The 112,693-nt window shown below is 65.1% G+C and carries 104 protein-coding genes (2 of these 104 running past the window's edge); 57 read left to right on the top strand and 47 right to left on the bottom strand.

Annotated features, from left to right (window positions below):
• Positions 1-162, bottom strand: the 5' end (the start) of a protein-coding gene (locus AC1RR3_RS14635; RefSeq protein ID WP_492824223.1) for a glycosyltransferase family 2 protein. It extends 585 nt beyond the left edge of the window; 162 of the gene's 747 nt are visible here — the first part of the coding sequence; it begins with the start codon at positions 160-162; its stop codon lies beyond the left edge, outside the window.
• Between the two features lie 115 nt (positions 163-277).
• On the opposite strand from AC1RR3_RS14635, the gene AC1RR3_RS14630 reads away from it, so the two are divergent.
• From AC1RR3_RS14630 to AC1RR3_RS14605, 6 genes are all read left to right on the top strand, one after another.
• Positions 278-1,471, top strand: a complete 1,194-nt coding sequence (locus AC1RR3_RS14630; protein WP_492823690.1) for a hypothetical protein — start codon at positions 278-280, stop codon at positions 1,469-1,471.
• A gap of 29 nt (positions 1,472-1,500) precedes the next feature.
• Positions 1,501-2,016 carry a GNAT family N-acetyltransferase gene (locus AC1RR3_RS14625; protein ID WP_492823688.1) on the top strand — a complete coding sequence of 172 codons (516 nt, stop codon included), beginning with the start codon at positions 1,501-1,503 and terminating at the stop codon, positions 2,014-2,016.
• 33 nt (positions 2,017-2,049) lie between these two features.
• Entirely contained in the window at positions 2,050-2,532 is a 483-nt protein-coding gene (locus AC1RR3_RS14620) for a GNAT family N-acetyltransferase (RefSeq protein WP_492823686.1), read from the top strand.
• A gap of 306 nt (positions 2,533-2,838) precedes the next feature.
• Positions 2,839-3,057: a hypothetical protein gene (locus AC1RR3_RS14615; protein WP_492823684.1), complete on the top strand. Its 219-nt coding sequence runs from the start codon at positions 2,839-2,841 to the stop codon at positions 3,055-3,057.
• A 109-nt stretch (positions 3,058-3,166) separates the two neighbouring features.
• Complete coding sequence (locus AC1RR3_RS14610) at positions 3,167-3,571, top strand: hypothetical protein (RefSeq protein ID WP_492823682.1); 405 nt, start codon at positions 3,167-3,169, stop codon at positions 3,569-3,571.
• 9 nt (positions 3,572-3,580) lie between these two features.
• Positions 3,581-3,985 carry a hypothetical protein gene (locus AC1RR3_RS14605; protein ID WP_492823680.1) on the top strand — a complete coding sequence of 135 codons (405 nt, stop codon included), beginning with the start codon at positions 3,581-3,583 and terminating at the stop codon, positions 3,983-3,985.
• Between the two features lie 60 nt (positions 3,986-4,045).
• Here AC1RR3_RS14605 and AC1RR3_RS14600 read toward each other — a convergent pair whose 3' ends face one another.
• The 6 genes from AC1RR3_RS14600 to AC1RR3_RS14575 all read right to left on the bottom strand — a co-directional run bounded on the left by AC1RR3_RS14600 (position 4,046) and on the right by AC1RR3_RS14575 (position 14,048).
• Entirely contained in the window at positions 4,046-6,439 is a 2,394-nt protein-coding gene (locus AC1RR3_RS14600; RefSeq protein WP_492823678.1) for a TonB-dependent receptor, read from the bottom strand.
• Positions 6,440-6,571: 132 nt separating this feature from the next.
• Entirely contained in the window at positions 6,572-6,976 is a 405-nt protein-coding gene (locus AC1RR3_RS14595) for a DUF2946 domain-containing protein (RefSeq protein ID WP_492823676.1), read from the bottom strand.
• Positions 6,977-7,224: 248 nt separating this feature from the next.
• Positions 7,225-9,288, bottom strand: coding sequence for a hypothetical protein (locus AC1RR3_RS14590; protein WP_492823674.1), 2,064 nt, complete (start codon positions 9,286-9,288; stop codon positions 7,225-7,227).
• Positions 9,289-9,295: 7 nt separating this feature from the next.
• Complete coding sequence (locus AC1RR3_RS14585) at positions 9,296-12,109, bottom strand: DUF4159 domain-containing protein (protein ID WP_492823672.1); 2,814 nt, start codon at positions 12,107-12,109, stop codon at positions 9,296-9,298.
• On the bottom strand, positions 12,106-13,050 hold the full coding sequence (locus AC1RR3_RS14580) for a DUF58 domain-containing protein (protein ID WP_492823670.1): 945 nt from the start codon (positions 13,048-13,050) through the stop codon (positions 12,106-12,108). The genes AC1RR3_RS14585 and AC1RR3_RS14580 overlap by 4 nt, the downstream gene beginning before the upstream one ends.
• Positions 13,050-14,048, bottom strand: a complete 999-nt coding sequence (locus tag AC1RR3_RS14575) for an AAA family ATPase (RefSeq protein ID WP_492823668.1) — start codon at positions 14,046-14,048, stop codon at positions 13,050-13,052. Before AC1RR3_RS14575 ends, AC1RR3_RS14580 begins: the two co-directional genes overlap by 1 nt.
• Positions 14,049-14,321: 273 nt before the next feature.
• On the opposite strand from AC1RR3_RS14575, the gene AC1RR3_RS14570 reads away from it, so the two are divergent.
• From AC1RR3_RS14570 to AC1RR3_RS14555, 4 genes are read left to right on the top strand one after another with little or no spacing between them, the layout of a single operon-like run.
• Positions 14,322-14,933, top strand: coding sequence for a DUF1285 domain-containing protein (locus tag AC1RR3_RS14570; RefSeq protein ID WP_492823666.1), 612 nt, complete (start codon positions 14,322-14,324; stop codon positions 14,931-14,933).
• Positions 14,930-15,601 (top strand): CoA pyrophosphatase, encoded by a 672-nt coding sequence (locus AC1RR3_RS14565; RefSeq protein ID WP_492823664.1) that lies wholly within the window; start codon positions 14,930-14,932, stop codon positions 15,599-15,601. The genes AC1RR3_RS14570 and AC1RR3_RS14565 overlap by 4 nt, the downstream gene beginning before the upstream one ends.
• Entirely contained in the window at positions 15,598-15,861 is a 264-nt protein-coding gene (locus AC1RR3_RS14560) for a DUF6111 family protein (RefSeq protein WP_492823662.1), read from the top strand. Before AC1RR3_RS14565 ends, AC1RR3_RS14560 begins: the two co-directional genes overlap by 4 nt.
• Before the next feature lie 10 nt (positions 15,862-15,871).
• The gene (locus AC1RR3_RS14555) at positions 15,872-17,128 is read left to right on the top strand and encodes a CCA tRNA nucleotidyltransferase (protein WP_492823660.1); all 1,257 of its coding nucleotides are present in this window, start codon (positions 15,872-15,874) and stop codon (positions 17,126-17,128) included.
• A 105-nt stretch (positions 17,129-17,233) separates the two neighbouring features.
• Here the strand turns inward: AC1RR3_RS14555 and AC1RR3_RS14550 are convergent, their stop codons facing one another.
• Positions 17,234-18,457 carry an AraC family transcriptional regulator gene (locus AC1RR3_RS14550; protein ID WP_492823658.1) on the bottom strand — a complete coding sequence of 408 codons (1,224 nt, stop codon included), beginning with the start codon at positions 18,455-18,457 and terminating at the stop codon, positions 17,234-17,236.
• Positions 18,458-18,507: 50 nt separating this feature from the next.
• Between AC1RR3_RS14550 and AC1RR3_RS14545 the strand changes: the two genes are divergently transcribed.
• Positions 18,508-19,356, top strand: a complete 849-nt coding sequence (locus AC1RR3_RS14545) for an outer membrane protein (protein ID WP_492823656.1) — start codon at positions 18,508-18,510, stop codon at positions 19,354-19,356.
• Between the two features lie 283 nt (positions 19,357-19,639).
• On the top strand, positions 19,640-20,410 hold the full coding sequence (locus AC1RR3_RS14540) for a sulfite exporter TauE/SafE family protein (RefSeq protein WP_492823654.1): 771 nt from the start codon (positions 19,640-19,642) through the stop codon (positions 20,408-20,410).
• Between the two features lie 7 nt (positions 20,411-20,417).
• On the opposite strand, the gene AC1RR3_RS14535 is transcribed toward AC1RR3_RS14540, so the two are convergent.
• Both AC1RR3_RS14535 and AC1RR3_RS14530 read right to left on the bottom strand, forming a co-directional pair.
• Complete coding sequence (locus AC1RR3_RS14535; RefSeq protein ID WP_492823652.1) at positions 20,418-20,768, bottom strand: hypothetical protein; 351 nt, start codon at positions 20,766-20,768, stop codon at positions 20,418-20,420.
• 372 nt (positions 20,769-21,140) lie between these two features.
• A complete protein-coding gene (locus AC1RR3_RS14530) occupies positions 21,141-22,055 on the bottom strand; it encodes a LysR family transcriptional regulator (RefSeq protein ID WP_492823650.1) in 915 nt (304 codons plus the stop codon).
• Positions 22,056-22,157: 102 nt separating this feature from the next.
• On the opposite strand from AC1RR3_RS14530, the gene AC1RR3_RS14525 reads away from it, so the two are divergent.
• From AC1RR3_RS14525 to AC1RR3_RS14510, 4 genes are read left to right on the top strand one after another with little or no spacing between them, the layout of a single operon-like run.
• Complete coding sequence (locus AC1RR3_RS14525) at positions 22,158-23,396, top strand: NAD(P)/FAD-dependent oxidoreductase (protein ID WP_492823648.1); 1,239 nt, start codon at positions 22,158-22,160, stop codon at positions 23,394-23,396.
• Positions 23,393-25,015, top strand: a complete 1,623-nt coding sequence (locus AC1RR3_RS14520) for a hydantoinase/oxoprolinase family protein (protein ID WP_492823646.1) — start codon at positions 23,393-23,395, stop codon at positions 25,013-25,015. Before AC1RR3_RS14525 ends, AC1RR3_RS14520 begins: the two co-directional genes overlap by 4 nt.
• 47 nt (positions 25,016-25,062) lie before the next feature.
• A complete protein-coding gene (locus AC1RR3_RS14515) occupies positions 25,063-26,649 on the top strand; it encodes a hydantoinase B/oxoprolinase family protein (protein ID WP_492823644.1) in 1,587 nt (528 codons plus the stop codon).
• Entirely contained in the window at positions 26,646-27,632 is a 987-nt protein-coding gene (locus tag AC1RR3_RS14510) for a Bug family tripartite tricarboxylate transporter substrate binding protein (RefSeq protein ID WP_492823642.1), read from the top strand. The genes AC1RR3_RS14515 and AC1RR3_RS14510 overlap by 4 nt, the downstream gene beginning before the upstream one ends.
• Before the next feature lie 302 nt (positions 27,633-27,934).
• Here AC1RR3_RS14510 and AC1RR3_RS14505 read toward each other — a convergent pair whose 3' ends face one another.
• Positions 27,935-28,969, bottom strand: coding sequence for an alpha/beta hydrolase family protein (locus tag AC1RR3_RS14505; RefSeq protein ID WP_492823640.1), 1,035 nt, complete (start codon positions 28,967-28,969; stop codon positions 27,935-27,937).
• A 485-nt stretch (positions 28,970-29,454) separates the two neighbouring features.
• Here AC1RR3_RS14505 and AC1RR3_RS14500 point away from each other — a divergent pair, with 485 nt between their 5' ends.
• Entirely contained in the window at positions 29,455-30,381 is a 927-nt protein-coding gene (locus AC1RR3_RS14500; RefSeq protein WP_492823638.1) for a hypothetical protein, read from the top strand.
• Positions 30,382-30,599: 218 nt separating this feature from the next.
• Here the strand turns inward: AC1RR3_RS14500 and AC1RR3_RS14495 are convergent, their stop codons facing one another.
• Together AC1RR3_RS14495 and AC1RR3_RS14490 are read right to left on the bottom strand one after the other, a co-directional pair.
• Positions 30,600-30,806: a DUF2158 domain-containing protein gene (locus tag AC1RR3_RS14495; protein ID WP_492823636.1), complete on the bottom strand. Its 207-nt coding sequence runs from the start codon at positions 30,804-30,806 to the stop codon at positions 30,600-30,602.
• 90 nt (positions 30,807-30,896) lie between these two features.
• On the bottom strand, positions 30,897-31,949 hold the full coding sequence (locus AC1RR3_RS14490; RefSeq protein ID WP_492823634.1) for a hypothetical protein: 1,053 nt from the start codon (positions 31,947-31,949) through the stop codon (positions 30,897-30,899).
• A 334-nt stretch (positions 31,950-32,283) separates the two neighbouring features.
• Here AC1RR3_RS14490 and AC1RR3_RS14485 point away from each other — a divergent pair, with 334 nt between their 5' ends.
• Complete coding sequence (locus AC1RR3_RS14485; RefSeq protein WP_492823632.1) at positions 32,284-33,219, top strand: ABC transporter substrate-binding protein; 936 nt, start codon at positions 32,284-32,286, stop codon at positions 33,217-33,219.
• 145 nt (positions 33,220-33,364) lie between these two features.
• On the opposite strand, the gene AC1RR3_RS14480 is transcribed toward AC1RR3_RS14485, so the two are convergent.
• From AC1RR3_RS14480 to AC1RR3_RS14455, 6 genes are all read right to left on the bottom strand, one after another.
• Positions 33,365-33,571, bottom strand: coding sequence for a YodC family protein (locus AC1RR3_RS14480; protein ID WP_492823630.1), 207 nt, complete (start codon positions 33,569-33,571; stop codon positions 33,365-33,367).
• A gap of 355 nt (positions 33,572-33,926) precedes the next feature.
• Positions 33,927-34,679, bottom strand: coding sequence for an HAD family hydrolase (locus tag AC1RR3_RS14475; protein ID WP_492823628.1), 753 nt, complete (start codon positions 34,677-34,679; stop codon positions 33,927-33,929).
• On the bottom strand, positions 34,670-35,569 hold the full coding sequence (hemF, locus tag AC1RR3_RS14470; RefSeq protein ID WP_492823626.1) for an oxygen-dependent coproporphyrinogen oxidase: 900 nt from the start codon (positions 35,567-35,569) through the stop codon (positions 34,670-34,672). The genes AC1RR3_RS14475 and hemF overlap by 10 nt, the downstream gene beginning before the upstream one ends.
• Positions 35,570-35,573: 4 nt before the next feature.
• Complete coding sequence (locus AC1RR3_RS14465) at positions 35,574-35,939, bottom strand: 6-pyruvoyl trahydropterin synthase family protein (protein ID WP_492823624.1); 366 nt, start codon at positions 35,937-35,939, stop codon at positions 35,574-35,576.
• Between the two features lie 17 nt (positions 35,940-35,956).
• Positions 35,957-36,589 (bottom strand): 7-carboxy-7-deazaguanine synthase, encoded by a 633-nt coding sequence (queE, locus tag AC1RR3_RS14460; protein WP_492823622.1) that lies wholly within the window; start codon positions 36,587-36,589, stop codon positions 35,957-35,959.
• Positions 36,590-36,607: 18 nt separating this feature from the next.
• A complete protein-coding gene (locus AC1RR3_RS14455) occupies positions 36,608-37,066 on the bottom strand; it encodes a tRNA (cytidine(34)-2'-O)-methyltransferase (RefSeq protein ID WP_492823620.1) in 459 nt (152 codons plus the stop codon).
• 279 nt (positions 37,067-37,345) lie between these two features.
• On the opposite strand from AC1RR3_RS14455, the gene petA reads away from it, so the two are divergent.
• The 8 genes from petA to AC1RR3_RS14415 all read left to right on the top strand — a co-directional run bounded on the left by petA (position 37,346) and on the right by AC1RR3_RS14415 (position 46,425).
• Positions 37,346-37,876: a ubiquinol-cytochrome c reductase iron-sulfur subunit gene (petA, locus tag AC1RR3_RS14450; RefSeq protein WP_492823618.1), complete on the top strand. Its 531-nt coding sequence runs from the start codon at positions 37,346-37,348 to the stop codon at positions 37,874-37,876.
• 62 nt (positions 37,877-37,938) lie between these two features.
• Positions 37,939-40,002: a cytochrome b/c1 gene (gene fbcH, locus AC1RR3_RS14445; RefSeq protein WP_492823616.1), complete on the top strand. Its 2,064-nt coding sequence runs from the start codon at positions 37,939-37,941 to the stop codon at positions 40,000-40,002.
• A 146-nt stretch (positions 40,003-40,148) separates the two neighbouring features.
• A complete protein-coding gene (locus tag AC1RR3_RS14440; protein WP_492823614.1) occupies positions 40,149-40,823 on the top strand; it encodes a dienelactone hydrolase family protein in 675 nt (224 codons plus the stop codon).
• Between the two features lie 121 nt (positions 40,824-40,944).
• Complete coding sequence (locus AC1RR3_RS14435; RefSeq protein ID WP_492823612.1) at positions 40,945-42,144, top strand: DMP19 family protein; 1,200 nt, start codon at positions 40,945-40,947, stop codon at positions 42,142-42,144.
• A gap of 237 nt (positions 42,145-42,381) precedes the next feature.
• Positions 42,382-44,547: an anthranilate synthase component I gene (locus AC1RR3_RS14430; RefSeq protein ID WP_492823610.1), complete on the top strand. Its 2,166-nt coding sequence runs from the start codon at positions 42,382-42,384 to the stop codon at positions 44,545-44,547.
• 10 nt (positions 44,548-44,557) lie between these two features.
• A complete protein-coding gene (locus AC1RR3_RS14425) occupies positions 44,558-45,091 on the top strand; it encodes an adenine phosphoribosyltransferase (RefSeq protein WP_492823608.1) in 534 nt (177 codons plus the stop codon).
• Between the two features lie 137 nt (positions 45,092-45,228).
• Complete coding sequence (locus tag AC1RR3_RS14420) at positions 45,229-45,879, top strand: glutathione S-transferase family protein (protein ID WP_492823606.1); 651 nt, start codon at positions 45,229-45,231, stop codon at positions 45,877-45,879.
• Between the two features lie 39 nt (positions 45,880-45,918).
• Positions 45,919-46,425 carry a GNAT family N-acetyltransferase gene (locus tag AC1RR3_RS14415; RefSeq protein ID WP_492823604.1) on the top strand — a complete coding sequence of 169 codons (507 nt, stop codon included), beginning with the start codon at positions 45,919-45,921 and terminating at the stop codon, positions 46,423-46,425.
• A gap of 88 nt (positions 46,426-46,513) precedes the next feature.
• On the opposite strand, the gene AC1RR3_RS14410 is transcribed toward AC1RR3_RS14415, so the two are convergent.
• The 9 genes from AC1RR3_RS14410 to AC1RR3_RS14370 all read right to left on the bottom strand — a co-directional run bounded on the left by AC1RR3_RS14410 (position 46,514) and on the right by AC1RR3_RS14370 (position 57,040).
• A complete protein-coding gene (locus AC1RR3_RS14410) occupies positions 46,514-46,777 on the bottom strand; it encodes a GIY-YIG nuclease family protein (protein WP_492824222.1) in 264 nt (87 codons plus the stop codon).
• Positions 46,778-46,867: 90 nt separating this feature from the next.
• Complete coding sequence (locus AC1RR3_RS14405) at positions 46,868-47,536, bottom strand: hypothetical protein (protein ID WP_492823602.1); 669 nt, start codon at positions 47,534-47,536, stop codon at positions 46,868-46,870.
• A 63-nt stretch (positions 47,537-47,599) separates the two neighbouring features.
• Complete coding sequence (locus tag AC1RR3_RS14400) at positions 47,600-48,352, bottom strand: P-loop NTPase family protein (protein WP_492823600.1); 753 nt, start codon at positions 48,350-48,352, stop codon at positions 47,600-47,602.
• A gap of 182 nt (positions 48,353-48,534) precedes the next feature.
• Positions 48,535-49,749 carry a M48 family metallopeptidase gene (locus AC1RR3_RS14395; RefSeq protein WP_492823598.1) on the bottom strand — a complete coding sequence of 405 codons (1,215 nt, stop codon included), beginning with the start codon at positions 49,747-49,749 and terminating at the stop codon, positions 48,535-48,537.
• 32 nt (positions 49,750-49,781) lie between these two features.
• Positions 49,782-50,342, bottom strand: coding sequence for a LemA family protein (locus AC1RR3_RS14390; RefSeq protein WP_492823596.1), 561 nt, complete (start codon positions 50,340-50,342; stop codon positions 49,782-49,784).
• A gap of 607 nt (positions 50,343-50,949) precedes the next feature.
• Positions 50,950-51,921 (bottom strand): small ribosomal subunit Rsm22 family protein, encoded by a 972-nt coding sequence (locus tag AC1RR3_RS14385; protein ID WP_492823594.1) that lies wholly within the window; start codon positions 51,919-51,921, stop codon positions 50,950-50,952.
• A 131-nt stretch (positions 51,922-52,052) separates the two neighbouring features.
• Complete coding sequence (gene smc, locus AC1RR3_RS14380; RefSeq protein WP_492823592.1) at positions 52,053-55,520, bottom strand: chromosome segregation protein SMC; 3,468 nt, start codon at positions 55,518-55,520, stop codon at positions 52,053-52,055.
• 217 nt (positions 55,521-55,737) lie between these two features.
• Positions 55,738-56,409 (bottom strand): DsbA family protein, encoded by a 672-nt coding sequence (locus AC1RR3_RS14375; RefSeq protein ID WP_492823590.1) that lies wholly within the window; start codon positions 56,407-56,409, stop codon positions 55,738-55,740.
• 139 nt (positions 56,410-56,548) lie between these two features.
• Positions 56,549-57,040 (bottom strand): DUF721 domain-containing protein, encoded by a 492-nt coding sequence (locus AC1RR3_RS14370; RefSeq protein WP_492823588.1) that lies wholly within the window; start codon positions 57,038-57,040, stop codon positions 56,549-56,551.
• A 122-nt stretch (positions 57,041-57,162) separates the two neighbouring features.
• On the opposite strand from AC1RR3_RS14370, the gene mutY reads away from it, so the two are divergent.
• Complete coding sequence (mutY, locus tag AC1RR3_RS14365) at positions 57,163-58,281, top strand: A/G-specific adenine glycosylase (protein WP_492824221.1); 1,119 nt, start codon at positions 57,163-57,165, stop codon at positions 58,279-58,281.
• Positions 58,282-58,333: 52 nt separating this feature from the next.
• Complete coding sequence (locus tag AC1RR3_RS14360) at positions 58,334-58,756, top strand: PaaI family thioesterase (RefSeq protein WP_492823586.1); 423 nt, start codon at positions 58,334-58,336, stop codon at positions 58,754-58,756.
• 201 nt (positions 58,757-58,957) lie between these two features.
• On the opposite strand, the gene AC1RR3_RS14355 is transcribed toward AC1RR3_RS14360, so the two are convergent.
• Positions 58,958-60,235, bottom strand: a complete 1,278-nt coding sequence (locus tag AC1RR3_RS14355) for a flavin-dependent oxidoreductase (protein ID WP_492823584.1) — start codon at positions 60,233-60,235, stop codon at positions 58,958-58,960.
• 139 nt (positions 60,236-60,374) lie between these two features.
• On the opposite strand from AC1RR3_RS14355, the gene AC1RR3_RS14350 reads away from it, so the two are divergent.
• Together AC1RR3_RS14350 and AC1RR3_RS14345 are read left to right on the top strand one after the other, a co-directional pair.
• Positions 60,375-60,995: a glutathione S-transferase family protein gene (locus AC1RR3_RS14350; protein ID WP_492823582.1), complete on the top strand. Its 621-nt coding sequence runs from the start codon at positions 60,375-60,377 to the stop codon at positions 60,993-60,995.
• Between the two features lie 113 nt (positions 60,996-61,108).
• Positions 61,109-62,392 (top strand): IS701 family transposase, encoded by a 1,284-nt coding sequence (locus AC1RR3_RS14345; protein ID WP_492823580.1) that lies wholly within the window; start codon positions 61,109-61,111, stop codon positions 62,390-62,392.
• A gap of 202 nt (positions 62,393-62,594) precedes the next feature.
• Here AC1RR3_RS14345 and AC1RR3_RS14340 read toward each other — a convergent pair whose 3' ends face one another.
• Positions 62,595-63,509 carry a LysR family transcriptional regulator gene (locus AC1RR3_RS14340; RefSeq protein WP_492823578.1) on the bottom strand — a complete coding sequence of 305 codons (915 nt, stop codon included), beginning with the start codon at positions 63,507-63,509 and terminating at the stop codon, positions 62,595-62,597.
• 91 nt (positions 63,510-63,600) lie between these two features.
• Here AC1RR3_RS14340 and AC1RR3_RS14335 point away from each other — a divergent pair, with 91 nt between their 5' ends.
• The 6 genes from AC1RR3_RS14335 (at position 63,601) to AC1RR3_RS14310 (ending at position 72,223) form a co-directional block, all read left to right on the top strand.
• Positions 63,601-64,044, top strand: coding sequence for a nuclear transport factor 2 family protein (locus tag AC1RR3_RS14335; protein WP_492823576.1), 444 nt, complete (start codon positions 63,601-63,603; stop codon positions 64,042-64,044).
• Between the two features lie 77 nt (positions 64,045-64,121).
• Positions 64,122-64,262, top strand: coding sequence for a YjiS-like domain-containing protein (locus tag AC1RR3_RS14330; protein WP_492823574.1), 141 nt, complete (start codon positions 64,122-64,124; stop codon positions 64,260-64,262).
• 127 nt (positions 64,263-64,389) lie between these two features.
• Entirely contained in the window at positions 64,390-64,974 is a 585-nt protein-coding gene (locus AC1RR3_RS14325; RefSeq protein ID WP_492823572.1) for a biliverdin-producing heme oxygenase, read from the top strand.
• Positions 64,971-67,514 carry an HWE histidine kinase domain-containing protein gene (locus AC1RR3_RS14320; protein WP_492823570.1) on the top strand — a complete coding sequence of 848 codons (2,544 nt, stop codon included), beginning with the start codon at positions 64,971-64,973 and terminating at the stop codon, positions 67,512-67,514. The genes AC1RR3_RS14325 and AC1RR3_RS14320 overlap by 4 nt, the downstream gene beginning before the upstream one ends.
• Before the next feature lie 272 nt (positions 67,515-67,786).
• A complete protein-coding gene (locus tag AC1RR3_RS14315) occupies positions 67,787-69,796 on the top strand; it encodes a methyl-accepting chemotaxis protein (RefSeq protein ID WP_492823568.1) in 2,010 nt (669 codons plus the stop codon).
• A 417-nt stretch (positions 69,797-70,213) separates the two neighbouring features.
• Positions 70,214-72,223 carry a HAMP domain-containing methyl-accepting chemotaxis protein gene (locus AC1RR3_RS14310; protein WP_492823566.1) on the top strand — a complete coding sequence of 670 codons (2,010 nt, stop codon included), beginning with the start codon at positions 70,214-70,216 and terminating at the stop codon, positions 72,221-72,223.
• Between the two features lie 57 nt (positions 72,224-72,280).
• Here the strand turns inward: AC1RR3_RS14310 and AC1RR3_RS14305 are convergent, their stop codons facing one another.
• Positions 72,281-72,967, bottom strand: coding sequence for a glutathione S-transferase family protein (locus AC1RR3_RS14305; RefSeq protein ID WP_492823564.1), 687 nt, complete (start codon positions 72,965-72,967; stop codon positions 72,281-72,283).
• Positions 72,968-73,327: 360 nt separating this feature from the next.
• On the opposite strand from AC1RR3_RS14305, the gene AC1RR3_RS14300 reads away from it, so the two are divergent.
• A complete protein-coding gene (locus tag AC1RR3_RS14300; protein WP_492823562.1) occupies positions 73,328-74,116 on the top strand; it encodes a carboxymuconolactone decarboxylase family protein in 789 nt (262 codons plus the stop codon).
• 34 nt (positions 74,117-74,150) lie between these two features.
• On the top strand, positions 74,151-74,543 hold the full coding sequence (locus AC1RR3_RS14295; protein ID WP_492823560.1) for a putative quinol monooxygenase: 393 nt from the start codon (positions 74,151-74,153) through the stop codon (positions 74,541-74,543).
• 4 nt (positions 74,544-74,547) lie between these two features.
• On the opposite strand, the gene AC1RR3_RS14290 is transcribed toward AC1RR3_RS14295, so the two are convergent.
• Positions 74,548-75,441 (bottom strand): LysR family transcriptional regulator, encoded by an 894-nt coding sequence (locus tag AC1RR3_RS14290; RefSeq protein WP_492823558.1) that lies wholly within the window; start codon positions 75,439-75,441, stop codon positions 74,548-74,550.
• A gap of 283 nt (positions 75,442-75,724) precedes the next feature.
• Between AC1RR3_RS14290 and AC1RR3_RS14285 the strand changes: the two genes are divergently transcribed.
• From AC1RR3_RS14285 to AC1RR3_RS14275, 3 genes are read left to right on the top strand one after another with little or no spacing between them, the layout of a single operon-like run.
• Positions 75,725-76,120: a (R)-mandelonitrile lyase gene (locus tag AC1RR3_RS14285; protein ID WP_492823556.1), complete on the top strand. Its 396-nt coding sequence runs from the start codon at positions 75,725-75,727 to the stop codon at positions 76,118-76,120.
• Between the two features lie 40 nt (positions 76,121-76,160).
• Positions 76,161-77,156, top strand: a complete 996-nt coding sequence (locus AC1RR3_RS14280; RefSeq protein WP_492823554.1) for an aldo/keto reductase — start codon at positions 76,161-76,163, stop codon at positions 77,154-77,156.
• A gap of 42 nt (positions 77,157-77,198) precedes the next feature.
• Positions 77,199-77,963: an SDR family NAD(P)-dependent oxidoreductase gene (locus tag AC1RR3_RS14275; RefSeq protein ID WP_492823552.1), complete on the top strand. Its 765-nt coding sequence runs from the start codon at positions 77,199-77,201 to the stop codon at positions 77,961-77,963.
• Positions 77,964-77,975: 12 nt separating this feature from the next.
• Here AC1RR3_RS14275 and AC1RR3_RS14270 read toward each other — a convergent pair whose 3' ends face one another.
• Positions 77,976-78,302, bottom strand: a complete 327-nt coding sequence (locus tag AC1RR3_RS14270) for a hypothetical protein (RefSeq protein WP_492823550.1) — start codon at positions 78,300-78,302, stop codon at positions 77,976-77,978.
• A gap of 168 nt (positions 78,303-78,470) precedes the next feature.
• Entirely contained in the window at positions 78,471-79,601 is a 1,131-nt protein-coding gene (locus AC1RR3_RS14265; RefSeq protein WP_492823548.1) for a site-specific DNA-methyltransferase, read from the bottom strand.
• Between the two features lie 415 nt (positions 79,602-80,016).
• Here AC1RR3_RS14265 and ypfJ point away from each other — a divergent pair, with 415 nt between their 5' ends.
• Positions 80,017-80,955, top strand: a complete 939-nt coding sequence (gene ypfJ / locus AC1RR3_RS14260) for a KPN_02809 family neutral zinc metallopeptidase (RefSeq protein ID WP_492823546.1) — start codon at positions 80,017-80,019, stop codon at positions 80,953-80,955.
• A gap of 143 nt (positions 80,956-81,098) precedes the next feature.
• Positions 81,099-81,662 (top strand): molybdenum cofactor biosynthesis protein B, encoded by a 564-nt coding sequence (moaB, locus tag AC1RR3_RS14255; RefSeq protein ID WP_492823544.1) that lies wholly within the window; start codon positions 81,099-81,101, stop codon positions 81,660-81,662.
• Positions 81,663-81,861: 199 nt separating this feature from the next.
• Here moaB and AC1RR3_RS14250 read toward each other — a convergent pair whose 3' ends face one another.
• The 3 genes from AC1RR3_RS14250 to AC1RR3_RS14240 all read right to left on the bottom strand — a co-directional run bounded on the left by AC1RR3_RS14250 (position 81,862) and on the right by AC1RR3_RS14240 (position 83,617).
• Positions 81,862-82,002: a hypothetical protein gene (locus AC1RR3_RS14250; RefSeq protein WP_492823542.1), complete on the bottom strand. Its 141-nt coding sequence runs from the start codon at positions 82,000-82,002 to the stop codon at positions 81,862-81,864.
• Complete coding sequence (locus tag AC1RR3_RS14245) at positions 82,002-82,979, bottom strand: bifunctional helix-turn-helix transcriptional regulator/GNAT family N-acetyltransferase (RefSeq protein ID WP_492823540.1); 978 nt, start codon at positions 82,977-82,979, stop codon at positions 82,002-82,004. Before AC1RR3_RS14245 ends, AC1RR3_RS14250 begins: the two co-directional genes overlap by 1 nt.
• 62 nt (positions 82,980-83,041) lie before the next feature.
• The gene (locus AC1RR3_RS14240) at positions 83,042-83,617 is read right to left on the bottom strand and encodes a glycosyltransferase family protein (RefSeq protein WP_492823538.1); all 576 of its coding nucleotides are present in this window, start codon (positions 83,615-83,617) and stop codon (positions 83,042-83,044) included.
• Positions 83,618-83,947: 330 nt separating this feature from the next.
• Here AC1RR3_RS14240 and AC1RR3_RS14235 point away from each other — a divergent pair, with 330 nt between their 5' ends.
• Positions 83,948-84,799: an RMD1 family protein gene (locus AC1RR3_RS14235; RefSeq protein WP_492823536.1), complete on the top strand. Its 852-nt coding sequence runs from the start codon at positions 83,948-83,950 to the stop codon at positions 84,797-84,799.
• Here the strand turns inward: AC1RR3_RS14235 and AC1RR3_RS14230 are convergent.
• The 4 genes from AC1RR3_RS14230 to AC1RR3_RS14215 form a co-directional block, all read right to left on the bottom strand.
• Positions 84,793-86,409, bottom strand: a complete 1,617-nt coding sequence (locus AC1RR3_RS14230; RefSeq protein ID WP_492823534.1) for a PEP/pyruvate-binding domain-containing protein — start codon at positions 86,407-86,409, stop codon at positions 84,793-84,795. The two genes, AC1RR3_RS14235 and AC1RR3_RS14230, sit on opposite strands and share 7 nt — an antisense overlap.
• A gap of 111 nt (positions 86,410-86,520) precedes the next feature.
• A complete protein-coding gene (locus tag AC1RR3_RS14225; protein ID WP_492823532.1) occupies positions 86,521-88,449 on the bottom strand; it encodes a hypothetical protein in 1,929 nt (642 codons plus the stop codon).
• An 82-nt stretch (positions 88,450-88,531) separates the two neighbouring features.
• Positions 88,532-89,728, bottom strand: coding sequence for an acetate/propionate family kinase (locus tag AC1RR3_RS14220; protein ID WP_492823530.1), 1,197 nt, complete (start codon positions 89,726-89,728; stop codon positions 88,532-88,534).
• A 4-nt stretch (positions 89,729-89,732) separates the two neighbouring features.
• Positions 89,733-92,120, bottom strand: coding sequence for a phosphoketolase family protein (locus tag AC1RR3_RS14215; protein WP_492823528.1), 2,388 nt, complete (start codon positions 92,118-92,120; stop codon positions 89,733-89,735).
• A 210-nt stretch (positions 92,121-92,330) separates the two neighbouring features.
• Here AC1RR3_RS14215 and AC1RR3_RS14210 point away from each other — a divergent pair, with 210 nt between their 5' ends.
• The 4 genes from AC1RR3_RS14210 to AC1RR3_RS14195 all read left to right on the top strand — a co-directional run bounded on the left by AC1RR3_RS14210 (position 92,331) and on the right by AC1RR3_RS14195 (position 96,447).
• A complete protein-coding gene (locus tag AC1RR3_RS14210; protein WP_492823526.1) occupies positions 92,331-93,494 on the top strand; it encodes a PA0069 family radical SAM protein in 1,164 nt (387 codons plus the stop codon).
• Positions 93,495-93,519: 25 nt separating this feature from the next.
• Positions 93,520-93,975 carry a VOC family protein gene (locus AC1RR3_RS14205; protein ID WP_492823524.1) on the top strand — a complete coding sequence of 152 codons (456 nt, stop codon included), beginning with the start codon at positions 93,520-93,522 and terminating at the stop codon, positions 93,973-93,975.
• Positions 93,976-94,053: 78 nt separating this feature from the next.
• Complete coding sequence (rnhB, locus tag AC1RR3_RS14200) at positions 94,054-94,839, top strand: ribonuclease HII (RefSeq protein ID WP_492823522.1); 786 nt, start codon at positions 94,054-94,056, stop codon at positions 94,837-94,839.
• A gap of 99 nt (positions 94,840-94,938) precedes the next feature.
• Positions 94,939-96,447 carry a glycosyltransferase family 39 protein gene (locus tag AC1RR3_RS14195; protein WP_492823520.1) on the top strand — a complete coding sequence of 503 codons (1,509 nt, stop codon included), beginning with the start codon at positions 94,939-94,941 and terminating at the stop codon, positions 96,445-96,447.
• Positions 96,448-96,575: 128 nt separating this feature from the next.
• On the opposite strand, the gene AC1RR3_RS14190 is transcribed toward AC1RR3_RS14195, so the two are convergent.
• Positions 96,576-97,385, bottom strand: a complete 810-nt coding sequence (locus AC1RR3_RS14190) for a uracil-DNA glycosylase (RefSeq protein WP_492823518.1) — start codon at positions 97,383-97,385, stop codon at positions 96,576-96,578.
• 135 nt (positions 97,386-97,520) lie between these two features.
• Between AC1RR3_RS14190 and AC1RR3_RS14185 the strand changes: the two genes are divergently transcribed.
• The 3 genes from AC1RR3_RS14185 to AC1RR3_RS14175 all read left to right on the top strand — a co-directional run bounded on the left by AC1RR3_RS14185 (position 97,521) and on the right by AC1RR3_RS14175 (position 102,181).
• The gene (locus tag AC1RR3_RS14185) at positions 97,521-99,182 is read left to right on the top strand and encodes an electron transfer flavoprotein-ubiquinone oxidoreductase (RefSeq protein ID WP_492823516.1); all 1,662 of its coding nucleotides are present in this window, start codon (positions 97,521-97,523) and stop codon (positions 99,180-99,182) included.
• A 295-nt stretch (positions 99,183-99,477) separates the two neighbouring features.
• Entirely contained in the window at positions 99,478-101,271 is a 1,794-nt protein-coding gene (locus tag AC1RR3_RS14180) for a tetratricopeptide repeat protein (RefSeq protein ID WP_492823514.1), read from the top strand.
• A gap of 25 nt (positions 101,272-101,296) precedes the next feature.
• Positions 101,297-102,181: a 4-(cytidine 5'-diphospho)-2-C-methyl-D-erythritol kinase gene (locus tag AC1RR3_RS14175; protein ID WP_492823512.1), complete on the top strand. Its 885-nt coding sequence runs from the start codon at positions 101,297-101,299 to the stop codon at positions 102,179-102,181.
• 116 nt (positions 102,182-102,297) lie between these two features.
• Here the strand turns inward: AC1RR3_RS14175 and AC1RR3_RS14170 are convergent, their stop codons facing one another.
• From AC1RR3_RS14170 to AC1RR3_RS14150, 5 genes are all read right to left on the bottom strand, one after another.
• The gene (locus tag AC1RR3_RS14170; RefSeq protein WP_492823510.1) at positions 102,298-103,176 is read right to left on the bottom strand and encodes an alpha/beta fold hydrolase; all 879 of its coding nucleotides are present in this window, start codon (positions 103,174-103,176) and stop codon (positions 102,298-102,300) included.
• On the bottom strand, positions 103,169-103,801 hold the full coding sequence (locus AC1RR3_RS14165; protein WP_492823508.1) for a LysE family translocator: 633 nt from the start codon (positions 103,799-103,801) through the stop codon (positions 103,169-103,171). The genes AC1RR3_RS14170 and AC1RR3_RS14165 overlap by 8 nt, the downstream gene beginning before the upstream one ends.
• Before the next feature lie 44 nt (positions 103,802-103,845).
• Positions 103,846-105,108 (bottom strand): beta-ketoacyl-ACP synthase II, encoded by a 1,263-nt coding sequence (gene fabF / locus AC1RR3_RS14160; RefSeq protein WP_492823507.1) that lies wholly within the window; start codon positions 105,106-105,108, stop codon positions 103,846-103,848.
• Position 105,109: 1 nt separating this feature from the next.
• The gene (locus tag AC1RR3_RS14155; RefSeq protein ID WP_492823505.1) at positions 105,110-105,625 is read right to left on the bottom strand and encodes a winged helix-turn-helix transcriptional regulator; all 516 of its coding nucleotides are present in this window, start codon (positions 105,623-105,625) and stop codon (positions 105,110-105,112) included.
• Positions 105,626-106,023: 398 nt separating this feature from the next.
• Entirely contained in the window at positions 106,024-107,031 is a 1,008-nt protein-coding gene (locus tag AC1RR3_RS14150; RefSeq protein WP_492823503.1) for a polyprenyl synthetase family protein, read from the bottom strand.
• Between the two features lie 132 nt (positions 107,032-107,163).
• Between AC1RR3_RS14150 and AC1RR3_RS14145 the strand changes: the two genes are divergently transcribed.
• From AC1RR3_RS14145 to glyS, 6 genes are all read left to right on the top strand, one after another.
• On the top strand, positions 107,164-107,391 hold the full coding sequence (locus AC1RR3_RS14145) for a putative signal transducing protein (RefSeq protein ID WP_080135683.1): 228 nt from the start codon (positions 107,164-107,166) through the stop codon (positions 107,389-107,391).
• A complete protein-coding gene (locus AC1RR3_RS14140) occupies positions 107,384-108,145 on the top strand; it encodes a tRNA1(Val) (adenine(37)-N6)-methyltransferase (RefSeq protein ID WP_492823500.1) in 762 nt (253 codons plus the stop codon). The genes AC1RR3_RS14145 and AC1RR3_RS14140 overlap by 8 nt, the downstream gene beginning before the upstream one ends.
• Positions 108,146-108,361: 216 nt before the next feature.
• A complete protein-coding gene (locus AC1RR3_RS14135; RefSeq protein ID WP_492823498.1) occupies positions 108,362-109,270 on the top strand; it encodes a S49 family peptidase in 909 nt (302 codons plus the stop codon).
• Positions 109,271-109,374: 104 nt separating this feature from the next.
• Positions 109,375-109,566 (top strand): hypothetical protein, encoded by a 192-nt coding sequence (locus AC1RR3_RS14130; RefSeq protein ID WP_027558178.1) that lies wholly within the window; start codon positions 109,375-109,377, stop codon positions 109,564-109,566.
• 137 nt (positions 109,567-109,703) lie between these two features.
• Positions 109,704-110,639 (top strand): glycine--tRNA ligase subunit alpha, encoded by a 936-nt coding sequence (locus AC1RR3_RS14125; protein ID WP_008131461.1) that lies wholly within the window; start codon positions 109,704-109,706, stop codon positions 110,637-110,639.
• Positions 110,639-112,693: the 5' portion of a glycine--tRNA ligase subunit beta gene (gene glyS / locus AC1RR3_RS14120; protein WP_492823495.1), read on the top strand. The gene runs 135 nt beyond the window's last position; the window shows 2,055 of its 2,190 coding nt (coding positions 1-2,055); its start codon is at positions 110,639-110,641; its stop codon lies beyond the right edge, outside the window. The genes AC1RR3_RS14125 and glyS overlap by 1 nt, the downstream gene beginning before the upstream one ends.

The following is a 112,693-nucleotide window of genomic DNA, read 5'->3' as shown; positions in this document are numbered from 1 at the left end:
GTCGTCGACGACCAGGGTGTGGTAGTGACAGCCCGTCGCCGCGATCTCGCCGAGCAGGCCGCCGATCGAAGCCTCCTCGTTGAAGCAGGGAATGACGAGCAGAATCCGCGGCGCGCCTGCGTGCGGTGCGGCACTGCAAATGCCGGTCGAACCCAATTCCATATTGGTCACGGCCGCCTCGCCCCCGAGATCCCAGCCTTGCTATACTTGCCGCAGCTTTTCCTGTACAGGCGACAGAGCCCATTTCAAGCTGTGGCGGCTCGCCCGGCAGGCACCCATGAGAGCTATTAAGGTATTTTTTTCGCTTTTGTTTCTGGCAGTTCTGGCCAGCAATATTCGCCTGATCTCGCACTGGAGCGAGAGCCGCGGCGTCTATGACGACATCTGCTATCTCAGGCAGGCACACCTGTTCCAGCGCTTCGGCTGGCAGGGGCTCGACACCAGCCTGGCCCGTGAAACCGACGGCTATCTTGCGGGCAAGTTGCGCAGCATCGATTTTCCGAACTGGAACGACCCGACCCGCGCGCCCTGCCACACCCAGACCTCCGACGCCGGCAAATGGGTGATGACGCCGCCGCCGGGCACCGGCTTCGTGCTGGCGCTGTTTCCGGAGGGCTTCCAGGTCATTCCGCTCTACGTGCTGGCCAATGTGATCATCGCCGGCTTTGCGTTCTACGGGCTGTGGCGGTCGCGGGAGTCCGGGTCGGTGACGGTTGCCGCCGTGTTCGGCGCGCTCGCGATCTACTTCATGATCAATCCGGCCAAGGCGAGCTATTCGATGGCGCCGACCATGGTCGTCTGCGCGCTAACGGGCCTGTTCACCGCAAGGCTGTTCGTCGGCGATAACAGGCGCCTGCTGATGATCGCGGCGGTCGGCATTCTGCTCGGCCTGTCCGCGAGCTTTCGGATCGCGAACGTGGTTCTGTCGGCCGGCTATTTCCTGTTCTTCGGATTGTCGTTCCTGGTCTGGCGCAGCCGCGAGACCTTCGCCTCAAGCCTCGCGCTCGGCCTTGGTTTCCTCGTCGGAATGTTACCCGTGTTCGCGGCGAATCTGGTCAATTCGGGCAATCCGCTGGTCTCGGCCTATGGCGGCCAGGACACGGCGGCGCCGAGTCTCGACCCGGCGGTGCTGCTCGCCTATCTCCGCGACACCCAGTTCCCGTTGATGCTGATCGCCTGCGTCTGGACCGCGCTGCTGTGGCGTTTCGCGAACCATTCCGGGGTCAGGCAGCTGACGCTGCTGGTCGCCGCCAATCTTGCGCTGAATCTGGCGTTCTTCGCCACGCATCCGGTCTTCACACAGTATTACATCATCCCCATCCTGATGCTGTCGCTCTGGACCCTGCTGTTCGCGGCCGTTTTCACCCGCGGCCCGGCACGGGGTCTTGACGCCCACGAGGCCGATGGACCGCGGCCCCCCGAGGTGTTATCCCGCATCTCGCATTGGCGCGTTTTCTCGACGCGAACCTGAAACCACTTCGCTCGAAGACGCATGCTGACATGACCGATCTCTCGCTCAACATCCTGCCCGAAGCCGCCGGCGATGCCCAGGCGATCGAACGGCTGCACGAACGCACCTTCGGCCCCGGCCGCTTCGTGCTCAGCGCCTACCGGATCCGCGAACACGTCGACCATCTGCTCGACGTTTCCTTCACCGCGCGCATCGGCACGCTGCTGGTCGGCTCGGTCAGGCAATTGCCTGTTATGATCGGCGACACCAAGGCGCTGATGCTCGGGCCGCTCACCGTCGAGCCGCCGTTCCGCAGTCGCGGCATTGGCCGTCTCCTGATGGAGCGTGCGCTGAAGGGCGCCAAGGAGGAAGGTCACCGCCTGGTGCTGCTGGTCGGCGACGAGCCTTATTATAGCCGCGTCGGCTTCAAGCAGGTCGCCAAGGGCCGCGTCACGATGCCGGGCCCGGTCGATGCCGCCCGCATCCTGGTGTTCGAGCTCGTCGACGGCGCCTTCGAGGGCGTGTCGGGGCCGGTTGGCCCGGACTGGAGCAAGGCGCGCGGGTAGAGGCAAGCCCGTAGCCTGGACGGAGTATCGAGCATGCAAGTTCGTCCCGCCGACCCCGCTGAGATCGATCATCTCGCGCAGCTGTGGCACGATGCCTGGCATGGATCGCACGCGCATCTTGCGCCGCCCGAACTTGTCCGGCTCCGCACCCTCGCAAACTTTCGCGATCGGCTGGCAGTCATGCTTGTCGATGTCTGCGTCGTCGGCCCGGCCGGCGCACCGCTCGGCCTGTGCGTCCTCAAGGGCGACGAACTGTACCAGCTGTTCGTGTCGCCAAAGGCGCATGGGACGGGGGTGGCTGCGGCGCTGATCGCTGATGCCGAGGCCCGTCTCGCCGCGCGCGGCGTGGAGCTGGCGTGGCTAGCCTGCGCGGTCGGCAACATGCGCGCTGCGCGGTTCTACGAGAAGAGCGGCTGGCGCAACGCCGGCACCTTCGTGATGTTGTCGGAGACCTCGAACGGGCCCTTCCCCGTAGATCAGTGGCGCTTCGAGAAGCAGCTTACGACTGCGGCGTGAGCATGCCCGCGCTCCATCCTTCGTCATTGCGAGCGTAGCGAAGCAATCCAGAATCTTTCCACGGAGGCGGCCTGGATTGCTTCGCTGCGCTCGCAATGACGGTGCAGAGGTCGCCATCCGGGCCACAACGCCTTGCGTATCCCTGGACGCCGCGCCTGTTCTTTTCCAATTCTTTTGTCTCTTCGCACGAAAAGTTTTGCGGTTTGCTTGCATCGGCTCGCCAGCGCAGCTCCAGACGATATTGTCTCACAGGCAACACATGTTGCTTCACTGACGGGGATGACGGCCGCGCAATAAAACCTGACGATGTGCACGGCCGTGTGGCTCTGCGAAGGCTATGTGGCCCTGACGCAGCAAGGCGTGCGCAAGCATTTCGTCCAGGATATTCCGACCGATGTCGAGCGGGACTCAGCCAGTCGAATGAGCGCCGAGACGCTGGTGCTCCAGAGCTCGCACGTGCCGATGCTCTCGCAGCCCGAGGCCGTCGCGGAGTTCATCGCAACGGCCGCTGCGTCGGCTGGATAGTCAGGGGTTCTGTCGGGCTGGCCGCAAATAATGTTTGCGACCAGCTATTCCTGCGACAAAATCTGTGTCAGCGTGTGGTTCATATTTTTACAATCTGGGATTATGGCCCATGCTCCGTCGTGCATTTCTTGCAGCGGCAGCGCTGCTTTTGACCGGACGCTTCTCGCTCGCGCAAACGCGCCCCTCCGGAGAACGAACGGTTCCTCAGGTTCTCGATGTCCAGGGGTTGATCACCCGGACACTGCGCGTCGCGACGAGCGTCGAGGCGGAGGCCGAGCAATTGCTCAGGCGAGCGGCCGCAGATGCGTTCCAGAAGATCGAAGTGCCGAACGTGCCGCTGAAGAATCTCGCCCCGGAGCGTTTCCCCGATCTGTTTACCGGGCAGGGGAATCTATCGGTCCTTCTGTTGACGGTTCTGCAGACCGCGAAGACGGCAGGTGGCCAGATCGTCGTCACGCGCCAGGCGGTCGAGCAGTCCCTGAAGGAGTATTGCCCCCTCTATCCATTCTGCTGAGACACGTTCATGGACCAGGCGACGATTACCCTGGAAGCAACCAAGCTGGCGGTCGGCCTCGCCAAGGACCTCAGCGTACAGTTGCTGACGCTCTCGTCCGCGTTGATCGGCCTCACCGTCGTCCTCGTCAAGGATGTGAAGAAGTCACACAACGGATTTGAGCTGCTTCTCGTCATATTGGTGTTGGTCACATACATCGCGTCGATCATCTGCGGAATTTACGCGATCATGAAGCTGATCGGTGCGCTGGCGCCCATCGGTGGGACCGCGGTGCTTGGCGTTGACGCGGCACGGCCTGCGGCCGGTTGGCAGGTCATCACGTTTGTTCTGGCGACTGTCCTGCTCTCAGCCTATGGCGTCGTTGCCTTCGTGACCTTCTGGTGGAGAGGCGAGCCGACCAAGCCCGGCTCTTAGCCTTGGCGATCGCGGCGCTAGGCGCCGTGCCGGGGCCCTCAGGCCCCGACACGCGCAATGCTAGAACTTGAAGTTCGCGAACGCGCGCACGCCGATGCCGGGCATCAGCACCTCGTCCTTGGTGTAGGACACCGAGTTGCGGATGTTCTCGTTGAGGAGGTTGTTGCCGACGATGCCGGTCGTCACCTCGCGCGCACCGAACCAGTTGCGGTCGAGCTTGGTCTTGTAGCTGACCTCGGCCTTCAGCAGATTGTAGCCTGATGTTGCCGTCTCCGCGATCACGGCGACGTTGTTCTGTGCGAAGGCGTGCAACAGATTGACGCGCATCAGCCAGTTGTCGTCGCGCCAGAACACGCCGCCGCCCAGCCGCACCGGCGGAATCCGCGGCACGTTGGTGCCGTCGGTGAAGGTCGCGCGGACCACGTCGAGCTGGTTCTCGATGCCCCAGATGCCGCCCTGGAACGCGCCGACATCGAGCTGCGACTGGAATTCGCCGCCGCGGAAGTTGGCGTCCCGTTGCGAATAGACCGCCTGGTTGACCTCGGCACCGGGCGTGCCGCACGAGGCAAAGTCGTCGTCGCACATCACGCCCGTGAGGCGGCGATAGATGAAGTTGTTGAAGTGCGTGTAGTAGACGGTCGCCTCGAACCGGAACGGCCCGGTCGCCTTGCGCACGCCTGCTTCGACCGACTTCGCGGTCTCGATCGTCAGGTTCGGATTGCCAATGTCGAAGGTCGCGGTCGCATCATGCGCGCCGCGCGAGAACAGCTCGGCCGCCTTCGGCGCGCGCTCGACATATTGCGCGGTGATGCTGCCGACCATGCCGCCCGGCAGGTCCTGCAACAGGCCGATGCTGCCGCTCTTCGGCGTAAAGGACGGATTGCGCGCGATCGCCGCCTGCGGCGTGCCGTCGGGCAGATAGTCTGTCGGGAAGTCCGGCGTCGTGCCGTGCAGCTCGACATGCTCGATGCGGCCGGCGATCTGCGCCCGGGTCTGTTCGGTGAACTTGAACTCGTTGAAGGCATAGCCGGCAACGCGGGTGCTGTTGTTGGGGTCCCACAGGCCGTTGAACAGCGTGCCGGGATTGTCCGGGCTCGGCGCGCTCAGCTCCTGATGGCCGACCTGGAAGCCCAGCGCCGTCGTCACCTCGGCGAAGCGGGCGTTGAACGGCATCAGCTGCACCTCGGTGCGGATCTCCTGCTCCTTGTTGGTGAAGGTCTGCCGCACGCCGTCGCTGGTGGGATCGGCGGGATCGGCAAGCCCGATCTCGTTGTGCCGGTAGTCGGTCGCGCCGGCCCAGAAGCGGACGGTGTCGATCGCGGCCGCATCGGGATGGTACTCGCCCTTGACGTTGATCTTGGTCTGGTGGCCGTCGATCCGCGTCTGGTGGTCGGCGCCGTCGATGCCGGGGATGTGGTAGAGCGCGTCGTTCTGCGTGATCGACGCGCCGATATAGCCGCCCTGGAAGAAGTAGGAGCCGCCGATCGAGGCGCCGTCCGAACGTGTCGCCGAGTTCGGCTGGCGGCCGTTCACGGGGCGCGACTGGTCGTTCAGATAGGGATAGCTCGGGATGCTGTAGTCCGAGGTGGTGCGGCCATAGGCATCGGCATGGAAGGCAAAATTGCCGCCGCCGGTGTCGAGCAGCACGCCGCTCTCGACGCCGCGATCGACCGAGCTGAACGCGGTGCGCGTCTCGGCGGTGACGCAAGGCGAGGTCTCGGCGGTCGCCAACGGGGCCTTGGTCGGCAGGCCGTAGGTCTGGAACGACGGGGCGCAGCTCGGCAGCGCATCCGGAATCCGGTTGTTGGTGGCGCTGACGACGCCGCCGATCGAGGTCGAGCCGTAGCGGAGCGCGGCCGGCCCGCGCACCACCTCGACCTGGTTGGTGGCGAGCGGATCGATCGGGACGAAATGGTCCTCGCCGAGGTCGGACGCACCGCCCGCATTGGTGCCGTTCTCGACGATGCCGACGCGGTTGACGTCGAGACCCCGGATGATCGGCCGGCTGGAGGCGCCCGGCGCGAAGCTCGAGCCGGTGATGCCGGGCTTGGAGAACAGGAGATCGCCGAGCTGGCCGCCGCCCTCGCGGCGGATCTCCTCGTTCGGCACCACCGTGACGGTGGCGAACTGGTTGGTGACGACAGGCAGCACGCCCCGCTGGGGCGCGGCGGCTGGCGCAGGAGATGCCGGCGCGGCGTCGGCCGTGCGTTCGTGGCTGCGCACCCGCGCGGTTCGTGTGCTGCGGCCCGCGTTATGGGACGGCACCACCCTGCGCACGATGGGGCTCGGGGCCGTCACGGTGACGGGAGGCAGCTCGGTCGACGGTTTGTCCTGTGCCGGCGCTTGTGCCGGCGCTTGTGCGGACGTTTGCGCCAGCGCGGATGTGGCGGCGGCGCCGAGCAGGAGCAGGCTCGCTCCGGCGAGACGCTGCACGCGTCGCAATTCAAATGACATGGTCCTGATTCCAGCCAGGCGCCGTCCGAATGATTGTCTGATGATCGGAGGCGGCCTGCCGTCGCAACGCGACGGAATTCGACTTCAACGGGTCCCGGGCATTCGAGCCCAGGTGCGATCAAACGTTGGAGGTCAGGACGCGGGAGGGGCGCGGGGCTGGAACGCCGTGCCGGCCGATTTCAGATGGACGAATTCGGCATCGGTGGTGAGCTGGAGCAGCTCGATCGCCTGCGGCAGCTGCAGGAGAGGCGGCGTCGCTGATACGACGGTGCCTGCCATCGCGACCAATGCGCAGATTGCGCAATTGTCCTCACCCGGCTGCTCCCGATCAGGGCTCGCAGGTGATTGCTTCTGAACCGCTGCACGGTCGGCTGAAGCGATCCCCTTGCTGCTGTCCGTCTGCTGGAGCGAGGATTGGGCGAACGGGGTCGCCTGCGCGAACCAGTGGCTATGGCCGAAGGTCAGCGCGAACTGCACCAGCATCGCGAACATCGCGAGCCGGGCGCCGTGCCTGATATTCGACCGGAACCACTTCATCTGGAAACGCCACCCCACATCGCGAGGCGCCGATCCCCTCGGCTTCCTGCGATGTTATAATGTAACATCGCAGGAACGGTCAGCTGATGTCAACGACGGTCAGGCGATCTCGCGCGGGTGGCCGCGCGATGTGTCGTTCGGGCAACTAGAGTGGGATGAGCTTTGGTTGAATGGTGCGCGACCGGAAGTCGAAACACCTCTCCCCGCTGGGGAGAGGTGACCCCGGACAGCCGATCGAACCTGGCGCTTCACCGCCCCTCCCGCACCCAGGTCGCCGCGAACGCACCCAGCAGCAGCAACAGGCCGATCAGGCCGGCGAAGATCGGCAGCACGCCGACGCCCTTCACCACGCTGGCGTCGCGCATCCGCACGCCCATCCAGCCATCGCCGGCGAAGATGCTCGCCGAGCGCACCGGCACGATGCGCGGCAGCTCGACGCTGGCACCGTCGACCACGCGCACCGCGTTGCCGCCGGTCGCCTGCGTCAGCGGCTTCAGGGTTTCGGTGGTGGAGGTGACCTCCGAAAACTCCTTCGGATTGGTCGGGCCGACATTGATCAGCGCCTTCAGCGTGCCGTCGGTGGCCTGCCACAGGCCGAGTTCGCTCGCCGGCAGGCTGGCGCGCCACTCGCCGGGATCGCCGGCGCTGAGCGTCAGATCACGCGACACGCCCGACGGCGAGGTCACGCTCACCGGCTGGACGCTGTCCGACATGGTCTGGCGCACCACGACCAGATCCTTGCCCTGCACCTGGAGGCGCAGCGCTTCCTCGTCGAGGTCGGGCTGCTTCATCAGCCAGTGCGACATCCGCCTGAGCAAATCGAGATGCGGGCCGCCGCCTTCATAACCGCGCGCCCACAGCCAGATGTGGTCGGAGAGCAAGAGCGCGACGCGTCCCTCGCCAAAGCGCGACAGGAACAGCAGCGGCTTGCCGTCGAGGCCCGTCATGACAGGCGGGTTGACGGCATTGCGGGTGTCGACGGTGCGGAAGAAACGGCTCCAGTGCGGCGGCTCGAAGGCTGAGCCTTCCAGGCCGCGCGTGACCGGATGACGTTTGCCGATGTCGGACAGATGCGCGTAGAACGGTTTTTCGCTCACGCCCACAGGCTCCGCCGGCAGCACCGAATCCAGCGGCGTGCGCCAGATGCTGGTGTTGGAGGCATAGTCCGGACCGGCCGAGACCAGCACCGCGCCGCCCGCGCGCACGTAGCGCGCGATGTTGTCGAAATAGGCGATCGGCAGCACGCCCTGGCGGGCGTAGCGGTCGAAGATGATCAGCTGGAATTCGTTGATCTTCTGCTGGAACAGCTCACGGGTCGGAAACGCGATCAGCGACAATTCGTTGATCGGCGTGCCGTCCTGCTTCTCCGGCGGACGCAGAATGGTGAAGTGCACGAGGTCGACGCTGGCATCGGACTTGAGCAGATTGCGCCAGGTGCGCTCGCCGGAATGCGGCTCGCCCGAGACCAGCAGCACGCGCAGCTTGTCGCGCACGCCGTCGATGGCGACGACGGCGCGGTTGTTGACCGGCGTCAGCTCCTTCTCGAGCGGCGAGGCCTCGATCTCGACGATGTTCGGGCCGGCATGCTTGATCTCGACGTCGACGCTCGCGGTCTGGCCGCTCGAGAGCGTGCGCTCGTTGATGGGCTCGCCGTCGCGGCGAACCGTGACCTTGGCGCGCTCGCCGGTGACGCCCTGGTCGTCGAGACGGTAGGTGATGGTCTGGTTCTGCCCGACGATGCCGAAGCGCGGCGCCGCCGTGATTGCGATGCGGCGGTCGCGCTCGTCCTTCTGACCGGTGATCAGCGCGTGCACCGGCGCCTGGAAGCCGAGCCCGGCGGCGTTGGCCGGAATGTCGTGGACACGGCCGTCGGTGATCAGGAACGCGCCGGCGACGCGGTCGACCGGCACGTCCGCCAACGCCGAGGCGAGCGCGCCGAACAGTTTGGTGCCGTCGGTCTCGCCGTCGGCCTGTCCGGCATCGACGACGCGGACTTCCAGGCCCTTGATCTTCTTCAGGCTGTCGACCAGCGCTTCCTGCGCCTGGGCGGCCTCACGATTGCGGTTGCCGAAATTCTGGCTCGGGCTCTTGTCGACGACGATGGCCGCGACCGAAGTGAGGGGATCGCGGTCCTCGCGGGTAAAGGAGGGATTGGCGAGCGCCAGCAGGAACAGCGCCAGCGCCGCCACGCGCACGGCAGCACCGCGCGCCCGCGCCACCAGCAGCACGATCGCGATGATGACGATCGCGGCCAGCGCCAGCCACAGGACGATCGCGGGAACAAGCGGCGTGAACGCGATGCCGTAATTCATATCGATCCTATTGCCCCAGCCGTTCGATTAGGGCCGGTGCGTGCACCTGGTCGGCCTTGTAGTTGCCGGTCAGCGTGTACATGACGATGTTGGCGCCGGCGCGATAGGCGAATTCGCGCTGGCGGTTGTCGCCGCCGGCCACCGGCAGCATGTACTGTCCGTCGGGTCGCACGGCCCAGGCGCCGGCAAGATCATTCGAGGTGATGATGATCGGCGAGACGCCGTCGCCGCCGCGGGCCGGCCGCTGCGCGCTGTCGTCGTCCTCATCGCGCGGCAGGCTCTCGACCCAGGTCTGGCCGGTGTTGAAGCGGCCGGGGAAGTCGCGCAGCAAGTAGAAGGTCTTGGTCAGCACGTGCTCGCGCGGCACCGGTTCGAGCTCGGGCACGTCGAGCGAGGACAGGATCTCGCGGAGCGTCTGCATGCCCGGCGTCTGCGCTGCGCCGTTCTCGCCGGGCGGCGCCTCGATGGCGTCGCGGGTGTCGAACAGCACGGTGCCGCCCTGCTTCATATAGGCCTCGATCCTGTTGATGGCGTCCTGCGGCGGCTTGGGCGCGCCGGGCACGATCGGCCAATAGATCAGCGGGAAGAAGGCGAGCTCGTCGCGCGCGGGATCGATGCCGACGGGATCGCCGGCCTCGAGCGCGGTGCGCTGCGCCAGGAACAGCGTCAGTCCTGACAGGCCGGCCTTGACGATGGAATCGACGTCGGCATTGCCGGTCACGACATAGGCGAGGCGAGTCTGCGATACCGCTTTCATCGCGAACTCGTCCGCGGCGCTGTCGGCGCGCGCGGGCGTCGGCGACAGCACCGAAAGGCCCGCAAGCGCGAGGCCCAGCACGATCATCGCGGTCGCGGCGCGGCGGCGCAGCAGCGCGGCGATGCCGCCGCCGAGCACCGCGACAATGATGGCGTCGACCAGGAACAGCGCGAGCGCGGTCGAGAGCAGCCAGCCGCGCAGGTCGCGCGGTTCGGCATTGGTGTAGGTGGCGTGCCGGGCGCGCAGGCTCGCGGTGTTCAGGGCTGCGATGCGGTCGGCGCTGGCAAGCGTGTTCACGGCGAGCGGTCCTTCTGCCGGACCATAGAAGCCGGGTGGATGATCTGACGTGGCGCGGTCGCGATAATCGGCCGGCAGCGGCTTTGCGGTCGCCGGCGGCGGACCGAAGGCGCCGAAACCGTCGAGGATGTGCAGCGGCGCCACCGTCTCTGCGGTTGCCTCGGTTGCAACGCCGGCACCGGGCTTGGCGGTGTAGCCGGACATGTCGACGACCCGCCGCAGCATTTCGACGAAGGTGCCCGACATCGGCAGATCCGACCAGCGCATGTCGGCGCTGACGTGGAACAGGCTGACGATGCCCTTGCCGCGATGCTCGCCGGTGACCAGCGGCGTGCCGTCTTCCAGCGAGGCCCAGCTCTTGGTGGCGAGCACGGCGTCGGGCTCGGCGAGAACCTGACGGCTGATGGTGACGTCCTTGGGCACCGCCACGCCGGCAAACGGACCGTCGGCGGTGAAGGAGGCGAGGTGCTGCGGCTTCTCCCAGGTCAGGCTGCCGCCGAGCGTGCGGCCGCCCTTGCGCAGCTTGACCGGCACGAGATCGTCTTCGGCCTGCGCCAGGCGGGGCCCTGCGAACCGCACCAGCACGCCGCCCTGGTCGACCCAGGCATTGAGGCGCTCGCGGATTTCGGGCGCGATGGTGCCGACATCGGCGAGGATGATCATCGGCAGCTTCTGGTCGAGGAATTGCGTGATGCCCTGCTGCGGCGAGCCCTTGTCGGCGAGCCGCACGTCGGCGAACGGCGCCAGCGCGCGGGTGAGATAGAAGGTCGGCGCCAGCAGCGGCTGCGCGGTCTCACTGGTCGTGCCGGTGACGATGCCGATGGCGCGGCGGCGCCAGCGCTTGTCGAGCAGCTGCACCGCGCCGGCGGAGCGCTCGCCCGTGATCTCGAGCCGCGTGATGTCGTTGCGCAGCTCGACCGGCAGGTCGAACGAGGCCTCGGTTTCCTTGTCCTGCGGGCCGAACGAATAGCGCGCTTCGGCGATCGGGGACGTCTTCTGGTCCAGCGCGCGGACGGTGCCGACCGCGATGCCGCTGTCGGTGCGGAGCACCTTCACCGTCATCTTGGCAGCCGCATTCTCGGCCGCGACCAGCGCCAGCGGCGAGGAGGTGCCGCCTTCGAAGATGGTCAGGCTGCGCTCGCCGATGGTCTTGCCGAGGGCCTGCACGAAGTCCTCGCCGCGGCCGGTGTCGACGCCATCGGACAGCCAGGCGATCTCGCAATCGCCGGTGGCTTTCAGGAAGCGATCGACCGCAGCAAGTGTGTCGACGCGGTCGATCGAATAGGGCTTTGGCGTGATCTGGCGCAGCGCAACGCGCGCGGCGCCCGCCGGCATCAGGGTGATGTCGCGGTTCGGCTCGGACAGCGGCACCAGCGCGATCGCGCGGCGGTCGTTGTCGGCGTTGGCGATCAGCTCGTCGGCGGCTCTGATCCTGACATCCCAGTTTGAGGCCGCGCTCCAGCCGTCGTCGAGCATGATCATCAGCGGCGCGTTGCTGCCGGCGAGACCGGTCTGGGGATTCCAGATCGGGCCGGCGGCGGCGAAAATGACGAGGGCCGCGGCCAGAAGGCGAAGCGCCGTCAGCCACCATGGCGTCCGCGAAGGCGTCTCTTCGCGCGGCGCGATGTCGAACAACAGGCGCGTCGGCGGAAACTCGATCCGGCGCGGCCGCGGCGGCGTCACGCGGAGCAGCCACCACAGCACCGGCAAGCTGACAAGGCCGATCAGGAGCAGCGGTTCGGTGAAGGCGAGCGGCAATCCCATCATGCGGCCGGCCCCGCCTTGATCGTGGTGGTGCGTGCGCCTGACTTGCTCACCTGCATGCCGGCATGCAGGAACAGCAGCAATTCGGCGGCGGAGCGATCGGTCGCATGGGTCGTGAACAGCCAGTCGAGCTTGCTTGTCTCCGCACGGATCTGGTCGCGGTGCAGCGCCAGCCGCGCGGTATAGTCCTGCGCCCAGCTTTCGGCGCGGCCGGCGGTGATCACGCCAAAACCCTCGGGCTCGACGAACTCGACGCGGCCGGAATAGGGGAATGATTCTTCGGCGGGATCGACGACCTGCACCATGGTGCCATGCGCGCCGGAGCCGGACAGCCCTGCGAGCGTGGTCCTGATCTCCGCGATCGGCGACCAGAAATCCGACAGCACGATGATCTCGGCGAGCGCGGAAGGCACGAAGGACGGCGGCAGGCTCAGCCGGTCGGCATCGTCATGCAGCATCGCCTGCGCCATCTTGTCGATGACGCTGCGGCTCGCAGTCGGCGCCATCAGCCCGGGAATGCCGACGCGCTCGCCGCCGGAGACCAGCAGCTCGGCCAGTGCGAAGGCGACGATCAGCGTGCGTTCGAGCTTGGACTCGCGCGCGGTCTTCGAGGCGAATGCCATCGAGGGCGAACGGTCGGGCCAGATCCAGACCGTGTGCGAGGCCTCCCATTCGAGTTCGCGGACATAGAGATGGTCGTCGCGCGCCGAGCGCCGCCAGTCGACATTTTGCGCCGGCTCGCCGGAGACGAAGCGGCGGTATTGCCAGAAATTTTCGCCGGAGCCGGCGCGGCGCCTTCCGTGCAGACCGTGGATGACGTTGGCGGCGATGCGGCGGGCCTCGAGCACCAGGCGCGGCAAGGAAGCTGCGAGCGTTCGGCTTTCGCCATCGGCACGTCGGACCGCCAGTGTCTCCTTCGCTGCGTGCCCGGTCTCTGCGGCCATCAACCGATCCGTGTCTTGAGTTGCTTGATCACGTCCGGAATCGTGCGGCCCTCGGCGCGCGCCTGGAACGTCAGCGCCATGCGGTGCTTGAGAACGGGCTCGGCAAGGTCGAGCACGTCGTCGACCGACGGGGCGAGACGTCCGTCGATCAGCGCGCGGGCGCGCACCGCGAGCATCAAGGATTGACTGGCGCGCGGGCCGGGGCCCCAGGCGATGAACTTGCCGGCTTCGCCGCTCTCCTCACCCGGACGGGCCGAGCGGACCAGCGACAGGATCGCCTCCACCACGGAATCACCGACCGGCAGGCGGCGCACCAGCCGCTGCGCGGTGATCAGCGCATCTGCGGTCATCGAGCCCTTCGCCAGCGTTTCGTCGGCGCCGGTGGTTTCGAACAGGATGCGGCGCTCGGCGTCGCGATCGGGATAGTCGACATCGATCTCCATCAGGAAGCGGTCGAGCTGCGCTTCGGGCAGGGGATAGGTGCCTTCCTGCTCCAGCGGGTTTTGCGTCGCGAGCACGTGGAACGGTTTCGGCAGGTCATGACGCGCGCCGGCGACGGTGATGTGCTGCTCCTGCATCGCCTGGAGCAGCGCCGACTGCGTGCGCGGGCTGGCGCGGTTGATCTCGTCGGCCATCAGCAGCTGCGCGAACACGGGACCGGAGATGAAGCGGAAGGCGCGCTTGCCCGCGGTGCTCTCGTCCAGCACTTCGGCGCCGAGAATGTCGGACGGCATCAAATCGGGCGTGAACTGGATGCGCTTGGCGTCGAGACCGAGCGTGACGCCGAGCGTCTCGACCAGCTTGGTCTTGGCGAGGCCCGGCACGCCGATCAAGAGCGCATGGCCGCCGGAGAGGATGGTGACCAGCGTGTTCTCGATCACGCGGTCCTGGCCGAAGATGACGGAGGCGATCGCGTCTTTCGCCGCGCGAACCTGGGCTGACACCTGCTCGGCCGAACGGACGATTCCGTCCTCGAGTTTCTCGACACTCTCCGCCATCCGTTAGCTCCTTCAGCCTGCCACGCGGCTTTCCTGCGTCGTCAAATCATTGCATCACGTCATCACATGGGCCCTATGCTAGACTTGCAGGAAGGCCATGTATTCGTTGAATTAACCTATCCCCACCTTATCGGCTTAGGGTTATGTAGGGCATCACGAAGTGGCGACCTCCACACCGGACTAATCCGGGGTGGAACCGCGCACCGCCTTACAACGTAGACGTACAAAGCAGACTTGCACCAATCGTGCCAAACGACAAAGTCAGGGCAAACCATGGCGAACCAAGGGCAGAGCGCCGAACACGGTCTTGAGGGGCTGACTGCCGCCGCCAAAAGTGCTGCCAGTACCGAAGGCGCCAAAAAGGGTCTGCCTCCGGTGCATCTGTGGAATCCGCCGTTTTGCGGCGATCTCGACATCCGAATCGCTAACGATGGTACTTGGTTCTACATGGGGACGCCAATTGGACGTCACGCCCTGGTCCGCCTGTTTTCGACGATCCTGAAGCGCGAGGGCGACAAGCATTTCCTCGTGACGCCGGTGGAGAAGGTCGGCATCCGCGTCGACGACGCGCCGTTCATGGCGGTCGAAATGCAGAAAGACGGCGAGGACAACCATCGCGTGCTGAGCTTCCGCACCAATGTCGACGACTGGGTGACATGCGATGCCGCGCACCGGCTGCGCTTCGAGCAGGCCGCGGACGGCGGGCTGACGCCTTACCTGCATGTCCGCGCCGATCTCTGGGCCAAGGTCACCCGCGCGCTCTATTACGATCTTGTTGACATGGGCGAGGAGCGGATGGTCGATGGCCAGCCGATGTTCGGCGTCGAGTCGGCCGGTGAATTCTTCGCCATGGCCGACGCGGAGCAGGTGAGGGCCGCGCTTTGAACAAGCCTATCCTGAGGAGCGAACCCGTCGCGGTCGGCGCGTCGGATTTCTTTGCCCGCTCCAGGGCGAAACTCGGCTTCGACGTTCCGCCCGGTCTCTACGATCCCAACATCATTCCCGCCTCGGGCGATCCCGGCACCGACAAGATGCTCGAGATCGTCGCGCGCGAGCAGCCGGTGCGGCCGGCGGCGGTCCTGATCGCGGTGGTCGACCGTCCCGAGCCGACCGTCCTGCTGACGCAGCGCTCGGCGCATCTGAACGACCACGCCGGCCAGATCGCCTTCCCCGGCGGCAAGATCGACGCGATCGATTCGTCCCCGCTCGATGCGGCGCTGCGCGAGGCCGAGGAGGAGGTCGGGCTGTCCAGAGACTTCGTCGAGCCGATCGGCTATCTCGATCTCTACGCGACCGGCTTCGGCTTCCGCATCCTGCCGACGGTCGCCAAGGTGCGGCCCGGCTTTGACCTCACCATCAACCATTCCGAGGTTGATGACGCGTTCGAGGTGCCGCTATCCTTCCTGATGAATCCGGCGAACCACCAGCTGCACAGCAAGGAATTCCGCGGCATGGAGCGGTTCTACTACGCGATGCCGTTCGCGGAGCGCTACATCTGGGGTGCGACGGCCGGCATGCTGCGTGTGCTGTATGAGCGGATCTATTCATCATGATCCGGCCGGTCCTGACCGAGATCGGAATCTTCCTCATCCCCTTTGTCGTCTATGCGCTGTTCCTGGCCGCCACCCGGTCCGGACTGTTTGCGCGATCCTCCTGGCCGGTCGCCATCGTTGCGCGCCTTGTCCTGGCTGCGCTCGTGCTGGTGATCGCAGGCCTGATCGGGCTTGCGCATTACTCCGGCGCCGCGCCGGATTCGACCTACATTCCCGCCCATATCGAGAACGGCAAGCTGGTGCCGGGCGTGGAAAGATAAGGGCGGCACGATGAGCGCGGAGCCGATCCTTGCCGATGCGCCCTGGCTGACCGCAGGCGGGACCGCGCGTGTCCTGGCGCTGCTCAACGCCGACGGCGAGGAGGCGCGGGTGGTCGGCGGCGCCGTCCGCAACGCGCTGCTCGGCTTGACGCCCGGCGACATCGACATCGCGACCACGGCGCGGCCCGAAGAGGTGGTGCGGCGCGCGAAAGCTGCCGGCATCAAGAGCGTGCCGACCGGCATCGATCATGGCACCATCACACTGGTCATCGACGGTCACCCCTACGAAGTCACGACGCTGCGCGAGGACACCGAAACCTTCGGCCGCAAGGCCAAGGTCGCGTTCGGCCGCGACTGGGTGAAGGACGCCGAGCGGCGCGACTTCACCATGAACGGTCTGTCGGTCGATGCGGCGGGTGTCGTCTACGACCATGTCGGCGGGATCGCGGATGCCAAAGCGCGCCGCGTGCGCTTCATCGGCGATCCTGACCAGCGCATCGCCGAGGATTACTTGCGTATCCTGCGCTTCTTCCGCATCCACGCCGCCTTCGGCGCCGGCGAGCCCGACCGCGACGGCTATCTCGCCTGCATCCGCGGACGCGCAGGCTTGGCCCACCTGTCGGCCGAGCGGGTGCGCATGGAGATGCTGAAGCTGCTGCTGGCCGGCGGTGCATCCGCGGCGGTGCTGGCGATGGCCGATGGCGGATTGCTGCAGGCGCTGGTCGGCGGCGTTGCCTATACCGGGCCGCTGACGATGATGATCGCGATCGAGCGCGAGCTTGGCCTGCCCGCGAGCAGCACGCGGCGCCTCGCCGCGCTGACCGTCGCCGTGACGGAAGACGCCAAGCGCCTCGCGACGCGCCTCCGGCTCTCCAATACTGAGGCCAAGGCGCTGGATTCGATGGGACACCGCTGGTGGCGCTTTGCCACCAAGGACGAGGCCAGCGCACGACGGCTGCTCTACCGGCTCGGCGCCGAGCGCTATCACGATCGCGTGTTGCTCGGCTGGGCGCGCGCCGCGAGCGACGTGCATTCATCGCGATGGCGTGCGCTCGCCGAGTTGCCGCAGCGCTGGACTCCGCCGAAATTTCCGCTGCGCGCCGCCGACTTCATCGCGCGCGGAATGGCGGAAGGGCCCGCGCTCGGACATGTGTTGACACTCGCCGAGGACGCCTGGCTTGCGGCGGATTTTCCACTCGGGGACGCCGCGCTCGCGTCCATCGCAGATCAAGCTGCGGCACGCATCAGCCGCGAACGGAAAACTTGACCATCGTCTCGGGCGTCGCCGACATCTCGATCTTTCAGCTCCTGCCGGTCGCGTTGATGGCGTTGTTTGCGAAACCGGCGCGCCGGCGTCCGACTGCAAATCCAGTCATGTATCGCCGTGGTTCGTTCCCATTCGATATTGCGTCGGTGAGCAGCCGAAATGATCGCGGAAGCGGCGATTGAAGTAGGTCACTTCATTGAAGCCGCAGGCAAAGGCGATGTCACTCACCTTGGTGTCGTCGTAGCGAACGTCCGACAGCATGGCCCGCGCCTTCTGCAAGCGCAGTTCAAGGACGCGCTCGGAGAATGTCGCGCCGCTTTCGAGCAGCAAATCGCTCACATAGCGGCGCGACAGCTTGAGACCATCGGCGATGGCCGTGATCGACAGCGACGGCTCGGCGAAGCGCTTCTCGATGATTGCGATCAGCTCGCGCTGCCGCGCGGCGCGCAAGCCGCGTTCCGCCGCGATCTCCGCGACTTCGCCGCGCGCGCCCAGTGCCAGCACGATCAAGTCTCCGAGCATGGCCTTGGCGCGCCGCGTCAACTCCGGGTCTTCGTAGACTTCATCGGCTTCGAGGAGAAAATGGATAGTGCGCTCGAGATGCCGCACCGCCGGATTGGCCGGGTCGAGCAACATCGCCGCACGATGATCGGCATGCGGAACGAGTTTCAGGATTTGCGCACGAGGGATGGAGGCCAAATTCCATGAAGTGAGGCCGTCCGTGAAGCTCGAGACCGGTTGGGCGATGTTGAAGGCGACGACGCTTTCCGGTTTCAGCTCAAACCCCTGGTTTCCGACTGTCCATAGTTGCGGCTGGGGGCTGCGATAAAAGCCGACGAGAATGTCGTCGCGATCATGGGCCACGTGCTTGCGCGTGCGCACATAGTGCCCGGTCGTCGTGGCAAACCGGCCGACGCTCAATTCGCCAAGAAGGACATTCTTCGACGCGGTGTAGAATGGCTTGTCCTCGGCGTGCTTCATCTCCGCCTTGCCCAGTTGCTCCATCCATATGTCGTGCCACAGGCGGAATCGGGCCTTGTCGTTCAGGTGGGATGGAAGCTGGTCCGATGAAAATTCTACCTTCGGCATATCTGTCCATAATCCTCGCGTGCCGGTTCCATTGGTATCATGAGGCCGCGTGAAAGGCATCCGCCCACCTGTCCACCGACGTGATGCAAAAGCGGACCGCCGTGCATTCCAGGTCAAATTCAATGCCGGATAGGTCAAGTTTTCGGCTGCCAACCGTTGCGCGGAAACCACATTCAGCGGCGGTCCTGGCGCCGTGCCGTTTGGATCAAGCCCAGCACCTTCGCGGACAAGACGACCCAAGCGCGGCCCGGTAGTGATTCCGAACGAGGGACTTGCTGGGAATACCGAACATGAGAAAATTGATCGCGGCCGGATTTGCCGTTTCGGCCATGATGCTGTCGCCGGCATCGGCTGCCGACCTGCCGGTGAAGGCAAAGCCCGTCCCGGTCTATGACTGGACCGGATTTTACGCCGGTGTGAACGTTGGCTATGGCTGGGGCGATCGCGACGTGAGTTATGCCCCGAACGATGACGCTACCCGTCTCTGGTCTGTTTCCGACGGCATCCCGCCACCAGCGTCGTTCAAGACGTCGGGCGCGCTCGGCGGATTGCAGTTCGGCTACAACCGGCAGCTCAGCACGGGCTGGCTTGTCGGCCTCGAGGCCGATTTCAACTGGTCCGGCATCAAAGGCTCAGGCATGAGTTCCGGCGTCATGCCCCCAGTGCCCATTCCAGGTCCATACTCGGCACCCTTTGACGAGCGGATCGACTGGTTCGGCACGGTGCGGGCCCGCCTCGGCTACCTGCCGACCAGCACTTTGTTGACCTATGTCACCGGTGGTCTGGCCTATGGTCAGGTCACGCGCAGCGGAAGCTACATCAACAATAGTACCGTTGGTTTCACAGCCAATGGACTGCCCGACAACAGCGGCTTCACATGCGCGAGCGGCGCCACCTGCTTTTCCGGCGTGTCGCGCGACGTAACTGCCGGATGGACGGTGGGCGGTGGATTTGAATACGCGCTCGGAGAGCGCATGACCCTCAAGGCCGAATATCTATATGTAAGCCTTGCCGGGAAGAAAATCACCGAAACGGCTCTGGCGGTCTTCATTCCCGGCGATACGCCGGCCTCGATTAGCGCCAATGTCGGCCGCGCCACCTTCAGCACTGCGCGCGTCGGTCTTAACTATCGCTTCTAGGGCCTATTCGGTTCTGATTGAATCAGAACCCGGCGCCTTGCGGCCTCCTCGTCACAGACGTTGCTGGACGGCCGGTGGCGGCCTCGCATATGCGGTGCTCCCGAACGCCACTGTCGCAAGAGGGGTGATAGCAGGCGCAGACCCGCCTGCGATCATCTGCCGCTCAACATGTGTTGACACGCGCGGAAGACGCTTGGCTTGCGGCGGATTTTCCACTAGAGGAAGCCGCACTCGCTTCCATCGCCAATCAAGCAGCGGCCCACGTCGGCCGCGACGGGAAAACGTGACCATCGTTTCGGGCTTCGCCGACATCTCGATTTTCCAGCTCCTGCTGGTTGCGTTGATGGCGTTGTTTGCTTCGATCATCGGTGGTCTCGCCGGCTACGGCACCGGCGCCCTGATGCCACTCGTCCTCGTGCCGCTGGTCGGCGCCGAGCCCGTGGTGCCGATCATCGCGATCTCCGCGATCTTCACCAATTCCAGCCGTGCACTCGCCTATGTCCGCTATGCCGATCGCCGCCGCGCGCTGATCGTGCTCGCCTGCGCCGCGCTGACGACCGCGCTCGGCGCCTACGGCTATACGCGCCTCACCAATGCCGGTGCCGCGCTCGTGATCGGCTCCATGCTGATCCTGAGCGTGCCGCTGCGCCGCGTGCTTCGCCGTCGCCAGGTCAGGATCGGCGACACCGGCCTTGCCGCTGGCTCCGTCGGCTATGGCGTATTGGTCGGCGGCACCTCCGGCTCCGGCGTGATCCTGCTCTCGTTGCTGATGGCTGCCGGCCTCGAAGGCGCCGCCGTGATCGCGACCGATGCGATGATCTCGCTCGGCACCGGCCTCATCAAGATCTCGGTGTTCGGGCTCGCCGGCGCGGTGACTGCGCAGGTGCTCGCCTTCGCGCTGCTGATCGGCGGCATCGCGATCCCCGGTGCGTTCCTCGCAAAAGCCTTCGTCGAGCGGATGCCGGTGCATATCCACACCGCGATCCTCGACGCCGCGGTCATCACCGGCGGGCTGGTGATGATCTCGGCGGCGGCGAGGCAGCTGATCGCGTAGACCCGGCTCAGCGCACAGTCGTGTCGGGCGTCGCGTTCAACGGCGCTCCCCCGACCGATATCGGACCCGTCGGGGTCGTTACGCGCGGCGGCTTCTTTTGCCTTGGGGGGACGCGCGCTGTCGAAGCTGGCGCGACGGGAGGCACTGAAGCCGCTGGCATCGCGGCCGTGTGCGCAGGCAGCGGAGCCGGTGCGACCGATACCTGCGGGGCCGGGCTCTTCAGTGCGTCAATTTTCGAACTGAGGTCGGCAAGTTGGCTGACGATCGCCTTTAACTGCTCCTGCTGGTCAGCGATGGCCCTGTCGATCGCTGCCAGGTCGTCGGCCGTTTTTTGTTGCGCGGCGAGCAGGTCCGTCATGATCGCCCGGTCATTGGATCCGCCGTCGGCTTCCCCTGCCTCGCGCCCGGCGGACTGACCGAACAATCCCGGGTTCAGCCAGGCATACGACGCCCCTGCGCCTGCGAGTGCCAGGACAACGACCGTGAAGAGCACAAGCGGCCATCGGCGACGAGGCGCGGGGAGGAATGGCGGTGGCTCCATAGCTGGCCAATTCGGAGGCGATTCGGTGCTCATCCGAACTTCCTAGTCAGCCTTTTCGTCCAGTGCAATTGGTGCGCCAGCGATCGGCATCCGTGAGCAACGGATCGAACGCGTCCCTGCGCTCTCCGTCGAAGCGCATCTGGATCAGGGCGACTCGCCCTGTGCGCTCGCAAATTCGTGGGCACGGCTTCATCCCTCGTTGCGTGCCGCGCGCTGGCGGAGCAGCTTGACGAACGCCTCCGCGGGCGGTGAGAGCACGAGTCCCCGCCGTTGATAGATATAGTAGCGGCGGCGGATGTCCGGAGCGCGCAGCTTGATGAAACGCACGTCGAAATTCGGCGCGAACAGCCGTCCATAGTCGGGAACGGCTGCAAGGCCGGTACCGACGCCCACCAGCGCCAGCGCGGTGGTCAGATATTTGACCTCGACGGCGGTCTGCATGGAAAGCGAGCTGTCGTGCGCATGCAGCAGGCTCTCCAGATGCCGGTTGAACTCGCTGGAATAAATCACCCAGCGCTCGTCGCGCAGTTTTTTCCACGAGACGGCGCGTTGCTGCGCCAGCGGGTGCTTGGCCGAGCAGACCACCCGGATCGGGACATCCATCAGGAACGTGCTGGTGACATCCTCGCCGGTGGCGCGCTCGGGGCCGACGCCCAGTTCCGCCTCGCCCCGGCGCACGATGCTCACCACCTCGTCCGCCATCGCGTCGGTCACGCGCAGGCCGACATCCGGATGGGCCCGCTCGAATTCGCCCAGCACCGCCGCCACCCAGGTGCAGGCCAGCATCTGCGGCGCCACCACGCGGAGCAGGCCGGTGCGAAGCGAGCGAAGGTCCGAAGCGCCCTCCGCGATCTGTTGCAAATCGTCCAGGATGCGGCGCGCCAGCGGAAGCAATTGCTCGCCGGCCGCCGTTAGCAACACGACCGCGCCGCGGTCGAACAGTTTCAGCCCGAGGGTCTCCTCCAGCTGCTGGACCAGCATGCTGACGGCCGACTGCGTCAAATTGATCTGCCGCGCCGCCGCCGTGAAGCTGCCCGCGCGCGCCACCGCGGCAAAGGCGCGCATCTGGCGCAGGCTGAGCGTGGAGAGAACGTCGGGCCGCATCACATATCCTCGCGCGAATGGATCGGTTATCAGAAAACCTGATGACAGTATTAAAAGAATTCGCTTGTGTGATGGGTGAAATATTTCTCAGAATTCCTTTCGATGCACATTGTCGTCATAGGGACCGGAATTGTCGGCGCTTGCACCGCGGCCTGGCTGCAGCGCGACGGCCATGCCGTGACGTTCGTCGATCCGCTGGAGGCGGGCGAGGCCTGCTCGTTCGGCAATGCCGGTTCGCTGTCGCCCAGCGCCTGCCTGCCGGTGGGCATGCCCGGCATGTGGAAGAAGGTGCCGCGCTGGCTGCTCGATCCCCTGGGACCGCTGACGGTGCGCTGGGCCTATGCGCCGCTGGTGGCGCCATGGCTGCTGCGCATGCTCAGCCATTCGTCGCGCGAGGAGGTGACACGCATCGCCACCGCGCTGCGTTCGCTGCTGGCGCCGATCTTCGACTGCTACGATCCGCTGCTCGCCCATGCCGATGCGCAGGCGTTGGTGCGGCGGAGCGGCTGCCTGTACGTCTTTTCCTCGCGCGAGACGGCGGCGCAGTGGGCCTGGGGCATGAACCTGCGGCGATCGCTGGGCGTGCGGATGCAGGACGTCGAACAGGACGAGCTGGAAAGCCTCGAGCCGGACCTGAAGGGACGTTTTCGCTTCGGCATTCTGGCGCCCGACAACGGCTCCACGTCCGACCCGTCCGCCCTCGTCAAGGCGATCTACAATCGCTGCATCGGCGACGGCGCGCGCCACGTCCGGGATCGCGTCCGCGGTTTCGAGCGTCAGGGCCGGCGCGTCACGGCTGTGCGATTGGAGCGCGGCGAGCCGATGGCGGCGGATGGCGTGGTGGTGGCGGCCGGGGCCTGGTCGGGCCCGCTGGCGGCAACGCTCGGCAGCCCGGTGATGCTGGAGACCCAGCGCGGCTACCATGTCACCGTGCAGAGCTCGAACCTGGCACTGCGCCACACCGTGATGGCGGTGGAGCACAATCTGATGGTCAACCCGATGGCCATGGGCCTTCGGCTCGCCGGCACGGTGGAGTTCGCCGGCTTGAAAGCGCCGCCCAACATGGCGCGCGCCGACGCGCTGCTGCGCCAGGGACAGCAATTATTCCCGCATCTGGACACATCGTCCGTCACGCGCTGGATGGGCCATCGTCCCTGTCATCCGGACAGCTTGCCTGTGGTTGGCCCGGTGCGCGCGGCCGACAACGCCTGGCTCGCCTTCGGCCACGGCCATATGGGCATGTGCATGGGTGCGGCGACCGGCCGCGAGATCGCACATCTGGTGGCCGGACGGCCGACGCAGGTGGACCTGACGCCGTTTTCGCCGGAGCGATTCCGTTGACCGCGTCCTGGTCGCTCGCCTTGGACATGGGTGGCACCTTCATCGACGCGGTAGCCTTGCGCAGCGACGGGCACATCACGGCGCTCAAATATCCGCGCGCCGGACGAAGGCTGGCGGAGCCGGTCGTCGAGGCACTCGATCAATTGTGCGCGCAGGCGGGCATCGGGTCAGCCGACATCGACCGCGTGGTGCACGGCTCCACGGTCATCACCAATTTGCTGCTGGAGTTGAACGAGCCGCCGGTGGCCCTCGTCCTGACGCGCGGCATGCGCGACGTGCCGGTCCTGGCGCGCCAGGACCGCAAGGAGCTCTATGAGCCGGTGATCGCGCCGGCCTTGCCCGAAGCAAAGCTGTTTCCGGAGCCGCTGCGTTTCGAAATCGGCGGGCGGATCGACGCCGACGGGCGTGAGGTCGAGCCGCTTGACCTGTCGGCCGTGGACGCCATTGCGGATGCGGTGAGCGCGGCCGGCGTGCGCGCGCTGGCGGTCGGTCTGTTGTTCTCGCACCGCAATCCGGCGCATGAGCGCGCGCTGCGGGCTGCGCTGCATGCGCGCCTTCCACGCCTGTATGTGTCCCTGTCCAGCGACGTCGATCCGCAACCGCGGGAGTTCGAGCGCTGGCTGACCACGGCGCTGGACGCCTATGCCAAACCGCTGGCGGCAGATTATCTGCACGCATTGGCCGAGGCACTGACGGTGCGCGGTCTGCCGGCGCTGCGCCTGATGCGATCGGCCGGCGGCACTGTCCCTTGGCGCGACCTCGCCGAACAGCCGATTGGCCTTGCCATGTCCGGTCCCTGCGCGGCGCTGCAGGGCGTGGCCGCCTGCCTCGGAACTTCCGGTCCCGCGATCATTCTGGATGTCGGCGGCACCAGCGCCGACATCAGCATTCTCCGCGACGGCAGGCCGACCTTTACCGAGGCGCTGGACTGCGGCGGCTTGCCGATCCGCCAGCGCTGCGCGGACATCACGTCGATCGGCATCGGCGGCGGCAGCGTGGTGTCGGTGCTGCCGGGCGGCGCGCTGCGCCTCGGTCCGCGCTCGCAAGGAGCCTGGCCCGGGCCGGCCGCCTTTGGTCTGGGCGGTGACTTGCCGACGCTGAGCGATGCGCTGTGCGTCCTCGACCGCTTGCCGCCCCGATTGGCTGGCGGGATCGTGCTCGACCGCGCCGCCGCCGGGCGCGCGCTCGGCGATGTCGCCGGTGCGCTCGGTCTATCGGTGCCGCGAACAGCCGAGGCCGTGGTGAGCGCGGCCGCCGCCGGGATGGCGGAGGCGCTCAAGACTCACGCCTTCCAGCGCAACCTCGATCCGGCAGACGCGGTGCTCGTCGCCATCGGCGGCGGCGGCGCACAGCATGCGGCCGAGATCGCCGAGCTGGCCGGCATGCGCCGCGTGCTGGTGATGCCGCACGCCGGCGTGATGGCAGCGCTCGGCATGCTCTGCAGTCCTGATGAGGGCGACGTCCGCCTGGCGGCGAGCGAAAGCCTGTCGGATTCGCTATCCCCGCAAGGCGAGGGGCCGCATGCGTTGTTCACGCCGATGACCACCGCCTTTGTGCCGGCGGGCTGGTCCTGGCGGCTCACGCCGGATCAGACACTGACGCTGGAGGCAAAGGCTTGATATCGCGCGCGTCCGACGTCGCACCCGATCAAGCCATTGCGCTCCGCATGGAGCCGCTGCGTTTGGCGCTGCAAGGCACGGCCGACCGCATGCAGGATGGCATGATGCGCGCCGCGGTGTCGTCGATCGCGCGCGAGAGCGGCGACTGTGCCGCGGCGCTGTTCCTGCCGGACGGACGGTTGCTGGCCCAGGCGCGTTCGCTGCCGCTGTTGCTGGGATCGCTGATCCCGGCGGTTTCAGGCGTGCTCGCGCGCTTTCCGCTTCACACGATGTCCGAGGGAGACGCCTATCTGCTCAACGACCCCTGGTCTGGTGGCACTCATCTGCCGGACCTCGCTTTGGTCCACCCGGTGTTCCACGACGGCGAAGTGATTGCTTTGGCCGCGGCCAATCTGCACCACCAGGATGTCGGCGGCATGGCGGCCGGCTCGATCCCGCCTGATGCAACCGAAGTGTACCAGGAGGGCCTGCGCCTGCCGCCGGTGCGCTGGCGCAGCGCCGCGGGGGTGCTATCCGACATCGACGCCATCCTGGCCGCCAACTCGCGCACGCCGGACAATTTGCGGGGCGACCTGCAGGCGCAGTGGACGGCGCTGACGCAAGGCGCGCGCGAACTGCGGCAGCTCGCGCGTCACACCGGACCCCATTTCCCCGAGGTCTGCGATGCCTTGATCGCGCAGACCGAACGCATGACCCGCGCGGCCCTTGGCGCCGCGCCCGACGGCGAATGGACCTGGCACGATCAACTCGATGGCGACGGCGTCGACACCGCGCCGGTGGCCATCGTCGTGAGCCTGCGCAAGCAGGGTGACGCGCTGGTGATCGACTTCGAGGGCAGCGCGGCACAGGTGCGGGGACCGCTCAACGCCTCGCCGGCGGCGATGCTGTCGGCCGCCCTGTTCTTCATGCGCACGCTGGCGCCGGAGGCCCCCAACAATGCCGGTTGCCTGGCGCCGCTCACGCTGAAGCTGCCACCTGGCAGCCTTGTCAATCCGACGCTGCCGGCGGCGGTCAATGCGCGCACGGCGACCGTGAAGCTCGCATGTAACGCCATTCTCGGTGCGTGGTCGCAGTCGGCAAGCGGGACAGGCGTGGCGCCGCATGCCGGCGTCGCCACCGTTCTCGCGCTCAGCGGCACGCGGACGGACGGGCAGCGCTGGATGTTCACCGAGATCATCGCCAGCGGCGCCGGCGCCAGCGTTCACGCGCCCGGCCGCGCCGGGGTGTCCACCGACGTCGGCAACGCGCGCAATACCCCGGTCGAGGTGATCGAGGCCGAAGCGCCGCTGCGTGTGGAATGCTACGAGATCCGCCGCAGCAGCGGCGGCGGCGGCCTGCAATGCGGCGGCGACGGCGTGCGGCGCGCCTATCGCTTGCTCGAAGGGCAGGGCTGGATCGCCTATCGCGGCGAGCGCCATGTCGGCCGTGCGCGCGGTGCTCAGGGCGGCGGGGCCGGCGCAAATTCGGTGGCCCGGGTCTTGCGTGCGGACGGAGCGGTCGAGCTCTTGCCTGCGCGCGCCCGCATCGCGTGGTCCGCCGGCGACCTGTTGATCATCGAAACCGCCGGCGGGGGCGGCTGGGGGCGTCTTGCTCCAGCTGACTCCGCCACCCCACTCGCAAGGAGTTGCCCATGATCCGCTTCCCGATTTCGCGCCGCGCGACGCTGGCGTTGGCCAGCCTCGCGACGCTCCTGCCGACGCTGGGTCATTCGCAGGCAATTTATCCGAACAAGGCGATCCACATTGTCGTGCCTTTCGCACCCGGCGGCAGCACCGACGTGCTCGCGCGGCGTCTGGGAGACAAACTCGCCGTGGCCTGGAGCCAGCCGGTCGTGGTCGAAAATCGCCCTGGCGCCGGCGGCGCCCTGGGCGCCGATTTCGTGGCCAAATCCGCACCCGACGGCTACACCCTGCTGGCGGGCGTCACCGGCAGCAACGCCATCGCGCAGGCGCTGTACCCCAAATTGCCCTACGACGTGATCAAGGACTTCGCGCCGCTGACGATGATGGTGAGCGCGCCGCTGGTGCTGGCCGTCAACCCCGACGTGGAGGCGAAGACGGCGGCCGAGTTCCTCGCTTTGGCCAAGTCGAAACCGGGCGCGCTGAGTTTCGGCTCGGCCGGCAACGGCACCTCGATGCATCTCACCGGCGAGATGTACAAGCAGGCGGCCGATGTCGCGATGGTGCACGTTCCCTACCGCGGCAGCGCCGCCATGCTCACCGACCTCATGGGCGGTCAGATCCAGGTCACGTTCGGCGACGTCCTGGTGCTGTTGCCGCAGATCCAGGCCGGAAAGATTCGCGCGCTCGCCGTCACCTCGAAAACCAGGCACCCCCTGCTGCCTGACGTGCCGACGCTGGATGAAGCGGGACTGAAGGGTTTCGAGGCGCTGTCATGGCAAGGCCTGTTTGCGCCGGCCGGCACGCCGCCCGAAGTGGTTGAAAAGCTGAGTGTGGAAGTGAACAAGGCCATGCAGTCTCCCGACATCAAGGACTACTTTGCGGCGCAGGGCTTCATCATCCAGGGCTCGACTCCCGAGGCCTTCAAGGCCTTTGTCGCGAGCGAGGTGGAGAAGTGGACGCCGATCGTGAAGAATTCCGGTGCGCAGGTGAATTGAGCTGGCGCCGCAGGCCGGCGCGGTACCGCCTGACCGTGCGGTTGCCACGGTGCGTTATCTTTCTTTGGAAGAATCCGCCTTCGATCGCGAGAGGCGATTGCTAGCCGAGCGCCGGGTGCAGCTGCTGCTTGTTCCAGGAAAGTCCGTCCCGATGGAATCGGGACGGAGGGCCGCGCGGCGAGACAGCAGCCGAAGAAGCGATCGCTGCAAAAATCTGCCTGACGGTTTACAGGACGGCGCTGGAGGCCTCGACGGCGCCAGCGGATCAAGCCTGTGCTTTGGCGGACAGATCCTGACACACGCTATAAATTCCGGCGCAGGAAGTCTCCAATTTCAGCCTCGATCCGTCGATGGACCGCTGCACGGTCGATCCCGGGAGCATCCTTGCAGGCCGCAGGCGCGTCAGCCTCCACTGCGGGAGGGCACGGATCGACGAATATAAAATGGCCGCCCGGCACCGTCTCCTGCCGCGGCGGATGGGGCAATGCCGCCGCGAGAGCGAGGATGTTACCCTCAGCCTTGAGATCGCTGCCTTCCGCGCGATAGAGCAGCATCGGCATGTTGACCGACATCAACCCGTTCCGATCAAACAGCGCGCCCCACGGCTCCATCAGGACGAGGGCCTTAACGGCGAGCGCATCCGGCGACCTCTTGCCGACGACGTTGGCCAGGGAGCCGTCGGTCGGCACATCGTCGCAGGCCTTCGGATCGTCGCTGCGGTCTCGGCAATAGGCCGCCAGGTGAGCCAGGCTGGGCGCCGCCCCCGCGGCGATCAGCGCGACGGCCCCGCCCCAGGAGAAGCCCATCATGGCAAGGTGGGTAGGATCGGCATGCGTCGCGAAGCGTGGGTCGGCCAACATCGTATCGAGCGCCTTGTGAACATGGCGCGGTCGATCTTCGAGAGGGCGCTGAGCGCCGGGGTGAAACGGCGCGACCACGATAAACCCCTCGCGCGCCAGCGACGTGGCAAGGTCGGCATAGGGGAGCGGGCTGCCCCCCGCTTTGAGCGTCCCTCCTCCACCATGAGAAAAAAGGACGACGGGAAAGCGCGCCCCGGAAGCGATCGGCGCATCGCGGCCGGCGGCAATGATCCAAGGCCCATCCTGAAAGGGAACTTCGGCCGCGTCTGTCGGATAGACGACCACGGCGTCGAACGGGACAACATCCGGCACTGTGATGCGCGCGATGCCAGCATGGAATCGCTGTGGATCTGCCTGTGCGGATGTGCCGGCGACCAGGAGTGCGAGCACCAGAAAGGCGCGTATGTGCACCACGACGCAGCCTGGTATCCGATCGAAGCCCAACGATCGAAATCTTGCGCAGACCCATGTCGTCATATCTTCACCCCACACGCGCCACTGAGAACATTTAGCTTGCGCGCGAGCTCACGTCCACGCTCCCCGCTAAAGGCGTGGCGGCAGCTTCCGTTCTCACCCACCGGCGTCGTGGCGTCATATGTGAATGGCGTGCGAATACGGCAATTACAGTGCATTCGACTCGGCTTAATCCGCGGCTCGCTAACTGCACCGTAATCCCGGCCCAATTGGCATTCGCGCCTCGACCGTGGATCGAACCTCGCCCAGGGCGTGTGCACATGGACGTCGGCTCCCGGGGCCCAACCGGAAGTCTCCGGGCTTAGTCGTCAACGGCGGCTTATGACCCGGAGCGGTCTCCGGCGCCCCGTCACGCGCCGCGAGAAAAAAGCAATCTTCACGGTATAGTCTAACAAGCTGTGTCGATGACATTTTGCAGCCGTTGGGATATCGAGATGATATCCAACAATTGCACCCGTTGAGCGGGGCTGAACAAGCTGGAGGTGGACATGAACGGCCGGCGAGCCATTATTTTGCTAGGCGTCTTTGCGGCCATTACCGTCAGTTCGGTGTCAGCGCAAACAAGTACCGCTCCTTCCCGGACAGCTTCTTCCAAGGCGAAGACGGAAGATGTCATTACAACGAAAGATATTGTTACGACGACCATTAGCTCTTTAGCTCTTCTAATATCGATGGTTGGCGCAGGTTTTAGTTGGTGGTCGTGGCGAAAGAAAAATCTTGAGGACGCAAAGAAAGCGTTCACGGAATCGATTGCGGCGATGATTACGGCGCGACAAAAGCTAGAAGAATTCAAGAATAGCTCAGGAGAGGAATACGGCAGTCTACGGTCGCAGGGATATCGCATTGCCTTGATTGATCAGCGCCAACTATATCTTTCCAAGGCGTTGCAGCTCTTACAAGTGTATGAACAGGGACTTTCTCCTTCCTATTTTGAACACATGATGCTGGCAGCCAACCTTATTGACCTTGGTCGGACCGCCGAGTCAGTGGAATTTTATGAAAAGAGCTTGGCATTAGCAAAAACGAATGGCGACTTAGTAGCGGAAGCAGCTACACGCCGCGTGTACGGGCGTGCTCAGATAGCCGTTGGAGAATATGACCGGGGGCGCAAAGAAATGCTGACCGCGGCGGCCGATTTCGAGATGCTGGCCACTCGACGTGCCTATGATCAAGTGCGGATGTTTGAAGAGGCGGCGGAAACATATCGCCGTCTCTTATGGGTTGCGCTGCAAGCTGACCAACTTGGGGCGTTAGAAAAGGACTTTGCTGCGATGGAGACCCTTGTTGAGAGGGTTAAAGATCCAATCAGACAGCGCGCTCTGACTATTGGTCTAACCGAATTGCGCGCCGCCATCGATGCGAGAATCCCGACAATTCATCGATCGAGGACTCCGCAAGGAATAGATATGGGCTAAAGTCAGGGGTATGTGGATCAACCAGTTCACCTTGATCACTTACGCCTCCCAATTCCTCATATATTGGCGGATATCGGCGCAGGCAGCGAATGTCCGCTTCTGGCCCTTCCGCGACATCCAGCGATGTCCGCTATTGCGCTGCTGTTGGCAGAGAAGCGGACATCAGGAGCGCTGGAGCGAAACGCTCCGATGTAGCCAGGACGCGGCTTTAGGCGTGCCTACTCCTCGTCCTCGTCTTCCTCATCTTCGTCATCATCGTGGTCTTCTTCCACCTGCACGAGGGTGGCCAGCGGCAGCGTCTCGCGGAACAGGTCGCCTTCCGCGCCCATCCAGAGGCAGAGCACCTCGCCCTCTTTCACCTCCGCGACGGTCAGCGGATGGCCGCCGGATTTCAGCATCACGACGTCGCCGGCTTTCAAGTCCATGGATTGTCCTTTCGAGTTGATCGACCCGGAGGACAGGCTAGCAGGCGGTCATGACACGCGAAAAACGCAAAGGCGCCGCGTGGATCGGTCTCAGCTACGCTCGTTCAAGGCCGGCTGTACCGGCAGGCACTGGTTGCTGAAATAGCCGACAGCGCCGCGGACCAATGGAACGTGGCAGACGAAGCCGGTGGGCCGGTACCGCACCCTGATGCGGTCCAGCTGCGCCATGGTCAGCGTCATGAATGCGTCGAGCCGTCGGGCCTGAAGCTGCAGACTGCGCTCGCTGCCGTCCCGCGGCCCCGTCTCCTGCTTGCGGTCATTGGGGACATCGCTGGTCGATGCCGGGACTTGCAGCGCATTCGGCTGGCTGCGGAGTGCCTCGAAGCAATGGTGCATCACCAGAACGTGGTGCTTGGCGCTTCGCCAGTTGACGGCGACGACCTTCTGCAAGGCGTCGATTGTCCCGTCCGACCGCCTGGCACAGAGATTGACGTAGGATTTCAGCCCATCGGCCGTGGGGTCGTTGCAGAGTTCTTCTGTGGGGCGCCCCGGGTCGCCTCCGGTGTAGATCGCCCCCTTGAATTGCGGCAGGTTGGCTTCGTTGTCGCAATCGAAATTGTATTTCGTGAGCAGCGATGCCGTCAGGGGATCCTGGTCGAGGGTGTGCTCCATCGCTGCGTCACGGCCGATATCGCTGGGCCAATCGATGTAGATCTCCGCCTTGCGTGCGAAGATGGCGCCGTTCCGCCGCAGCGACGCCCGTGCGTTCAAATAGTCCGACAGCGGTTCGAGCGTCTTCGCGTCCACCGGTATGAAGGCGGGATGTGCCCGCGCTTTCAGCGGACCGAGCTGTTCGCGCAGCATGTTCTCCTGCTGCGTCTGCACTTCGGCGAAGGCTTCCGAAATGTCGAGGAAGGTTTTCGTCGCCATGTCCATGTCGGCTTTGGCTTGCTCACCGACCTTTTGCTCATAGGAGCTCATGTACTGGAAGTATCCGCCGAGGAGGCCGGTCAGCAAAGTGACCGCCGTCAATCCCTTGGTGACCGACAGGCGGCTGTCCCATGACAAAACTCTCTGCCATACACCGGGCGCCTCGGCCGGGGGGTGCGCGCGTCCTGTGTCCTTCGGAAGATCCTGCTCCATTGTGGCCTCCGCCTGTACTCCACTCCACGCCCCATGGGGCGAGGGTAATGCAATCCCGGATTGCGGATTGTGAAGCAGTTCACGTCAAGTGGGGCAGGGGAGCTGTCAGAAATCGCCCGGCACGAGCTCGGCTTTTGGCCGTAAGCGAAGCGGCCGCACGCCTCATTCAGATCTGTTTACCTGAGTGCTATCGGCTCTTCCCGAGGGGGCGGTTGCCGCTAAAGTGTCGTTCTGATCCTCGGGGGTGGCCATGCGAAGGCGTGAGTTCATCGGACTGATAGGCGCAACTTCGTTGAGCTTACCTCGACCAGGGTATGCTCAGACGAAAACGAACATGCCGCTGGTCGCGATGATGCTGATCTTCAAATCGGATAGCGCAGCTGCCAAGGAGAGAATCAATGCACTCCGCAGGGGACTCCAGGAGGAAGGGTTCGTGGAAGGGACGAACTATTCTCTTGTCCTGCGGTTTGCCGACGGAGATGTCAGTCGTTTGCCTCAGCTCGCGAGGGAATTGGACGCGCTCAATCCACGCGTCTTCGTCACGGCAGGCTTTGGCGTTCATCCGGATCGGCGTTCATCTCCGGAGATACCGCTGGTTTTTTGCAACGTTGCTGTCGACGTAGTCGCCGCAGGTTGGGTCCAAAGCTATACGCATCCGGGCGGGATGATCACCGGAAATGTCATGAACGCGGTCGGCGGCGAGGAGACGGTAACTCAAAAACGTATTGGGCTTTTCAAACAGCTTGTCCCCGGTCTGACACGAATCGGCATGATTGCGCCCGTTCAAGGTGGCCAAACTGGACCCACGTCGTTGGCGGTGAAGGAGAAGGATGCGTTGCAAAGAGTGGCCGCCCAATTGGACTACGAGTTCGTCTTCTACGGTCTTAATTCCATTGACGATCTGGAAAGCGCCTTTGCGGCGGGACTTCGAGATGATGTGAGCGCCTTCTACATCTCGGGCGAGCCCATGATGATTGGTAATCTGCCGCGCGTCATGACCTTCGTCATGGCATCACGTAAGCCATCTGTCGGTCCTTACCCGGACTGGGCGCGGGCGGGTCTGCTGATGTCCTATGCAACTGATACGAATGACGGCGTGCGTCGTGCTGGAATCTATACCGCGAAAATCCTGAAAGGTGCCAAGCCCGGCGACCTCCCGATCGAACAGGCGAGCAAATTCACTTTCGTGATCAATCAGAAAACCGCAACGGCTCTCGGTATCGTTGTCCCACCGACCTTGCTGGCGCTCGCTGACGAGGTGATCGAATGACAGCGATGCTGTCTGCATGAGTCCGGCTTGACCCTTCTGCGCCATCCAGCGATGTCCGCTGCCGCGCCGTGATTGGCGAGGAAGCGGACATCATGTGCGCCGGAGCCGGAACTCCGATCTGACTGGGATTCGGCTTCAGGCGTGCCTATTCCTCGTCTTCGTCATCCTCATCTTCATCATCCTCGTCCACCTCTTCGAGGTGTTCGAGCACGGCGAGCGGCAGGGTCTCGCGAAACAGATCGCCTTCCACGCCCATCCAGAGACAGAGCACGTCGTCGCCCTTCACGTCGGCGACGGTGAGCGGCTGCCCGCCGGATTTCAGCATGACGATATCGCCGGCTTTTAGTTCCATGGATGGTCCTTTCGGGTTGATTGACTTGAGAAGCTAGCAAGCCGGCATGACGCACCGATCACGGGATGCGGGATCAGTGGATGTGCTGCGGCAGCGCGCATCCGCGGCCAGGCTGCTGAAACTTCGATGACGGACTTTCAAGCTGGGGCGGCGCCATCGCGAGAGGCAGGGGTGCCTGTCGGATGGGTTGCGCAAGGGCTGTTCGGTCCCGTGCGCCGCGATGATTGCATTATGCGCCTGTTTTGCCCGACGGGTCAAACGATTTCGTAAAATCCGTAAGCCGTTGATTTTGCAGCAGCCCGCTACTGTGCATGGGGTTGTTTTCGATGTTTTTGTTGTCGCGCCCTGGTGACGCTCAGTCCGGCACCAGCTCGGTCAGCGAACGGATGATGCGATCCGGCTTGATCGTCGATCCCTCGGGCAGGCCCTCGCCATGCACGTCGATCCAGATCGCATAGATGCCGAGGCGCTGCGGCGTCACGACTTCCCATTCCAGATTGTCGCCGATCATCCAGGTATCCTCGGCGGTGACGCCGAGCGCCTCCATCGCGTGCCGGTAGGCGCGCTCCTCGGGCTTGCCAAAACCGTGCTCGCCCTCGATCTGGATGTGGTCGAAGCGATGCGCGAGCTCGAAACGCTCGACCTTGGCGCGCTGCATGTCGGCGGCGCCGTTGGTGACCAGCGCGAGCTTGACGCCGTGGGCCCTGAACGCGTCAATCGCATCATGCGCGCCGGGAAAGACGAAGATCGCTTCTTCGCGGTAGGTGGTGAAGCGGTCGGCGAGGCGATCGGCGAGATCGTCGGGAACGGCACGGTGGCCGGCGGCCGCGAGTGCGGCGAAACCGCCGCGCACCGTGAGCCGCCGTGCCTCGCCAAGCTTCATCCGCCAGATCGGCTCCGCGGTCGACCAGAATTGCCGCGCGCAGGCGAGCACGGCTGCTGCGACCTGCTGCGGCGGCAGCGGCGCGAGCTCGTCGGCGAACTCGTTCGTGATCGTGGTCCAGGCGATCTCGGGCCGGCCATAGGCGGACAGGATGGTGTCGTCCATGTCGATCAGCATGGCGCGGGGCAGAGGTTTCATTGCAGGCTTCAGTGTCGTCATGGCCATTTCACCTCCGGCGGCAGCGACGACAGGATGGAGTCCACATTGCCGCCGGTCTTGAGCCCGAAGATGGTGCCGCGGTCGTAGAGCAGGTTGAACTCGACATAGCGGCCGCGCCGGATCAACTGCTCCTCGCGATCCTCGGCGGTCCAGGCGCTCGCGAAATTGCGCCTGACGATGTCAGGATAGATCTTCAGGAAGGCGCGGCCGACGTCCTGGGTGAAGGCGAGGTCGGCATCCCAGTCGCCGCTGTCGTGCCAGTCATAAAAGATGCCGCCGATGCCGCGCGCCTCTTTCCGGTGCGGCAGGTAGAAATATTCGTCGCACCATGTCTTGTACTTGTCGTAATCGGCGACGCCGTTCGGTCCGGTGCAGGCCTCCTTCATCGCGGCGTGGAAGGCGATGCTGTCGGCATCGTCCTGCGTGCGCCGGCGATCCAGCACCGGCGTCAGGTCAGCACCGCCGCCGAACCAGGCTTTGGTGGTGACGACGAAGCGCGTGTTCATGTGCACGGCGGGCACGTGCGGATTGCGCAAGTGCGCGATCAGGGAGATGCCGGAGGCCCAGAACCGCGGATCGTCGGCGGCGCCCGGGATCTGGGCGCGAAACTCGGGCGCGAATTCGCCATGCACGGTCGAGCAGTGCACGCCGACCTTCTCGAACAGGCGGCCCGACATCATCGACATCACGCCGCCGCCGCCGGCCGCGCCGCTGTGATCGGTGCGCTGCCACGGCGTGCGTCTGAAGCGGCCGGCCTCGCCCGGATAGAGGCTTTGCGGCGCGTCGTCCTCAAGCTGCTCGAAGCTCGCGCAGATGTCGTCGCGCAAGGCCTCGAACCAGGCGCGGGCGCGGGTCTTGCGGTCTTCGATCGTGCTCGGGTCCAATGTGGATGTCATGTGATCAGCCTTGCGGACCGTAATAGGTGCAGCTCTCGTTGCAACTGTCGCGGTGGATGCTGACGCGGGTCAGCTTGCCGAGATGCGCCAGCCGCTCCCAGACGAAGCGCGAGAGGTTTTCCAGCGTCGGCGTGCCCAGCGCTTCGATCTTGTTGAGGAACTTGTGGTCGAGCGTCAACCGCACGTCCTCGATGGCGCGCTGGAGCAGGCCGAGATCGACCACCATCCCGGTCTTGGGATCGGGGGTGCCGCGCACGGTCACCTCGGCGCGGAAGGAGTGGCCGTGGATTTCTTCACTGGCGGCACCAAACGTCGTTCCCGACAGCGAATGCGCCGCCTCGAAGCGGAACGATTTCGTCAATTCCCACATCTGTTCGAAAACCAGTCCTATCTGATGCCGAGCGATTTATGCGTCTGCACGCTGAGCCGCCATTGCGGATGGCGCAGGCAATAGTCGATCGCGCGCGCTGTGTTCTCTGTGACCTCGGGCCCGTCCATCGGCTGGAGCGAGAAGCGCTCGAAGGCGAGGCCCTCGAACGCTTCGGGCGCGGCGAGAGCCTGCGGATAGACCAGCTTCAATTCGTGGCCGCGCTGCTGGACGAGCTCGCTGCCGCCCTTGGGGCTGACGCAGATCCAGTCGAGCCCCGCGGGCGCCTCGATCGTGCCGTTGGTCTCGACCCCGATCTCGAAGCCGCGGGTGTGGAGCGCATCGATCAGGTCGGCATCGACCTGGAGCAACGGCTCGCCGCCCGTCAGCACCGCGTAGCGGTTGCCGTTGGAGGCGGTCCATTGCGCGGCGATGGTATCGGCGAGGTCCGCAGCCGTCGCGTAGCGGCCGCCGAGCGTGCCGTCGGTGCCGACGAAGTCCGTGTCGCAGAATTTGCAGGTCGCATCCTGACGGTCGGCCTCGCGGCCGCTCCACAGATTGCAGCCGGAAAAGCGGCAGAACACGGAGGCGCGCCCCATATGGGCGCCTTCGCCTTGCAGGGTCAGGAAGATTTCCTTGACCGCGTAACTCAATGCTCTCTCCTCAACATCTCAACCTTGCGGGTTCCGGATCTGCCGCAGCGCCTCGCCTGCGGCCATCGCCGCGGTCATGGCGACATTGAGCGACCGCAGTCCCGGCGTGATCGGGATCACCAGCCGCGCATCGGCGGCCTCGACCACCGCGTCGGTGACACCGGCGCTCTCGCGCCCGAATAGCAGGATGTCCGACGTCTGGTAATGAAAATCGCGGTAATCGGTGGCGGCCTTGGTGGTGAACAGGATCAGGCGGGCGCCATGTGCCGCGCGCCACTCCTCGAATTTCGACCAGGAGTCGTGGCGGGTCAGGCTGACATGGTCGAGGTAATCCATTCCCGCCCGGCGGAACAGGCGGTCGGAGACCGGGAAGCCCGCCGGTTCGATGATATGGGCAGCCATGCCCAGACAGGCGCAGAGCCTGAGAATCGTGCCGGTGTTCTGGGCGATGTCGGGTTGGAAAAGAGCGATCTGCATGGGTTGTATCGGGTGGGGTGCGGGCCGGAAATGTCTCAATAAAACATCGCTGGCCGCGGAATTCGTGCATTGCACGCCCCCACGCCGTTAGCGAGCTTGCGCTCGCCCGGCAAGGGTGCCAATAGAATGATTCTGGACTGCTGTTTTCGCCTTGTTTTGGCGGGGACAAGCCAAGTTCTGCCGCCGCGGGGGGCCGCGGGCGCCGGCAGCTCTGTTCCGGGGACCTTGGGGGCTCCTGGAACGGTTCCGCCGGCAGCATAAGAAGAAAGGGTTGGAATCGTGACGACAGCGTCTTCGGCGGACCATCCGACACGCCGTGATTTCTTATTCGTTGCAACGGGGGCAGCTGCTGCAGTAGGGGGCGCGGCTGCGCTCTGGCCCTTCATCTCTCAAATGAATCCTGATGCGTCGACCATCGCGGCCGGTGCGCCGATCGAGGTCGATCTCAGCCCGGTCGCCGAGGGGCAGGACATCAAGGTGTTCTGGCGCGGCAAGCCGATCTACATCAGCCACCGCACCAAGAAGCAGATCGACGAGGCGCGCGCCGTTCCCGTGGCGAGCCTGCCCGATCCGCAGAGCGACGAGGCCCGGGTCAAATCCGGCCACGATCAGTGGCTGGTGGTGATCGGCATCTGCACCCATCTCGGCTGCATCCCGATCGCTCATGAAGGCAATTACGACGGGTTCTTCTGCCCCTGCCATGGTTCGCAGTACGATTCGTCCGGTCGCATCCGCCAGGGGCCCGCGCCCGCGAACCTGCCGGTGCCGCCGTACTCTTTCGTTTCCGACACCAAAATCCAGATCGGCTGAGCTTCGGACCCGCGTCCGAAGCCTCGAACCGTCATGTCGTATTATTTCCTCAGGATCGCATCATGAGCGGACCATCCGACTTCCAGCCGAGCAACCCGGCCCTGCAATGGATCGAGCGACGTCTGCCGATCATGGGTCTCGTGCACTCTTCCTTCGTCGTCTATCCCACCCCGCGCAACCTGAACTACTGGTGGACCTTCGGCGCGATCCTCTCCTTCATGCTGGGGATGCAGATCCTGACCGGCGTGATCCTGGCGATGCACTACACGCCGCATGCCGATCTCGCCTTCAAGTCGGTCGAGCTGCTGGTCCGCGACGTCAATTACGGCTGGCTGCTGCGCAACATGCATGCCTGCGGCGCGTCGATGTTCTTCTTCGCGGTCTACGTCCACATGCTGCGTGGCCTCTATTACGGCTCGTACAAGGAGCCGCGCGAGGTGCTGTGGATCCTCGGCGTCATCATCTACCTCCTGATGATGGCGACGGGCTTCATGGGCTACGTGCTGCCGTGGGGCCAGATGAGCTTCTGGGGCGCCACCGTCATCACCAATCTGTTCTCCGCCATTCCCTATGTCGGCGAGAGCATCGTGACGCTCTTGTGGGGCGGCTATTCGGTCGGCAACCCGACCTTGAACCGCTTCTTCTCGCTGCATTACCTGCTGCCGTTCCTGATCGCGGGCGTCGTCGTGCTCCACGTCTGGGCGCTGCATGTCGCCGGCCAGAACAATCCTGACGGCGTCGAGCCGAAGACGGAAAAGGACACGGTGCCGTTCACGCCGCACGCGACCATCAAGGACGGATTCGGCGTCGCCTGCTTCCTGCTGCTCTACGCCTGGTTCATCTTCTACATGCCGAACTATCTGGGCGATGCCGACAACTACATCCCGGCGAACCCGGGCGTGACCCCGCCGCACATCGTGCCGGAATGGTATTACCTGCCGTTCTACGCGATCCTGCGCTCGATCCCGAACAAGCTCGCGGGCGTGATCGGGATGTTCTCGGCGATCATCATCCTGTGCTTCCTGCCCTGGCTCGATGCCGCCAAGACCAAATCGTCGAAGTACCGGCCGCTGGCCAAGCAGTTCTTCTGGATCTTCGTCGCGGTCTGCATCCTGCTCGGCTATCTCGGCGCGCAGCCGCCGGAAGGCATCTATGTGATCGCCGGCCGGGTCCTGACGGTCTGCTACTTCGCCTACTTCCTGATCGTGCTGCCGCTGCTCTCGCGCATCGAGACGCCGCGGCCGGTCCCGAACTCGATCTCGGAGGCGATCCTCGCCAAGGGCGGCAAGGCGGTGACCTCCGTCGCCATCGCGCTCGTCGCCGCCGGCGCGCTGTTCCTCGGTTCCCTACAGGACGCACGCGCCAACGAAGGCAGCGACAAGCCGCCGGGCAACAAATGGTCGTTTGCGGGCCCTTTCGGACATTATGACCGCGGCGCGTTGCAGCGCGGCCTCAAGGTCTACAAGGAAGTCTGCGCCAACTGCCACGGCCTGTCCTATATCGCCTTCCGCAATCTCGGAGATGCCGGCGGCCCCGGCTATTCGACGGCGCAGGTGGCGGCTTTCGCCTCCGACTACAAGATCAAGGACGGTCCGAACGATGCCGGCGACATGTTCGAGCGCCCGGGCCGTGCGGCGGACTATTTCCCCTCGCCGTTCCCGAACGAGCAGGCCGCGCGCGCGGCGAACGGTGGTGCGGCACCGCCCGACCTCTCGCTGATCACCAAGGCGCGCTCCTATGGCCGCGGTTTCCCGATGTTCATCATCGACTTCTTCAGCCAGTACCAGGAGCAGGGCCCGGATTACGTCTCGGCTGTGCTCCAGGGGTTTGAGGAGAAGGTGCCGGAAGGCGTGACCATTCCGGAGGGCTCGTACTACAACAAGTACTTCCCGGGCCACGCCATCAAGATGCCGAAGCCGCTCAGCGACGGCCAGGTGACCTATGACGACGGCTCGCCGGCCACGGTCGCGCAATATGCCAAGGACGTCACCACGTTCCTGATGTGGACCGCCGAGCCGCACATGGAGGCGCGCAAGCGCCTCGGCTTCCAGGTTTTCATCTTCCTGATCATCTTCGCCGGCCTGATGTACTTCACCAAGAAGAAGGTCTGGGCCGACTCGCACTGAGCCGCGCGAGACGAGACATGAAGAAGCCCCCGCAAGGGGGCTTTTTTGTTGGACACGCGCGTGTGTTGTCTGGCGCGATTGCCTATCGCGCTCCCAGCGGCCAAAATACCGCCAACCGCTCCCCCAGAAACTCGTCGGAGGACACCATGGGAACCGCCATCACCTTCAAGCGCCCGGACGGCAAGGACGCCTCGGGCTATCTCGCCAACGCCGCGCGCGGCAATGCGCCGGGCGTGGTCGTGATCCAGGAATGGTGGGGCCTGTCGGACCAGATCAAGGGCCTGTGCGACCGCTTTGCGCTCGCCGGTTTCGACGCGCTGGCGCCCGATCTCTACAAGGGCAAGGTGGTGCCGTATCACGACACGGACGCCGCCGGCAAAGAGATGAACTCGCTCGATTTCATGGACGCCACCACGCAGACGGTGCGCGGCGCCACGCAATATCTGTCGCGCAACGGCGCCAAGGTCGGGCTGACGGGCTTCTGCCTCGGCGGCGCCGTCACCATCATCGGCGCCGTGCATGTGCCGGAGCTCGCAGCCGGCGTCGTGTTCTACGGCATTCCGCCGGAGCAGGCGGCCAAGCCCGCCGACGTCAAGATCCCGCTCCAGGCCCATTTCGCCAACAAGGACGATTGGTGCACGCCGGAGCTGGTCAACGGCTTCGAGAAGGCCATGAAGGCCGCCGGCAAGTCGCTGGAGCTGTTCCGCTATGACGCCGAGCACGCCTTCGTCAACGAGCAGCGCCAGGCCGTGCACGACCGCGAAGCCGCCGAGCTCGCCTGGGGCCGAGCGACGGAGTTTTTCCGGAAGTATCTGGCTTAGGACGCCGCCTGCCTGCGCGCGGATCGGCCCGACGCCTCCTGCCGCGTTACGTTTATAATTGCCTTCTGCAATCACAAGGCGTAATTGCGTGGCGTTTCGCCATTGCGGACGCGGGGGCACGATGATCGAGGCTGGTCGGTTGGCAACGGTTGTTGTCACTTGCGAAGCGCTGAAGGCTGCACAGGACTCTGAGAATGTCGACAGCCTGATCGAAGCCGTGGGGGAGTACGCCAGGGACATTCGACGTGCCGGATACACCGGGCGTGAACTGCCCGTCGTGGCGATGCAGGCCTGTCACGCCGATTATTATGTCTCGCAGGTCCGCAACGGCGGTCACAGTCAGTTCATCGGTAATACCGGCATCGCGATGCTTCCGGTGATAGCTGAGGATGCGCTCGCTGGGCTGAAAGCCATGGGGGCAAGCGCGCAACGGCAGATGCTGCAGGAGATGATGGCTTGGGTGAAGGAGCACCCCGACGAGGCCGCCTTGCAGAACGGACACACTGCGCGTGCTGCAGCGCTCGAGGCGCTCGACCACCGCTTAAACGAAGCCGAGCGGCAGCAGCCGATGAGGGCGCTCGCGGCCCGATGGATTGCGAACTGGCCAGAATTGCGCGCAGTCGCTCGGGAGCAATACGCCTCCGAAACCGAACGGCTTGCGCAACTTCATCCCCATCTGTCACAGCGCCGGATATGGCGAAGCGTTCAGGAGATCAGCTTCCAGATGACGGACCCACTGCAAATCACGGTTGCCGCCGCATGCGGGGCTGTGGCGCCCGAGCCGGAGTTCAAGCTGCTGGTGTTCCCGGAAAGCAACGGGGACAAGCCGGGGATGCAAAGCAAGGCTTTGACCGTTCAAACCAACAAGGGCCCGCGACTGTGCGTGTATGAGGAGGCCGGGGGGCAGCTCTATGAATTCGGTCCGGGCAATACGAGCCCGAAGTCTGCCGAAACGCCCGAAGCCTTGAAGAGCTTTCCGCCGACACTGATTGGCGCGCGGCTATCTATTGTGCAGGCTGAAAAGACTCGGAATTTCGTGAGAATTGCCGAGCGGAACCTGGCGGCCGAAGCCATCGACCTGCTGTTGCGGAAGTCGGGACTGGACCCGGCCGCGATGATCACAGCTTTGAGTGTGAGCGAGGATCGGGCCACATGGTGTGCGGTCACAGGGAAGACCGGCGTTTTGGTTGAAACCTTGGCCGACCATGCCAGTGTTATCGAAGCCGATGGTGCGCCCGCGCTCAACGTGACCCGAGCCGAAATCGAGCGTCACGCCGCAGCGGCGACCTTGGGGCGTGACAGCCTGCAGATTCGGGCATAAGCCGCGCCATGTTGGCGATCGAGGCGGTCTGCCAACCCTTGACGCCGTCCCCGTGCCATGGTGAGTATCCGCCCATGAGCACCGCCGTCCGCCCAGCCCGTCTTTGGTGGCGCACCTCCTAAGAGGTGGCCGGTGCGATTTCTTTTCCATAAATCGTCGAAGGTCGCCAGCACAGCGCGGCGGCCTGATCGTTTGTCCTGTGTGGCGTTCCCTCGGCAAGTTTCGTAAGAGGACCACATGAACAGGACAGTCTTTGCCCTCCCGGCCAGAAGCGACTATGTGACCCGCGCAGGTCTCGCGATCACTCGCGTGGCCGAGCAGTTTACCGGCGGTGCGAGCCGGCTCGACGATCTCATCAACCTGCTCGACCGCCGCCGCGGCGTGGTGCTGTCCTCGGGCACGACCGTGCCCGGCCGCTACGAGAGCTTTGACCTCGGCTTCTCCGACCCGCCGCTCAAGCTCGAGACCACTGGCGTCAATTTCAAGCTGGAGGCGCTGAACGAACGCGGCCAGGTGCTGATCGCCTTCCTCGGCGACGTGCTGCGCGAGCCCTGCGTCGTGATCTCCGAGAAGACGGCGACGCGCCTTGCCGGCCACATCATCCGCGGCGATGCCCCGATCGAGGAAGACCAGCGCACGCGGCGCGCCAGCGTGATGTCGCTGGTGCGCGACCTCGTCGCTGCCTTCTCTGCCAATGACGACGGGCTGCTCGGCCTGTTCGGCGCCTTCGCCTACGACCTCGTGTTCCAGATCGAGGACCTCGTGCAGAAGCGCCCGCGCGAGGTCGATCAGCGCGACATCGTGCTCTACGTGCCCGACCGCCTGCTGGCCTATGACCGCGCCACCGGCCGCGGCGTGGTGCTCTCCTACGACTTCGCCTGGAAGGGCAAGTCCACCGCGGGCCTGCCGCACGAAACGGCCGAGAGCCCGTACCTGAAGACACCGCGCCAGGGCTTTGCCGATCACGCCCCCGGCGAATATCAGGCCACGGTGGAAACCGCGCGCGCGGCTTTTGCGCGTGGCGATCTGTTCGAAGCGGTGCCGGGGCAGCTGTTCGCCGAGCCCTGCGACCGCTCGCCGGCGGAAGTCTTCCAGCGGCTCTGCGTCATCAATCCCTCGCCCTATGGCGCGCTGATGAATCTCGGCGAGGGCGAGTTTCTCGTCTCGGCCTCGCCGGAAATGTTCGTGCGCTCGGACGGACGCCGCGTCGAGACCTGCCCGATCTCGGGCACCATCGCGCGCGGCAGTGACGCGATCGGCGATGCCGAGCAGATCCGCCAGCTCCTGAACTCGGAGAAGGACGAGTTCGAGCTGAACATGTGCACCGACGTCGACCGCAACGACAAGGCGCGCGTCTGCGTGCCCGGCACGATCAAGGTGCTGGCGCGCCGGCAGATCGAGACCTACTCAAAGCTGTTCCACACCGTCGATCACGTCGAGGGCATGCTGCGCCCCGGCTTCGACGCGCTCGACGCCTTCCTTACCCATGCCTGGGCCGTCACCGTAACAGGCGCGCCAAAGCTCTGGGCGATGCAGTTCGTGGAGGATCACGAGCGTTCGCCGCGGCGCTGGTATGCCGGCGCGATCGGCGCGGTGAATTTCGACGGTAGCATCAACACCGGCCTCACCATCCGCACCATCCGCATGAAGGAGGGCCTCGCCGAAGTACGCGTCGGCGCGACCTGTCTGTTCGACTCCGATCCGGCCGCCGAAGACCGCGAATGCCAGGTCAAGGCTGCAGCGCTGTTCCAGGCGCTGCGCGGCGATCCGCCAAAGCCGCTGTCGACCTTCGCGCCCGATGCCACCGGCTCGGGCAAGCAGGTGCTGCTGATCGACCACGACGACAGCTTTGTGCACATGCTCGCCGATTATTTCCGCCAGGTCGGCGCCGACGTCACCGTGGTCCGCTATGTGCATGCGCTGGACATGCTCAAGCGGAAGAGGTGGGATTTGCTGGTGCTGTCGCCCGGCCCGGGCCGGCCCGAGGATTTCGGGATCAGGAAGACGATCGATGCGGCGCTGGAGAAGAAGCTGCCGGTGTTCGGCGTCTGCCTCGGCGTGCAGGCGATCGGCGAATATTTCGGCGGCGAGCTCGGCCAGCTCACCCATCCCGCCCACGGCCGGCCCTCGCGGGTGCAGGTCCGCGGCGGGCGGCTGATGCGCAATTTGCCGAACGAAATTATCATCGGCCGCTATCATTCACTCTTTGTCGAGCGCGACAGCATGCCGGAGGTGCTTGATGTCACGGCCAGCACCGGGGACGGTGTCGCCATGGCGATGGAGCACAAGACGCTGCCGGTCGCCGGCGTGCAATTCCATCCGGAATCGCTGATGTCGCTCGGCAACGAGGTGGGCTTGAGGATTGTCGAGAACGCATTCCGGCTGGAAGCGTCCGTCAGTTGAGAGGTTGGTTATGACATACGATCTGAAGGCGAGCGTTCGCACCATCCCCGACTATCCCAAGCCGGGGATCATGTTCCGCGACATCACGACCTTGCTCGCGGACGCGCGCGCGTTCCGCCGCGCGGTCGACGAGCTTGTCAATCCCTGGGCCGGCAACAAGATCGACAAGGTCGCCGGCATGGAAGCGCGCGGCTTCATCATCGGCGGCGCGGTGGCGCATCAGCTCTCTGCCGGCTTCGTGCCGATCCGCAAGAAGGGCAAGCTGCCGCACACCACCGTGCGCATCGCCTATTCGCTGGAATACGGCATCGACGAGATGGAGATGCATGTCGACGCCATCGCGCCCGGCGAGCGCGTCATCCTGGTCGACGACCTCATCGCCACCGGCGGCACCGCCGAGGGCGCGGTGAAGCTTCTGCGCCAGATCGGCGCCAATGTGGTCGCCGCCTGTTTCATCATCGACCTGCCCGAACTCGGCGGCGCCGCCAAGCTGCGCGCCATGGACGTGCCGGTGCGCACGCTGATGACGTTCGAGGGGCATTGAGTCGCTTTGGCGCGGGAGATCAGGGATAGCGCCAGCCGGACGGCAGTGAGGAGCCATTGCAGCTTGTGCCGTCACTTCATTTTTGCTTTTCTGCTACTTTAGGTAGAATACAATATCCCAGTTGAGGCCTACGCCAAATGCTCACCGTCTACGGCCGCAAATCGTCGTTCAACTTACAGAAGGTGATGTGGCTGATCGGTGAGCTCGGCATCGCGCACAAGCATGTCGAGCTTGGAGGCTCGTTCGGGGGGCTGGGTACGGCAGAATTCCTGGCCATGAACCCGCATGGCCGTGTTCCATTGATTGATGACGCTGGGATCAGGGTCTGGGAGTCGCACGCCATCTTAAGATATCTTGCGGCCAAATACTCTTCCGAAACTTCGTTCTGGAAGACGAATCCGGCTGAGCGGGCGACGGCAGATCAATGGATGGACTGGTCGCAAACCGCGTTGCAGCCAGCATTCATGATTGGCGTATTTTGGGGCTGGTACAGGACGCCCGAAGCGCAGCGCAATTTGGTTGCGGTCGACAAAGCTCTGGAACAAACCAGCCGTTGTCTGAAACACATCGACCATCAGTTGAACGGCCGGTCTTTCATGCTGGGAGACCGCCTGTCACTTGCCGATATTCCGATAGGGACCCACCTTTATCGCTACCTTAATCTTGACCTTCCGCGCCCGAACTTGCCGAACGTTGAGCGCTGGTATGAGCGGCTGCAATCGAGGTCCGCCTACCGTGAGCATGTGTGCGTACCATTCGACGAACTCTACGGTCGGCTTGATTTTTGATTTGCACGTGAGGGACTATGGTCAAGGGGGGCGATGCCCATGGCGATCCTCACGCGGCTGGAACCCAATTGGACAATTCGGCCATTCCGACTTGGCGACGCGCCGGGGGCTCGGCGGCTCATCGAGGCCGCCTGGCATGAGCATTTTGATGGCCACCCGGACTCCTTTGTACGGGACTTTATCTATTCGCGTTTGTCGGACGTCGACAACGCGGAAGGCGTGTACGTCGATCGGGCTCTCTTTTTGTGTGCGATCGCCGAAAGCGCAATCATCGGCACCGGCGCGATCAAATGTTTAGATGATCGAGAGTGCGAAATGGTTCGCATGTTTGTAGCCCCAATCTACCGTGGCCGCGGAATCGCACGGGCTATCGGAGATGGACTTATTAGCTTTGCCCGCAGTGCAGGCTACGGTCGGATACGCTTGTCCAGCAACAACGCGCTGACGGACTCGCATCGTCTGTACGAAAGGATGGGCTTCCAACCCACGGCCTCTTGGGACCCGGGTGGCGAAACTTACTCACGGTACTACGTCCTCTGCATATGAAAGACCAATATCGTCCTGATCGCGGATCCCTCCCATCCTGGGAGCGAGCCACGTGCCCGAAGAAGGCTCTCCTGGCGTCGCATCTCGCCTAGATCGCCTCGGCCTTCAGTTCCGCCAGCCAGTGCAGCATTCGCTCCCTCAGCAGCGCGTTCCTGACATAGCCGCTTTCCTCATCCTCCAGCCGCTCGCACTCGCCGAACGTCAGGTCGGCCTCGCCGTGCGTGTTCCAGGCAATCTGGAGGCTGCGGCAGGTGTGGCTGCCCTGGCGCAGCGAAAACCAGATGCGGTTCTGGATCGTTTCGAGGTTCGGCGCCTTGTAGGCGGCGATGGCTGCTTTCCGGTCGATGCTCACGGGATGGACCTTGCTGGAGGGGACGCCGATGGGCGTCCTCATAGGCACAGTCCGCCTCGCAGTCAATATTATCCGGGTAAAATGTTCACCTCAGGACCGTTGCAGGATCAGGCTCAGCTCCAGCTCGCGGAAGGCGAGGTAATTGCGCCGGGTCCACTGGTGCAACTCGGTCGAGGCGTCCTTCTCCTGGCGCAGATAGCCGGTGAAAGAGAAGTTCAGCCGGTCGACATAGGTCTTCAGGAAGCCGGGCAGCGCGGGCAGGCGGAATACCCGCCCGACCGCCATTGCGGCCGGCAGCTCGCCGCGCACGATGTGCTCATTGTCCACCGTGATCAGGTTCATCCGCGGGATCCGCTCGCGCAGCATCTCATGCGCCCGGGCGGAGACGCGGTCGGTGTCGGCCACGAACAGGATCATCGGCGCGACATGGCGGCGCGCGGCCTCCTTGAGCAGGCCGATCTCGTCGGTCATCTTGAAGAACTCGTCGAAGGCGTGAAAACCGAGGTCGATCACCTTGGCAAGCCCATCGTCGACGATGACGCGGTCCATCAGCTGCATCTTGCCGAATGTATCGATCACATCCGCGGTTTCGGTGACCTTCGGCAGATAATCGAGCAGCGACGGCTCTTTCAGATTGACGTCGAAGGCCGTGACGTTGCCGTTCTTGAGCAACAGGAATTCAGTCAATAGCCGCGCCAGCAGCGTCTTGCCGACCTGCGGGCGGGGCGAACAGATGATGTAGAGGGGCGTCGCGGGCATCACGGGCTATTGTCTGAGCGAACTGACCGCCCCAATCCAGCCGTATCCGGACGTCGCCCGCAACTATTTTTCGCTGCTGCGGGCGCCGGGCTTCGAGCCGACGATGTCGGTCAGCCGGATCCGGTCGAACTCGCTCCAGACGTTCGCAAGCCAGTGCCGGACATAGCCGCGCAGCACGAACGAATAGTTCGCGGCCTCGTCGTTGATGCCCTTGTTGGCGACGAATTTCAGGAACGGGACGGACGAGACTTCGACCTGCTCATAGGCCATTTCGTTGAGCTTGGGGATGGTGAGCTCGGTCGCGTCCTTGATGCGGTTGAAATAGGATTGGTAAGTCGCCTGGTCCCACTGGAAGAACTGGGTATCGTTGATGAAGTTCTTCACCAGGAAATATTTTGCCCCGCCCATGAAGCCCGCGGTCTCGGCGATCTCGTCCAGCGAGGCGATCGAGGGTCCCAGGATATGGAACACCGCAAACGTGATCTGGCCGGCCTTGGCGGCGTCGAGGAAACCGATGTCGCGCAGCGACGCCAGCGCCGGCGAGAGCAGGCCGGCGCGGACGTCGATCACAGTCACCGACGGGCTGGTCGCGTTGAGCGTGTCGAAGATCTTCATCTGGTCCGACGTCGTCGTCATGTCGACGATCTCGGTGATGTCAGGGTGGAAGCGCTTCAGCGTTCCGCGCGGGGATTCCGTGTCGAAAGCGCGCGTCGGCACGTTGTTGGCGGAAAAATAATCGAGCAAGGTGCGCGACACCGTGGTCTTGCCGACCCCGCCCTTGTCCGCGCCCACCACAACCACTGCCGGCTTTGCCATTGCTGTCCCCTAACGCGCCCCCGATCGCGAGGTCGCAATCGGCCGGGCCCCAAATCGATGTCCCGAGTCTGCTGTTGGGCGCGAACATGGCAGAAACAAGGGAGAATTCAATTCCGGAGGCCGCGGTTGCTGCAATTCCCGAGGTTTTTCCAGATTGCAGTGAACCCGGCCGCGGAGCGTGCTTAGTGCCGGCCCCAGGGACCCACGGGATTCCCGATCGGGTTGCCTGCCGGGGTTCCTGAGGGGCTTGGCGCGGGCACGGGCGGCGGATTGGCCGGGCTGCCTGCATCGTTCCACGGGCCGTGGGGTACCGGCGGCGGCCCATCCTGCGGATCGGCCTGCGCCTCGGACTGTTCCGTCTCGTCAGGCGGGTCCGGCAGCGGACCGGGATCGTGACCGCCGGCGAATTTGACCAGCGCATCGACCCGGGACTGCACCGAGGGGTGGGTCGCGAACAGATCGGCAAAGCCCTCGCGCGGATTGTCCACGCACAGCTCCATCACCGCCGAGGTCGCGCCCGGCAGCTCGCCGCGGTTCTCGATCTTGCGCAGCGCCGAGATCATGGCATCGGGGTCTTTGGTCAGCTCGACGGAGCCGGCGTCGGCGAGGTATTCGCGCGAGCGCGACAATGCGAGCTTGACCACCTGCGACATCAGCCAGGCCACCACGATCAGCACGACCGCGATGATGATCACGATCACCGCGCCGCCGGAGCTCTTGCTGTCGCTCGATGACGAGGACGACCGCGACGACGAGGAGGAGCCCGATGACCACGAGCCGCCGGAGCTCCAGCTGAAATTCGTGAACAGGCGGAAGAACAATTCGCCGAAGAAGCCGACCACGCCGGCGATGATGACGGCGACCACCATCAGTTGCACGTCGCCGTTCTTGATGTGGGTCAGCTCGTGGCCCAGCACCGCTTCGATCTCCTTGTCATTGAGCGCATTGAGGAGGCCGGTGGTGACGGTGATGGAATATTGCCGCGGATTGAGGCCGGTCGCGAACGCGTTCAGCGCCGGGCTCTCCATGATCTTCAGCTTCGGCATGGTGATGCCGCGCGAGATGCAGAGATTTTCGAGCAGATTGTAGAGCCGCGGCTCCTCCTGCCGGGTGACGTCGTGGCCGCCGGTCACCGCGTCGATCATCGACTGGTGGAAGAAATAGGCGATCACGATCCAGACGGCCGCTGCGATCGTCGCGAAGGGCGCGGCCTTCAGCAGGTCGTAGAAGGCCCGGTTCAGATAATAGGCGACGGTCTCATTGCCGTCGATGACGACTTCGGCAACCAGCGCGCCGGCATAGACCAGCACGTAGACCAGCGCGAACAGGCCGGCGAGCAGCAGCATCGAACGAAACTTGTTCGAGGCGATGTGCGTGTAGAGACCATACGCGGCCATGACGCGATGCCCTGCCGGCCTATCGGCTCAACTCAGAACTTCACCTGAGGCGCGGCCTCGACCTCGGTACGGCTCGCGCCGAGATCGAAGAAGTCCTTCTTGGTGAAGCCGAACATGCCGGCGAACAGCGCGGCGGGCATCTGCTGGATGCCGGTGTTGTATTCCTGGACCGCGCTGTTGAAGAAGCGGCGGCTCGCCGCGATCTTGTTCTCGAGGTCGGAGAGCTCGCTGGCAAGCTGCTGGAAGTTGGCGTTGGCCTTGAGGTCGGGATAGGCCTCCGACAGCGCGATCAGACGGCCGAGCGCGCCGGAGAGCTGGTTCTCGGCCGCGGACACCTGCGAAGGTCCTTGCGCCGATATCGCCGAATTGCGCGCCTTGATGACGTCGTCGAGCGTGCCGCGCTCATGCGAGGCGTAGCCCTTCACTGTCTCGACCAGGTTCGGGACCAGATCGTGGCGCTGCTTGAGCTGCACGTCGATGTCGGCAAAGGCCTGGCCGACGCGCTGCCCCAGCGCCACCAGGCGGTTGTAGGCGCTGAACGCCAGGAACACGAGGACGACGATGACGCCGAGAACGATCCAGCCGGTCGACATGGAGAACTCCTGAAGGGGGAATAAGGCGGGCGCAGCCTAAACCAAATTGGCGCGGGATGAGAGCCCCGGCGCAGAGAAGAGGTAAGACTTGGTCGAATGGGAAGCCACCCGAGTTCAAAGCGAAAACGGTGAACCGTGGTTAACTTTCGGCCACAATGGTGGCCTGCGCTACGGCCCAAATCGTTCGTCAGTCATCGTCAGAGCCACCCCAGAGCGAGCGGTGCCAGCTTTTTACGTCGCGCCTTGGTGCTCCCGTCGCAACGGACAATTCCGTAGCAAGTCTCGAAGCCTCACTCGGAAGGAGTACCGGAATGACCTCCCTTCCTCCCCTGAAGTCCAGATACACTCCACTCGAGATATGACTTTCGGGGTCGTCCGGGACGGTACCAACCGCCGTGCACTCATCGAAGGTGCAAGAATTGACAATCGTTTTCCGTCGAAGGATCGCTGGCCACGGGATAATGGACTCCCTTAGAATCGTCAGCCGTCGTGCTGCACGATCGATCTCAACGGTCCATCCTGGCAGGAACGCTAGTGTTTGCATGGGGCGAAAGTGTTGCAGTAGGGGACTGGGGTCGCTGGTCCTAACGTTCGCATTTAGCGGGCATTATACGGCCACGTTGCCCCAGCGCCAGCGCCGGGCCCGCGCATAAGCGGCCTTGTCGCGGCGCGGCACCTTCGTGATGGCGACGCCGTCCTCGGTGCAGACCTTCGCCGCAATCTCGGCCTTGCCGACATCCGGCGGCGCCAGCACGCGGGCGGCGCGCGTCGCGGGCGGTGCGCGGGTCAGGGCGACGTAGATGAACCGCTCGTCCTCGAACGGCACGTCGGCGCCCTTGATCTGGCGGTGCGCCTGGGAGCGCGGCAGGCGCTGGGAGAAGTGACACCAGTCGGGTGCGGCGAGCGGGCAGGGCTTTTCGTGCGGGCAGGGCGCGGCGACGAAGGCGCCTAGCCCGATCAGTTGCTGGCGCAGTGTGAGGATGCGGGCGTAACCGGCCGGCGTGCCGGGCTCGATCACGACCAGCGCTTGGCGCGCTTTCGCCCACATCGTCTCTGTGAGCTTGCGTTGGTCGCTCTCGGTGAGTTCGCCGATGATGTAGCTGGCGATCACGAGATCGGCTTGCGACGCTTCGGTGAGATTGGTGGCGGCATCGCCCGGCAGGTAACGGCAATCAGCCAAACGTGTACTGTCGCGTGTCAGTTCGAGCGCGAGCCGGCTCAGCGTGGCGTTGGCGTCGAGCAGCGTGAAATCTTGCAGCGACGAGAACGCCTCGGCCGCGGCCCAGCTTGCGGTGCCCGGACCTGCGCCGACGTCGAGCAGTGTCTCCGGGGCGAAGTCCGGTGCGATCTCGGTTAACGCGTTCAGGCTGGCGGCTACCGCCGCGTAGGTCGCGGGCATGCGCGCCAGCGCATAGGCGAGCGCGTCGGCGTCGGACTTGATCGTGCCGGAGCCGCCGCCGGCGCGATAGGTGGTCGAGATTTTCTGCGATCGCTGCGCGGCGTCGGTGCGCGAAAAGCCCTGGAGCTTTCCGTCGAGGGCGGCCTTGAGTTCGGCGGGGAGGGTGGGAGCTATCATCATCCACAGTCATGCCCCGCGAAAGCGGGGCATCCAGTATTCCGAGACGACGCCGTTATACCAAGACAGCGCGGCGTACTGGATCATCCGCCTTCGCGGATGATGACGTCAATGGGTGCGGCGGGACTACAGCGTCACGCCACGTTCTGGTCGAGGATGTCCACCGCCTCTGACAGGCTCACCGACACCAGCTGCGAGACGCCGCGCTCGGCCATGGTGACGCCGAACAGACGGTTCATCCGCGCCATCGTGATCGGGTTATGCGTGATGATGATGAAGCGCGTGTCGGTCGAACTGGTCATCTCGTGCAGCAGGTTGCAGTAGCGTTCGACGTTGTGGTCGTCGAGCGGTGCATCGACTTCGTCCAGCACGCAGATCGGCGAGGGGTTGGTGAGGAACACCGCGAAGATCAGCGCCATCGCGGTCAGTGCCTGCTCACCGCCCGAGAGCAGCGACAGCGTCTGCGGCTTCTTGCCGGGGGGCTTGGCGATGATCTCGAGACCGGCTTCGAGCGGATCGTCGCTCTCGATCAGATGCAGCGCGGCCTCGCCGCCGCCGAACAGCTCCACGAACAGGCGCTTGAAGTGGTTGTTGACGACCTCGAACGAGGTCAACAGCCGCTCGCGGGCCTCCTTGTTGAGGCTCTGGATGCCCTGGCGCAGCCGCTTGATGGCTTCGACCAGGTCATCGCGCTCGGTGACCAGGCCGGTGTGCTGGGTTTCGACCTCGCGCAGCTCTTCCTCGGCGCGCAAGTTGACGGCGCCGAGGCGCTCGCGATCGCGGCGCATCTTTTCGAGGTCTTCCTCGATGTCGTGCAGCGGCGGCAGCTCCGCGCCGGGCTCGAGCTCGGCGAGGCCGACGACGGCCTGCGGCTCGACTTCCAGCATGTCGCGGATCTCGCGCTCGATGTCCTCGAGCCGACGCCGCGAACCTTCCATGCGTTCCTCGGCGCGGGCGGTGGCCTCGCGCGAGCTGGAGAGTGCTTCGAGCGTCAGCTTCGCGACGCGATCGGTCTCGGCCATCGCGGTTTCCGCGGTGGCGAGCGCGTCGGCGGCCATGCGGCGGTCGTTCTCGGCATATTCGATCTCGGTGATCAGCGCGCTGCGCTTCTCGGCGAACACGGCCGGCGCGTTTTCGAGGTCGCTGCGCTCGATCGAGACCTCGGTGATGCGGGTCTGGATGGTGTCGATGTGGGAGGCCGCGCTCTCCTTGCGGTTCGCCCACTCGGTGCGCTCGGCGAGGATCGCCTGCACGCGGCGGTCGGCCAGTTCGGCCTCGCGCGCCAGCGCCTGCGCCTCGGCGCGGACCTGGGCGGCCATGCGGCGATGGCCCTCGATGTCGCTGCGGACGGCGGCGAGACGGGTCTCGGTGTCCTCGCTCGACGGCAGTTCGGTGATGCCGGCTTCGGCGTATTCGTAGGCAGCCTCGGCCTCGGCGCGGTCGGCGGCGAGGCGGCTGTGCGCTTCCGATAGCGTCGCCTTGCGCGCGGCGTGGCGGCCGATCTCGCGCTCGGCCGTGGCATGGCGCTCACGCGCGACGTTCACCTCGCGCTGCGCGGCGCGCCAGGCTTCGCGGCTCGCACCTTCCGTGCTGGCGGCCATCTGCAGCTCGGCCTCGGCATTCTCCAGCGCCTGACGCTTGATCTGGGCGTCGATGCGGGCCTGCTCCAGCTCGTTCTCGATGTCGACGAGACGGGCGCGCTCGGCAAGGCGCCGTGCGGCGCCAGTCGGCGCGTGGGCGGCGGCGACAAAGCCGTCCCAGCGCCAGACGTCGCCTTCGGGCGAGACCAGCCGCTGGCCGGTCTTCAACTGCGAGACCAGTTCGGCACCGCGCTCGCGTGGCACCACGCCGATCTGCGCCAGGCGGCGGGCCAGCTCGGCGGGCGCCTGCACGTGGCTCGCGAGCGGGACGGCACCTGCGGGCAGTTCCGGATCGCCATCGGTGACCGCGCCGGCATTGGTCCAGCGCATCGGCGCCGACGGATCGACGGGCGCGTCGAGATCGTCGCCGAGGGCTGCGCCGATCGCCTTTTCAAAGCCCTTGTCGACGGTGATGCCGTCGATGATCGGCGGCCACAGATTCTTGGTCTCGCCATTGACGATCTTGGAGATCGTGCGCGCCTCGGTCTCGAGCCGCTGCACGCGCTTGTCGGCTTCGACCAGCGGCGAGCGCGAGGATTCCAGCGTCTGGCGGGCGGCGACGTGTGCGGCTTCGCTCGCCTGCGCGGCGGCTTCGGAAGCGGCCAGCGTCTGCTCGGCGGTCTCGACCGTTGCGGTCAGCTCGTCGAGATCGCCGAAGCCGCCGGTCTCATCGGCAAGCTTCTGCTCTTCGGCGGCGACGTTCGTGATTTCCTGGTCGAGCCGGGCGAGCTTGTCGCGATGGGTGCGGACGTTGGCTTCGAGCTGGTTGCGCTTGGCGGTGAGGTCGGCGAGCGCGGTGGTGAGCTCGGCGAACTGCTGCTCGGTTTCGGTCAGCACCGCCTCGGCTTCGCTGACGCGCTCGTCGACGCCGGAGCGCTTCTCGACGCGCGACTTGATCTCTTCCTTCAGCTCGGCATCTTCGCTGTCGAGCCGCTGCAGCGCGACGTCGGCATCCATGGTTTGTTGCTGAGCACGGGAAATGTCGCCTTCGAACTGGGCGAGGCGGCGTTCGAGCTCGGCGACGCGCTCCTTGGCGCGCTCTTCCTCGCGGTCGAGCAACTCACGGGCATTGGTCAGGCGCTGAAGGCCTGCCGCGGCGCGGGCTTCGGCATCGCGCAGCGCCGGCATTTCGGCGGCGCGGATCGCCTGGATGCGGGCGGCTTCGGCCTGGTGCTGGGTGCGCTCGGCCATCTCGCGCACCGCGAGATCATGGGTCTGGCCGGATTCGTTGACGTCGGCATGGGCGCCGATCCAGCGCAGATGGAACAGCGTGGCTTCGGCCTTGCGGACCTTGGCCGCGACCTCGCGGTAGCGCACGGCCTGGCGGGCCTGCTTCTTCAGGCCTTCCATTTGCCCTGCGAGCTGGCCGATCACGTCCTCGACGCGGGTGAGGTTGGTTTCGGCCGCCTTCAGCCGCAGCTCGGCTTCGTGGCGGCGGGCGTGCAGGCCGGCGACGCCGGCGGCGTCTTCCAGCACGCGGCGGCGCTGCTCGGGCTTGGCCTGGATGATCTCGCCGATCTTGCCCTGGTGGACGAGGGCGGGCGAACGCGCGCCGGTGGCGGCGTCGGCGAACAGGATCTGCACGTCGCGGGCGCGGACGTCGCGGCCGTTGATGCGATAGACCGAACCCGCTTCACGCTCGATGCGGCGGGAGATTTCGAGCAGCTGGCTGTCGTTCATCGCCGCAGGCGCGGTGCGATCGGCATTGTCGATCGTCATCGTCACTTCGGCGTGGTTGCGCGCGGGACGGTTGCCGGAGCCGGCGAAGATCACCGCGTCCATGTCGGCGGCGCGCAGCGATTTGTACGAGGTTTCACCCATCGCCCAGCGCAGCGCTTCGACGAGATTCGACTTGCCGCAACCGTTGGGTCCGACCACGCCGGTCAGGCCGGGCTCGATGACGAAGTCCGTGGGCTCAACGAAGGACTTGAAGCCGTGAAGTCGCAGGCGGGTGATTTTCATAAGCACGCATCTCTGTTGGCAGGCGCGAATCCCCCTGCCGGGACAATACCATGGAAGGCAGTGTCACTATCCGGGCGAGTCGCGCGAGGCGCCTCATGCGGCTGGACAATGGCCGCGGCGCGCCGCGAGGGCAACCGGCGAAAGCCGCTTTTCCCAAGGGATTTATGCCGGGAAAGATACGGCTTTCGAGATGCGAATCAGGATCTTGACGAGCGAATCAGCTCTTCAGCAGCGGATTGATCTTCTTCGCGAATTCCTCAAACGAGGCCTCGCCCTTGATCTTCTCGCCGTTGATGAAGAAGGTCGGCGTGGAATCGACCTTGAGAATGTCGCTGGCGTATTTCTGGTCGGCGGCGATCTTGTCGAGCAGCGCCTGGTCCTTCAGGCAGGCCTCGACCTGCTGCTGGGTGAGGCCGGCCTGCTTGCCGATCCGCGTCAGGGTCTCCGTGGTGTTCTTCACCACCCAGTCGCTCTGCTGGCGGAACAGCATGTCGGTGACGGCGAAGTATTTCGGCGCGTCGCCGTTGGCGATGCAGCGCGACAGCATCGAGCCCGCGGCGGCTTTGATGTCGAGCGGGAACTCACGGAAGATGTAACGGATCTTGCCGGTGTCGATGTATTCCGACTTGATCTTCGGAAACACCTGCTCGTTGAAGGCCGCGCAATGCGGGCAGGTCATCGAGGCGAATTCGGTGATGGTGACGGCGGCGTCCTTGGGGCCGAGCGCCATGTCGGGCAGCGACACCGGCTTGGCGACGTCGCCGGCGGCCTGCGCCGATGCTTCAGGGATCATGGCTTCCGAGATGAACCGCAGCGGCGAGAACCCGGCGACCGCGGCGAGCCCGGTCAGCGACAGCATCGTGTTGAAGGCGCGGCGGGTGATGATCAAGGTCGGCTCCCGAATTGGCGTGGACTCGCCCTGAGGTCCTTATCGAAGTTCCCGTTTGGGCGGCCTGTCGCTAGCTTGAAACGTCGTTTGAGGCAATGGCGAGCGGCAGGACAGGTCCAGTTTGGCCGCCAAATGAGGCTCAATTTCGCTTGATGGCGGCCCCGAGCCGCGCCAGTGCCGTCTTCAATTCCTCATCTTCGATATCGGCGAGGCTCTCCGCCACCTTGGCGACCGCCTTCGGGTCCGGCGGGCCTGGCCGTTTCCGGGCCGGAGGCCGCGACAGGGGGGCCTGGCGGAAGGCGAGTTTGCCGACCGCGCTCCAGCCGAAGAAGCGGTTGACCCGCTCCAGGATGACGTCGGCGGAGTGCTGGATCTCCAGCGCCATCGGCCCCTCGACCCGCAGCACCAGGGTTGCCGGCTCCTGCGGCTGGCCCTCGACCGGCCGCGGCCATTGCATCTTGAGCGGCTCGGCGTGGGCCGCAATCTCCGCCCCGGCAATCTGCGCCCACCGCGTCACCAGCTCGCGCGCCGCAAAACCCTGCTTGGCATAGGCCTCGGCAAACACATCGTTGAGCAGGATCCCGAGCGGCTTGGCGCTGATGGGCCCGGGCTTGGGAGGGAATTTGGACATGGATCCTTATAGCACTCCGCGGCGCGGCCTGCAGGCTCTTCGCCGCGAAGAAAGACGTGGATGCCCGCGAAGAGCGCCGGCATGGCGTGGAGAGATCGGTGCGGCGCCGCTACAGTAGCCGCATGAGCCCGAAATCCGCCCTCAAGGCCAAGTCGGAACCAGCGCCGCCGGTAACGTCATCGCGTCCCACATTGCTGCTCGCCTGGTACGATCGCCACCGCCGTCGTTTGCCATGGCGCGCCGCGCCCGGCGAGACGTCGGATCCCTATCGCGTCTGGCTGTCGGAGATCATGCTCCAGCAGACCACGGTGAAGGCGGTCGGGCCCTATTTCGAAAAATTCGTCGCGCGCTGGCCTGATGTCACGGCGCTTGGCCGGGCCTCGCAGGACGACGTGCTGCGGATGTGGGCCGGGCTCGGTTATTACTCCCGCGCCCGCAATCTCTACGCCTGCGCCGTCGCGGTGACGCGCGACCATGGTGGCACCTTTCCCGATACCGAAGAAGGCCTGCGTGCGCTGCCGGGCATCGGCCCCTACACGGCGGCGGCGATCGCCGCGATCGCGTTCGATCGCCGCACCATGCCGGTCGATGGCAATATCGAGCGGGTGGTGTCGCGCCTGTTTGCGGTCGAGGAGGAATTGCCGCAGGCCAAGCCGGTGATCCAGCAACTGGCGGCGACGCTGCTGGCCGATTCCCGTGCCGGTGACAGTGCGCAGGCGCTGATGGATCTGGGCGCCTCGATCTGCACGCCGAAGAAGCCGGCCTGCTCGCTATGCCCGCTCAACGAGGATTGCACCGCGCGTGTGCAAGGCACCCAGGAGACGTTCCCGCGCAAGGCGCCGAAGAAGACCGGAACGCTGCGGCGGGGAGCAGCCTTCGTCGTCACGCGCGGCGACGAGCTGCTGGTTCGCTCTCGGCCCGAAAAGGGCCTGCTCGGTGGCATGACCGAGGTGCCCGGCTCGGATTGGCTCGCCGGACAAGAAGACGCGACGGCGAAACAGCAGGCGCCGGAGTTGAAGGGGCTGTCGCGCTGGCAGCGCAAGGTGGGAGTCGTCACCCACGTCTTCACGCATTTTCCGCTGGAACTGGTGGTCTACACGGCGAAGGCCGAAGCCCGCACGCGCGCCCCCGCGGGCATGCGCTGGGTACCGATCGCGACCCTTGCCGACGAAGCGCTGCCCAATGTCATGCGCAAGGTGATCGCGCACGCGCTGGGCCTCTCGCCGGCGGCATCCTCCTGACACCATGCTGTCAGCAGGCCTGCGCTAACACGGGCGACACGGAGGCTCCCCGATGATCAAGACCGCGCTCGACGACTTCAAGAGGCCGCCCTGTGCTGAACTCCTGGGCTGGCGCCTGCTCGATGCTCGTCCGGAGGAGGGCTGGATCAGGCTCGGCTTCGAGGGCAAGCCCGAATTCTGCAACCCGGCGGGCTTCATCCAGGGCGGCATGCTCTCGGCCATGCTCGACGACACCATGGGCCCGGCGGTGCTGGTGATGAGCGAGGGCCGGCTCTACACCACCACCATCAGCATGACCGTGAATTTCCTCAGCCCCGCCAAGCCCGGCCCGATCATCGGCGAGGCGATGGTGATCCAGCTGGGCAGGACGATTGCTTTCGTCGAGGGCAAGCTGATGGCGGAAGACGGCACGGTGCTGGCGACGGCCAGCGCGAGTGAGCGGCTGTTGGAAGCGGCGCGCGCGGTGCGCAAATAGCCAGCCGCGGTTGCTTCTTCTCCCCTTGTGGGAGAAGGTGGCGCGAAGCGCCGGATGAGGGGTTCTTTCCGCGAATTCGAGTGCGAGTTGGACTCGCGGAGACAGACCCCTCACCGGAGTGAGCCCGCCTCTACCGGCGTCGCTGCCCTCTCCCGCAAGGGGCGAGGGCACATTAACGTGCATCTCGCTTCGTGCGAAAATTCACGTCGTCGCGCGCGCATCCCTGCTCACGATCGGCGGCTTCGCGTTCAGCGCCTCGACCTGGAATCCCGCCACGCGCTTGTAGTTGCCGGCGATGTCTTCCAGTTCCTGCTGCGACAGCACGTCGGTGACGACCGCAAAGCCATCCGGCGCGCGCTCCTCGACCAGCTGCATCACCTGCTCGGGGCCGTTCTTGCGGTTGAGCAGGACGAGATCGGTGGTCGCGGGCCTGCGCTCGGCCTCGTAGGCGAGCAGGGCGGCCTGCGTCGGGCCATGCGCAAGGATCTCGCGGGTGACGGTGCGGGCGTCGAGGATCGCCTGCGAGGCGCCGTTCGAGCCGATCGGATACATCGGATGCGCGGCATCGCCCATCAATGTGACGCGGCCAAACGTCCATTGCGAGACCGGATCGCGATCGACCAGCGGATATTCATAGGCGTGCGGGCAGTTCCTGATCAGGCCGGGGACGTCGAGCCAGTCGAACTGCCAGCTCTCGAACCAGGGCAGGAACTCCTCCAGCCGCGCGGTGCGGTTATAGTCCTCGCGGCGCCACTGATAGGTCGGCGGCATGTGGCGTTCGGCAACCCAGTTGATCAGATGGTTGCCCGCCGCGTCCGGCGCCTTGCTGATTGGATAGCAGACGAATTTCAGGATCTCGTGGCCGGCCATGATCATGGTCCGGCCGGTGAGGAAGGCCTTTGCCGGCGTCACGCCGCGCCAGAGGATGCGGCCGTTCCAGATCGGCGGGCCTTCGTCCGGGTAGAGCTTTTCTCGCGCGGCAGAATGAATGCCGTCGGCGGCGATCAGGATCGCGCCCTCGTAGGTCCCGGCGGCCTTGCCGCTTGTCTTGTCGATGAAGTCGGCGCGCACGCCGCCTCCCGTCTCGGTCCAGCCGGTCAGATGATGGCTGGTCAAAATGTTGTCGCGGCCGAGCCGCTCGATTGCGGTGTCGAGCAGGAGCTGCTGGAGGGTGCCGCGATGGATCGAGAATTGCGGCCATTTGTAGCCGGCCTCCAGCCCGCGCGGCTCGCTCCAGATCGGCTTGCCGTGCTTGGAGAAATAGGCGAGCTCGGCCGTCCGCACCCCGCAGGCATCGAGCTTGTCCATCAGGCCGAGCTCGATCAGCTCGCGCACCGCATGCGGCAGCACGTTGATGCCGACGCCGAGCGGCTTCAGCTCCGCGACGCTCTCGAACACTTTCGTGGGAATGCCGATTCCGTGCAGGCTGAGCGCAAGCGTCAGCCCGCCGATGCCGCCACCGGCGATGAGTACCGTCATGACAAGACCCCTCCGACTGCGGGCGTCTTGGCACAGGCGGGCGGATGTGGGCAACTGCGAAGAGCAAGTACGTAGAATGTCGTGCTATAGACCTCAGGGACGACAGTCGCTAATTTCCAGTTTTCCCATGAGGTCCGACATGCTCAAGCTCTACTACGCCACCGGCACCTGCGCCCTCGCCACCTACATGACCCTGGAGGAGGCCGGCGCCGACTACACGGCTGAACGGCTGAGCTTCAAGGACAACCAGCAGACCAGCCCGGACTATCTCGCGATCAACCCGAAGGGCCGCGTGCCGGCCCTGGTGACCGATCGTGGCGTCCTCACCGAGACGCCGGCGATGCTGGCCTACATCGCCCAAATCTTCCCCAAGGCGAAGCTCGCGCCGCTCGACGATCCCTTCGACTTCGCCCAGGTGCAATCGTTCAACTCCTATCTCTGCTCGACCGTGCACATCAACCACGCGCACAAGATGCGCGGCGCGCGCTGGGCGACGCAGGAGAGCTCGTTCGCCGACATGAAGGCGATGGTCCCGAAAACCATGAGCGCCTGCTTCGCCCTGATCGAACAGAAGATGTTTAAAGGACCGTGGGTGATGGGCGATCAGTTCACGATCTGCGATCCCTACCTGCACACGCTCTCGCACTGGCTCGAAGGCGACAGCGTCGACATCAATGCGACGCCGAAGATCGCCGATCATTTCAAGCGGATGTCGGATCGCCCGGCGGTGCGCAAGGTGATGGACGCGCAGAAGGCGTAGGGCTCGCCGGCTTCGTAGGGTGGGTTAGTCCTACTGAGTCAATTTGGCGCGCCGGCTGAGGTGTAAGAATCAAGTATCTGTAGAGATTCAGAATTTGGCACATGGAGGGCCAGATGAGTCTCAACGATCAGAGGGAAGTCGAAGCGCGGTTTGCGGCTTATGTCGAGAAGCTTTCGAGCGCAATCGGTCACGTGAGGCGTACGAGGCAGCTGCGGGACTATTGCACGGGCCTGGTGCTGCCCGGCGAGCGCAAGAGCGTAGAGCCGATGGCGGCGCGAACGGCTCCGGCGCGGACGGCAGCCCAGCATCAATCGTTACTCCATTTTGTCGGGAATGCATGCTGGTCGGACGAAGATGTGCTGGCCAAGGTGCGCGAGATTGTGCTGCCGGCGATCGAGAAGAATGGACCGATTGAGGCGTGGATCATCGATGACACGTCGTTCCCAAAGAAAGGCAAGCATTCGGTCGGTGTGCACCATCAATATTGCGGCCAGCTCGGCAAGCAGGCCAATTGCCAGGTCGCGGTATCGCTGTCGATCGCCAATCACTCTGCCAGCCTGCCGGTGACCTATCGGCTGTATCTGCCGCAGGATTGGACCAAGGACCGTGCCCGACGGAAGGAGGCGGACGTTCCGAAGGAGATCAGGTTCAGGACCAAGCCGGAGGTCGCGCTGGAGCAGATAAGCTGGGCCTGCGAGAGCGGCCTGCCGCGCGGCGTCGCATTGATGGACACGGCCTATGGCAATGACTCGCGGCTGCGCGCCGGCATGACGGAATTGGGCGTGCCGTATGTGGTCGGCATTTTGCCGAACACCTTGATGTGGCGGCCTGGCACCGGCCCGCGGCGCATGGACAAGCCGCTGAACAATACCGGCCGACGCGATGAGCCCGATCTGATCTCGGCCAAGGAAGTGATGCTTGCTCTGCCGAAGAGTGCCTGGCGCACGGTGACGTGGCGGGAAGGCTCAGCCGAGCAGTTGTCCTCGCGCTTTGCGCGTGCGCGCGTCCGCGTCGGATATAACAAGCTGATTCCCGAGAAGCTGTCGCCGGAGTGGCTGCTCATTGAATGGCCGGAGGGCGAAGCAGAGCCGACCAAATACTGGCTCGCCACACTGCCGGAGGACATCGACTTCACGCAGCTCGTCGATCTGGCCAAGCTGCGCTGGCGCATCGAGCGTGACTATCAGGAACTCAAGCAGGAGGTCGGGCTCGGTCACTACGAAGGACGCGGCTGGCGCGGCTTCCATCACCACGCAACCCTGTGCATCGCGGCCTATGGCTTCCTCATCGCCGAACAGGCGACGATTCCCCCCTCAGGACCTCGTGCCGCCGCCTTGCTCCAGGTCCCTGGCTTACCCGACGATTATCGACCCAGAGGATCTGCCGTTGCGGCCTGAACGGCACATACCGAACTCGATCGCAACCGTACGCAGGCGACTCATCCGCGCGCTCAGCAAAACCATCATCAGATGCCCTTGCTGCGGCGCTTTCCCAGCGGCAAAGTCGCTCATGACGCAGTAGGATTAGCGAAGCGTAACCCACCAACCTTCGTTTCTGCGGAGACAAACAGGGGTGGATTACGCCTTCGGCCAATCCACCCTACGACCTGTTCTTCTCCAACTCCCGCCCCGTTGCCAGCATCAGCCGCCGCAGCCAGATCGAGCCCGGGTCCATCTGTGCCCGCGTCGGATGGAACATGAACTGCTCGTCGATCCCTGGGTCGAGCGGCGGCGTCACCGTGACGAGGCCGAGCTGTTTCGACAGCGCCGCGATCAGTCGGCGCGGCACGAAGGCGACGAGGTCGGTGCGTGCTGCCACGTGCAGCGCTTCGAGATAGCCTGACACCACCAGCGCAATGTGCCGCTCGACGCCTTTGCCGCGCAGCCAGGTGTCGATCAGATCCTCAGCATTGCCGCGGATGTTCACGCCGACATGGCGTGCGGCGAGAAATGCCTCGCGCCGCTTCAGCTTGGCAGCCATGGGATGGCCGCGCCGCACAGCCAGCGCGTCGCTGTCGGTGTAGAGCAGCTGGCGATGAAAGCCCTTGAAGGCGTTGCCGATCGAGATCACGAGGTCGATGGTGCGGGCGAATTCGGCGTGGAAGATCGCGGGTCCCCGCCACGGCACCACGTCGATGCGGACATTGGGCGCAAGGCGCGTGACCTTCTCCATCAGGGGCGGCATCAGCAGCTCGACCGCGAGATCCGGCATCATCAGCCGGAACGCCCGTTCGCTGCGCGCGGCGTCGAAATCGTCAGGCACGAACAGCCCGCGCACCTGATCGAGCGCCTGTGCCAGTGGCGCGCGCAGGGCCTGCGCCCGCGGCGTCAGCTCCATGCGCGCGCCGGTCCGCACCAGCAGCGGATCGCCAAAGATGTCGCGCAGGCGTTGCAGCGCGTGGCTGGTCGCCGGCTGCGACAGGCCGATGCGCATGGCCGCGCGGCTGACATTGGCCTCGCGCAGCAACGCGTCGAGTGCGGTCAATAGATTGAGATCAAGCGAGTTCAAATTCATGAGGTGAATAGATATCATATTCGCTATCGATTTGAAGAATTCTCATCCGGCGGCGATGATCTCCGTGTTGCCACCACAAGGAGATGCCGCCATGAGCGCGAGCGCCAACAAGAAACTGATGCAGGACATTTTCGCCGCCGCCGCCAACCCCGACCCGGCCGCGCGCGACCGCGCTCTGTTCACCGCAAGCCTTGCCGACGATGCCAGATGGGTCGTGACCGGCCAGTATTCCTGGTCGCGCACCTTCACCGGCAAGGAGGCGATCCTTGGCGATCTGCACGGCTATGTGCGCACCCGCCTGCGCGACCGGACGCGCACCGTCGCCCACCGCTTCATCGCCGATGGCGACATCGTCGTGGTGGAAGCCAAGGGCGACAACGTCACGCCTGAGGGCGTGCGCTACGACAACGACTATTGCCTGGTGTTTCGTCTGGAGGACGGCAAGATCAAGGAGATCCGGGAATACTGCGACTCGATCCTGACCGAGAAGGCGCTGGGTGCTTTTCCACAAACACCCGTGAGGGCCGCCGGCTGATCGGGTTCGACGTCGCGTCCACCGACCGAGCCTGTCGGTCAAAGCTGTCGATTGTCGCGCAGGCGTGGCGGACGCTGGTGGGGATCATCCGTATCAGGCGTGAGCGGGGCCGGGCCCGATATTATCTCGCCGCCATGACCGAACGGGAGCTTCAGGACTGCGGGATCACCCGGTCGGAGATTGCGTACGAGCTTTATCAGCCTCGCTGGCAAAAATAGAGAACGGAACGGCGGGCACATGGCCTCGCCGCCCATTTTTTAGGCCCCAGCGGAACCTTTAGGTTTCCGCCGGCGTTCCCTCGGCTCTGGGGCAATTGCGCCCCGGCATGCGCATGTTGGGAATTCTATGCTGGCTGGGGCTACGGACGTTTCGACACATGTGGGCCGCAACTCTTCCGGACGCCGTGAACGATTGAGAGAGGCGACTGCGGCTGCGCACCGGGAGCTCGATGCGCAACTTTCCGCGTTCGATCTCACCGTCTTCTCAGGCTATCGTCGCTTTCTGCAAGCCAGCGCAGGTGCTCTTCTCCCGCTCGAAGCGGCGCTCGTCGCGGCCGGTGTCGCCAGGATGTTTCCGGACTGGCCGGAGCGGGCACGCAGTGCCGCGATTGCTGCGGATCTCGAGCGGCTTGGCCGGGACGCGCAGTCGACCGTATCCGTGCCGCCGCTGACGCGCAGCGGCGTGCTCGGCACCATGTATGTGCTGGAGGGCTCCCGGCTCGGGGCGAAATTCCTGCTCAAGACGGTCGCGGCTTCGGCCGATCCGCGCATCAGTGAAGCCACCGCCTATCTCAGGCATGGCACCGGCCAGCGGCTCTGGCAGAGTTTTCTGTCGAAGCTCGCCAGTGACGAGAGTTGCGACGAGGACGAAGCGATCGAGGCGGCGCGCAGCGCTTTCGCCGCGTTCGAGCAGGCGGCGGACTACGCATGAACGAGGCCGTCAATCTCACCAATTGCGATCGCGAGCCGATCCACATTCCCGGCAGCGTCCAGCCGTTCGGCTTCCTGCTCACGGTGCTCTCCGATTTCACGATCTGCATGGCATCCGACAATGTCGGCAGTTTCCTCGGCACCGATGTTGCCGACCTGCTCCAGCAGCCGTTGTCGCGCATCATCTCGGACACTGCGGTCGAGACCATCCGCAGCCGCGTTGATCATCTCAGCGGACCCGACGCGACCGAACGCCTGTTCGATGTCGAGCTTCAGGCCGGCAAGCCGCTCTACGATCTCTCGATCCATTTTTCCGGCGCCTATCTTGTCGTCGAGGCCGAGCCCAGCGTCAGCGAGCCCGGCGTCAATTCCGGCGAACTCGTCCGGCTGATGCTGGATCGGATCCGCAAGACGCGCGGTATGACCGAGCTTGCCCGCGAGGCGGCGCGCCAGCTTAAGGTGTTGACCGGCTTCGACCGCGTCATGGTCTATCAGTTTCACCCGGACGGATCGGGCGAGGTGATCGCGGAGGCTGCGGAGGCGGGGCTCGAGCGGTTTCTCGGGCTGCATTATCCGGCCTCCGACATCCCCAAGCAGGCCCGCATCCTCTATCAGCGCAACTGGCTGCGGATCATCGCCGATATCAACCAGAAGCCGGCCGCGCTGCTGTCGACCGCCACGCATAACTCGGGACTGCTCGATCTCTCCATGAGCGTGCTGCGCTCGGTTTCGCCGATCCACATCGAATATTTACGCAATATGGGCGTCGGCGCTTCGATGTCGGTGTCGATCCTGCGCGACGGCAAGCTGTGGGGGCTGTTCGCCTGCCACCATTATTCGCCGCGCTACATCTCGTTCGAGAAGCGCACGGCCTCCGAGCTGTTCGGCCAGATGTTCTCCTGGATCGTGGAAGGGCGCGAGCGCGAAGGCGACGTTGCCTACGAATCCGGCGCCCAGAAAATCCAGGAGCGGCTGATCGAGACTGCGGCGATGCACGAGCACAGCCGGCGCGCCATCGTCGACTTCGTCGGCGACTATCGCAAGATGATCGCCTGCGACGGCGTGGCGGTCTGGTCCGACAACAGGATTACGCTCGACGGCGAGACGCCGACCGAGGACGAGGTGAAGGATCTGGTCGCCTTCATCAACCGGACATCGCCCGGCCGGATCTGTGCCAGTGCCGAAATCGCCAAGCTCTATGCGGCCGGCGAGGTGTTTCGTGACCGCGCGGCCGGCTTTCTCGCCATCCCGATCTCGCGCACCCCGCGCGACTGCCTGATCTTCTTCCGGCGCGAGGTGGTGCGCTCGGTGGCATGGGCGGGTGCTCCCGACAAGGTCTATGAGGAAGGGCCGAACGGGCCGCGCCTCACTCCGCGCAAGAGCTTTGAGTTGTGGCAGGAGACGGTGGCAGGACAGTCAAAGCCGTGGTCGGCGGCCGACATCCGCATCGCCGAGAGCCTGCGCGTCACCCTGCTCGAGGTCATCCTGCAGCTGTCGGACCTTGCCGCGCGCGAGCGCCGTGGCGCGCAGGAGCGGCAGGAGCTGATGATTGCCGAGCTCAATCATCGCGTCCGCAACATTCTGAGCCTGGTCCGTGCGCTGGTGGCGCAAAGCAAGGACACCGCCCGGAGCGTCGAGGAGTTCGCCAGCGTGCTCGGTGGCCGCATCCAGGCCCTGGCGCGCGCCCACGACCAGATCACCAACCTCAATTGGGCGCCGGTCGCGCTGCGCACGCTCGTCGAATCCGAGGCCGGCGCCTATCTCGGCGCACGCGCAGACCGCGTGAAGATCGGCGGGCCTGATGTCGCGCTCGATCCCAAGGCATTCGCGACGCTGGCCCTCGTCGTGCACGAGATGATGACCAATTCCGCCAAATACGGCGCGCTCGCCGATTCCACCGGCCAGGTCGAGGTGGTCTGGCGGCTCGATCCCAATTCGAGCCTGGAGATCGAGTGGAAGGAGAGCGGCGGCCCCCCGGTTCAGCCGCCCTCCCGCCGCGGCTTCGGCACCACCATCATCGAGCGCTCCGTGCCGTTCGACCTCAAGGGCGAGGCCGAGATCCGCTTCGACCTGTTGGGCGTCCAGGCAAAATTCGTCATTCCCCCCAACTTCGTCGAGCTGGTGCCGTCAATCGCAGGAGCCAAAATGCGCGTAGAGGAGCAGCAAGCTGCCCGTTCCCGGATTTCCGACACGGCGCTGATCGTCGAGGACAATCTGATCATCGCGATGGCCGCGGAGGTCATCCTGCTCGACCTCGGCGCCCGCCATGTTGACACCGCTGCGTCCGTCGACCAGGCCCTGCGATCGATCGAGCGCACGCGTCCGGGCTTTGCCCTGCTCGATCTCAATCTCGGCAATGAGAGCAGCATCAAGGTGGCGATGAAGCTGAAGGAGATCGGCGTGCCCTTCATCTTCGCGACCGGCTATGGCGAGCGCGCGCCGATTCCGGCGGAGCTCGCTTCGGCGCCGGTGATCCAGAAGCCCTACACGTTGGAAGTGGTCGAGCACGCGCTTGGCAAAATGACGCAGGCGAGCGCCTGACAAACGCCCATCGGGCGCCCCATGCAGCAATCTGCATGCGCCTGCGGGACTTGCGCCAAAACCTTGCGCAGCTGCCGATAAAATCAGCAGATCTTGTGCGGGCCTATGCGCGCACGCGCGAAGAATTTGAAGGTTCAATTAACAAGTGTCCCCCATTGTGCCGCAGTGCAGCGGGAGTCGCCGAGAGACGGCTCGCGGCTGCCGGGGTGGCCGATGACGATCGCCGGACGTTCGGCCGCTCGAATTCACATGCATCTGGGTGGACAGTGGGAATGCCGAAGTTTCGTTTGCGGATCAGGGGGCGCCTGTACGCAGGCTTCATGGCCCTGGTGGCGGTTGGTCTCGTGATGGCGGTGGTCGCCGTCTGGAATCTGCGGTCCGTGCAGGATCAGGTCGCAAGGGCCTCGGCGTTTTCAGACAGTACGGCGCGAGTGCTGGAGATCTCGACCCATCTCCAGGCCATCCAGCGCGCGAATTTGCGTTACATTTACGATGCCAATGAGCCTGCGATGAAGGAGGCTTCGGAGCGTGAGGCTGCGGCGACCGAGCTGTTGAAGGTCGGCGCGAACGGCACGGCCTCGGAGGAGCGACGAAAACTCTACAACGATCTGATCGCCGACATCGCCAAGATGAAAACCCTGCGTGACAATCTCGGCGATGCCGTCAACGAGGCGAGAACGGGCAAGGCGACGCTGCTGCCGAGTGGCGACGAGTTGACCGTCAAGATGGGCAAGCTGGTCGATACGGCGCGTGCAGCGGTCGATGAAGATACCGCGTCCCTCGTCGCGGATCTCGAATCCAGGCTGCTTCTCGTTCAAATCGCAAACTGGCGTTTCCTGGCCCTTCGCGACACCAAGGGGCCTGCAAACTTCAGGACGAATGTTGACAGGGCCATGCAGCGGCTCACGGCGCTGGAAAAGAGCCCGCAGGCGACGGAACTGCGAACCACCCTTGCGCCGGTGAAGAGCTCGCTCGGAATCTACAAATCCGCGTTCGAGACGACGTCGGCCGCGATGCTCCAGGCCGACGAGATCTATCACAAGAACCTCGCCCCGCTCATCGTCGAGAGCATCGGCAAGCTCAAGGTCGCGGAAGGTGCCCTGAAGAAGGATTACAAGGATTCGCGCAGCCAGGCCGAAGCCGTGATCGAGGGCACCACGACCGTGCAGGAGATCGCGGGTGGCCTCGCCGTTATGTTCGGATTGATCGTCGCCTTCCTGATCGCCCGCAGCATCGTGGGGCCGTTGACCTCGATGACCCGCGCGATGGGCCTGCTTGCCGGCGGCAATCTCGCGGTCGAGATTCCCAGCCGTGGCAAGGCCGACGAGATCGGCGACATGGCCAAGGCGATCGAGGTGTTCAAGGACAACATGATCGACACCGAGCGCCTGCGCCACGAGCAGGCCGAGGTCGAGGCGCGGCAGGCCGAGAGCCGCAAGAAAGACATGGTCCGGCTCGCGGATCAGTTCGAGCAGGCGGTCGGGGAGATCGTCGACACCGTGTCGTCGGCGTCGAACGAGTTAGAGGCTTCAGCTGGCACGTTGACCACGACCGCCTCACGAGCCCAGGATCTGTCCACCGAAGTGGCGACCGCATCGCAGGAAGCCACGGCCAACGTCCAGGCCGTTGCCTCGGCGACCGAGGAGCTGTCCTCGTCGGTCTCCGAGATCGCCCGCCAGGTGCAGGAATCCGCCCGCATCGCCAGCGAGGCTGTGGGGCAGGCCAGCAAGACCAACGCGCGCGTCAGCGAGCTATCCAAGGCCGCCGCCCGCATCGGCGACGTGGTCGAGCTGATCAGCACCATCGCCGGCCAGACCAACCTGCTGGCGCTCAACGCCACGATCGAAGCGGCACGCGCCGGCGACGCCGGCCGCGGCTTCGCCGTGGTCGCCTCCGAGGTGAAGGCGCTGGCCGAGCAGACCGCGAAAGCCACCGGCGAGATCGCCCAGCAGGTTTCCGGCATCCAGGCCGCGACGGAGGAATCGGTCGGCTCGATCAGGGAGATCAGCGGCACCATCGAGCGGCTGTCGGAGATCTCGTCGACGGTTGCCGCTGCGGTGGAGCAGCAGGGCGCGGCGACGCAGGAAATCTCCCGCAACGTCCAGCAGGCCGCTCACGGCACCCAGCGCGTCTCGACCAATATCGGCGACGTGCAGCGCGGCGCCTCCGAGACCGGCTCGGCCTCCTCGCAGGTGCTCTCGGCGGCGCGCTCGCTGTCGGCGGATAGCAACCGGTTGAAGCAGGAAGTCGCCAAGTTCCTGAGCTCGGTGCACGCCGCCTGACCGGCGCGGGCCTTTCAAAAGCAAAGGTCCACACGCATGCGCGTGGACCGATGGCGATCCTTCAGCTCGATCGCGCGGGCAGCCGCTCGATGTCCGGATAATCTTGCTGATGCAGCTTTTCCGAGCGTGCATGTTGAGGTGTCCCTCGGCGCGCGCCGTATGCCGGACAAGTCTGATTGCCACATTCCTGTTCAGGTGACTGCGGAATTGGCGATGCAGGCCGTGTTCGCGGAATGGTTCGCGCGATCCTCCGTAGTCGACGCGAGGCAAAAGCAGCATTGAATTAAGAAGTATTCTTCATTGTGTCGCTGTGCAGCGCGAATCTCCGAGAGGTGATCGCGGCTGGGCGGGTGGCCGCTACGACGTCGGGGAGTCGTTCGGCTGCTCCATCTCTCTTGCCATGGATGGACGGTGAAGATGCCGAGCTTGCGTTTGAGAATCCGAGGGCGTCTCTACGCCGGATTTTCGGTTCTCGTGGTCGTTGGTTTGATCATGGCCGCGGTCGCGATCTGGAATTTGTGGGCGGTCCAGGGCCAGATGGCGCGGCTATCCGCACTCTCGGACAACACCGCCCGCGTCCAGGAAATCTCGATCAACCTCCAGGCGCTCCGGCGCGCCAATCTCCGCTATATCTATGACGCCAACGAGCCGGCCTTCAAGGAGGCTGCGGAGCGGGAGGTGGCGACAACCGAGTTGCTGAAGGCCGCGGCCAAATCGACGCTCTCCGAGGAGCGGCTCAGGATCTATAACGGCCTCGCCGGCGACATCGAAAAGATGAAGTCCCTGCGCGAGCGCATGGGCGCCGCCGTCAACGAGACGGTGAAAGGCAAGGCCATTCTGCTCGCCGGTGGCGATGAGCTGACCGCCAATACCGGCAAGCTGGTCGACGCCGCGCGTGAAACCGGCGATACCAGCGTGACCGCGCCGGTCGCCGATCTCGAATCCAGGATCCTGCTGGTTCGTGTCGCAAACTGGCGCTTCCTCGCCGTCCGGGACACAAAGGGCCCGGCGACCTTCAGGACCAATGTCGATCGGGCGCAGCAAGCGCTCAAGTCACTGGAGGAGGCCGGCCTGCCGAACGAGGTCAAGGCCGGGTTCGGGCCGATCAAGAGCTCACTGTCGACCTACAAGGGGGCCTTCGAGACGACCTCCGCCGCCATCCTGCAGGCCGATGAAATCTACCGCAACAATATCGCCCCCTTGATCTCCGAGAGTGTCGACAAGCTCAAGGTTGCGGAAACCGGACTGAAGGCCGACTACCAGAAGTCGCGCGCGGCCGCAGATGGCGTCATTGCCAACACGACCTGGATTCAGGAAGTCGCCGCCGGCCTTGCGATCCTGTTCGGTGGCATCGTCGCCTTCCTGATCGCCCGCAGTATCGCCGGGCCGCTGGCCACCATGACCCGTGCGATGGGGCTACTTGCCGGTGGCGATCTCAAGGTCGAGATTCCCGGCCGTGGCAATCGCGACGAGATCGGTGACATGGCCAAGGCGATCCAGGTGTTCAAGGAGAGCATGGTCGAGACCGAGCGCCTGCGCCACGAGCAGGTGGAGGTCGAGGCACGGCAAGTCGCGCAGCGCAAGGCCGACATGAACAATCTGGCTGGTGAGTTCGAGCGGGCCGTGGGCGAGATCGTCGACACCGTGTCGTCGGCATCGACCGAGCTCGAAGCGTCCGCGGGCACCCTGACCACCACGGCCACGCGCGCCCGCGACCTCTCGACGGAAGTGGCCTCGGCGTCGCAGGAGGCCTCGGCCAACGTGCAGGCGGTGGCCTCGGCCACCGAGGAGCTCTCCTCGTCGGTCAGCGAAATCGCACGCCAGGTGCAGGAATCCGCCCGCATCGCCAGCGAGGCGGTGATCCAGGCGAGCCGGACCAACGAACGCGTCGGCGAGCTCTCCAAGGCTGCGGCGCGCATCGGCGACGTGGTCGAGCTCATCAGCACGATCGCCGGCCAGACCAACCTCCTGGCGCTGAACGCGACCATCGAGGCGGCGCGCGCGGGGGAAGCGGGACGCGGCTTTGCCGTGGTCGCCTCCGAGGTCAAGGCGCTGGCCGAACAGACCGCAAAAGCCACGGGCGAGATCGCGCAGCAGGTTTCCGGCATTCAGGCCGCGACGGAGGAGTCGGTCGGCTCGATCAGGGAAATCAGCACCACCATCGAGCGGCTATCGGAGATTTCCTCGACGGTCGCGGCCGCGGTCGAGGAGCAGGGCGCGGCGACGCAGGAAATATCGCGTAACGTCCAGCAGGCGGCCCAGGGCACGCAGCGGGTGTCGGCCAATATCGACGACGTGCAGCATGGCGCATCGGAGACCGGCTCGGCGTCCTCGCAGGTGCTGTCGTCGGCCCGCACGCTGTCGGCCGACAGCAACCGGTTGAAGCTCGAGGTCGGCAAGTTCCTGAACTCGGTGCGCGCCGCCTGAGCCCACAAGCAAAAGGCCACGCGCATGCGCGTGGCCTTGAACGGCAGCTTGGTGTGATCAGGCCACCTTGGTCGTCATGTGCTTGAACATGTTGCCGCGCGCCTCGTCGTCCATCTCGGCCTTGAAGGCGAACTTGTCCTTCAGCGCGAGCGCGCGTGCCGCCGCCGGCCGCGCCGAGATCTCGTCGACCAGCCGCTTCACGTTCGGGTATCGCGCAAAGGCGTCGTCGCCGAGCTTGAACGGCACCATCCGCGCCCAGCCCCACAGCGCCATGTCGACGATCGAATAGCTGTCGCCAACCATAAAGCTGCGGCCTTTGAGGTGACCGTCCAGGATCTTGTAATGGCGATCGGTCTCGTACTGGTAGCGGTTATGGGCGTAGTCGTGGTTCTGGTCCTTCGGCGCAAAATGCTTGAAATGCACGGCCTGGCCCGAATACGGGCCGACGCCGGTGGCGATGAACATCAGCCATGACAGCGTCTCGCCGCGCAACGAGGCGGCGGGCAGGAATTTGCCGGTCTTCTCGGCGAGATAGAGCAGGATGGCGTTCGAGTCGAAAACGATCGTGCCGCCATCGTCGATCGCCGGCACCTTGCCGTTCGGATTGATCTTGAGAAATTCCGGCGTGAACTGCTCGCCCTTGCGGGTGTCGATCTTCACCGGCTCGAACGGCAGGCCGGACTCCTCGAGATAAAGCGCGACCTTGGTCGGGTTTGGCGATCCGTTGAAATAGAATTTGAGCATCGGTCTGTCTCCCCAATTCCTCTTGCCAGTTCTCTCATCGAGAGCGAGCGCAGCGTCATTGCCGCCAGGGCCTTGTCTTGCCTGAACTCCGGCTGGAAGCGCAAGCCGGGAAAGCGCAAGTGATGTGTTCGTGAAGCGCATTCCGGCAGCGCTCGCGTCTCCCAGGCACTCGATCCCGGTCGACGACACACGGATTTCAGAAGCCTGATCGATAAGTCCATGCAAATTCAGTCATCTAATCGAATGGTCTGCCGCCGCCTATAATGAACCGAGTTGTGGGCAGCCATCCCGTGATCGGCGGGTGGATGCCCAAGACGAAGTGGATACCCAGGACGAAGCTGCGGCGTACGGAGATACTTCATGAAACGGCAAGCTGCGGTCATCGTATTGCTGTCGCTGATGGCCATGCCATCGGCCCGCACGGAGGAGACTACCACCATGACTGGATCGAAGCCCGCGCTAACGGATGGGGACGTTCGGAAGGTCGCACCGGCGCTGGAGGCCTATACGCAGGGCCGACTCCTCGGCGACGTCTGGAAACGGCCCGGCCTTGCGCCGCGCGACCGCAGCATCGTGACATTGGCCGCGCTGATCGCGCGCAATCAGACGATCGAGATGCCGTATCATTTCAATCTCGCGCTCGATAACGGTGTCAAGCCGCGGGAGATTTCGGAGATCATCACGCATCTCGCCTTCTACGCCGGCTGGGCCAATGCAATGTCGGCCGTCGCTGTCGCCAAGGACGTTTTTGCCGCCCGCAACATCGGCGCCGAGCAGCTTCCGGCCGTCTCGGTGACGCTGTTGCCGCTCGACGAGGCCGCCGAGGCGCAGCGTGCCGCGTTCGTCCAGGACCAGTTCGGCGCGTCCTTTCCGGGCGTCGTGCAGTACACCACCGACGTGCTGTTTCGTGACCTGTGGCTGCGTCCGGACCTTGCGCCCAGGGATCGCAGTCTCGTCACCGTCAGCGCGCTGATTGCCAACGGGCAGATGGCGCAGCTCACGCCGCACCTCAACAGGGCGATGGATAACGGCCTGACCCAGACGGAAGCGTCGGAAGCGATCACGCAACTGGCGTTCTATGTCGGCTGGCCCAACGTGTTTTCGGCGATGCCCGTCGCCAAGGATGTGTTCGCAAAGCGGCCACGTTAGCCGCGTTCGCGCGGCCATTCACGAGGAGGCTGACTTGAATATCTCGCAATTTCTTCTGATCGGCGCGTCCGTGCTGCCAGCAGCCATTTCCGGAGCCGCTGCGGGCGCCGATCTGCGGCCGCTCTACGTGCAGGAAGCGGAGATCGAGGTCGACCCAGCGGAGCTTGAGTCCTACAAGGCCGCGGTGGCCGAACACATCGAGACTGCCACGCGCGTTGAGCCCGGTGTCATCGCGCTCTATGCTGTCTCAGAAAACGACAATCCCGCACGAGTCAGGGTGTTCGAGATCTACCGGGATCAGGATGCCTACCGGTCTCACCTGGAGACCACCCACTTCAAGACATACAAGGCGACCGTGGAGAAGATGGTCCGGTCGCTCAAGCTGATCCGGACCACGCCCATCGCCTTTGGCGCTTTGCCGAAGTGACGGCTCAGTCCCGGTGGCGGAGCGCCTCGACAAGGAGTGCAAAGGCCGCGGAGGGCTGCCGCCGGCTTGGGTAGTAGAGGTGGTAGCCGGGATAGGGAGGGCACCAGTCCTCGAGCACCCGCTTGAGGCGGCCCTTGTTGATGTGGGGTTGCACCAGGCCCTCCGGCAGATAAGCCAGCCCGAGGCCTGCAAGCGCGGCCTGGAGCATCTGGGTCGTGGTGTTGAAGAACAATTGGCCGTCGACCCGAACCTTGAGCTCCCGCGAGCCCTTTTCGAATTCCCAGGAGTACAATCCGCCATGGGTCGGCAGGCGCAGATTGATGCAATTGTGCTCGACCAGTTGCGACGGCTTCTTCGGCTCTGACCGGCTGCGGAAATAAGAGGGAGCGCCGACGACGGCCATACGCGCGTCGGGGCCGATCCGCACCGCAATCATGTCCTTCGCGACCTGCTCGCCATCCCGCACGCCGGCATCGAAACGCTGCGCGACGATGTCCGTCAGTCCGTAGTCGCTGACGATCTCGAGCTTGATGTCGGGATATTCGCGCAACAGCTTCGCAAGTTTCGGCAGAAGCACGGCGTCGGTGGCATATTCGGTTGCGGTGATGCGGATGGTGCCGGAGGGCTTTTCCCGAAGCTCGGTCAAGGCGGCGAGTTCGGTCTCGATCTCCGAGATACGTGGACCCACGTTGCGCAACAGACGCTCGCCCGCGGCCGTCGGCGACACGCTGCGGGTGGTGCGCGTCAGCAGACGCAGCTTCAGCCGCGCTTCGAGCTCCTTGATGGTGTAGCTGAGCGCGGATTGTGAAATGCCGAGCTTCGCCGCGGCTCTGGTAAAACTGCCTTCGCGGGCGACGATCAGGAAGGCCGAGAGGTCGTCGAGATTTCCGCGTTGCATTTATCGATCCTGTTTATAAGCCCATGCCGATTATAGTGGCTAGTCCGCATAGCCGCACGCATTAGATTTGCCGCAGTCCCGCGAGGTAAGGCGAGTTCGGCATATGGATCGATCGGACGTTCGCTTCCGGCAATGCCGGGGCAGCGGTGTGGATGCCCCAAGCGCGCTGACGCGACGGCGCATGCTCTCAGGCGCTGCCGGATTGGCCATGCTGGCATCGTCGCCTGCGGGCTTCGCGAGCGCTTCGCAACACACTGGCCCGACAACAGCAAGGCATGGAACGATGGACATCAAACGCAACGGCTCACGCGCCTCCGGCAAGGGCCCCGAAGCATGGTTCTCCGGCACGGTCCGTGTCGATCCACTCTTTCAGGTCGGTGACCCCGCGCACCTGAGCGGCGGTCAAGTGACTTTCGAACCCGGTGCCCGGACCATGTGGCACACCCATCCGCTCGGCCAGACCCTGATCGTCACGTCGGGTCTCGGCTGGGTGCAAAGCGAGGGTGGACCGATCGAGGAAATCCGCCCCGGCGATGTCGTCTGGTTTCCGCCCGGAGAGAAGCACTGGCACGGCGCCACCGCGACGACCGCGATGACGCATATCGCCATTACGGAATCGCTCGACGGCAAGAATGTCGACTGGATGGAAAAGGTCAGCGACGAACAGTACCGCAAGTGATGTCGCGCCCTGACGTGGTGCAATGACCGGGAGACTGAACATGCAGATGCGCAAGCTTGGCGATAGCGGCCTTGCGGTCTCGGCCATCGGTCTCGGCTGCATGGGCCTGAACTATCATCGTGGCCCGGCGCCGGAGCGGCACGAGATGATCGCGCTGGTTCGTGCTGCGGTGGAGCGGGGTGTCACCTTCTTCGACACCGCAGAGGTCTATGGCCCGTTCACCAATGAGGAGTTGGTGGGCGAGGCGCTGGAGCCGTTCCGGAAAGACATCGTCATTGCCACCAAGTTCGGCCACGATCTTGGTCCGGCCGACGAACGGCGGTCCGGCGGGCTTGACAGCCGCCCCGAACGCATCCGGCAGGCGGCCGAAGGCTCGTTGAAGCGGTTGCGGGTCGAGACGATCGACCTGTTCTACCAGCACCGCGTCGATCCTGACGTTCCGATCGAAGAGGTCGCCGGCGCGGTAAAGGATCTGATCGTCGCGGGCAAGGTCAGGCATTTCGGTCTCAGCGAGGCTGGCGCTTCCACCATCCGCCGTGCCCATGCGGTCCAGCCGGTCACGGCGATCCAGAGCGAATATTCGCTGTGGTGGCGTCAACCCGAGACGGAGGTGTTGCCGGCTTGCGAGGAGCTGGGGATCGGCTTCGTCCCCTTCAGTCCCCTTGGCAGAGGATTCCTCACCGGCAAGATCGACGAGAGCACCCGCTTCGGTGGCAATGACAACCGCGCGAGCTTGCCGCGCTTTACGCCCGAAGCCCTCAAGGCGAACCGGCCCGTCGTGGACCTGCTGGCTCGGATCGGCGCCGAGAAGCGCGCCACGCCGGCGCAGATCGCGCTGGCCTGGCTGCTGGCGCAGAAGCCGTGGATCGTCCCGATCCCCGGCACGACCAAGCCCAGCCGCCTCGACGAAAACATCGCTGCGGCCGCGGTCGCGCTGACCGCCGACGAACTCAGGCACATCGATGCCGCCGTCGCGCAGATCAGCATCACGGGCGACCGTTATCCGCAGGCGGAAGCCGCGCGTACGCAGCGCTGACGGCGCGCGCGACGACCCCATACATCGACAGGAGAGCTATCCATGAACATTTCATTCGAAGGACAGGTCGCGCTGGTGACAGGCGCGGCGTCCGGGCTCGGCCTTGCCACGGCAAAGGCTTTCGCGGAATCCGGCGCGTCCGTCGCGCTGGCGGACTGGAACGAGGACGCGGTGCGGGCCGCGGCAGGCGAACTGACCAGCCGGGGTCACAAGGCCATCGCCATCCGCTGCGACGTCTCCAATGATGCGCAGGTCGAAGCGATGGTCGCGAAGACGGTCGCCGCCTTGGGCAGGCTCGATGTCGCCTATAACAACGCTGGCGTCCAGAATGTCCTCGCAGAGACCGCCGACACGACCCGCGAGGACTACGACCGCGTCATGGGGATCAATCTCCGCGGCGAGTGGAGCTGCATGAAATTCGAACTGCAACACATGCGCCAACAGGGACGCGGCGCGATCGTCAATTGCTCGTCTCTCGGGGGACTTGTGGGAGGCGCCGAGCGCGGCATCTATCACGCCGCCAAGCACGGCGTCCTTGGCTTCACCAAGAGCGCGGCGCTCGAATATGCGGCACGCGGCATCCGCATCAATGCCATATGCCCCGGGCTCATCTGGACGCCGATGGCCGACCAGATGGTGGCCTCCGGCCAGGGCGACGCGCTCAAGGCCATGGAGAAGAGCGTGCCGATGGGACGCGTCGGCCGGCCCGAAGAGATTGCGAACGCGGTGCTGTGGCTGTGCAGCGACGCAGCCAGCTACGTGACCGGCCAATCCATCTCGGTGGACGGCGGCTTCATCATGCGCTGAACGCCGGCACGATCAGCCGACATAGAGGAAGCCGAGGAGCGCGGCGATGATCATCGCCGCGCCGACGGCCTCCAGCCGCAGCCCGAGCCGCGCAGCGAGATGCATGTCGGAGGCCCGCGCCGCGCGCTCCGATCCCCTGGAATAGCCGTGCACGATGACGTCGTGATTGAAATTGTCATGCGCCTCGTTGCTACTGGCGAGCCCGACGCAGATCACGAGCACGCCGAACAGAGCGAGGCCGAAAAATCCCAGCAGCGCGATCAGGAACATCGGAAACATGCCGACCAGGAAGATCGGCAGCAGCGGCAGCAGCAGCAATGTCTCGGACTGTCGTCGCATGGGAGCCAACCGGTCAGGACGGGGCTGATCAGCCAAATCTAGTCCTGGCCGTAGCGGCATTCAAGCTGCCGTAGGGGGGCAAAGCGCAGCGTGCCCACCAAAGCTCTATCCCCGGGAGAGATGGTGGGCACGGCGCTTGCGCGTCTTTGCCCAAGACCGGTGAAGCGGCTACTCCGCACCCATGCCGGCGCGGATCTCGGCGCGGAGCTCGTCGATCAGCTTGAGACCCTTCTTGGTCTCGACGTGCCAGAAGGTCCATCCGTTGCAGGCCTGCGCGCCCTGCGCCACCGCGCCCATGCGATGGATCGAGCCGACCTTGTCGCCGAACATGATGGCGCCGTCGGCGCGGACCAGCGCGCCGAGCTTTTTCTTGGCGTCGAACAGTTTCGTGCCGGGCATGATCATGCCGCGCTCGATCAATTCGGAGAACGCAACCCGCGGCGCTTCGCGCGCGGTCATGAACGGGGCGAGGCTTGCTTCCGGCAGCGGCTCCACTGCGGCGATGCGCGCTTCGGCGGCCTTGGCATAGGTCTTGTCGCGCTCGAAGCCGATATAGGAGCGGCCGAGGCGCTTTGCGACGGCGCCGGTGGTGCCGGTGCCGTTGAAGGGATCGATCACGAGATCGCCGGGCTTCGACGACGACAGCAGCACGCGCGCGAGCAGGCCTTCCGGCTTCTGCGTCGGATGCACCTTCTTGCCGTCGGCGCCCTTGAGGCGCTCTTCGCCGGTGCAGAGCGGGATCAGCCAGTCGGAACGTGCCTGCACGTCCTCGTTGGCCGCCTTCAGCGCCTCGTAGTTGAACGTGTAGCCCTTGGCTTTTTCGTCACGCGCGGCCCAGATCATCGTTTCGTGCGCGTTGGTGAAGCGGCGGCCGCGGAAATTCGGCATCGGATTGGTCTTGCGCCAGACGATGTCGTTCAGGAGCCAGAAGCCGAGGTCCTGCATGATGGCGCCGACGCGGAAGATGTTGTGATAGGAGCCGATCACCCAGATCGTCGCCGACGGCTTCATCGCGCGGCGGGCGGCAAGCAGCCAGGCGCGGGTGAAATCGTCATAGGCGGAGAATGAATCGAACTTGTCCCAGTCGTCGTTGACGGCATCGACATGGGATTCGTCGGGGCGCTTGAGATCGCCCTTGAGCTGGAGGTTGTAGGGCGGATCTGCGAACACCAGATCGACGCTACCTGCCTGAAGCTTCGACATCTCGGCGACGCAATCACCGAGGATGATGCGATGCGACGAAGACTCAAAATTTGTGCGGGGCGCCCTTGCAGACGCCCCGCGACGCGACTCTACCATGACTCAAGAACTCTGACTCAGGCGACGCTGTCGGCGACGCGGGACCAAACAACCGACTGACCGTTACATTGAAGCGGCAAAGTAAAAATCGACTTAACCCGCCGCTTTCGTGAGCAGGCCGTTCATCGCGCGCTGCACGTCGCGCGCTGTGCGCGTTCGCCGTGTTTTGCAGTGTATTTCGCGCTTCTTCGCGTTGCGGGAGCGGCACAGGTGCCAAAAGAGTCCAAATTTCTCTCGGAAAAAAATGCACGACCCTCGGAAAAAATTGCTGGCAGGCGCATGCTGTCGCACTAGGCAATTTTTGCCGAGCACGATATTGATAAAGGCAACGGAAATTTTACGTGTGTGGCGCGTTGAGCTTTTTGCGCTTCTGCCTGCCCACGCCATGCAATCGACGACCTGAAGGAAGCCCGCCATGCGCTATGATGATTTCCGCCGCAGCGACGACGTCGAAGATCGTCGCGGCGATGATGGCGGCGGCGGCGGTGGAGGAGGCGGGTTCGGCCTGCCAATGGGTGGCGGCGGGCTCGGCATCGGCACCGTGATCGTGCTCGGCCTGATCGGCTATGCCTTCGGCATCGACCCGCGCATCCTGATCGGCGGCGCCGAGATCCTCACCGGCGGCGGCCAGGCCCCGAGCTACCAGACCGATCGGCAGTCGTCCTCGACCGCGAAGCGTGGCGCGCCCACCGACGAGATGGGCAGCATGATCTCAGGCATCCTCGGCGAGATCGACGATCGCTGGAGCGAGATCTTCCAGGCCAGCGGCCAGTCCTACACCGGTCCGAAGGTCGTCTTGTTCCGCAACGTCACCAATGGCGGACGTTGCGGCAGGGCAGAGTCGGCGATGGGGCCGTTCTATTGCCCACCCGACAAGACCATCTTCCTCGACACCGGCTTCTTCCGCGAGGTCGAGACGCGCTTCCGCGGCTGCTCCGGCAAGTCGGCGTGTGATTTCACCACCGCCTACATCATTGCGCACGAGGCCGGCCATCACATCCAGAACCTGCTCGGCATCATCCCGCGCGTGACGCGTCTGCAGCAGCAGGCCGGCAGCAAGGCCGAAGCCAACGCGCTCCAGGTCAAGGTCGAGTTGCAGGCCGATTGCCTGTCCGGCGTCTGGGTCAACCGCGAGGCGAAGAAGCGCCCGAACTTCCTGGAAGCAGGCGACATCGACGCCGCGCTGACCACGGCCAGCGCGATCGGCGACGACACGCTGCAGCGCCAGGCCACCGGACGCGTCGTGCCCGATTCCTTCACTCACGGCTCGGCAGCACAGCGCAAGCAGTGGTTCATGACCGGCTATCAGCAGGGTTCGGTGCAGGCCTGCAACACGTTCGGCAGCGGGTCGTAGTCACGACGGTCTCGTGCCCCGGACGCAGCGCAGCACGAAGTGACGCGCTGCAGAGCCGGGGCCCACAAAGCCGCTCCCGCCGAGCTTCATAATGGGTCCCGGCTCTGCGCTGCACCGCGGCCGGGACGCGAGGGGAAAGCGCAATGGCCTCCATCGACGAGACAAAACAGTTCATTCCGCTCAACATCGCGGTGCTCACCGTGTCCGACACGCGTGCGCTTGCGGATGACAAGTCCGGCCAGACGCTGGCCGATCGCCTCACCGAGGCCGGTCATCATCTCGCTGCGCGCGACATCGTCACCGATGACGTCGAGGCGATCCGCGCCGTGATCCGCCGCTGGATTGCAGATAGCGGCATCGACGTCGTCATCACCACTGGCGGCACCGGTTTTACCGGACGCGACGTCACGCCGGAGGCGATCGAGCCGCTGTTCGAGAAGCGCATGGACGGCTTCTCGATCGCCTTCCACATGCTGAGCCATGCCAAGATCGGGACGTCGACGATCCAGAGCCGCGCCACTGCGGGCGTTGCAGGTGCAACCTATATCTTCTGCCTGCCGGGCTCCCCCGGCGCCTGCCGCGACGGCTGGGATGGCATCCTCAAAGCCCAGCTCGACTACCGCACGCGCCCCTGCAATTTCGTCGAGATCATGCCGCGCCTGGACGAGCATCTGCGACGGCCGAAGGCGCAGGGCGCGACGGTGTGAGGGCGGACGCTGAGAATCTTTCTTCCCTTCCCCCTTGTGGGGGAAGGTGGCGCGAAGCGCCGGATGAGGGGTATCTATCCGCACGGAGTGCTCGGAGACGTACCCCTCACCCAAGTGAGTCTGTGTCTACCAGCAGCGCTGCCCTCTCCCGCAAGGGGCGAGGGCACAGCAATGCGCATCGTGCCCGCTGCGCCAGTGACTACCTCTTCCGCCTCAACGAACTCCACACCATCAGCCACATATGCCGGCAGGCCTCGATGTGCAGCCGCCGCGCGCGGCGCTTGTAGAGGTCGACGAGCTCTCCGGTGATGCGGTACGTGGAATCGTGCGGCGAGAGCATCACAGATCGCGCTCCCATGTCTCGCCGATCAGGTTCTGTCCAAAGCTGCGGTGCGGCTCGGTTGCGACCAGCTTGAAGCCCGCGTCCTGATAGATTTTCCGCGCGGCGGTGAGATTGCTCTGTGTCCACAGTGTCATCCGCCGATAGCCGCAGGCGCGTGCGAAGGAGACGCATTCGGCAACCAGCCGTTGTCCGAGGCCCTGTCCGCGTGCGGCCGGATCCAGGATCAGCAGCCGCAGTTTTGCGAGATCGTCGCCGCCCTTCACCAGAAACACCGAGCCGACCGGGCGGCCCTCGATGTCGGCGATCCAGCACCGCTCGCGCGAGGCGTCATAGGAGGTGATGTATTTGGCGACGATCTCGGCGACCAGCGCCTCGAAGCCGGAGTCGAAACCGTATTCGCTGGCATAGAGCGCGCCGTGGCTCTGCACCACCCAGCCCATGTCGCCGGGGCGAGGCTCGCGCAGGATCGCGCGCGGCGACGGCGCGCGTGGCATCGCGAGCAGCCGCTCGATCGTCTCCATCGCGCCTGTCAGCCGCCTGCGATCTTCGTTCGGCAGCGGCCGCAGCATCGCGGCAACGTCGTCCTGCGATGAGCGTTCGAGCTTGGTAAACGCCTGGCGGCCCTTCGCGGTCAGGCTCAACTGAACCTGCCGGCGGTCGCTCGGAAGCGGCTTGCGCGCGATCAGGCCGCTCTCGTCGAAATTCTGCACGATGCGGCTGAGGTAACCGGGATCGAGCCCGAGCGTGATACCGATCTCCTTGGCCGATTGCTCGCCACCATGGGCGAGCTCGTAGAGCACGCGCGCCTCGCTAAGCGAGAACGGGCTCCTGAGCAGCTGCTGGTCGAGCACGCCGAGCTTGTGGGTGTAGAAGCGGCTGAAGGCGCGGACCGCCTGGACCTGGTCGTCAGCGACCTGTTCGGTCGAAGCAGGGCCGGATGGCGAAAGGCTGGATGACGAAAGGGCTGATGGCATGGGTCACCTCAATAATTGCCATCGTCAAACAATTATTTGACTTTGGCAAGTATTAGATGATTTCAGCCGACCATGACGATCCGGCTGCGCAGCATGGTCCGGGACGAGCGGCCGAGCCGCCGCAGCAGCCGCGCCTCGGAGCGGCGGGCCTGGGGCGGGTAGCCGCCGATCCGGTCGTAATGATCACGCGCGATCAAAAGCCCCTGATCGCCGAGCGGGCCGACCAGCTTGCGCACCACCGCGCGGAGGACGTCGCGGAACCCGGTATCGGCGTAGGGCGAGCGCGCATAACGGAACACCGCTGCGCGATCCCGGCCGCTGGTTGCGACGGTCTGGATGAACTGGGTGGTCTCCTCGATCCAGCCGGTTTCCAGCACCGCGCCCGCGGGGAGGAACATCAGCCAGGACGAACGGGCCTGGAGTGCACCGGCGGCGAGCGCGGCGCCTTGCGAGGACCCCTCGAAACCGATGAAACGGCAGCCGGCGACGTCGGCGACGCGCTCGATGACGCCGTTGCGGGTGCCGTCGACCAGCAGCACTTCCTTGATGATGCCCGCGGCGGCACCGGGCACCAGCGCGGCCAGAGTCGCGACTGCCGTCTGCTCGACGCCTTCGGTCGGAATGATGACGCTCAGCATGATTGAGGCTTCGGTGTCTGCACTTCGGGAGAAGCGTAATTCGTCATGATGTTGTCATAAACACGTCGCGGTGCCGAGAGCAACTTTTCGCCTAGGCTTCGATGTTCGATGGTAAACTGCCAAAGCCATCGCATCCGAATATGTCCCGCGCGGGGTGACAATATTGCCGAATATTTCGGTGCGACTTCGCCGTGTCGGTATTAATCCGGGGTTCGTCCCGATATTGCGCGCCGCGCAGGCAGAGCGCAATCCTGCAAGAGGATGATGCGAGCGGAACGAAGCCCGGAAACGGGAAAAGCATGCAATCCACGATGCCGACGAAAGCTTCGCATGAACGCCGATCAACTTGCTGTTAGTCCGCCGTCAACATCGGCGAAGCCGGATACCAAGCCGGACGCCGCGCCGACCTTGCGGATCCGCGCCCTGATGCTGGGCGACCGCATCAACGCCTCGGGCCTGGAGCTCGGCGTGCTGGTGTCGTCGACACCGGCCGCATTCCGCGTCCATGCCGGCCTCGCCGTGATCTTCCGCTACGGCGTTGTGGTGCTGATCGGCCTGCTTCCTTCGGAGGAGAAGGTACTGATCGACAGCCTGAAGCCGCGCGTGATCGGCGAGCTCAGCCCCTATGAGGAGGAGATCGCGCAGGCGCAGCTCTGCAAGGATGAAAGCTCCGAGGCGATCCAGCCGGGCGGGCCGATCTGCCTTTCCAAATTCTCCGACGACCGGCTGCTGCTGGTCGCCGACGCGCTCGCCAAGAGCACGTCGCTGGCCCGCGACGAGCGGCGCGTCGCTGCCGTGTTCGACGTCATCGAACCATTCGCGCGCGAGCTCGCCGAGCACGGCCGCACGCCGCGCCGGCGCAAGGGCATCCTGCGACTGATCGGCAACGCGCTTCTGGTCCAGCAGCGTGTCGCCGGCCGCGTTGCGGTGGCCGAGAAACCCGACGTGCTCTGGGAGAAACCGGAGCTTGATCGTCTCTACGCCCGTCTTGAAGACGAGTACGAGCTGAAGGAGCGTCTCGACACGCTCGAGCGCAAGCTCACCGCCGTGTCGGCGACGGCCAATGCGCTGACCGACATCATCGACACCCAGCGCTCGCTCCGACTCGAAATCGCCGTGGTGGTGCTGATCGTGATCGAAGTCGCGATCGGGTGTTTTCAGATTTATACCGGCATTCACTGAGCCGCGGCGGCTCGTGCCGGCGGATCGAGGTCGCCGGTCTGCGATTGCCATGTCGCGATCTCGGCGAGTTCGGCTTCGGGGCGCGTCTCTACCGTGCGGCAGCGTCCGAGATAGAGTTGTCCCGTGTCGCCCTCGATCGTGATCCAGTCGCCCTCCGACAATGTCGCATCCGCAAGCTGGGCCTGCCTTGCAACAGCATCGATCTTCAGCGCGTGACAGCCAACCACGCAGGGCTTGCCCATCTGCCGCGCCACCAGCGCTGCATGCGAGGTACGCGCGCCGACCGCCGTGACGATGCCGACCGCGACCGCGAAGCCCGCGACGTCTGCGGTGCTGGTATCGGGACGCAGCAGGATGACCGGCTCGCCTGACGCCGACAGGCGCTCGGCGCTTTCGGCGTCGAAGACCGCGCGGCCGATGCCGATGCCCCCGGATGCGCCGATGCCGGTCGCCGCCGGCTCGCCTGCGGAGACCAGTGCGGTGGCGGCGAGGGAGGCGAGGTCGATCCCCGCGATTCGGTCCAGTGCCTCGTCCTGCGTGATCAGCCCCTCATGCACAAGGTCGATCGCGATCCTGATCGCCGCACGCGGCGTTCGCTTGGCCGCGCGCGTCTGGAGGATCCACAGCCTGCCATCCTCGACGGTGAATTCGACGTCCTGCACGTCGCAAAATTCCCGCTCGAGCCGTTTCAGGATATCGCCAAGCTCGGCTTCGGTTCGCGGCAGTGCACGCACGATAGCATCCTCCGCGTCGGGAGTGCGGCGCCCGGACACGACGTCTTCGCCCTGTGCATCGAGCACGAGATCGATCATGGGGCGCGGTGCGCCGGTCGAAGGATTGCGCGAGAAAGCCACACCGGCACCCGATGCCAGCCCGCCATTGCCGAACACCATCGCCTGTACCGTGACGGCGGTGCCCTGGAGCTCTTCGAGTTGCTGGAGTTTCCGATAGGTCTTCGCCCGCTCGCTCGTCCACGACCGGTAGACGGCTTGCGCCGCGGCCTCAAGCTGCGCGACCGCATCCTCGAGCCAGCCGTCGGCGCGATCCTCGACCAGCACCTGCTCGTCGCCGGCAAGCCGCTCCAGCGCTTCGCTGTCGAGCGCGCGATCGTTCTCGGCGCCTTCGGCTTCGACCAGTTCGGAGATGCGGGCCGCGAATGCGGCGGCATCCAACCCGAGCACGGTCTCGCCAAAACTCTCCAGGAAGCGCCGCCGGCAGTCCCAGGCGAGCCGCGGCCGGCCGGTCGCACGGATCAGGCCGTGCACGGCATCCGACGTGCAGCCGACATTGAGGACGGTGTCGAGCATGCCCGGCATCGATCGGGCGGCACCCGAGCGCACCGAGACCAGCAGCGGCAGCCGCCGGTCGCCGAAGCGCCTTCCGGTCGCGCTCTCCAGGAAGGCAATTCCCTCCTTCAGCCCGTCGTTCAGCTGACGTTCCGCATGCGCGTGTCCTGCGATGATGTCGGCGCAGAGCTTGACCGGCAGCACGAAAGCCGGCGGCACCGGCAGGCCCAAGGCGGCCATCCGGGCGAGGTTGGCGGCCTTGGCGCCAATCTCCTCGGCGGGACGCAATTCGGTCGCATCAGTGCCGATACGCACGATATGCATGGTGGTCTCCCCTAAAGCGTTTTCGAGCGAAGTGGATACCGGTTCGCGTGAAGAAAACGCGTCAAAACAAGAATCTAGAGCTTCGGTTCTGATTCAATCAGAACCGAAGCTCTAGGCTGCGAGGTCGATCATGATGTGCCGGCGCAACAAATGCCCGAAGCCGGCAAAACGGTCGGTGGCGCGTTCGATGGCGCGGGCGAGCTCGAGCACCGAGAGCGAGGTCGCGACGTCGAAGCCGCCGCCGAAGACCAGCGCAGTCGTCGCACGCTCGTAGCTGTCCGCGGCATGTTCGGCATCGATCAGACGGGTCACGGCGGACAGCGCATCCTCGGAATCCGCGCGCCGCCCTTCCGGCACGTCGGTGGCTGCGGCTACGCCGCTGGCCGCAACCTCGGTCGCTGTCATCGCCACTGCACAGAGTTCGGCGAGCGCGGCCAGCAGCGACGGATCAGTTCGCTCCGGCATCAGCGAGGCGATGAAGGCCGCCTGCTCCAGTTCGTCAACGGCCTCTTCGGCGCGATCGATCAATTGCGCGATTGTTGGCCTGGCGTTGAGCCGGTCGACCTCCTTGCGCGTTTCCAGCGCGATGCGATCGGCCTTCTGCTCGATCGCGCCGCAGCGTTCCGCCAGCAGCTTGCGGTCGGCCGGCTGGCCGGCCCGAAGCGCCGCAAGATGGCGAGAGATCGCCGTGACGAGATCATGGGCAAGCCCGAGCTGGCGGAGCACTGCGGCGAGCAGGGTGCCGTCGACGCGCTCCAGATGCCGCACCAGGTCGGCTTCGATCTGGTCGCGGACCGTCCTGACGGAGCGACCTGCGAGCAGCGCATCGGTCGAGGCGCGCAATGCTGCCTTCAGGAAATCGATCGCTGCGGCGCGGCCGAGCGCCTGGTCGAGCCGCTCGCCGAAGCCGATGCGCGTGGGGGCGGCGTTGCGCACCGCCGACCCCAACAGCTCGTTGCCGCCGAGCTCGAGAAAGCCGCGATGGCCGATCCGCTGTCGCGCCCCCCATTCGAGGATTCGCGTGGCGTCGTCCTTGGCAACCCAGGTCCGCAGCAGCTTGCGCGCCTTGTTCCAGTCGATCAGGAATACCAGCGCGGCGCCCACGGCTGCGAGGAATTCATTGCGATCCGCGGCGTGACCGGGCTGATACTGGCCAGTGACGAGATAAAATGAATTGTCTTCGCCGAGGCCTGCGGCGGTGTGACGGTCGAGCCCGCTCCAGGTCGCCTCGAACTTGTCGAACAGCGAGATGAAGAATTTTGCCCGTGCCAGGTGCACGTCGGTGTAGGTGACGGTGACTGCGTTCTTCTTCACCGCGATCACCACGACATGGGCGTCCGTGGTTCCGATGTCGTTCTGGATCAGCAGACGGCCGCCCGAGCGGGTCGCCATGGTGTCGAGGCCGGGGTGGTTGAACTTCAGCCTTCGCGTCTGGTTCAGGCCCTTCATGAAGGCTTCCACCGCGCCGCGATCTTCGCCATGCAGGCCGAACACATGGGCGCCGTCGAGCGTTTCCTCCGAACAGTTCGCCGCAAGCTTGTTCAGCGCCTTGTGCAGATCCATCACCAGTCGATGGAGGCTGTCGCCGGCGGACTCGGCAACGCCGGTCAGACGGGCAATGCGGGAAAGATCGATTTCGTTGGTGGCATCGAGCAGACCCGCGCCCCGGACGGCCATCAGCCGCGTGGTCGCCTTGTCGCCGTCTGGCGGCGCGCCAGCACTGACGGCGCGGATCATGGCCGCGGCGTCGTCCAGGATCTCCTTCATCAGCTTGGTGAGGTTCGGCGCCGCGAGCCGGGACGGTGCGACCAGATGGGCGCCGCCGATCAGCGTTGCGATCGCGGCCGGTGCAATGCCGGCGGCGTGACTCTCGACAGCAAGCTCGCTGGCGGGGCGATCGGGGTCTTGCGCATGCTGAGCCGCCGCCTGGAGCGCGCTCATCCGCACCTTGATGCGGTCATTGGCGGCAAGCCCTTCCGCCACCAGCGCGGGCAACAGGATGTCGCCTTGTCCGAGTTGTTCGATGATCTGGGTTTTCATGGTCTGTCCGCGCAACGATTGATGCCGTCCTTATGCCGCGAAGTTGCGACGGCCTCATTGCGTCAGATCATTCATAAAACCGTCACGTAGCGTGTCGTTCGCGCAGCAGCGCTGCGGAATGGCGTGCGATCGTGATCTCTTCGTTAGTGGGAATGATGAAAACGTCCACCGCACTGTCGGCGCTGCCGATCCGTTCGCGCGCGGCGACGTTCGCCGCGGCATCGATGCGGACGCCGAGCCAGGCGAGACGCTCGCCGATCTCGCCGCGGATCTCCTTCGCGTGCTCGCCGATACCGCCGGTGAAGACCAGACAGTCGAGCCCGCCGAGCGTGGTCGCCATCGTCGCGATCTGCTGCGCCGCGCGGAGGACGAACAGCTCCACAGCCTCACGCGCCGCAGCCTCGCGGCTCGCAAGCAGCGTCCGCATGTCCGCGGAGATACCGGAGACGCCGAGCAGGCCTGACTCGTGATAGAGCAAGTGTTGGACGTCTTCGATCGACATCTTCTCATGCTGTTGCAGATAAAGCAGCACGCCGGGATCGATGGTGCCGCAGCGCGTGCCCATGACGAGGCCATCGAGCGGCGTTAGCCCCATCGTGGTGTCGATGCTGCGGCCGTCGCGCAACGCGCAGAGGCTTGCGCCATTGCCGAGATGGGCGATGACAGTACGCTTGGCGGTTAGCTTCGGCGCGATCTCGGCGAGGCGGCCCGCGACATATTCGAACGACAGCCCGTGGAAGCCGTAGCGCCGGATGCCTCGCTCTTCATAGCGCCTCGGAATCGCGAAGCGGCTCTCGGGCGGCGCGAGGCCGTGATGGAAGGCGGTGTCGAAACAGGCGATCTGAGGCAGGTCGGGCTTGATCGACCTGATCGTGCGGACCGGCGCGAGGCAGCGCGGCTGGTGCAGCGGAGCCAGCGGCGTCAGCGCCTCCAGCTTCGTGGTGACAGCCTCAGTCAATTCGACCGGGCCTGAATAATCCGGCCCGCCGTGAACGATGCGATGGCCGATGGCTCGCAAGCTGCCTTGGCCGAACTGGTCCTCGATGAAGGCGAGCACGTCGGCGAACAGACGACCGCCGTCGGCATCCGTCTCGTCCCGCCGCTTCGCGAGCAGGTCTTCCCCCGCGGGACCTTTCACGACGAGCCGGGGCCTGGCCTCGTGCTCGTCGAGCAGGCCCTTGCAGAGCAGCACAGGCTCGGCCGCCGAGATCTCGAACAGGCCGAACTTGATGCTCGACGAGCCCGCGTTGAGGACGAGAACCGCCTCTGGCGCCGGCACGGCGTTAACCCGGCTTGCCGGGCCAGACCCAGTCGCGGATCTCAGGCATGTCCTCGCCATGCTCGCGCACGTAACGTGAGTGTTCGAGCAACTTGTCGCGGAATTGCTGCTTCACCTGCGCGGCCCTGGTCGCAAGACCCGGCACGCGTTCGATCGCCTCGATCGCGAGGTGATAGCGGTCGAGCTCGTTGAGCACGACCATGTCGAACGGCGTCGTCGTGGTGCCTTCTTCGATGAAGCCGCGGACGTGCAGGCCGGCATGGTTGGTGCGGTTATAGGTCAGCCGGTGGATCAGATGAGGATAGCCGTGATAGGCGAAGATCACGGGCTTGTCCGATGTGAACAGGCTGTCGAAGTCGCGATCGGACAGGCCGTGCGGGTGCTGGTCCTGCGGTTGCAGCGTCATCAGGTCGACAACGTTGACGACGCGGATCTTCAGATCCGGCAGCGCTTTGCGCAGGAGATCGACGGCGGCGAGCGTCTCCAATGTCGGCACGTCGCCGGCGCAGGCCATCACAACATCAGGCTCGCCGCCCGCGCCTTCGGTGCCGGCCCATGTCCAGATGCCGATGCCGGCATCGCAATGTGTGGCGGCGTCCTGCATCGACAGCCATTGCGGCGCCGGCTGCTTGCCGGCGACGATGACGTTGACGCGGTTGTACGTCCGCAGGCAGTGGTCGGCGATCCACAGCAGCGTGTTGGCATCAGGCGGGAAGTAGATGCGGACGATGTCGGCCTTCTTGTTCGCGACGAAGTCGACGAAACCGGGATCCTGGTGGCTGAAGCCGTTATGGTCCTGGCGCCAGACATGCGAGGTCAGGAGATAGTTGAGCGAGGCGATTGGACGCCGCCAGGGCAGATGCCGCGTCACCTTCAGCCATTTGGCGTGCTGGTTGAACATGGAATCCACGATGTGGATGAAGGCCTCGTAACAGGAGAAGAAGCCGTGGCGGCCGGTGAGGAGATAGCCCTCAAGCCAGCCCTGGCAGAGATGCTCGCTCAGCACCTCCATCACGCGGCCATCCTGCGCAAGGTGCACGTCGTAGGGTTCGATCGGCTCCATCCAGACCCGCTCGGTCTCGTCGAACACGGCGTCGAGCCGGTTTGACGCGGTCTCGTCCGGACCCATGATGCGGAAGTTGCGCTCTTGCGCATTGAGGCGGATGACGTCGCGCAAGAATTTGCCAAGCTCGCGCGTCGCTTCTCCCGTGACGGCACCGGGTTGCGGCACGTCCAACGCAAAGCTGCGAAAGTCCGGCAGCTTCAGCTCCTTCTTCAGGAGACCCCCATTGGCGTGCGGGTTGGCGCCCATGCGGCGACTGCCTTCTGGCGCCAGTGCCTGAAGTTCCGGAATGAGCGCGCCGCTGGCATCGAACAGTTTTTCCGGCTCGTAGCTGCGCATCCAGTCTTCGAGAATCTTCAGATGCGCCGGGTTTTCGCGACAGCTCGCAACGGGAACCTGATGCGCTCGCCAAAAACCCTCAACCTTCTTGCCGTCGACTTCCTTCGGGCCGGTCCAGCCCTTCGGGCTACGCAGCACGATCATCGGCCAGCGCGGCCGCTCGATGGTCTGCCGCCCGTCGCGGGCGTGCTGCTGGATCGAGCGGATGCTGGCGAACGCGACGTCGAACGCGTCTGCCATGGCCTGATGCATCAATTTGGGATCGTCGCCTTCGACGAACAGGGGCTCGTGGCCTAGCCCACGGAAGAGATCGCGGATCTCGCTGTCGGGCATCCGGCCGAGCACGGTCGGGTTGGCGATCTTGTAGCCGTTGAGATGCAGGATCGGCAGCACCGCGCCGTCATGGGTGGGGCTGAGGAACTTGTTGGAGTGCCAGGACGCCGCGAGCGGGCCGGTCTCGGCCTCGCCGTCGCCCACGACGCAGGCGACGATCAGATCGGGATTGTCGAACGCCGCGCCGTAGGCATGGACCAGCGCGTAGCCGAGCTCGCCGCCCTCGTGGATCGAGCCCGGTGTCTCCGGCGCCGCATGGCTCGGAATGCCGCCGGGGAAGGAGAATTGCCGGAAAAGTTTTCGCAATCCATCCGTATCGCGCGCGATATCGGGGTAGATCTCGCTGTAGCTGCCTTCCAGATAGGTGTTGGCGACCATGCCCGGGCCGCCATGGCCGGGGCCGCAGACATAGAGCACGCTGAGATCGCGCGCGCGGATGACGCGGTTGAGATGGGCATAGATGAAGTTCAGCCCTGGTGTCGTGCCCCAATGTCCGAGCAAACGCGGCTTGACGTGCTCGGGCCGCAGCGGCTCGCGCAGCAGCGGGTTGTCGAGCAGATAGATCTGCCCGACGGAGAGGTAGTTGGCGGCGCGCCAGTAGCGATCGAGCAGATCGAGTTCGCTGCTCAGGGCGCGCGATTGTTGTTGATTTGTCATATTGCTGCTGACCTTCACCCAGATCGTCACCAACTGTATGCGGGGACGATTGATCCGTCGGCAGCATCAAACGGGATCGCAGTGACGCCAGTATTGCGTGAGGTCAAAGGCGGGCGCGCGAAGTTTGGGCAGCTCTACTGTGCATGGGGTTGTTTTCACGTTTTTTGTTTGTGTTCTTGATTTGTTCTATCGGCGTGCTATCTTGGCTTCATGAGTCCAGCATCCTCTCATGCTCTCAAGCACCCGCCGGTCACGGCGCCCTCCGAGCCGGCGGGTGCGCCTTCTGACTTCCCTGAGCTGGCGGTCGCCATCGACCGCCAGCGCAGGCGAGGGCGGGGCGCGCAATCCAACGCCAGCGGCCGCTTCGAGGCCGAGGCGCGCGTTGCTTTCGACGACGGCTGGCAGAGCCTGGAAGAGCTGCCGCCGTTCAAGACCACGGTGGCGGTCGACACCTCCCGCAAGGTGATCACACGCAACGATTCCCCCGACATCGGCTTCGACCGCTCGATCAATCCCTATCGCGGCTGTGAGCACGGCTGTGTCTACTGCTTCGCGCGGCCGACCCACGCCTATCTCGGCCTGTCGCCGGGGCTCGACTTCGAGTCAAAACTGTTCGTGAAGCCCGAGGCGCCTTCGCTGCTCGAGAAGGAGCTCGCGGCGCCAGGCTACGAGCCGCGGATGATCGCGATCGGCACCAACACCGATCCCTATCAGCCGATCGAGCGCGAACGCAAAATCATGCGCGGCATTCTGGAGGTGCTGGAGCGGACGGGCCATCCCGTCGGCATCGTCACCAAATCGGCGCTGGTCGTGCGCGACATCGATATTCTCGCGCGGATGGCCAAGCGCAACCTTGCCAAGGTCGCGATCTCGGTCACCTCGCTCGATCCGAAACTGGCGCGCACCATGGAGCCGCGCGCCTCGACGCCGCCGAAGCGGCTGGAGGCGCTCAAGCAGCTCTCGGAGGCCGGCATTCCGACCACCGTGATGGTCGCGCCCGTGATCCCCGCGCTGAACGATTCCGAGATCGAACGGATTCTCGATGCCGCCGCCCATGCCGGCGTCAAGGAAGCCTCCTACGTGCTGCTGCGGCTGCCGCTCGAGGTGCGCGATCTCTTCCGCGAATGGCTGATGGCGAATTATCCGGACCGCTATCGCCACGTCTTCACCCTGATCCGCGACATGCGCGGCGGCCGCGACTACGACGCAAAATGGGGCGAGCGGATGAAGGGCACCGGCCCGATGGCCTGGACCATCGGCCGCCGCTTCGAGATCGCCTGCGACAGGCTCGGGCTTAACAAGCGGCGCGCGAAACTGACGACGGATCACTTTGCGCGGCCGAAGCGGAACGGCGATCAACTGAGCCTGTTCTGATCGGGGACGTGGACGAGGTGTGTCATTGAGCAAGGAACTTACAGCTCCGGTGCCGCGGCTCACCGTCATCACGCTCGGCGTGAGTGACATCCGCGCCAGCATCGCTTTCTATGACGCGCTCGGCTTTTCGCGCCGGTTGAAGGCGACCGGCGAGGCGGTCGCGTTCTACGATACCGGCGGCCCGGTGCTTGCCCTGTTTCACTGGGATCAGCTCGCGGCGGATGCGGTCTTGCCGGATCAGCCGAGGCCGGCGACCTTCCGCGGCATCACGCTGGCCTGGAACTGCGCCACCCGCGAGGAGGTCGATGCGGTGCTGGCTTTCGCCCTTGGCAAGGGCGCGGAGCTGCTGAAGGCCGCGCACGAGACCGACTATGGCGGCTATTCCGGCTATTTCGCCGATCCCGACGGCCATCCCTGGGAGGTCGTGGTCGCCCCCGGCATCGACGTCGGCGAGGACCGGCGGGTGCATCTGGCGGAGTAGGGCGGGCCGGCCTGAATAACGGGAATTGTCCGGGGTTCCCCGTTGCGTCGGCGAGGCCGCTTGCGCACGATCCCGGCCATGATTCGGGATAAATCCGCCAAGAAGCCAGTCAAAGAGACGCCAAAGAAGGCTGCTGCGAACAAGGCTGCGCCCGCGAAGGCGAGCTTCCGCCGTGAGCGCGTGCTGATCAAGCGCGGCATCTGGCCGATCGCAGGCTGCGACGAGGCCGGCCGCGGGCCGCTCGCTGGGCCCGTGGTGGCGGCCGCGGTGATTCTCGATCCGGACCGCATCCCGCGCGGCATCGACGATTCCAAGCGCCTGACCGCCGAGGAGCGTGAACGGCTGTTCGACAAGATCTGCGCCACCGCGCAGGTCTCGGTCGCCGTGGCTTCGCCCGCCCGGATCGACCGCGACAACATCCTGCGGGCGTCGCTGTGGGCGCTGAAGCGCGCCGTGGTGGCGCTGCCCGAGCAGCCCAGGCACGTCTTCGTCGACGGCCGCGACCGGCTCGACACGAATTGCGACTGCGAGGCCGTGATCGGCGGCGACGGCATCGTGCTGTCGATCGCGGCGGCCTCGATCGTCGCCAAGGTGACGCGCGACCGGCTGATGTGCGCCCTGGCGCAGGACTGTCCGGGCTACGGCTTCGAGCAGCACAAGGGCTACGGCGTCCCCGAGCATCTCGACGCGCTGAACCGCCTCGGCCCCACCATCCACCACCGCAGCTTCTTCGCCCCCGTCGCGGCGGCGCGCGCCAAGCACATGCCCTGGACGGTCGAGCCGGTGCAGGACCTGTTTGCGGTGGCCGAGGTCGAGGTGCAGATGGAAGCGGCCGTCGAAATCGATGCGTCCGCGAATCTCTAGGGCAGACGGCCGTTGCCACGACGCGCAGCGCCCTTTATCAAAATAGCTGTGAGCGAATAGGGCCGGCTGGACGGGTTGGCTGCATCTTTCAGGCGTTGCATGCGGTTTACCTCCCTGGTCATCGAGCTCATTCGCGCCCGGCCGCGGCTGATCGTGTGGATCGCCGTGCTGCTCCAGGCTTTGATGTGGCTGTTCGTGGCGCTGGTGTTTTACCGCAGCCCGCCCGGCACCCTCGCGACCCTGCTGGCGTTCGGCAGGGAATACCAGGTCGGTACTGATCTGGGCCCACCCTTGCCGATCTGGCTTGCCGACATCGCCTACCGCGCCGCCGGCGGCCATGTGTTTGGCGTCTATGTGTTGGCCGAGCTCTGCGAGATCGCGACCTTCATCACGCTCTACCATCTCTCCCGCGCCGTGGTCGGCTCGCAGCAGGCGGTGCTCGCCGTGCTCTTGACCATGACAGTGCTGGCCTTCTCGTCACCCGCGCTCGATTTCGGCCCGCTGGTGCTGGCGCGGCCGCTCTGGGCGCTGCTGCTGCTGCATTCCTGGCAGATCATCGGCCAGCGCCGCGGCAATGCCTGGTTCGCCTGGTCGATCGAGGCGGGCTTGCTGCTGCTCACGACGCCCGCGGCGATCTTCCTGCTCTTGCTGATCGTCGTGTTCGCGCTCGCGACCGCAGGCGGCCGAAGGACGCTGCGCGCGCTCGATCCGCTGTTCGCACTGATCGTCGTCGCCGTGCTGGCGCTGCCCTATGCGGTCTGGCTGATGCGGGCCGAGACGCTGGTCTTGCCAACCTTGCCCGAGGTCGCCGAGCTGAACGCCCGCGCGATCCACGCGGCCTGGCTGCTCGGCGGGCTGGTGCTCGGGGCGGCGGCGATCCCGGCGCTGACCTTCCTCAACACCGGGCTGTTCGTGGCCAAGGGCGAGGAAGCGCCGATCATCTACCGTCCGCCGGTCGAGCCGCTCGCGCGCAACTTCGTCTATTTCTTCGCGCTGGCGCCCGCGCTCGGCGCGGTCTTGATCTCCGGGCTGTTCGGGCTCGAATCCGTCGTCGGCGGCGCCGGCGTCGTGCTGGTCGTGTCCGGCCTTGCCGTGGTCGTGGCGGCCGGCGACCTCATTGCGATGCGCCGCGCGCGGATGCTGCGGATGGTGTGGGCCGCTGCCGTCGTGGCGCCCGCCGCTGGCGTCGTGCTCGCCGTGCTGTTCCTGCCCTGGACCGGCGCCAATGAGATCGCGACCTCGATGCCGGCGCGCGCGATCTCGGATTTCTTCGACGAGAGCTTCGCCCGCCGTACCAACCATCGCCTGCGCGCGGTCGCTGGCGAGAGCCAGCTCGCGAGCCTGATCGCACTGCATTCCGGCCGGCCGCATCTGTTCATCGATGGCCAGCCCGCGCGCACACCGTGGATCAATCAGACCAAATTCAGCGAGACCGGCGGCGTCGTGGTCTGGCGCGCGTCCGACACCGCCGGCACCCCGCCGCCGGAAATCCTCGCGCGCTTTCCCGGCATCGTGCCGGAAGTCCCGCGCGCCTTCGAATGGCTGGTGACCGGCCGCCAGCAGTTGCTGCGCATCGGCTGGGCCATCGTGCGGCCGAAGGGGACGTAGTCGGCTCGCGCGCTCTTTCCGTCGTCATTGCGAGCGCAGCGAAGCAATCCAGAATCCCTCCACGGAAATAGCCTGGATTGCTTCGTCGCTTCGCTCCTCGCAATGACGGAGAGGGAGCGTGCCGTCCCTTACGCGCCCGCCAGCACCTTCGCGATCGCCCGCAGATCCTGCCAGGCCAGTCGCTTGTAGGACGGTGAGCGCAGCAGATACGCCGGATGGAACGTCGCCAGTGCGCGGATGGTGCGTTGGCCCGTCTCGTAGTCGAACCAGCGGCCGCGGGTGCGCATGATGCCTTCGCGTGTCGAGAGCAGCGTCTGCGTCGAGGGATTGCCGAGCGTCACCAGAACGTCCGGGTTCACCAGCTCGATCTGGCGCTGGATGAAGGGCAGGCAGATTTGCGTCTCCTGCGGCGTCGGCGTGCGGTTGCCGGGCGGTCGCCACGGAATCACATTGGCGATATAGGCCGTGGTGCGGTTGAGCCCGATCGCCCCGATCATGAGGTCGAGCAGCTTGCCGCTCCGCCCGACGAAGGGCAGCCCTTCAATGTCCTCGTCGCGGCCCGGAGCTTCGCCGACGAACATGATGCGCGCCTGCGGATTGCCATCGGCGAACACCAGCCGTGTTGCGGTGTGCTTCAGCGCGCAGCCTTCGAAGTTTTGCATCAACTCGCGCAAGGCCTCGAGCGTCGGCGCGGTGCGCGCGGCCTCGCGTGCCGAGGCGATGGCAATGTCGGGCGCGGGTGCGGCCTCGCCGCGCATCACCGTCGGCGCGGCGACAGGCCGTGGTGCCTCGACCGGAGGTGCTGCGCGCGGGGGCGGCGCCGGGGCGTCCAATTCCGCCAGGCGGTCGATCGGTTCCTCCGCGAGCGCGCAGTCGACTCCGGCCTCCAGATAGAAGGCGAGCAGCTCTCGGACGGTGGGTGCGGGTTCAGGGATCATGGGAAAGTCTGACTTTTATATCACCTTGGGCCGCCTTGCATCCCAGCGAAATGCATTTCCGAGGTTGTCCTACCCGGAAAAATCGGAAACAAGAGGGCGCAATTGACCAAGGACCGTCTCAAGGGCTGAGATCAGATGAGCACCGAAGAACTTCCCCCGCGCGAATCCATGGAATTCGACGTCGTCATCGTCGGCGCCGGCCCCTCGGGCCTGGCCGCGGCGATCCGGCTGAAGCAGCTCAACGCCGATCTCAACGTCGTCGTCGTGGAGAAGGGTTCCGAGGTCGGCGCGCACATTCTCTCCGGTGCCGTGATCGACCCGGCCGGGCTCGACAAGCTCATTCCGGACTGGCGCGAGGATTCCGACTGCCCGCTGAAGACGCAGGTCAAGGACGATCGCTTCTACTGGATGACCGCCGGCGGCGCGATCAAGCTGCCGGGCTTCATGATGCCGCCGCTGATGGACAACCATCATTGCTATATCGGCTCGCTCGGCAATGTCTGCCGCTGGCTGGCGCGCAAGGCCGAAGCGCTCGGCGTCGAGATCTATCCCGGCTTTGCAGCGGCTGAGGTGCTCTATGACGAGCACGGCGCAGTGAGGGGCATCGCCACCGGTGACATGGGCATCGGCAAGGACGGCAAGCCGAAGGACTCCTTTACCCGCGGCATGGAATTGCTCGGCAAGTACACGCTGTTCGCCGAAGGCGCGCGCGGCAGCCTGACCAAGCAGCTGATCGCGAAGTTCGCGCTGGATTCCAAGAGCGAGCCGGCGAAGTTCGGCATTGGCCTCAAGGAAGTCTGGCAGATCGATCCCGCCAAGCACCAGAAGGGCATGATCCAGCATTCGTTCGGCTGGCCGCTCGATCTGAAGACCGGCGGCGGTTCGTTCCTCTATCACTACGACGACAATCTCGTCGCCGTCGGCTTCGTCGTGCATTTGAACTACGACGATCCCTATCTGTCGCCGTTCGACGAGTTCCAGCGCTTCAAGACCCATCCCTCGATCCGCGGCACCTTTGAAGGCGCCAAGCGGCTTGCTTATGGCGCGCGCGCGATCACCGAGGGCGGCTACCAGTCGGTGCCGAAGCTCACCTTCCCCGGCGGCGCGCTGGTCGGCTGCGCGGCCGGCTTCGTCAACGTGCCCCGCATCAAGGGCGTGCACAATGCAATGGGCACCGGCATGCTTGCGGCTGAGCACGTCGCCGCCGCGCTCGCCGCCGATCGTGCCAATGACGAGATCGTCGATTACGAGAACGCGTGGCGCTCCTCGTCGGTCGGCAAGGATCTGTTCCTGGTCCGCAACGTCAAGCCGCTGTGGTCGAAGTTCGGCACCGTCCTCGGCGTAGCCCTCGGCGGCTTCGACATGTGGTGCAATACGCTGTTTGGTGGCTCGCTGTTCGGTACGCAGTCGCACGCCAAGCCCGATCGCTCGACGCTCGATCCGGCCAAGACCCACGCGCCGAAGAACTACCCGAAGCCGGATGGCAAGATCTCCTTCGACAAGCTGTCCTCGGTATTCCTGTCCAACACCAACCACGAGGAGGACCAGCCGGTCCATCTCCGGGTTGCCGACATGAACCTGCAGAAGGCGTCCGAGCATGACGTGTTCGCAGGACCCTCGAATCGCTATTGCCCGGCCGGCGTCTACGAGTGGGTCGAGGAAGGTTCGAGCCCGCGCTACCAGATCAACGCCCAGAACTGCGTCCACTGCAAAACCTGCGACGTGAAGGACCCCAACGGCAACATCACCTGGGTTCCCCCGGAGGGCGGTGGCGGCCCGAACTACGAGGCGATGTAAGAGCGCGGGTCAAATGCGAGCGACCGGGTCACAAAAGGTGATCTGGCGCACGTTCGCGTGAGAACCCCGTGCCACCTGCCGCGGCCACGATAAGGCCATAGTAGCGGGGTCTTGGGGCTCTCTTGGCCGATTTGGGGCGTGCGGAGGGGATCGCCCGGTCCGAATCCTTGCGGCGAGACGCCAAAAGCGGCATTGTCGGCCCGACGGTTCCGGGTCCCCATGCCACCGGCCGCGTTCGCATGCGATACGGCCTTCTGCTGCAAACCCAGGCACTACCAACCCAAGGCGAGCCCTGATGTTCTCAAATCGTTTCAACCGCTGGACTGTTGCCGCCATCGCCCTCATGGGCACAGCGATCGCGACGGTCCCCGGCAGGGTCCTGGCGCAGACGCCGGATCATCCGTCCGACACGGCGGCGCAGTTTCCGACCCGAAACGATCTGAAGTCGCTCACGACCTCCGGCAGCTATCTCGCCGCCCGCCACGCCAGCGTCGAGCGTGACGCCGCCTCGGCCGCCGCGTTCTACCGCTCGGCGCTCCGCACCGACCCCAAGAACAACGAGCTGCTCGACCGCGCCTTCATCTCCTCGGTCGCCGACGGCGACATCGACGAGGCGGTCAAGCTCGCCGAGCGCATCCTCACCATCGACAAGACCAATCGCGTCGCGCGGCTCGTCGTCGGCGTGCACGATCTCAAGATGAAGAAGTACGCGACCGCGCAGAGCAACATCAACCAGTCGATCCGCGGTCCGATCACCGATCTCGTCGCGACACTGCTGTCGGGCTGGGCCGCCTATGGCGCCGGCGATGCCAAGGGCGGTGTCGCCACCATCGACAAGCTGGCCGGTCCCGAATGGTATCCGCTGTTCAAGGACCTCCACGCCGGCATGATCCTCGAGCTCTCCGGCAAGGAGAAGGACGCCGGCACCCGCTTCGAGCGTGCCTACAAGCTCGACGATTCCATGCTGCGCGTCACCGAGGCCTATGCGCGCTGGCTGTCGCGTAACAAGGATGCGGCCGCGGCGACCACTGTCTATCAGGCTTTCGACAAGAAACTCGCCCGCCACCCGTTGATCGTGGAAGGTCTGCGCGACACCAAGGCCGGCAAGAAGCTGCCGCCGCTGGTCGATTCCGCGCAGGCTGGTGCTGCGGAAGCGCTCTACGGCATCGGCGCCACGCTGACCCGCCGCGGCGGCGAGGATCTGGCGCTGGTCTATCTCCAGCTCTCGCTCTACCTCCAGCCGACCCATCCGCTGGCGCTGCTCTCGCTCGCCGATCTCTATGAATCGGTGAAGCGGCCGCAGATGGCGATCAAGGTCTATGAGCGCGTGCCTGCCACATCGCCCCTGAAGCGCAATGCGCAGATCCAGCTCGCCATTGATCTCGACTCCGCCGACCGTACCGAAGACGCGATCAAGATCCTCAAGGGCGTCACCACTGACGATGCCAAGGATCTCGAAGCCATCATGGCGCTCGGCAATATCGAGCGTGGCCGCAAGAAGTTCGGCGACTGCGGCGCGACCTATTCGCGGGGTATCGACGTGCTGCCGGCCGGCAACGACAAGGCCAACAGCGTCTGGTATTATTATCGCGGCATCTGCGAGGAGCGCTCCAAGGAGTGGAGCAAGGCCGAAGCCGACATGAAGAAGGCGCTCGAGCTGCAGCCCGACCAGCCGCACGTCCTCAACTATCTCGGCTATTCCTGGATCGACCAGGGCGTGAACCTCGACGAAGGCATGAAGATGATCAAGCGTGCCGTCGAGCAGCGTCCCGACGACGGCTATATCGTCGACTCCCTCGGCTGGGCCTATTACCGCATCGGCAATTACGAGGAGGCGGTAAAGAACCTCGAGCGCGCGATCGACCTCAAGCCTGAGGATCCCACCATCAACGACCACCTTGGTGACGCCTATTGGCGCGTTGGCCGCACGCTGGAAGCCAAATTCCAGTGGGCGCACGCCCGCGATCTCAAGCCCGAGCCGGATGACCTTCCAAAGATCGAGGCCAAGATCGCCAACGGCATGGCGGACGATTCGAACTCTTCGGCCGCGCAGGCGGACAAGAAGAAGGACGACGGCAAGGGCGGCTGAGAGTGCGTTTGGGGGCTGATCGCCAATGTCGGCGTTGATTGAAGAGGGGCGCGCGAAGGTCAATTTGAGCCTTCGCGTCGTCGGCCGTCGTGCTGACGGTTATCATGATCTCGAAAGCGTGGTTGCGTTTGCCGACTGCGCCGATCGGCTCACGCTGGAGCCTGGCGGCGAGCTGAAGCTCACCGCGACAGGTCCTCTCGCTGCCGCATGCGGCGATACTGCCGACAATCTCGTGTTCAAGGCGGCCAAGCTGTTGGCTGAGGCCGTGCCGGGCCTGAAGCTTGGTGCCTTCGCTCTCGACAAGGTGCTCCCCGTTGCCGCCGGCATCGGCGGCGGCTCGGCGGATGCTGCGGCCGCGCTGCGGCTGCTGGCGCGCCTCAACAATCTCTCGCTCGATGATCCCCGCCTGCAGAAGGTCGCGCTCGCGACCGGCGCGGACGTGCCGGTGTGCCTGTTTTCGCGCGCCTGCGACATGACCGGCGTCGGCGAGCAGTTGTTGCCGCTGGCGCTGCCGAGCATGCCCTGCGTGATGGTCAATCCGCGCGTGCCTGTTGCCACCAAGGACGTGTTTAGGGAGCTCGGCCTGCGCAACGGCGAACTTCTGGTCGGCGCCACCTCTGTCCTCGAAGCTCCGGCCTGGCCGGAAGCGGGTGGATCGATTACCGATTGGGTCGAAGTCCTCGATAGCGTCCCAAACGATCTCGAAGCGCCTGCGCTGCGCATCGAGCCCGTGATCGGCGAGGTGCTGGAAGCCTTGCGCGACTCCGCCGGCGTCAAGCTCGCCCGCATGTCCGGCTCGGGCGCGACCTGCTTTGCGATCTACGGCGCGCCTGCCGAGGCCCATGCCGCCGCGGAGAGAATCCGGCGCGACCACTCCGGCTGGTGGGTGCATGCGGGGACGCTGAGCTAGGTATTTCCGCGGCGACGCTGCCGTAGCCTGGATGGAGCGCAGCGCAATCCGGGTTCTTGCGCGCGCAAGCGGCGGTCCCGGATTACGCTGCGCTCCATCCGGGCTACGATTCGGAGCTAACCGGTGCCGTCCTCGGCCAATCCCAAGAACCGCCGGATCTCACCCAACACCTCTTGCGGCTTGTCGTGCTGCAGCCAGTGTCCGGCCCCGGCGATGGTCTCGACGCGCGCCTGCGGGAAGTAGCGCTCCAGGCCCGCTCCCCTGGCGCCCGCCAGAAAGCTCTCGCCGGCGTTCAGCAGCAGTGTCGGACACGCAATGCGCGACCACAGCGCGACGTGGTCGTCCGGCCAGAGCCGGTGCGGCGCAGAGGCACGCTGATAGGGATCGAACTTCCAGCTATAGGTGCCGTCCTCGTTCTGTCGCGCGCCGTGCGTTGCAAGATGCAGTGCGAGGTCGCGGGACAGACGCTTGTTGTGAAGCACCATCTGCGCTGCGGCGTCCGCGAGGGTCGAATAGCGGCGCGGCGTGCGGTCGTGCAGTCTGTCGAGCTGGCTGACCCATTTGGCGATGCGCTCATGCGTCGGTGCTTTTGGGGTGTCCGGCAGCATGGTCACGCCGTCGAGGACGACGAGCTTCGTGACCTGCTCGGGGAACGATCCTGTAAAGATCAGGCTCACCATGCCGCCCATCGAATGGCCGATGAGCGTGATTTGAGGCGCCGCAATGCTGCGGACGAGCTGGGCGAGATCGTAGACATACTCGGTCAGCGCGTAGCTGCCGCCCTTGGTCCAGTCGGAATCGCCGTGGCCGCGCAGGTCGGGGGCGATCACGTGAAAATGCGGCCGCAGCGACCGGGCGATGACATCCCAGCTCCGGCAATGATCGCGGCCGCCGTGGACCAGGATGAGGGGTGGTGCACCCTCGTTGCCCCAATCGGCATAGTGCAGCCGAAGGCCGTGCGACTCATAGTGGCGACTTTGCGGGGCGCTATCCATTTGCCGGCCGCCGCGCCAGCGCGAGCGAGAGGCCGAGGCCCGCGATGAAGATGCCGGAGCCTTGGGTTAGACGCCGCATCAGATCCGGTCTTCCGATCAGCTGCGTGCGTGTCGCGGAGGCCATCAGCACCACGATGACATCGACGAGCGTGTTCAGCGTCACGGAGATCGAGCCGAGCACGATGAATTGCAGCGTGATGTTGGATCCCGCCGGGTCGAGAAACTGCGGAATGAAGGCAAGGAAGAACGCGGCGGTCTTCGGGTTCAGCCCCTCGACCAGCACGCCATCGCGAAAGGCGCGCTTGTCCCCGACGGGCTCGTTCTTCAGCGACAGCGCGCGGCCGGCGCCGCGAAACGTCTTGATGCCGAGCCATACCAGATAAAGCGCGCCGACGAATTTCACGGCGGCAAACAGTTCCGCGCTCGCCAGAATAATCGCGGAGATGCCGAGGCTGCCCGCGACGACGTGGACGAGGCCGCCCAGCGCCGTGCCCGCGGTCGATGCAAAGCCGCTCGCGCGGCCTTCCGACAGGGTCCGCGCCGCGACGTAGAAGATGCCGGGGCCGGGAACGGCGGCAATGAGACAAGCAGCGGCCAGGAACAGCCAGAAATTGGTTTCGGTCATCCTGCTTTGGTAGCGATGCGTGGGGCGATTGCAAGCCCTCGCGTCTAGCCCGCGTGGCGGAAGATCACGCTGGCATTCACTCCGCCGAAGCCGAAACCGTTGGAGATGGCGTGCCGCATCGGCATCGGCCGCGCGCTGCCTGCGACGATGTCGATGCCGTCAGCGCTCGCGTCGGGGTTTTCGAGATTGAGCGTCGGCGGCGCGACCTGGTCGCGCAAGGCGAGGATGGTGAAGATCGCCTCCAGGCCGCCGGCGGCGCCGAGCAGATGGCCGGTGGCCGATTTGGTCGCGCTCACGGCAATGCCGCGGCTGCGGCCGAACAGCGCGCCGATGGCGCCAAGCTCGCTCTCGTCGCCGGCCGGCGTCGATGTCGCATGCGCGTTCAGGTGCTGCAAATCAGTGGGCGCAAGGCCTGCCTGCCGCAGCGCGATCTCCATGGCGCGGCGGGCACCGTCGCCATCGGGCGGACCCGACGTCATGTGATAGGCATCCGCCGTCGTGCCGTAGCCGACGATCTCCGCGATCGGCGCCGCACCGCGCGCCAGCGCATGTTCGAGCTCCTCGATCACCAGAATGCCGGCGCCTTCGCCCATGACAAAGCCGTCGCGGTCACGATCGAACGGGCGCGAGGCCCGCGCAGGCTCGTCGTTGAAGGAGCTCGACAGCGCGCGTGCGGCAGCGAAACCACCGAGGCTGACGATATCGATGCAGGCTTCCGCGCCGCCACAGATTGCGACATCGGCTTCGCCGGCGCGGATCATGCGTGCGGCATCGCCGATCGCCTGGACGCTGGCGGCGCAGGCGGTGACCGGTGTTCCCAGCGGCCCCTTGTAGCCGTGTTTGATCGAGACGTGGCCGGCGGCGAGGTTGGCGAGGAACGAGGGGATTGTGAATGGCGAGAGCCGGCGCACGCCGCGCTGCTCGGTGATGCGTACCGCCTCTGCCATGGCCGGGAAGCCGCCGACGCCGGAGGCGATGATTGTCGCGGTCCGTTCCAGCGCGCTCGCGTCCTGCGGTGCCCATCCGGCTTGTGAGACCGCCTCTGCGGTGGCGAGCAGCGCGAAGAGAATGAAGCGGTCCATCTTGCGCTGGTCTTTTGGTGCGGCCGCCTGCGCAGGGTCGAAGCCGCCATCGGCGTCGTCGGCCTTGCCGGGCACGAGGCCGGCAAGGCGTGCGGGAAGCGCCTGCGACCATTCGGGCAGGGGACGCAGCCCGCTGTGGCCGGCGAGCAGCCGGCGCCACGAGAGTTCGACACCACAGGCGAGCGGCGACACCGCGCCCATTCCGGTCACGACGATACGACGCATGTCAGTCTCCAGCCGGCGCAACGGCCGGATTCATGGCCTTGAGAGAAGCAAGCCGCCGGCGCATCAAGCGGCTGGCGCCCGGCCCCGCGATGATGACCGCGTTGTCGAGCGTGATCGGCTGCATGTCGGCGGCATCGACCACGACCGGATCGAACGGACGGCAATCGGCGCGGCTCGCCAGCAGGATGGCTTCGCCCTTCGGCGCGAGATGCTTGTTGCCCCAGGCGAGCAGCGCCGCGACCACAGGGAAGAAATCCCGCGCCTTGTCCGTCAGCACATATTCGTAGCGCGGCGGCCGCTCGTGATAGCGGCGGCGGACGAACATGCCTGACGCGGTGAGATGGGCGAGCCGCCGCGACAGGATGTTCGGTGCGATGCCGAGATTTTGCGCGAACTCGTCAAACTTCGTCGCCCCCTGGAATGCATCCCGCAGGATCAAAATGCTCCACCACTCGCCGACCGTCTCCACGGCGCGGCCGACCGGGCATTCCTGGATGGAGGCGGATTTGGGCTGCATGGCAGGAAGCTAGGGTAGTGGCTTGCAAAATGCAAGTAACTAGGCGAGCAGAAGCATGCACGGGCGGATCGAACGGCGAAGCTGCTGCTGCGAATTGGGTTGCTGGTTGGCGAACAATGGCCGGGCGCCATACTCCGTCATGGCGAGCGCAGCGAAGCAATCCAGACTGTTTCCGCGGCGGGATTCTGGATTGCTTCGCCGCGCTCGCCATGACAATGCGGGGGCTGCGCGCACCTATTCATCGCCGTCACTCTGAGCTGCGAGCGCAGCGAGCCTCGAAGGGTGAGCGGCCCGGCTGCATCTCGGCCGTGCAACCTTCGAGGCTCGCTATGCGAGCGCCTCAGGATGACGGGACCAAGAGCGGAGCCGAAGCGATAGGCGTGTTGGAGCGATCGGCCCTAGTGCGACCGCGCCAGGCAGAATGCCACCACCTGCTCGAGCGCGCTCTTCATCGGCGAGGACGGGAACAGTGCCAGCGCGTCTACGGCCATGGCGCCGTAGTGGTGGGCGCGGCTGATTGTGTCTTCCAGCGCGCGATGCTTGTTCATCAACCCAATGGCGTGGTCGAGATCGGTGTCGCCGATCTCGCCGCGCTCCAGCGCGCGGATCCAGAAGGCGCGCTCGGTGTCGTTGCCGCGGCGGAAGGCGAGCACCACCGGCAGCGTGATCTTGCCCTCGCGGAAATCGTCGCCGGTGTTCTTGCCGAGCTTGGCGCTCTTGCCGCCATAGTCGAGCACGTCGTCGACGAGCTGGAAGGCGATGCCGAGATTCATGCCGACCGAGCGGCAGGCGGTCTGCTCCGCCTTCGGGCGGTTGGCAATCACGGGGCCGACCTCGCAGGCGGCTGCGAACAGTTCGGCGGTCTTGCCGCGGATCACGGCGAGATATTCGTCCTCGGTGGTGGCGGTGTTCTTGGCGGCGGCGAGCTGCATCACCTCGCCCTCGGCGATGGTGGCGGCGGCCGCGGAGAGGATGTCGAGCGCGCGCAGCGAGCCGACCTCGACCATCATGCGGAACGCCTGGCCCAGCAGGAAGTCGCCCACCAGCACGCTCGCCTCGTTGCCCCAGAGCATGCGCGCCGACAGCTTGCCGCGGCGCATCTCGCTCTCGTCGACGACGTCATCGTGGAGCAGGGTGGCGGTGTGCATGAACTCGACGGAGGCGGCGAGCTTGATGTGGCCGTCGCCGGTGTAGCCGGCGAGGTTGGCCATCGCGAGCGTCAGCATCGGCCGCAGCCGCTTGCCGCCGGAAGAGATCAGATGGTTGGCGACCTCCGGGATCATGGTCACATCAGAACCGGTCCGCGACAGGATCGTGGCGTTGACGCGCTCCATATCAGGAGCGACAAGGGCAACCAGCTCTTCGATCGACGCGCCGGGAGTTTCGAAAGGTACGATGACGGCCACGCCGGTCTCCAATATTTGCCCCGGAAGGGCTATTCTGATGGAAATACAATAGAAACTGGAGGCGAATGCGGCAAGGCCTGCGGAACCATTGACATTTGCCGCTTTAGGCCCTTCAGGCAGGAGACCTGCGTTTTGCGTGAACTGGTTCGGACCAACGATATGGTGCTGGTGTCGGCGATCGGCGCGCTGCTCGACGGCGCCAATATCCATCATCTGGTGCTGGACCAGAACATGAGCATCATCGAGGGCTCGCTCGGCATTCTGCCGCGGCGGATCCTGGTCCATGAAGACGACGCCCTCGAAGCCCGGCAGCTCCTGACCGAGGCGGGCCTCAGCCACGAACTGCGCGGCGATGATTGAGGCCGACTTCACCGAGGACGCCTTTCTCGGCGGCCAGTTGCTGCTGAAGCAGAAGCGATCCGGCCATCGCGCCGGGCACGATGCCATCCTGCTTGCGGCGGCGACGGAGGCGCGAGCGGGCGACTGCGTGGTCGATCTCGGCGCCGGCATCGGCACAGCCGGGCTGGCGCTGGCGCAGCGCGTGGCGGGGATCAGGCTCAGCCTGGTCGAGATCGATCCGGAACTGGCGGAGTTGGCGCGCGCCAATGCGGCGGCGAACGCGATTGCCGCTGACGCAATCGTGCTCGACGTCACGGCGGATGCGCAGGCGTTTGCGGCACATGGGCTCGTGCCTGACAGTGTCGACGTGGTGCTGATGAATCCGCCCTTCAACGATGCCGCCCGCCATCGCGGCTCGCCGGATCAGGCTCGCCAGAGCGCGCATGTGGCGACCGAGGAGACGCTGCATGCGTGGGTGCATGCAGCGCGGCGTATCCTCCGATCGAATGCCGCGCTGACATTGATCTGGCGCGCAGATGGTATCGCCGAGGTTTTGGCAGCGCTGTCACGCGGCTTCGGCAGCCTTGTGGTCCTGCCGGTTCATGGTGAAGCGGGACGGCCCGCGATCCGCGTGCTGGTGCGCGCGATCAAAGGCGGCAGGGCTCCGACGCGATTGCTGCCGGGGCTCATGCTCAACGAGGAGTCACGCGTGCCTAAAAAAGAGGTGAGGGATATTCTGGAGGGGAGGGCGGCGTTGCCGCTGATGGAGCCGTGACGGCTTACTGCGGAAGCGATTCCGTCTGCTGGTCTTGCGGGGACGTAAAGCGAATCGCCGTGAAAAGCGCACCGATCAGCAGCATCAGCAGATAGATCTTCATGGCGTTTCCTCCGCTGCTTCATTGCAGCTTCCCAACGAGGAATCTGCAAAACACGTTCCAGGCACTTCCAATGACAGTCGCGTGATAAGAAATGGTTAATCAGGGGTAACGGCATGGCCGAACAATTGAACGATCGTGAGAGTTCCGGCCTGGCCGACAAGCTCATGCAATATCTGCCGGCACGCTTCCGCCCCGGCACGGCTGTCGTGCCGGTGGTGCGGCTGTCCGGCGTGATCGGTGCGGTGACGCCGCTGCGCCCGGGCATGTCGCTCGCGGGCGTCGCGCGGGTGCTGGAGCGTGCCTTCTCGATGCGGAACGCCAAGGCGGTGGCGCTGGTGATCAATTCGCCCGGCGGCTCGCCGGTGCAGTCGCGCCAGATCTATCTGCGCATCAAGCAGCTCGCGGCCGAGAAGAAGCTGCCGGTGCTGGTGTTCGTCGAGGACGTCGCGGCCTCCGGCGGCTACATGATCGCCTGCGCCGGCGACGAGATCTTCTGCGATCCGTCCTCGATCCTGGGCTCGATCGGCGTGGTCGGTGGCAGCTTCGGTTTCCAGGAGGCGATCAAGCGGCTCGGCATCGAGCGGCGCCTCTACACCGCCGGCGCGCACAAGGCGATGCTCGATCCGTTCCTGCCCGAAAACCCCGATGACGTCGCCAAGCTGAAAGCACTCCAGCGCGAGATCCACCAGATCTTCATTTCGCTGGTGAAGGAGAGCCGCGGCGCGCGGCTGAAGGGCGCCGACGACACGCTGTTCACGGGAGAATATTGGGCCGGCGAGAGCTCGGTCGCGCTGGGGCTCGCCGACAGCATCGGCGATCTCCGCTCAACTCTTCGTGCCCGTTATGGCGAGAAGGTTCTCACCCCCGTGATTGCCCAACCGACCGGCCTCCTGTCCGGCCTTTTGGGGCGGAAATCGCCCGGCGCGGGGCAGCTTTCGGCCATGGAATCAATGGCCGGCCTGCCGGACGAGCTGATCTCGGCGGTGGAGACGCGGGCGATTTGGGCAAAATTCGGGTTCTAGGCGACGCCCTCCCGCGCCATTTGGTCCGGCCCGAGCCAATTGCGGCGCGGCCCGGTCTGCGCAAGAATATGCGTGGGGGCTGAGCAATAGACGAGGATCGACAGATGCCGCCGTTCGTCGCTTTCGCGGGCGTCCTGGGCGGGCTTGCCGTGGTCCGCTGGGCCTACAAGACCGCTGTCCGGATCAACCAGGAGCTGGAGGAGATGCGCCTCTCACGCGTCGCCGAAGCCGCCCATATGGGGGATATCCAGACGTTGAAGCGTGACCCCGTGACCGGGGCTTACCGGCCGGGTTAGCTCTCTCCGCGAGCAAGGTGCGCTACCTCTCCCGCAAGCGGGAGAGGTAAGAAGCGGCCCCCTTTGCCTTGATTCCCACCCCCGCCGTCGATACGGTCCCGCGCGATTCAAAACCCCCGCGAGAGCCTGATCTGACGATGGACGCCTCATTGCCCGCCCATATGCGCCCGGAACGCTCGTTCCAGGGTTTTATCCTCGCGCTCCAGCGGTTCTGGGCCGAGCAGGGCTGCGTGATCCTGCAGCCCTACGACATGGAGATGGGCGCGGGGACCTTCCATCCGGCGACCACCTTGCGCGCGCTCGGTCCGAAGCCCTGGAACGCCGCCTATGTGCAGCCCTCGCGCCGGCCCAAGGACGGCCGCTACGGCGAGAATCCGAACCGGATGCAGCACTACTACCAGTTCCAGGTGATCATGAAGCCGTCGCCGCCGAACCTTCAGGAGCTGTACCTGAAGTCGCTCGCCGCGATCGGCATCGATTCCGCCGTGCACGACATCCGCTTCGTCGAGGACGACTGGGAGAGCCCGACGCTGGGCGCCTGGGGCCTGGGGTGGGAGTGCTGGTGCGACGGCATGGAAGTCAGCCAGTTCACCTACTTCCAGCAGGTCGCGGGCTTCGAATGCGCGCCGGTCGCGGGCGAGCTCACCTATGGGCTCGAGCGCCTCGCGATGTATGTGCAGGGCGTCGACCGCGTCTACGATCTCAATTTCAACGGCCGCGACGGCGACGCCAAGGTCACCTATGGCGACGTCTTCCTCCAGGCCGAGCGGGAATATTCGAAGCACAATTTCGAAGTCGCCGACACCGCGATGCTGTTCGAGCAGTTCAAGATGGCGGAAGGCGCGTGCAGAAAGTATCTGGAAGCAGGCTGGAAGGACGGCAAGCGCGAGGCGCATCTGATGGCGCTGCCAGCTTATGACCAGTGCATCAAGGCAAGCCACGTCTTCAATTTGCTCGACGCGCGCGGGGTGATCTCCGTGACGGAGCGGCAGAGCTATATTCTTCGTGTTCGCGAACTTGCAAAAGCCTGCGGCGAGGCCTGGATCCATACTGAAGCGGGCGGAGCGGCCTGATGCCCGATCTTTTGCTTGAACTGTTCTCGGAAGAAATCCCCGCGCGCATGCAGGCCAAGGCGGCTGACGACCTGCGCCGCATGGTCACCGACAAGCTCGTCGCCGAAGGCCTCGTCTATGAGGGCGCCAAGGCGTTCTCGACGCCGCGCCGCCTCGCGCTCACCGTGCACGGCATCCCTGCGCGCCAGCCTGATCTGAAGACCGAACGCCGCGGGCCGAAAATGGGCGCGCCCGACGCGGCCGTGCAGGGTTTTCTGAAAGCCACAGGTCTGACGTCGCTGGATGAGGCCAAGATCCAGCGCGATCCCAAGGGCGACTTCTACATCGCGCTGATCGAGAAGCCCGGCCGCGACGCGATCGACGTGCTTGCCGAGATTCTGCCGGTGATCATCCGCACCTTCCCCTGGCCGAAATCGATGCGCTGGGGCGCGCGCTCCGGAAAACCGGGCTCGCTGAGCTGGGTGCGTCCGCTGCACGCGATCACTGCGACGTTCGGGCCCGAGACGGAAGAGCCCGATGTCGTGAAGTTCGAGGTCGACGGCATCGCGACCGGCCAGACCACCTACGGCCACCGCTTCATGGCGCCAGCTGCGATCAACGTGCGCCGCTTCGAGGACTATGAGGCGAAGCTGAAGGCCGCAAAAGTCATCCTCGATCCGCAGGCGCGCAAGGACATCATCTTCGCCGACGCCAAGGAATTGACGTTTGCGCAAGGCTTTGAGCTGGTCGAGGACCAGGTGCTGCTGGATGAGGTCTCGGGCCTCGTCGAATGGCCTGTCGTCATGATGGGATCGTTCGAAGCGGAATATCTCGCGATCCCCGAAGAGGTGATCCGCGCCACCATCCGCAACAACCAGAAGTGTTTTGTGGTCAGGGATGCCAAGACCGGCAAGCTGACCAACAAGTTCGTCCTCACCGCCAATATCGAGGCGACCGACGGCGGCAAGGTCATCGTCGCGGGCAACGAGCGCGTGATCCGTCCGCGCCTGTCGGATGCGAAGTTCTTCTATGAGACGGACCTGAAGACCAAGCTGGAAGACCGTCTGCCGAAGTTCGATCAGATCGTGTTTCACGAGAAGCTCGGGACGCAGGCGGAGCGCATCAAGCGTATCGAGCGCTTGGCGGCTGAGATCGCGCCGCTTGTTGGTGCTGACGTCGCCAAGGCGACGCGCGCTGCGCATCTGGCAAAGGCGGATTTGCTGACCGAAGTGGTCGGTGAATTCCCTGAAGTGCAGGGTCTGATGGGCAAGTACTACGCGCTGGCGCAGGGCGAGGATGCCTCCGTCGCCGCGGCCTGCGAGGAGCACTATAAGCCGCAGGGGCCTACGGATCGTGTGCCGACCGATCCCGTCAGCGTTGCGGTCGCGCTTGCAGATAAGCTCGACACGCTCGTCGGCTTCTGGGCCATCGACGAGAAGCCGACGGGCAGCAAGGATCCTTACGCGTTGCGCCGCGCCGCGCTGGGCGTGATCAGAATTCTGTTGGAGCAGAGTGATCGTATTTCCCTGACGCCGATTTTCCAGGATGCGATCGCGCTTCATATCATGCGCGGTAGTGACGTTGCGTTCGAGAACATTGTTCGAGTTGTTCGTAATCCGACCCCCAATCCGACGTTCCTCCGAAAAGGCGGACCGATCGCGGGCGACAACCTTGTCTCACTGGTCGGTGATTTGCTCGCCTTCTTCGCCGACCGCCTGAAAGTCCAACTTCGCGAGCAGGGCGCGCGTCACGATCTCGTCGATGCCGTGCTCGCGCTTGGCGGGCAGGACGATCTCCTGATGATCGTCCGACGCGTCGAGGCGCTTGGCAAGTTCCTCGAATCCGACGACGGCAAGAACCTGCTGGCCGGCATCAAGCGCGCGAGCAATATCCTTGGCATCGAGGAGAAAAAGGACAAGCGCACCTTCGACGGCGCGCCGGATGCGGCGCTCTACGGCCTCGGTGAGGAGAAGGCGCTGGCCAAGGCGATCGGCGAGGTGCAAGCGGAAGCAAGTGCTGCGGTCGCCAAGGAAGACTTTGCCGCCGCGATGAGTGCGATGGCGAAGCTGCGTCCG

Source organism: Bradyrhizobium sp. GW821-FHT13H05, assembly GCF_058804065.1.
Note: the sequence above shows the minus strand (reverse complement) of the source record. Positions and strands in the feature narration are given on the sequence as shown.

Excerpts from the sequence above, each read along its gene's own strand:
- AC1RR3_RS14555 (WP_492823660.1), top strand. The coding sequence starts at position 15,872 with ATGAGCGCGGAGCCGATCCTTGCCGATGCGCCCTGGCTGACCGCAGGC.
- AC1RR3_RS14575 (WP_492823668.1), bottom strand. The coding sequence starts at position 14,048 with ATGGCGGAGAGTGTCGAGAAACTCGAGGACGGAATCGTCCGTTCGGCC.
- AC1RR3_RS14560 (WP_492823662.1), top strand. The coding sequence starts at position 15,598 with ATGATCCGGCCGGTCCTGACCGAGATCGGAATCTTCCTCATCCCCTTT.
- AC1RR3_RS14300 (WP_492823562.1), top strand. The coding sequence starts at position 73,328 with ATGAAACGGCAAGCTGCGGTCATCGTATTGCTGTCGCTGATGGCCATG.
- AC1RR3_RS14400 (WP_492823600.1), bottom strand. The coding sequence starts at position 48,352 with ATGGCAAAGCCGGCAGTGGTTGTGGTGGGCGCGGACAAGGGCGGGGTC.
- AC1RR3_RS14250 (WP_492823542.1), bottom strand. The coding sequence starts at position 82,002 with ATGCTCTCGCCGCACGATTCCACGTACCGCATCACCGGAGAGCTCGTC.
- AC1RR3_RS14130 (WP_027558178.1), top strand. The coding sequence starts at position 109,375 with ATGCCGCCGTTCGTCGCTTTCGCGGGCGTCCTGGGCGGGCTTGCCGTG.
- AC1RR3_RS14495 (WP_492823636.1), bottom strand. The coding sequence starts at position 30,806 with ATGGACTTGAAAGCCGGCGACGTCGTGATGCTGAAATCCGGCGGCCAT.
- AC1RR3_RS14535 (WP_492823652.1), bottom strand. The coding sequence starts at position 20,768 with ATGACGGACCTGCTCGCCGCGCAACAAAAAACGGCCGACGACCTGGCA.
- AC1RR3_RS14580 (WP_492823670.1), bottom strand. The coding sequence starts at position 13,050 with ATGGCCGCAGAGACCGGGCACGCAGCGAAGGAGACACTGGCGGTCCGA.
- AC1RR3_RS14525 (WP_492823648.1), top strand. The coding sequence starts at position 22,158 with ATGCACATTGTCGTCATAGGGACCGGAATTGTCGGCGCTTGCACCGCG.
- AC1RR3_RS14505 (WP_492823640.1), bottom strand. The coding sequence starts at position 28,969 with ATGACGACATGGGTCTGCGCAAGATTTCGATCGTTGGGCTTCGATCGG.
- AC1RR3_RS14360 (WP_492823586.1), top strand. The coding sequence starts at position 58,334 with ATGATCAAGACCGCGCTCGACGACTTCAAGAGGCCGCCCTGTGCTGAA.
- AC1RR3_RS14605 (WP_492823680.1), top strand. The coding sequence starts at position 3,581 with ATGGACCAGGCGACGATTACCCTGGAAGCAACCAAGCTGGCGGTCGGC.
- AC1RR3_RS14240 (WP_492823538.1), bottom strand. The coding sequence starts at position 83,617 with ATGCTGAGCGTCATCATTCCGACCGAAGGCGTCGAGCAGACGGCAGTC.
- AC1RR3_RS14440 (WP_492823614.1), top strand. The coding sequence starts at position 40,149 with ATGGGAACCGCCATCACCTTCAAGCGCCCGGACGGCAAGGACGCCTCG.
- AC1RR3_RS14265 (WP_492823548.1), bottom strand. The coding sequence starts at position 79,601 with ATGGTAGAGTCGCGTCGCGGGGCGTCTGCAAGGGCGCCCCGCACAAAT.
- AC1RR3_RS14615 (WP_492823684.1), top strand. The coding sequence starts at position 2,839 with ATGTGCACGGCCGTGTGGCTCTGCGAAGGCTATGTGGCCCTGACGCAG.
- AC1RR3_RS14275 (WP_492823552.1), top strand. The coding sequence starts at position 77,199 with ATGAACATTTCATTCGAAGGACAGGTCGCGCTGGTGACAGGCGCGGCG.
- AC1RR3_RS14135 (WP_492823498.1), top strand. The coding sequence starts at position 108,362 with ATGGCCGAACAATTGAACGATCGTGAGAGTTCCGGCCTGGCCGACAAG.
- AC1RR3_RS14600 (WP_492823678.1), bottom strand. The coding sequence starts at position 6,439 with ATGTCATTTGAATTGCGACGCGTGCAGCGTCTCGCCGGAGCGAGCCTG.
- AC1RR3_RS14170 (WP_492823510.1), bottom strand. The coding sequence starts at position 103,176 with ATGGATAGCGCCCCGCAAAGTCGCCACTATGAGTCGCACGGCCTTCGG.
- AC1RR3_RS14625 (WP_492823688.1), top strand. The coding sequence starts at position 1,501 with ATGACCGATCTCTCGCTCAACATCCTGCCCGAAGCCGCCGGCGATGCC.
- AC1RR3_RS14310 (WP_492823566.1), top strand. The coding sequence starts at position 70,214 with ATGCCGAGCTTGCGTTTGAGAATCCGAGGGCGTCTCTACGCCGGATTT.
- AC1RR3_RS14165 (WP_492823508.1), bottom strand. The coding sequence starts at position 103,801 with ATGACCGAAACCAATTTCTGGCTGTTCCTGGCCGCTGCTTGTCTCATT.
- AC1RR3_RS14570 (WP_492823666.1), top strand. The coding sequence starts at position 14,322 with ATGGCGAACCAAGGGCAGAGCGCCGAACACGGTCTTGAGGGGCTGACT.
- AC1RR3_RS14465 (WP_492823624.1), bottom strand. The coding sequence starts at position 35,939 with ATGTGGGAATTGACGAAATCGTTCCGCTTCGAGGCGGCGCATTCGCTG.
- AC1RR3_RS14320 (WP_492823570.1), top strand. The coding sequence starts at position 64,971 with ATGAACGAGGCCGTCAATCTCACCAATTGCGATCGCGAGCCGATCCAC.
- AC1RR3_RS14385 (WP_492823594.1), bottom strand. The coding sequence starts at position 51,921 with ATGATGATAGCTCCCACCCTCCCCGCCGAACTCAAGGCCGCCCTCGAC.
- AC1RR3_RS14630 (WP_492823690.1), top strand. The coding sequence starts at position 278 with ATGAGAGCTATTAAGGTATTTTTTTCGCTTTTGTTTCTGGCAGTTCTG.
- AC1RR3_RS14395 (WP_492823598.1), bottom strand. The coding sequence starts at position 49,749 with ATGGCCGCGTATGGTCTCTACACGCACATCGCCTCGAACAAGTTTCGT.
- AC1RR3_RS14595 (WP_492823676.1), bottom strand. The coding sequence starts at position 6,976 with ATGAAGTGGTTCCGGTCGAATATCAGGCACGGCGCCCGGCTCGCGATG.
- AC1RR3_RS14215 (WP_492823528.1), bottom strand. The coding sequence starts at position 92,120 with ATGACAAATCAACAACAATCGCGCGCCCTGAGCAGCGAACTCGATCTG.
- AC1RR3_RS14430 (WP_492823610.1), top strand. The coding sequence starts at position 42,382 with ATGAACAGGACAGTCTTTGCCCTCCCGGCCAGAAGCGACTATGTGACC.
- AC1RR3_RS14270 (WP_492823550.1), bottom strand. The coding sequence starts at position 78,302 with ATGCGACGACAGTCCGAGACATTGCTGCTGCTGCCGCTGCTGCCGATC.
- AC1RR3_RS14125 (WP_008131461.1), top strand. The coding sequence starts at position 109,704 with ATGGACGCCTCATTGCCCGCCCATATGCGCCCGGAACGCTCGTTCCAG.
- AC1RR3_RS14455 (WP_492823620.1), bottom strand. The coding sequence starts at position 37,066 with ATGCAGATCGCTCTTTTCCAACCCGACATCGCCCAGAACACCGGCACG.
- AC1RR3_RS14335 (WP_492823576.1), top strand. The coding sequence starts at position 63,601 with ATGAGCGCGAGCGCCAACAAGAAACTGATGCAGGACATTTTCGCCGCC.
- AC1RR3_RS14280 (WP_492823554.1), top strand. The coding sequence starts at position 76,161 with ATGCAGATGCGCAAGCTTGGCGATAGCGGCCTTGCGGTCTCGGCCATC.
- AC1RR3_RS14175 (WP_492823512.1), top strand. The coding sequence starts at position 101,297 with ATGTCGGCGTTGATTGAAGAGGGGCGCGCGAAGGTCAATTTGAGCCTT.
- AC1RR3_RS14435 (WP_492823612.1), top strand. The coding sequence starts at position 40,945 with ATGATCGAGGCTGGTCGGTTGGCAACGGTTGTTGTCACTTGCGAAGCG.
- AC1RR3_RS14415 (WP_492823604.1), top strand. The coding sequence starts at position 45,919 with ATGGCGATCCTCACGCGGCTGGAACCCAATTGGACAATTCGGCCATTC.
- AC1RR3_RS14195 (WP_492823520.1), top strand. The coding sequence starts at position 94,939 with ATGCGGTTTACCTCCCTGGTCATCGAGCTCATTCGCGCCCGGCCGCGG.
- AC1RR3_RS14325 (WP_492823572.1), top strand. The coding sequence starts at position 64,390 with ATGCTGGCTGGGGCTACGGACGTTTCGACACATGTGGGCCGCAACTCT.
- AC1RR3_RS14590 (WP_492823674.1), bottom strand. The coding sequence starts at position 9,288 with ATGAATTACGGCATCGCGTTCACGCCGCTTGTTCCCGCGATCGTCCTG.
- ypfJ (WP_492823546.1), top strand. The coding sequence starts at position 80,017 with ATGCGCTATGATGATTTCCGCCGCAGCGACGACGTCGAAGATCGTCGC.
- AC1RR3_RS14355 (WP_492823584.1), bottom strand. The coding sequence starts at position 60,235 with ATGACGGTACTCATCGCCGGTGGCGGCATCGGCGGGCTGACGCTTGCG.
- AC1RR3_RS14285 (WP_492823556.1), top strand. The coding sequence starts at position 75,725 with ATGGACATCAAACGCAACGGCTCACGCGCCTCCGGCAAGGGCCCCGAA.
- moaB (WP_492823544.1), top strand. The coding sequence starts at position 81,099 with ATGGCCTCCATCGACGAGACAAAACAGTTCATTCCGCTCAACATCGCG.
- fabF (WP_492823507.1), bottom strand. The coding sequence starts at position 105,108 with ATGCGTCGTATCGTCGTGACCGGAATGGGCGCGGTGTCGCCGCTCGCC.
- AC1RR3_RS14155 (WP_492823505.1), bottom strand. The coding sequence starts at position 105,625 with ATGCAGCCCAAATCCGCCTCCATCCAGGAATGCCCGGTCGGCCGCGCC.
- AC1RR3_RS14585 (WP_492823672.1), bottom strand. The coding sequence starts at position 12,109 with ATGATGGGATTGCCGCTCGCCTTCACCGAACCGCTGCTCCTGATCGGC.
- rnhB (WP_492823522.1), top strand. The coding sequence starts at position 94,054 with ATGATTCGGGATAAATCCGCCAAGAAGCCAGTCAAAGAGACGCCAAAG.
- AC1RR3_RS14190 (WP_492823518.1), bottom strand. The coding sequence starts at position 97,385 with ATGATCCCTGAACCCGCACCCACCGTCCGAGAGCTGCTCGCCTTCTAT.
- AC1RR3_RS14140 (WP_492823500.1), top strand. The coding sequence starts at position 107,384 with ATGATTGAGGCCGACTTCACCGAGGACGCCTTTCTCGGCGGCCAGTTG.
- AC1RR3_RS14350 (WP_492823582.1), top strand. The coding sequence starts at position 60,375 with ATGCTCAAGCTCTACTACGCCACCGGCACCTGCGCCCTCGCCACCTAC.
- AC1RR3_RS14500 (WP_492823638.1), top strand. The coding sequence starts at position 29,455 with ATGAACGGCCGGCGAGCCATTATTTTGCTAGGCGTCTTTGCGGCCATT.
- AC1RR3_RS14405 (WP_492823602.1), bottom strand. The coding sequence starts at position 47,536 with ATGCCCGCGACGCCCCTCTACATCATCTGTTCGCCCCGCCCGCAGGTC.
- AC1RR3_RS14425 (WP_492823608.1), top strand. The coding sequence starts at position 44,558 with ATGACATACGATCTGAAGGCGAGCGTTCGCACCATCCCCGACTATCCC.
- AC1RR3_RS14185 (WP_492823516.1), top strand. The coding sequence starts at position 97,521 with ATGAGCACCGAAGAACTTCCCCCGCGCGAATCCATGGAATTCGACGTC.
- AC1RR3_RS14510 (WP_492823642.1), top strand. The coding sequence starts at position 26,646 with ATGATCCGCTTCCCGATTTCGCGCCGCGCGACGCTGGCGTTGGCCAGC.
- AC1RR3_RS14420 (WP_492823606.1), top strand. The coding sequence starts at position 45,229 with ATGCTCACCGTCTACGGCCGCAAATCGTCGTTCAACTTACAGAAGGTG.
- AC1RR3_RS14485 (WP_492823632.1), top strand. The coding sequence starts at position 32,284 with ATGCCGCTGGTCGCGATGATGCTGATCTTCAAATCGGATAGCGCAGCT.
- AC1RR3_RS14230 (WP_492823534.1), bottom strand. The coding sequence starts at position 86,409 with ATGCATATCGTGCGTATCGGCACTGATGCGACCGAATTGCGTCCCGCC.
- AC1RR3_RS14475 (WP_492823628.1), bottom strand. The coding sequence starts at position 34,679 with ATGGCCATGACGACACTGAAGCCTGCAATGAAACCTCTGCCCCGCGCC.
- AC1RR3_RS14620 (WP_492823686.1), top strand. The coding sequence starts at position 2,050 with ATGCAAGTTCGTCCCGCCGACCCCGCTGAGATCGATCATCTCGCGCAG.
- AC1RR3_RS14225 (WP_492823532.1), bottom strand. The coding sequence starts at position 88,449 with ATGAAAACCCAGATCATCGAACAACTCGGACAAGGCGACATCCTGTTG.
- AC1RR3_RS14480 (WP_492823630.1), bottom strand. The coding sequence starts at position 33,571 with ATGGAACTAAAAGCCGGCGATATCGTCATGCTGAAATCCGGCGGGCAG.
- AC1RR3_RS14390 (WP_492823596.1), bottom strand. The coding sequence starts at position 50,342 with ATGTCGACCGGCTGGATCGTTCTCGGCGTCATCGTCGTCCTCGTGTTC.
- AC1RR3_RS14305 (WP_492823564.1), bottom strand. The coding sequence starts at position 72,967 with ATGCTCAAATTCTATTTCAACGGATCGCCAAACCCGACCAAGGTCGCG.
- AC1RR3_RS14545 (WP_492823656.1), top strand. The coding sequence starts at position 18,508 with ATGAGAAAATTGATCGCGGCCGGATTTGCCGTTTCGGCCATGATGCTG.
- AC1RR3_RS14515 (WP_492823644.1), top strand. The coding sequence starts at position 25,063 with ATGGAGCCGCTGCGTTTGGCGCTGCAAGGCACGGCCGACCGCATGCAG.
- AC1RR3_RS14345 (WP_492823580.1), top strand. The coding sequence starts at position 61,109 with ATGAGTCTCAACGATCAGAGGGAAGTCGAAGCGCGGTTTGCGGCTTAT.
- AC1RR3_RS14340 (WP_492823578.1), bottom strand. The coding sequence starts at position 63,509 with ATGAATTTGAACTCGCTTGATCTCAATCTATTGACCGCACTCGACGCG.
- AC1RR3_RS14210 (WP_492823526.1), top strand. The coding sequence starts at position 92,331 with ATGAGTCCAGCATCCTCTCATGCTCTCAAGCACCCGCCGGTCACGGCG.
- AC1RR3_RS14235 (WP_492823536.1), top strand. The coding sequence starts at position 83,948 with ATGAACGCCGATCAACTTGCTGTTAGTCCGCCGTCAACATCGGCGAAG.
- AC1RR3_RS14610 (WP_492823682.1), top strand. The coding sequence starts at position 3,167 with ATGCTCCGTCGTGCATTTCTTGCAGCGGCAGCGCTGCTTTTGACCGGA.
- AC1RR3_RS14245 (WP_492823540.1), bottom strand. The coding sequence starts at position 82,979 with ATGCCATCAGCCCTTTCGTCATCCAGCCTTTCGCCATCCGGCCCTGCT.
- AC1RR3_RS14490 (WP_492823634.1), bottom strand. The coding sequence starts at position 31,949 with ATGGAGCAGGATCTTCCGAAGGACACAGGACGCGCGCACCCCCCGGCC.
- AC1RR3_RS14180 (WP_492823514.1), top strand. The coding sequence starts at position 99,478 with ATGTTCTCAAATCGTTTCAACCGCTGGACTGTTGCCGCCATCGCCCTC.
- AC1RR3_RS14370 (WP_492823588.1), bottom strand. The coding sequence starts at position 57,040 with ATGTCCAAATTCCCTCCCAAGCCCGGGCCCATCAGCGCCAAGCCGCTC.
- fbcH (WP_492823616.1), top strand. The coding sequence starts at position 37,939 with ATGAGCGGACCATCCGACTTCCAGCCGAGCAACCCGGCCCTGCAATGG.
- mutY (WP_492824221.1), top strand. The coding sequence starts at position 57,163 with ATGAGCCCGAAATCCGCCCTCAAGGCCAAGTCGGAACCAGCGCCGCCG.
- AC1RR3_RS14290 (WP_492823558.1), bottom strand. The coding sequence starts at position 75,441 with ATGCAACGCGGAAATCTCGACGACCTCTCGGCCTTCCTGATCGTCGCC.
- AC1RR3_RS14530 (WP_492823650.1), bottom strand. The coding sequence starts at position 22,055 with ATGCGGCCCGACGTTCTCTCCACGCTCAGCCTGCGCCAGATGCGCGCC.
- AC1RR3_RS14315 (WP_492823568.1), top strand. The coding sequence starts at position 67,787 with ATGCCGAAGTTTCGTTTGCGGATCAGGGGGCGCCTGTACGCAGGCTTC.
- hemF (WP_492823626.1), bottom strand. The coding sequence starts at position 35,569 with ATGACATCCACATTGGACCCGAGCACGATCGAAGACCGCAAGACCCGC.
- smc (WP_492823592.1), bottom strand. The coding sequence starts at position 55,520 with ATGAAAATCACCCGCCTGCGACTTCACGGCTTCAAGTCCTTCGTTGAG.